General features: G+C 35.5%; 95 protein-coding genes (1 of these 95 running past the window's edge). 58 read left to right on the top strand and 37 right to left on the bottom strand.

The features are described from left to right. From ACFSTE_RS21625 to ilvA, 23 genes are all read left to right on the top strand, one after another. A protein-coding gene (locus ACFSTE_RS21625; protein WP_378254130.1) for a DUF4402 domain-containing protein crosses the window boundary here: on the top strand, positions 1-381 show its 3' end. Its footprint begins 4,392 nt before the window's first position; only the last 381 of its 4,773 coding nucleotides appear in the window; the start codon falls outside the window, past its left edge; the stop codon is at positions 379-381. Beyond that, entirely contained in the window at positions 378-2,204 is a 1,827-nt protein-coding gene (locus ACFSTE_RS21620) for a contractile injection system tape measure protein (protein ID WP_378254132.1), read from the top strand. The genes ACFSTE_RS21625 and ACFSTE_RS21620 overlap by 4 nt, the downstream gene beginning before the upstream one ends. 107 nt (positions 2,205-2,311) lie before the next feature. Continuing rightward, the gene (locus ACFSTE_RS21615) at positions 2,312-3,805 is read left to right on the top strand and encodes an eCIS core domain-containing protein (RefSeq protein ID WP_378254134.1); all 1,494 of its coding nucleotides are present in this window, start codon (positions 2,312-2,314) and stop codon (positions 3,803-3,805) included. Then, a complete protein-coding gene (locus ACFSTE_RS21610; RefSeq protein WP_176030805.1) occupies positions 3,778-4,230 on the top strand; it encodes a hypothetical protein in 453 nt (150 codons plus the stop codon). Before ACFSTE_RS21615 ends, ACFSTE_RS21610 begins: the two co-directional genes overlap by 28 nt. A gap of 144 nt (positions 4,231-4,374) precedes the next feature. Continuing rightward, positions 4,375-8,484 carry an eCIS core domain-containing protein gene (locus tag ACFSTE_RS21605; protein ID WP_378254136.1) on the top strand — a complete coding sequence of 1,370 codons (4,110 nt, stop codon included), beginning with the start codon at positions 4,375-4,377 and terminating at the stop codon, positions 8,482-8,484. A gap of 61 nt (positions 8,485-8,545) precedes the next feature. After that, on the top strand, positions 8,546-9,361 hold the full coding sequence (locus ACFSTE_RS21600; protein ID WP_176030804.1) for a hypothetical protein: 816 nt from the start codon (positions 8,546-8,548) through the stop codon (positions 9,359-9,361). A gap of 296 nt (positions 9,362-9,657) precedes the next feature. Beyond that, positions 9,658-10,266 (top strand): peptidoglycan-binding domain-containing protein, encoded by a 609-nt coding sequence (locus ACFSTE_RS21595; protein WP_378254140.1) that lies wholly within the window; start codon positions 9,658-9,660, stop codon positions 10,264-10,266. Next, positions 10,266-10,475 (top strand): hypothetical protein, encoded by a 210-nt coding sequence (locus tag ACFSTE_RS21590; protein ID WP_378254142.1) that lies wholly within the window; start codon positions 10,266-10,268, stop codon positions 10,473-10,475. Before ACFSTE_RS21595 ends, ACFSTE_RS21590 begins: the two co-directional genes overlap by 1 nt. Before the next feature lie 50 nt (positions 10,476-10,525). After that, positions 10,526-11,890, top strand: coding sequence for an ATP-binding protein (locus ACFSTE_RS21585; protein ID WP_378254144.1), 1,365 nt, complete (start codon positions 10,526-10,528; stop codon positions 11,888-11,890). 106 nt (positions 11,891-11,996) lie between these two features. Beyond that, positions 11,997-13,160 carry a DUF2891 domain-containing protein gene (locus ACFSTE_RS21580; RefSeq protein WP_378254146.1) on the top strand — a complete coding sequence of 388 codons (1,164 nt, stop codon included), beginning with the start codon at positions 11,997-11,999 and terminating at the stop codon, positions 13,158-13,160. Between the two features lie 244 nt (positions 13,161-13,404). Then, complete coding sequence (locus ACFSTE_RS21575) at positions 13,405-14,625, top strand: Nramp family divalent metal transporter (RefSeq protein WP_176030800.1); 1,221 nt, start codon at positions 13,405-13,407, stop codon at positions 14,623-14,625. 4 nt (positions 14,626-14,629) lie between these two features. Beyond that, positions 14,630-15,349 (top strand): 5-oxoprolinase subunit PxpA, encoded by a 720-nt coding sequence (pxpA, locus tag ACFSTE_RS21570; RefSeq protein ID WP_378254150.1) that lies wholly within the window; start codon positions 14,630-14,632, stop codon positions 15,347-15,349. Between the two features lie 18 nt (positions 15,350-15,367). Continuing rightward, on the top strand, positions 15,368-16,093 hold the full coding sequence (pxpB, locus tag ACFSTE_RS21565) for a 5-oxoprolinase subunit PxpB (protein ID WP_378254152.1): 726 nt from the start codon (positions 15,368-15,370) through the stop codon (positions 16,091-16,093). Beyond that, positions 16,090-16,947: a 5-oxoprolinase subunit C family protein gene (locus ACFSTE_RS21560; protein ID WP_378254154.1), complete on the top strand. Its 858-nt coding sequence runs from the start codon at positions 16,090-16,092 to the stop codon at positions 16,945-16,947. Before pxpB ends, ACFSTE_RS21560 begins: the two co-directional genes overlap by 4 nt. Positions 16,948-17,380: 433 nt before the next feature. Continuing rightward, positions 17,381-17,851, top strand: a complete 471-nt coding sequence (locus ACFSTE_RS21555; protein WP_378254158.1) for a hypothetical protein — start codon at positions 17,381-17,383, stop codon at positions 17,849-17,851. Beyond that, positions 17,848-18,555, top strand: coding sequence for a hypothetical protein (locus ACFSTE_RS21550; RefSeq protein WP_378254160.1), 708 nt, complete (start codon positions 17,848-17,850; stop codon positions 18,553-18,555). The genes ACFSTE_RS21555 and ACFSTE_RS21550 overlap by 4 nt, the downstream gene beginning before the upstream one ends. A gap of 86 nt (positions 18,556-18,641) precedes the next feature. Then, a complete protein-coding gene (locus tag ACFSTE_RS21545) occupies positions 18,642-19,325 on the top strand; it encodes a sensor histidine kinase (RefSeq protein ID WP_378254162.1) in 684 nt (227 codons plus the stop codon). Continuing rightward, entirely contained in the window at positions 19,315-19,971 is a 657-nt protein-coding gene (locus tag ACFSTE_RS21540) for a response regulator (RefSeq protein WP_176030793.1), read from the top strand. Before ACFSTE_RS21545 ends, ACFSTE_RS21540 begins: the two co-directional genes overlap by 11 nt. A gap of 646 nt (positions 19,972-20,617) precedes the next feature. Then, entirely contained in the window at positions 20,618-22,294 is a 1,677-nt protein-coding gene (ilvD, locus tag ACFSTE_RS21535) for a dihydroxy-acid dehydratase (RefSeq protein WP_176030792.1), read from the top strand. Between the two features lie 75 nt (positions 22,295-22,369). Continuing rightward, a complete protein-coding gene (gene ilvB, locus ACFSTE_RS21530) occupies positions 22,370-24,103 on the top strand; it encodes a biosynthetic-type acetolactate synthase large subunit (RefSeq protein WP_378254164.1) in 1,734 nt (577 codons plus the stop codon). A gap of 2 nt (positions 24,104-24,105) precedes the next feature. After that, positions 24,106-24,642, top strand: coding sequence for an acetolactate synthase small subunit (gene ilvN / locus ACFSTE_RS21525; protein WP_176030790.1), 537 nt, complete (start codon positions 24,106-24,108; stop codon positions 24,640-24,642). 68 nt (positions 24,643-24,710) lie between these two features. Then, on the top strand, positions 24,711-26,186 hold the full coding sequence (ilvC, locus tag ACFSTE_RS21520) for a ketol-acid reductoisomerase (protein WP_378254166.1): 1,476 nt from the start codon (positions 24,711-24,713) through the stop codon (positions 26,184-26,186). Between the two features lie 105 nt (positions 26,187-26,291). Beyond that, positions 26,292-27,557 (top strand): threonine ammonia-lyase IlvA, encoded by a 1,266-nt coding sequence (ilvA, locus tag ACFSTE_RS21515; protein WP_176030788.1) that lies wholly within the window; start codon positions 26,292-26,294, stop codon positions 27,555-27,557. A 96-nt stretch (positions 27,558-27,653) separates the two neighbouring features. Here ilvA and ACFSTE_RS21510 read toward each other — a convergent pair whose 3' ends face one another. Then, the gene (locus ACFSTE_RS21510; RefSeq protein ID WP_378254169.1) at positions 27,654-28,604 is read right to left on the bottom strand and encodes an alpha/beta hydrolase family protein; all 951 of its coding nucleotides are present in this window, start codon (positions 28,602-28,604) and stop codon (positions 27,654-27,656) included. 766 nt (positions 28,605-29,370) lie between these two features. Between ACFSTE_RS21510 and ACFSTE_RS21505 the strand changes: the two genes are divergently transcribed. From ACFSTE_RS21505 to argH, 9 genes are read left to right on the top strand one after another with little or no spacing between them, the layout of a single operon-like run. Continuing rightward, complete coding sequence (locus tag ACFSTE_RS21505; RefSeq protein ID WP_176030786.1) at positions 29,371-30,009, top strand: GNAT family N-acetyltransferase; 639 nt, start codon at positions 29,371-29,373, stop codon at positions 30,007-30,009. Then, positions 29,997-31,187 carry an argininosuccinate synthase gene (locus ACFSTE_RS21500; protein WP_176030785.1) on the top strand — a complete coding sequence of 397 codons (1,191 nt, stop codon included), beginning with the start codon at positions 29,997-29,999 and terminating at the stop codon, positions 31,185-31,187. Before ACFSTE_RS21505 ends, ACFSTE_RS21500 begins: the two co-directional genes overlap by 13 nt. Beyond that, a complete protein-coding gene (gene argC / locus ACFSTE_RS21495) occupies positions 31,184-32,161 on the top strand; it encodes an N-acetyl-gamma-glutamyl-phosphate reductase (RefSeq protein WP_378254171.1) in 978 nt (325 codons plus the stop codon). Before ACFSTE_RS21500 ends, argC begins: the two co-directional genes overlap by 4 nt. A gap of 27 nt (positions 32,162-32,188) precedes the next feature. Next, positions 32,189-32,986 (top strand): pyrroline-5-carboxylate reductase, encoded by a 798-nt coding sequence (proC, locus tag ACFSTE_RS21490; protein WP_378254173.1) that lies wholly within the window; start codon positions 32,189-32,191, stop codon positions 32,984-32,986. 43 nt (positions 32,987-33,029) lie between these two features. Next, on the top strand, positions 33,030-34,169 hold the full coding sequence (locus tag ACFSTE_RS21485) for an aspartate aminotransferase family protein (protein ID WP_378254175.1): 1,140 nt from the start codon (positions 33,030-33,032) through the stop codon (positions 34,167-34,169). 31 nt (positions 34,170-34,200) lie between these two features. After that, a complete protein-coding gene (locus tag ACFSTE_RS21480; protein WP_254884056.1) occupies positions 34,201-35,166 on the top strand; it encodes an N-acetylornithine carbamoyltransferase in 966 nt (321 codons plus the stop codon). Between the two features lie 19 nt (positions 35,167-35,185). Next, complete coding sequence (argB, locus tag ACFSTE_RS21475) at positions 35,186-35,962, top strand: acetylglutamate kinase (RefSeq protein ID WP_378254177.1); 777 nt, start codon at positions 35,186-35,188, stop codon at positions 35,960-35,962. Further along, complete coding sequence (locus ACFSTE_RS21470; RefSeq protein ID WP_378254179.1) at positions 35,953-37,068, top strand: M20 family metallo-hydrolase; 1,116 nt, start codon at positions 35,953-35,955, stop codon at positions 37,066-37,068. The genes argB and ACFSTE_RS21470 overlap by 10 nt, the downstream gene beginning before the upstream one ends. Before the next feature lie 42 nt (positions 37,069-37,110). After that, complete coding sequence (argH, locus tag ACFSTE_RS21465; protein WP_378254181.1) at positions 37,111-38,388, top strand: argininosuccinate lyase; 1,278 nt, start codon at positions 37,111-37,113, stop codon at positions 38,386-38,388. Between the two features lie 94 nt (positions 38,389-38,482). Here argH and ACFSTE_RS21460 read toward each other — a convergent pair whose 3' ends face one another. The 5 genes from ACFSTE_RS21460 to ACFSTE_RS21440 form a co-directional block, all read right to left on the bottom strand. After that, positions 38,483-38,845: a hypothetical protein gene (locus ACFSTE_RS21460; RefSeq protein WP_176030778.1), complete on the bottom strand. Its 363-nt coding sequence runs from the start codon at positions 38,843-38,845 to the stop codon at positions 38,483-38,485. Positions 38,846-39,047: 202 nt separating this feature from the next. Beyond that, positions 39,048-40,589, bottom strand: coding sequence for an acyl-CoA carboxylase subunit beta (locus ACFSTE_RS21455; protein WP_176030777.1), 1,542 nt, complete (start codon positions 40,587-40,589; stop codon positions 39,048-39,050). A 3-nt stretch (positions 40,590-40,592) separates the two neighbouring features. Then, positions 40,593-42,035 (bottom strand): acetyl-CoA carboxylase biotin carboxylase subunit, encoded by a 1,443-nt coding sequence (accC, locus tag ACFSTE_RS21450; RefSeq protein WP_378254182.1) that lies wholly within the window; start codon positions 42,033-42,035, stop codon positions 40,593-40,595. A 58-nt stretch (positions 42,036-42,093) separates the two neighbouring features. Beyond that, positions 42,094-42,579 carry an acetyl-CoA carboxylase biotin carboxyl carrier protein subunit gene (locus tag ACFSTE_RS21445; RefSeq protein WP_176030775.1) on the bottom strand — a complete coding sequence of 162 codons (486 nt, stop codon included), beginning with the start codon at positions 42,577-42,579 and terminating at the stop codon, positions 42,094-42,096. A 273-nt stretch (positions 42,580-42,852) separates the two neighbouring features. Further along, entirely contained in the window at positions 42,853-43,863 is a 1,011-nt protein-coding gene (locus ACFSTE_RS21440) for a metal-dependent hydrolase (protein ID WP_378254183.1), read from the bottom strand. Positions 43,864-44,256: 393 nt separating this feature from the next. On the opposite strand from ACFSTE_RS21440, the gene ACFSTE_RS21435 reads away from it, so the two are divergent. The 4 genes from ACFSTE_RS21435 to ACFSTE_RS21420 all read left to right on the top strand — a co-directional run bounded on the left by ACFSTE_RS21435 (position 44,257) and on the right by ACFSTE_RS21420 (position 49,795). Further along, on the top strand, positions 44,257-44,685 hold the full coding sequence (locus tag ACFSTE_RS21435; protein WP_176030773.1) for a response regulator: 429 nt from the start codon (positions 44,257-44,259) through the stop codon (positions 44,683-44,685). Positions 44,686-44,726: 41 nt separating this feature from the next. After that, complete coding sequence (locus ACFSTE_RS21430; RefSeq protein ID WP_176030772.1) at positions 44,727-45,116, top strand: response regulator; 390 nt, start codon at positions 44,727-44,729, stop codon at positions 45,114-45,116. A 130-nt stretch (positions 45,117-45,246) separates the two neighbouring features. Beyond that, positions 45,247-47,970 carry a TonB-dependent receptor gene (locus ACFSTE_RS21425; protein ID WP_378298417.1) on the top strand — a complete coding sequence of 908 codons (2,724 nt, stop codon included), beginning with the start codon at positions 45,247-45,249 and terminating at the stop codon, positions 47,968-47,970. Positions 47,971-47,980: 10 nt separating this feature from the next. After that, a complete protein-coding gene (locus ACFSTE_RS21420) occupies positions 47,981-49,795 on the top strand; it encodes a YfiR/HmsC family protein (RefSeq protein WP_176030771.1) in 1,815 nt (604 codons plus the stop codon). A gap of 79 nt (positions 49,796-49,874) precedes the next feature. Here the strand turns inward: ACFSTE_RS21420 and ACFSTE_RS21415 are convergent, their stop codons facing one another. The 5 genes from ACFSTE_RS21415 to ACFSTE_RS21395 form a co-directional block, all read right to left on the bottom strand. Beyond that, complete coding sequence (locus ACFSTE_RS21415; protein ID WP_378254185.1) at positions 49,875-50,963, bottom strand: imelysin family protein; 1,089 nt, start codon at positions 50,961-50,963, stop codon at positions 49,875-49,877. A gap of 8 nt (positions 50,964-50,971) precedes the next feature. Next, a complete protein-coding gene (locus ACFSTE_RS21410; protein WP_176030769.1) occupies positions 50,972-52,393 on the bottom strand; it encodes a di-heme oxidoreductase family protein in 1,422 nt (473 codons plus the stop codon). Between the two features lie 95 nt (positions 52,394-52,488). After that, on the bottom strand, positions 52,489-53,721 hold the full coding sequence (locus ACFSTE_RS21405; RefSeq protein ID WP_378254187.1) for an imelysin family protein: 1,233 nt from the start codon (positions 53,719-53,721) through the stop codon (positions 52,489-52,491). 147 nt (positions 53,722-53,868) lie between these two features. Beyond that, positions 53,869-55,359 (bottom strand): acyl-CoA dehydrogenase family protein, encoded by a 1,491-nt coding sequence (locus tag ACFSTE_RS21400; protein WP_378254189.1) that lies wholly within the window; start codon positions 55,357-55,359, stop codon positions 53,869-53,871. A gap of 287 nt (positions 55,360-55,646) precedes the next feature. Next, a complete protein-coding gene (locus ACFSTE_RS21395; RefSeq protein ID WP_176030766.1) occupies positions 55,647-56,039 on the bottom strand; it encodes a YchJ family protein in 393 nt (130 codons plus the stop codon). 199 nt (positions 56,040-56,238) lie between these two features. Between ACFSTE_RS21395 and ACFSTE_RS21390 the strand changes: the two genes are divergently transcribed. Then, positions 56,239-58,830 (top strand): T9SS type A sorting domain-containing protein, encoded by a 2,592-nt coding sequence (locus ACFSTE_RS21390; protein ID WP_378254191.1) that lies wholly within the window; start codon positions 56,239-56,241, stop codon positions 58,828-58,830. Positions 58,831-59,001: 171 nt separating this feature from the next. Here ACFSTE_RS21390 and ACFSTE_RS21385 read toward each other — a convergent pair whose 3' ends face one another. Together ACFSTE_RS21385 and ACFSTE_RS21380 are read right to left on the bottom strand one after the other, a co-directional pair. Beyond that, complete coding sequence (locus ACFSTE_RS21385) at positions 59,002-59,604, bottom strand: lectin OAA family protein (RefSeq protein ID WP_378254193.1); 603 nt, start codon at positions 59,602-59,604, stop codon at positions 59,002-59,004. Then, on the bottom strand, positions 59,556-59,831 hold the full coding sequence (locus ACFSTE_RS21380) for a hypothetical protein (protein ID WP_378254195.1): 276 nt from the start codon (positions 59,829-59,831) through the stop codon (positions 59,556-59,558). Before ACFSTE_RS21380 ends, ACFSTE_RS21385 begins: the two co-directional genes overlap by 49 nt. Positions 59,832-60,123: 292 nt before the next feature. On the opposite strand from ACFSTE_RS21380, the gene ACFSTE_RS21375 reads away from it, so the two are divergent. Together ACFSTE_RS21375 and ACFSTE_RS21370 are read left to right on the top strand one after the other, a co-directional pair. Beyond that, entirely contained in the window at positions 60,124-60,753 is a 630-nt protein-coding gene (locus tag ACFSTE_RS21375; protein ID WP_378254197.1) for a hypothetical protein, read from the top strand. A gap of 129 nt (positions 60,754-60,882) precedes the next feature. Then, a complete protein-coding gene (locus ACFSTE_RS21370; protein ID WP_176030762.1) occupies positions 60,883-61,332 on the top strand; it encodes a hypothetical protein in 450 nt (149 codons plus the stop codon). 203 nt (positions 61,333-61,535) lie between these two features. Here ACFSTE_RS21370 and ACFSTE_RS21365 read toward each other — a convergent pair whose 3' ends face one another. From ACFSTE_RS21365 to ACFSTE_RS21340, 6 genes are all read right to left on the bottom strand, one after another. Further along, positions 61,536-62,213, bottom strand: a complete 678-nt coding sequence (locus ACFSTE_RS21365; protein WP_176030761.1) for a DUF2293 domain-containing protein — start codon at positions 62,211-62,213, stop codon at positions 61,536-61,538. 66 nt (positions 62,214-62,279) lie between these two features. Next, positions 62,280-62,660, bottom strand: coding sequence for a DUF423 domain-containing protein (locus tag ACFSTE_RS21360; protein ID WP_378254199.1), 381 nt, complete (start codon positions 62,658-62,660; stop codon positions 62,280-62,282). 182 nt (positions 62,661-62,842) lie between these two features. After that, positions 62,843-63,958, bottom strand: coding sequence for a 3-isopropylmalate dehydrogenase (gene leuB / locus ACFSTE_RS21355; protein ID WP_176030759.1), 1,116 nt, complete (start codon positions 63,956-63,958; stop codon positions 62,843-62,845). Positions 63,959-64,008: 50 nt separating this feature from the next. Beyond that, positions 64,009-64,596, bottom strand: a complete 588-nt coding sequence (leuD, locus tag ACFSTE_RS21350) for a 3-isopropylmalate dehydratase small subunit (protein WP_176030758.1) — start codon at positions 64,594-64,596, stop codon at positions 64,009-64,011. Positions 64,597-64,599: 3 nt separating this feature from the next. Beyond that, entirely contained in the window at positions 64,600-65,982 is a 1,383-nt protein-coding gene (gene leuC / locus ACFSTE_RS21345) for a 3-isopropylmalate dehydratase large subunit (RefSeq protein WP_378258889.1), read from the bottom strand. A gap of 154 nt (positions 65,983-66,136) precedes the next feature. After that, complete coding sequence (locus ACFSTE_RS21340) at positions 66,137-67,309, bottom strand: 2-isopropylmalate synthase (RefSeq protein WP_176030757.1); 1,173 nt, start codon at positions 67,307-67,309, stop codon at positions 66,137-66,139. A gap of 210 nt (positions 67,310-67,519) precedes the next feature. Between ACFSTE_RS21340 and ACFSTE_RS21335 the strand changes: the two genes are divergently transcribed. The 3 genes from ACFSTE_RS21335 to ACFSTE_RS21325 all read left to right on the top strand — a co-directional run bounded on the left by ACFSTE_RS21335 (position 67,520) and on the right by ACFSTE_RS21325 (position 72,409). Then, complete coding sequence (locus ACFSTE_RS21335; RefSeq protein WP_176030756.1) at positions 67,520-69,064, top strand: hypothetical protein; 1,545 nt, start codon at positions 67,520-67,522, stop codon at positions 69,062-69,064. Between the two features lie 310 nt (positions 69,065-69,374). Next, positions 69,375-71,543 (top strand): T9SS type B sorting domain-containing protein, encoded by a 2,169-nt coding sequence (locus tag ACFSTE_RS21330; RefSeq protein WP_378254202.1) that lies wholly within the window; start codon positions 69,375-69,377, stop codon positions 71,541-71,543. A 2-nt stretch (positions 71,544-71,545) separates the two neighbouring features. Beyond that, entirely contained in the window at positions 71,546-72,409 is an 864-nt protein-coding gene (locus ACFSTE_RS21325; RefSeq protein WP_378254204.1) for a DMT family transporter, read from the top strand. Here ACFSTE_RS21325 and ACFSTE_RS21320 read toward each other — a convergent pair whose 3' ends face one another. From ACFSTE_RS21320 to panB, 4 genes are all read right to left on the bottom strand, one after another. Then, positions 72,410-72,910, bottom strand: coding sequence for a GTP-binding protein (locus tag ACFSTE_RS21320; protein ID WP_378254206.1), 501 nt, complete (start codon positions 72,908-72,910; stop codon positions 72,410-72,412). A 165-nt stretch (positions 72,911-73,075) separates the two neighbouring features. After that, complete coding sequence (locus ACFSTE_RS21315; RefSeq protein ID WP_176030753.1) at positions 73,076-73,459, bottom strand: hypothetical protein; 384 nt, start codon at positions 73,457-73,459, stop codon at positions 73,076-73,078. Positions 73,460-73,955: 496 nt separating this feature from the next. Beyond that, positions 73,956-74,648 carry an RluA family pseudouridine synthase gene (locus ACFSTE_RS21310; protein ID WP_176030752.1) on the bottom strand — a complete coding sequence of 231 codons (693 nt, stop codon included), beginning with the start codon at positions 74,646-74,648 and terminating at the stop codon, positions 73,956-73,958. Between the two features lie 55 nt (positions 74,649-74,703). Continuing rightward, entirely contained in the window at positions 74,704-75,522 is an 819-nt protein-coding gene (panB, locus tag ACFSTE_RS21305; RefSeq protein WP_176030751.1) for a 3-methyl-2-oxobutanoate hydroxymethyltransferase, read from the bottom strand. Between the two features lie 138 nt (positions 75,523-75,660). Between panB and ACFSTE_RS21300 the strand changes: the two genes are divergently transcribed. Then, the gene (locus tag ACFSTE_RS21300; RefSeq protein ID WP_378254208.1) at positions 75,661-76,140 is read left to right on the top strand and encodes a nuclear transport factor 2 family protein; all 480 of its coding nucleotides are present in this window, start codon (positions 75,661-75,663) and stop codon (positions 76,138-76,140) included. Between the two features lies 1 nt (position 76,141). Here ACFSTE_RS21300 and ACFSTE_RS21295 read toward each other — a convergent pair whose 3' ends face one another. Together ACFSTE_RS21295 and ACFSTE_RS21290 are read right to left on the bottom strand one after the other, a co-directional pair. Continuing rightward, positions 76,142-76,819 (bottom strand): CPBP family glutamic-type intramembrane protease, encoded by a 678-nt coding sequence (locus tag ACFSTE_RS21295; RefSeq protein WP_378254210.1) that lies wholly within the window; start codon positions 76,817-76,819, stop codon positions 76,142-76,144. A gap of 8 nt (positions 76,820-76,827) precedes the next feature. Further along, positions 76,828-78,252 carry an L-serine ammonia-lyase gene (locus ACFSTE_RS21290; protein WP_176030748.1) on the bottom strand — a complete coding sequence of 475 codons (1,425 nt, stop codon included), beginning with the start codon at positions 78,250-78,252 and terminating at the stop codon, positions 76,828-76,830. A 236-nt stretch (positions 78,253-78,488) separates the two neighbouring features. Between ACFSTE_RS21290 and dnaK the strand changes: the two genes are divergently transcribed. Next, a complete protein-coding gene (dnaK, locus tag ACFSTE_RS21285) occupies positions 78,489-80,405 on the top strand; it encodes a molecular chaperone DnaK (RefSeq protein ID WP_176030747.1) in 1,917 nt (638 codons plus the stop codon). A gap of 136 nt (positions 80,406-80,541) precedes the next feature. Here dnaK and ACFSTE_RS21280 read toward each other — a convergent pair whose 3' ends face one another. Together ACFSTE_RS21280 and ACFSTE_RS21275 are read right to left on the bottom strand one after the other, a co-directional pair. After that, positions 80,542-82,968 (bottom strand): DUF4114 domain-containing protein, encoded by a 2,427-nt coding sequence (locus ACFSTE_RS21280; protein ID WP_378254214.1) that lies wholly within the window; start codon positions 82,966-82,968, stop codon positions 80,542-80,544. 9 nt (positions 82,969-82,977) lie between these two features. Beyond that, positions 82,978-83,223 carry a hypothetical protein gene (locus ACFSTE_RS21275; protein ID WP_378254216.1) on the bottom strand — a complete coding sequence of 82 codons (246 nt, stop codon included), beginning with the start codon at positions 83,221-83,223 and terminating at the stop codon, positions 82,978-82,980. Between the two features lie 348 nt (positions 83,224-83,571). Between ACFSTE_RS21275 and ACFSTE_RS21270 the strand changes: the two genes are divergently transcribed. Beyond that, the gene (locus ACFSTE_RS21270; protein ID WP_378254218.1) at positions 83,572-84,867 is read left to right on the top strand and encodes a CoF synthetase; all 1,296 of its coding nucleotides are present in this window, start codon (positions 83,572-83,574) and stop codon (positions 84,865-84,867) included. 6 nt (positions 84,868-84,873) lie between these two features. Here ACFSTE_RS21270 and ggt read toward each other — a convergent pair whose 3' ends face one another. After that, the gene (gene ggt / locus ACFSTE_RS21265) at positions 84,874-86,589 is read right to left on the bottom strand and encodes a gamma-glutamyltransferase (protein WP_378254220.1); all 1,716 of its coding nucleotides are present in this window, start codon (positions 86,587-86,589) and stop codon (positions 84,874-84,876) included. Between the two features lie 183 nt (positions 86,590-86,772). Continuing rightward, a complete protein-coding gene (locus ACFSTE_RS21260; protein WP_176030742.1) occupies positions 86,773-87,357 on the bottom strand; it encodes an acyl carrier protein phosphodiesterase in 585 nt (194 codons plus the stop codon). A 96-nt stretch (positions 87,358-87,453) separates the two neighbouring features. On the opposite strand from ACFSTE_RS21260, the gene ACFSTE_RS21255 reads away from it, so the two are divergent. Together ACFSTE_RS21255 and glmM are read left to right on the top strand one after the other, a co-directional pair. Then, positions 87,454-88,311, top strand: a complete 858-nt coding sequence (locus ACFSTE_RS21255; RefSeq protein ID WP_378254222.1) for an SMP-30/gluconolactonase/LRE family protein — start codon at positions 87,454-87,456, stop codon at positions 88,309-88,311. Positions 88,312-88,429: 118 nt separating this feature from the next. Beyond that, entirely contained in the window at positions 88,430-89,824 is a 1,395-nt protein-coding gene (glmM, locus tag ACFSTE_RS21250; RefSeq protein WP_176030740.1) for a phosphoglucosamine mutase, read from the top strand. Between the two features lie 135 nt (positions 89,825-89,959). Here the strand turns inward: glmM and ACFSTE_RS21245 are convergent, their stop codons facing one another. Further along, on the bottom strand, positions 89,960-90,862 hold the full coding sequence (locus ACFSTE_RS21245; protein WP_176030739.1) for a lysophospholipid acyltransferase family protein: 903 nt from the start codon (positions 90,860-90,862) through the stop codon (positions 89,960-89,962). Between the two features lie 118 nt (positions 90,863-90,980). On the opposite strand from ACFSTE_RS21245, the gene ACFSTE_RS21240 reads away from it, so the two are divergent. Then, positions 90,981-91,631, top strand: coding sequence for a rhomboid family intramembrane serine protease (locus tag ACFSTE_RS21240; RefSeq protein ID WP_176030738.1), 651 nt, complete (start codon positions 90,981-90,983; stop codon positions 91,629-91,631). 74 nt (positions 91,632-91,705) lie between these two features. Here the strand turns inward: ACFSTE_RS21240 and ACFSTE_RS21235 are convergent, their stop codons facing one another. Then, positions 91,706-92,857 carry a TlpA disulfide reductase family protein gene (locus tag ACFSTE_RS21235; RefSeq protein ID WP_176030737.1) on the bottom strand — a complete coding sequence of 384 codons (1,152 nt, stop codon included), beginning with the start codon at positions 92,855-92,857 and terminating at the stop codon, positions 91,706-91,708. 173 nt (positions 92,858-93,030) lie between these two features. Between ACFSTE_RS21235 and ACFSTE_RS21230 the strand changes: the two genes are divergently transcribed. After that, on the top strand, positions 93,031-95,403 hold the full coding sequence (locus ACFSTE_RS21230; RefSeq protein ID WP_378254225.1) for a GAF domain-containing protein: 2,373 nt from the start codon (positions 93,031-93,033) through the stop codon (positions 95,401-95,403). A gap of 11 nt (positions 95,404-95,414) precedes the next feature. On the opposite strand, the gene ACFSTE_RS21225 is transcribed toward ACFSTE_RS21230, so the two are convergent. Beyond that, positions 95,415-96,605: a Pycsar system effector family protein gene (locus ACFSTE_RS21225; protein ID WP_176030735.1), complete on the bottom strand. Its 1,191-nt coding sequence runs from the start codon at positions 96,603-96,605 to the stop codon at positions 95,415-95,417. A 62-nt stretch (positions 96,606-96,667) separates the two neighbouring features. On the opposite strand from ACFSTE_RS21225, the gene ACFSTE_RS21220 reads away from it, so the two are divergent. Then, entirely contained in the window at positions 96,668-100,378 is a 3,711-nt protein-coding gene (locus tag ACFSTE_RS21220; protein WP_378254227.1) for a metallophosphoesterase, read from the top strand. A 103-nt stretch (positions 100,379-100,481) separates the two neighbouring features. Here ACFSTE_RS21220 and ACFSTE_RS21215 read toward each other — a convergent pair whose 3' ends face one another. From ACFSTE_RS21215 to ACFSTE_RS21200, 4 genes are all read right to left on the bottom strand, one after another. Then, entirely contained in the window at positions 100,482-100,949 is a 468-nt protein-coding gene (locus tag ACFSTE_RS21215) for a hypothetical protein (protein WP_176030733.1), read from the bottom strand. Between the two features lie 306 nt (positions 100,950-101,255). Continuing rightward, positions 101,256-102,119: an SdiA-regulated domain-containing protein gene (locus ACFSTE_RS21210; protein WP_378254229.1), complete on the bottom strand. Its 864-nt coding sequence runs from the start codon at positions 102,117-102,119 to the stop codon at positions 101,256-101,258. After that, positions 102,101-102,556 (bottom strand): Dps family protein, encoded by a 456-nt coding sequence (locus ACFSTE_RS21205; RefSeq protein WP_378254230.1) that lies wholly within the window; start codon positions 102,554-102,556, stop codon positions 102,101-102,103. The genes ACFSTE_RS21210 and ACFSTE_RS21205 overlap by 19 nt, the downstream gene beginning before the upstream one ends. Before the next feature lie 94 nt (positions 102,557-102,650). Further along, positions 102,651-103,205, bottom strand: coding sequence for an NUDIX hydrolase (locus tag ACFSTE_RS21200; protein WP_378254232.1), 555 nt, complete (start codon positions 103,203-103,205; stop codon positions 102,651-102,653). Positions 103,206-103,370: 165 nt separating this feature from the next. On the opposite strand from ACFSTE_RS21200, the gene ACFSTE_RS21195 reads away from it, so the two are divergent. The 7 genes from ACFSTE_RS21195 (at position 103,371) to acs (ending at position 112,712) form a co-directional block, all read left to right on the top strand. Beyond that, on the top strand, positions 103,371-103,790 hold the full coding sequence (locus tag ACFSTE_RS21195; protein ID WP_378254234.1) for an IS1/IS1595 family N-terminal zinc-binding domain-containing protein: 420 nt from the start codon (positions 103,371-103,373) through the stop codon (positions 103,788-103,790). A 121-nt stretch (positions 103,791-103,911) separates the two neighbouring features. Further along, complete coding sequence (locus ACFSTE_RS21190; RefSeq protein WP_176030728.1) at positions 103,912-105,141, top strand: hypothetical protein; 1,230 nt, start codon at positions 103,912-103,914, stop codon at positions 105,139-105,141. A 12-nt stretch (positions 105,142-105,153) separates the two neighbouring features. Beyond that, entirely contained in the window at positions 105,154-105,441 is a 288-nt protein-coding gene (locus ACFSTE_RS21185; RefSeq protein ID WP_176030727.1) for a DUF4212 domain-containing protein, read from the top strand. 21 nt (positions 105,442-105,462) lie between these two features. Beyond that, positions 105,463-107,253: a sodium:solute symporter family protein gene (locus ACFSTE_RS21180; RefSeq protein ID WP_176030726.1), complete on the top strand. Its 1,791-nt coding sequence runs from the start codon at positions 105,463-105,465 to the stop codon at positions 107,251-107,253. 304 nt (positions 107,254-107,557) lie between these two features. Further along, positions 107,558-110,242: an ATP-binding protein gene (locus tag ACFSTE_RS21175; protein ID WP_378254236.1), complete on the top strand. Its 2,685-nt coding sequence runs from the start codon at positions 107,558-107,560 to the stop codon at positions 110,240-110,242. Positions 110,243-110,272: 30 nt separating this feature from the next. Beyond that, entirely contained in the window at positions 110,273-110,638 is a 366-nt protein-coding gene (locus ACFSTE_RS21170; RefSeq protein WP_176030724.1) for a response regulator transcription factor, read from the top strand. A 121-nt stretch (positions 110,639-110,759) separates the two neighbouring features. Next, a complete protein-coding gene (acs, locus tag ACFSTE_RS21165; RefSeq protein ID WP_378254238.1) occupies positions 110,760-112,712 on the top strand; it encodes an acetate--CoA ligase in 1,953 nt (650 codons plus the stop codon). A 58-nt stretch (positions 112,713-112,770) separates the two neighbouring features. Here acs and ACFSTE_RS21160 read toward each other — a convergent pair whose 3' ends face one another. Continuing rightward, positions 112,771-113,859, bottom strand: coding sequence for a M42 family metallopeptidase (locus ACFSTE_RS21160; protein ID WP_176030722.1), 1,089 nt, complete (start codon positions 113,857-113,859; stop codon positions 112,771-112,773). Between the two features lie 97 nt (positions 113,860-113,956). On the opposite strand from ACFSTE_RS21160, the gene ACFSTE_RS21155 reads away from it, so the two are divergent. Beyond that, the gene (locus ACFSTE_RS21155; RefSeq protein ID WP_176030721.1) at positions 113,957-114,655 is read left to right on the top strand and encodes a DUF4294 domain-containing protein; all 699 of its coding nucleotides are present in this window, start codon (positions 113,957-113,959) and stop codon (positions 114,653-114,655) included. The last annotated feature ends 688 nt before the right edge of the window (positions 114,656-115,343 follow it).

Below are 115,343 nucleotides of genomic sequence, written 5' to 3'. Positions count from 1 at the left end.
CAGAACCTCTATGAACCAGTCAATAGTACTACAGCTATAGATCGATTTAATACCTTTTTGGCGGCAGATGGAGACTGGACAACCGATACGATAAAAACAACACAGGATAAAAACTTTTTTAAATCCGCTATGGAGCTGCTGTACAGATTAGCTACTATGGTTACTCAATGTGCAGATGTAGACCTTAAAGAGGTCGAAAATACGATAGCTGCATTATTGCGAAAATTAGACATTATTTCTACCAATACACCTATGACTGCGTTGAGAGCGAATCCTGTATTCAGACCATCGGGAACCATTAAAATGGACACCTTTTTCAAGGCAATTACAAGTCGTGTGACAATGAAGAAAGTACTGGATATACTAAAAGGAAAAGAATGAATCCATCGACTCATATCATACAGAAATTAGTTGTAGAGGTAACCACATCAGAGGCATCCAGAGCATATGTGCTTCAGAAGGAAGTCGATGTATTGGTCAAAGAGCAGCTAATTCCGGCAGTACAGACTTATTTGGATAGTATGGGGAGCACTGTCAAGGGAGTTATGAGATTTGATACAGTACAACTAGTACTCGAAAAGGTAGCAATTCGGGATACTATGCAGTGCCAGTTGCAGCTTGTAAAAGCATTAGGACAACGATTACAAACAATGAAAAATGAAGGCATACAAGAAAAAAGAAAGCTTGAGATTTCTATAAAAGACACAAAAAAAGATGCTTTGTTTTTCTTTTTAAAAACAGGAAGGACTCCCTGGTGGGACCATTCTGAAAAAGGGGAATTCCTGAATCAGAAATATTGGACAGCTATGCGATTTTCAGTAAAAGATGCGCACATTCTAAAGCAAATGATGAAAGACGATATTGTGAGAAAACGACTGGATTATCAACTTTCAATACAGGAAAAATGGAAGCTGCTATCCGGAGTGTTACAACTTTCTCCTCAGTTGACAACCACGTTTTATTCAGCTATAAAAAACACCTTTGTTACAACTCAATGGCAAAAAGATTTTATAGAGGCATTATTGGCAGAACATCTTTATGAGACAGCATCAGGATCTCCTTTAAAACGCTTTTGGGAACGCTATCAGGTGTTTTGGCACAAGAAGAAAGCAGGTAAAGAAGCATTACTTCAGGAAGTTGTGAATGCTTTGGGAGAGGGGAAAGTAATACATTTAACTAAGAGCGAACTCTTCACCAAAATAAAAAAACAATTAGAAGGTTCCTCTGTAACTACTTCTATAAGAAAGGATATTGCCAGTAATATCATAAAGGAGTATAAACAAAAGGTAACGGAAGTATTTATCGGAATAAGGAAATATAATACAGCTACATCAGCTGTAGCGGAAGAAGTAATATTGTCTTGTTTCCCTCTTAAGGATATCTCACAAATACATCACTTTTTGTCAAGTAGAAACGAACCATGTACCCTATCAGAAATCAAGGAAATTGTAACAACATTATTTAGAGAACACAATGTTGTTAAAAGAATAGAAGAAGAAATAACGGCTATAGAAAGCAGCTACCAAAACAAGCTGCAAAAACAATTTGAGTTAGAAACTACTTCTATCAGGAAGATAACAGTTTCTCATGTTCCAGAGGTTGCAGTAAGACAAACGAAGAAGAGGAATATGTTGCAGGAGAAAAACAGGTCGGAAATGAGGAGTGAATTTCCTTCTCAACCGGATAATACAGTTACGAATGTGGTATGGTATACAGCTACAGCAGGGTTGGTATTAGTACACCCATTTATAGAATCTCTTTTCAGAGCTACGGGCATCATTCATGAGAAAGCCCCTGTGATAGCTGATAAAGAAAAAAGTCTGGCAGTACATCTGTTACATTACCTAGCCACTGGAAAAGAACAGGTTTTGGAAAGTGAGATGCTACTGGCTAAGTTTTTATGTGGTTTCTGTGTGAACACTCCTATCAAAAGGGAATTAGTGATTCCGGAGGAAATGAAAAGAGAAGCCGATGCGCTAATCAAAAGTGTGATTTCGCATTGGGGGGTATTGAAAAGCACTTCTGTAGATGGATTAAGAGAAGGATTTATTCAACGAAATGGAAAATTGATATTAGATACCAGTGATAAATACAGACTGATAGTAGAGAGAAAAGCGCAGGATATTTTATTAGACAAGTTACCGTGGAACCGTTCAATCATCAGGCTTCCGTGGATTGATAAGTTAATTTTTGTGGAATGGTAAACAAATTAGGGACAGGTTCACTAGGCATTCTAAGGAAACTACTAAAAAATATTTCGAAACAAGTATCGGAGCATTTACATCTCACTTAGTGAGTAAAATAATAAGCGATGAGATTTCTAAAACAACATAAAAAAAACAAAAAAGGAAGCAATACTCCTTTTATAGGACCTAAAATACAACCTAAGTTGACTATAGGAACTCCTGGAGATGCTTATGAAGTAGAAGCTGATCAAATGGCAGATACCATTGTCAATAAATCTTCGGAGCCAGCCGTGGTACAGAAAAAAGAAATGCCGGTAGAGGAGGAAACAGTTCAGGCAAAATATACCGACTGTGAGGAGGAAGCAGCGATACAACGGAAAGAAGAAGAACAGGAGATCCAGGCAAAATCAGATCAGCCATCACAAGGGACTCCCGGTTTGGAAAGCCGTTTAAATAAGGGAATGGGAGGACAAAAATTAGAGAATAAGACACGATCAGAAATGGAAGCTGGTTTTGGAGCAGATTTTAGTCAGGTACAAATTCATACAGATAACAAAGCTGCTCAAATGAATCAGGAGATCGGGGCGCAAGCATTTACACATGGCAATGATATCTATTTTAATACGGGGAACTACAATCCAGAAACTAAAAAAGGAAAGCATCTGCTGGCACACGAACTAACCCATACCCTCCAACAAAAAGGAATGGTACAACAGAAGGTTCAGCGACATATGCAGGATACGTATCCCTGGTCTGGGATTATTGCTAATACATGGAGCGCTTCTTTGCGGGGACAACCAAGACATACAGACTTTATAATGAACATTCCAAGAGGAACAAAAGTAGAGGTGAAATCAAATGTGGGAAATTGGCTGTATGTAAGTTTTATGTTCAATGGGGAACGAAAGACGGGATATGTCAGTCAGGAATTAGTCGATTTTGATCAGGTTGCCAATGATGCAAATCAAAGAATCAGTGATTTCGATTCCTTTAATAGCTATCCCGAAGTAAGAGGAGCCACCGGATGGACTTTTGGAGATGAAACTCAAGGAGTCATTCCAGAGCAGGAGCTCTCTATGGCAACAGCTAACAGTTTACCTGAATTGGGAGCAATGTCACTACTAAACTACAATGTTGTAAACCTGGGGGGACAGATTTTGGAAAAAATAAGAACAGACCCTGATATGTTGGCTACGCAACAGGAAATTTTACAGGCAGTGCGACAAGATGAACGATATGGAGAAACAGCATTTTATATCACAGGTAGAGAACTTGTAGGGTTTGGAGGAAACCGTTGGACTTCCAGTAATGAGAGTTGGTCCAGTACGGGAGATGATAATCCGTTACTACATCGCGAAACCTGGCAAGTTGCAGGAAATGAACTCACCTGGGCACTTAGGAATGCGACAGTTCGTTACTGGGCAGAAGTAAGTCCGGATGGAGCTGTACGAATAACCTATCACCTCAATGATAGATTAGACCTCAGTCCTTCAGAAGGTCGCTCAGAAGCCTATAATAATATTTCAGAAGTTACAGGATTCCTCTATCATACATTAGCAGGAGGAAACCTTAACCTACAAACACGTGCAGAATGGACAGAAACATTTTCAAACGAATAATACTAACAACCCTAATACTAAGTAGTTGTATGAATAAGCAAACCAATACCAATCATTTTTATGATACCAGAAAGATAAACGATCTCTACAGGGTTCCTTTATTAGAACCTATAGAGTTAATATCTGCGGATGAAGACAGTTGGTTTCTGGCTGTCAACTCTTTTAAAAAAGGAGTGAAAAGAATGCATGTAGAAGCAGTTGGAATAACAGATTCTATACTGGTAGGATATGTATCGAGTGTATACCTGGATAGTAAAATGACAAAAGCATGGTATGTGATAGATTACCCCGAAAAAAAGATAGAGTATTTTACTGATAGTCATGCATATCAGCAGGAAATAGCTAAGAAAGGGATCGTAGTCCCCCTTGTCAAAGCAGTTGATTTTTATACCAGTTATTGGAAACAGAAAGCAGTAAATAAATGACTAAACTATGAATATATGAAGCGTTATAGAGAAAATGAACACAACAAGTCTCGAAGGATGAAAACCCCAATTATAGAGGGAATGGTTTAGTCTTCAGTATGCCATAATAATATGCTCATCCTGTGAGCCTAATACATTTAATATATGTTTAAAGCTACTTCACATACATCCACAACAGCAGGACACCAGCGTCCAACTCACGTACTGGGAGAAAAAGAAACACCGTTTATCCAACCCAAATTGAGTGTAGGTAAATCAGGAGACAAGTATGAGGTAGAAGCAGATCACATGGCAGATCAGATAGTAGCAAAAAGCAATCAGCAAAGCCCCCCTTTTTTTAGCCCTGTACCAACGATACAATCAAGAGAAGAACAGATACAGGAAAAACCCCTGGCTGCTTCTATAACCACAGGAATTCAGCTAAAAGAAACAGAAGAAGAAATCATACAAGAAAAATGTGAAGCTTGTGAACAGGAGCAAGTACAGAAAAAGGAAATCATCCCTCCTCCTGTGGTTCAAAATAAAGGAGAAGAGGAAGAAGCACTTATTCAAAAAAAATGTGAAGCCTGTGAGAAAGAAGAAACTGTTCAGAAACAAGAAGAAACGAATATTGTTGAGACAAATAAATCTTATGAGATAGAAAGTCAGAAACTAATGCCTATTCAGAAGAAATGTGACTGTGAGGAAAAAGCACCTGTCCAGCGGCAGGAGTTGGTCACCACGGACCCGAATGTTATTGTTAGCAATGCACTGGGAGCACTTCAATCCGAAAATAGTCTGGAATCCCGCCTGAATAATACAAAGGGGAAGGGAGGTAAACTGGATAAAAAAACACAAGAGGAGATGGAGTCAGGCTTTGGAGCTGATTTCAGTAATGTTAATATTCATACAGATAGTACTGCTATAGAAATGAATAAGGAATTAGGAGCACAGGCTTTTACCAATGGTAATGACATCTATTTTAATGAAGGGAAATATAATCCAGATACGACCAGTGGAAAACATTTACTAGCGCATGAATTAACGCATACAATACAGCAGGGAGCAAGTAGTGCTGATACTATTCAGCGATTCGAATTACCGGAATTTGGGGTGCCTGATTTCGTAGAGGATGGTTTGGATACAGTATCCGGTTTGTATGATGATACAGTAGATGCAGTTGCAGATGGAATATATGAAGTAGGAGAAACACTGGGGATCAATGATGATGTGTTGGAGGCGTATGAGACTGTTACAGAGTATGCTTATACCGGCATGGACTATTTATATGCCGGATTGGATTGGTTATATTCATCAGCTGGGGAAGTAGCGCGTCGATTAGTAGAATCTCTGGGAGGAGTTATTATGATTACATCTGGAGGCTTGATCATCACTTTTCCCAAGATTTGCCCGATTGAAGCAGAAGATTTTGATATAGATATTGACGCACAGGAAGGAGAAGCAAAAGTTCCGATTTTTGGAATTCCAATTGGTCCGGGAGTACTGACAGGGGAAATAGGGGTAAAAGGGGTGTTTGATCCGGCAATGAACTTACAATTAGGACCTTTCTGCCTAGAAGGAGCACAATTAGTGATTAATCCGCTTAGTGGAAATTATACTGCCAGGGGAAGTGTAAGTGCCACAGCCGCAGTATCGGTAGGGGCAGAAGCAAGAGCTGGTCTATTAGGAGAGTTGTCTTATATAGGAGTTATTGTAGTAGGAGGAGTCCCCGTTCCTATAGAGATCCCTCTTATAGGATTAGAAGGGGGAATTGCAGGATTAGGAAGAGCCATAGGTATTGGAGAAATAGAAATTGGGGGTAACATAGGTTATAGCGGAGGTTCCTTTATCGCAGGAGCCTTTGAGCAGCTTAATTTGGGATTAGCAGGAGATTTGTTTTTAGGTGCCTATGGGCAGATGAATATTTTAGGAGAGAATTTCTGTAGATTGTATTGGGAACCTCTTGCATGGCATGGAGATATCGGAGCATTCTTTAATATTGCAGCAGGAATAGTAATTGGTCCTAGTTCAAGTGCTTATGCATATGCATCAGCAAGTTTGGGGCGCTTTCCTTTTGATCAATTTGATCTTATTTTGAGTAGAAAAGGATTTTCAGATGATTGTCCGATAAAAGATAAGTTATGCAAGTTGTTAGAAGCCTTACATCTATTGCCGTCACAGAATGGAGGTGTATGGAGTGATACCGGAAGTTATGGACCGGGAAGTAGATTGACAGGACCGTTGGAAGTCTATGAAAAGACGCCGCCAGGAAGAGCTAGTGGAGCAGAATGTAGAGGGGCATGTGGTCCTGATTGTGAAACTTGTACCTCACATAGCACATATAGGTATACGGACCCGGTAAGCGGAGAAACCTGGGAATACACTAATTTTCAGGATTGTGATACCCATGAAGGTTGTAGAGAACATGATGCTGCCTTTGACTGGGCTGCTGATAAAAAAGGAGAGATTGGCAAATGGGCGATCATTATGCCTTGGCATATGGCAGCGAATATTGAGTGTACCTGTGATTATCCGGCAGGAAATTGTTTTGCCTGGGTAGCAGGCTTACCTCCATATGATGGGAAAATGTATTTTGCAGATACAGCAAGAAAGATATCAGGAGGAGGAACAGGTCCAGGACATGGCGGAACCCAACCTGGAAATACTCCGGATTGTGAAGGATATACAGGAGGGCCACCATTTGGTAGTGATGAGGTGATTGGAATTCCTGGGGGAGACTTTTATCACTATAGTGCAGCACCAGTTAGTGGAGAGTTCACCGTTGTTCCGGGATATGACCGATGGACAGATTACCTGACTAATTGTAGTGCAGAAGCACATGCAGCTACAGGAGTTCCGGAACCAGCGATTCAATACGTAACTATTGTCAGTGGGAGTGATGCAGCACTTTTTATTGATACAGGTCAGTTCAATGAGAGACATACCACCTCAGTGATTTATGGCGTGAATTATCCGTATCGTCATTATAATAACCATACTGCAATTCCTGAAAGCTGTTATACGACCTTTAGGTTGACAATTTTTACTCCAGATTGCTCGTTGAGTGGAGGAGGAGCTACCCCAAGTGGCGATGAACAACAAGACCTGGAGCGATGTGACAGGCACGAATTACCCCCAGAGTTTTGCGATGATCTTTATAATAGGGTAATAGAACGTTTTGGAAATAGAGACCGGGATTTAGAATTTGATCCCGATGGTCCTCTGGAAGGACATCGTTTTCCCGATGATGCTCCTATTATGGAACGCTTCAGGCAATCCTATAACCGATTAGATAGCTGGAATACCTATATTGCTACCTATCATCAGGATTGGTTTGGAGAGTTTACACAAACATTCCAGGTAGAAGAAAGAAGAACCGAATGGATGTCTGCGATCAAAGAAGAAACAAAAGAGTTTAAAAAGAGATTTAGAGATATTGATAACAGAGATCCTGAAGGAGAACGCAGGCGGTTCGAAGAAGGGATTTTGCAAGACTATGAAGAGAGAATTGATCAAATGGTTCAGGAGATAGCACAATGGTATAAAACCAGAAGCGGAAGTCAGGAAAGTATTGAAGAAATCATAGAAAGAGTTCATCAGGAAGGAACTGTTCTATGGAGAGCAGCCTGGAGAGCTACTATTTTGGCAGTAAACAGAGTGTTGTCCAGAATCTGGCCTCCTGCCAAAGCAGCATTAGAATCCTGGATAGGACAGGAACAAGGAAGACACCCGAATGTAGACCTGAGCGGAAGCATTAGTGATATTGATTATATCGGGAGTTTAGCCAGAGGATTTAAAAGTCCATCAAAACAATTTGTGCGGTTTAATCCTGATAATTTTGATGTAGATGCATTTTTAGTAGCTCCACCGTTATCAAAATGGGCAATTAATTTTGCTCCGGAGAAAGATGAACCTGATTTTATTGATAAAGGGAGAATCTGGGGAAGATCCTCGGGAATCGATCGTCTTATTTCATTTGCTGACCTGGCACATACGGAATTTAGTACTATTGAAGGATATGATCAGGAAGAAATATTTGATGTGGTACTGAGAACTCCACCAACCCCAGAACAAGATCGGAATAGAACAGGGTCAGATAGATTGTATGAAGTGAGAGAACAGCTTAGTCCGGAACGATACAGTGAACTATTGCAGGAATTACAGCAAGCAGGTTTGATGATGACTGATGAAGAGGGGCGGTTATTATTACGGGAAGACCTAAACGAAGAAGAATTTAACACCTTTGTACAGATTATAGAACGATACGAACAATAGAATGGAAATATATAGATATAATTATCTGCTGGATCTACGGACTGCTGATTTTTTAACAAATATGAATTTTAAGGATCGATTCGCATTGCTCCATGAATTATTACGGATTTCAGCACAACCTATAACAAGGCGTTGGCGTTATATATTCGAATTTTTTGATTCTTTAAAAGATTCAGAACAGGAAAAGATATTTTTTGAGATTACCTGCAAAGAGATCGATCATTGGGACGAAGCAGTTTTATCAATGCACTCTAATTCAAAATATGTGTTGGATCAGAAATGTGAAGGAATGTTTTCCCGGTTGATCAAACATGTTTCTATTTATAAAAGAGAAAGTAAAGGGAATGAACATTTGATTAAAATTGCCCATAATGAGAATCTGGAAAACCTCAATATGCTGACAATTCACGATAGTACGCTTAATAAAAGCGGAATACTGGCACTTAAAAACTCATCGGTTTTAAAAAATATTCATTCATTGCGTATTCAAAATGTGGTACTGAATCCAGCGTTAAGAGCATTATTGTATTCCTGTTCTTTTCCTAATTTAAAACACTTAGAACTAATAAAACTCGGAATATCAGATTCAGATTATTCCCTCTTAGAACAAGCGTCAATTTTTGAAGGGGTTCAATCCCTGAATTTATCATCAAATATCCTAGCAGATGGTTTTATAACCACCTTATTTGATACGATGACATCCCTGCCGGAAACAATAATTCTAAAACGGAACTTTATCAAAGAAGCTGGGATGAATCATATGTTAGGATATCTAAAAAACACCTCATTTCAGTTAGTAGATGTTTCTAAAAATAGCATTCCTCAGGATTTTAAGAGCAAAGATACCGAAGTACTAAGAGGAACTATTTTGTACTGAAATTAGCCTATGTATTATTGAAGATTTATATAAGAGGGGTTCGCACAAGCTAGTAGCCGTTGAAGAGGTATATCAGGTTGTTCCGAACGCGGTATAGGATGTTCAGGGCGGGGTAATTTGTTCCGAACAGGCATGAGAATGTACTTGATCATCCATAAGTATATTCGTTGAGGCGTATTCCGAGGTGGTTTACTGTTTTTTCAAAAAACAGGTATTTACCCCTTTTTTAACCGTTTTTTACCTCCGGATAATCTCGAGAATTACAATTAATTTTAGAAAAGAATAGCTTGGTCAGCATGAAAAAAGAAGCGTATAAAAAAGAATTATTACTACGATCCGTACAACGAAGGAATGGATCGGATAATTATTATAAAGAAGTGATGAAAATCCAATCCTGGCTGACGTTGTTTTCTATTTGGAACCCCAATAGTGGAACAGCCACAGCTATTGATGGGGATTTTGGTCCTGCAACAGAAAAAGCAGTTAAAAATTTTCAGCAGGTACATCAAATGGAAGAAAACGGGTATGTCGATCAGCATACGTTTAATGTATTGACATTAAATCTCAAGGAAGCTTTCGAAAAACCGTTATTTGAAGATACCGTTAGAGGACTACTTATTGAAGCAGCAAATAATCATCTGATGAATTACCCATTCGAATTAGAGATTCGCAAAGAGTCCAATAGCGGACCATGGGTACGAAGTTATATGGATGGTAATGAAGGTAATCTCTGGTATTGGTGTATGGGATTTGTGCAGACTATAATAGATCAGGTATGGAGTCATCTAGGGAAAGATTTTAGAACGATGATGCCGTTGACGTATAGTTGTGATACGGTTGGTAATACAGGTTTGCAAAAAGGGTTCTTTATCGCTATCAAACCCTCCGGAAGGATCCGGATTTAGTGAAACCAGGAGATCTCTTTCTCTTACAGCGATCAAAATATGACTGGATACATACAGGTATTATTGTGAGTTGCAAAGGAGCAGTACTGGAAACAATTGAAGGAAATACAAACTATCAAGGCTCCAGAAATGGAATTGCAGTGATGAAGAGAACAAGAAATCTGCAAAAGTCGAGATTAGATGTGTTTTCATTGGATACTTTTATTTAAAATAAACTTTTGGCTTTAGGGGTATTCCCGAAGCGTTAATACCTCATTTCATGAGCACTCATACATCAAAATCTATACAAACCAGGGTAACAACCCATAGCGGCTGGGAATATGCACTTTCCTTTCTGAAAGAAGTAATTAATTATCGATTTCAAAAAGAATTTTCAGGCTCAGCAGCAGGGTATCCTATATGGAATCCAGGGGAACATACCAGGGAACCGTTACTTTCCTGGATTGCCGACAAAGAACTCCCAACAGCAGAAATTATTGTTTTATTAATAGGATTGGTTCCTCATGTCTCTCCAGGGTTTATACACAATATTATCAGTGACTTTTTTCCCTCAGGAGGAGAATTACCGGATTTAGGAGGGGTAAAAGGGAAAAATCATCGGGGAATTCTTCCTACGGGAGAAACGATACAGTTTCTATTGGCAGGTAAAGAAATTGAGGGGCGAATTCTGGTGAGTGCATACTTCTCTCCAGATCATTTTTTTGCTCAGGAAGGGGTACTGTATCTGGAGACTGTACCGGCAGGAGAACCCGTAATGAGTGGAAAAATCATTATAGAAGAAGAGTTCCTCGCATTATTGACGACTAACAGAAGCTATCAGCCCAAAACAGGAAAAGAATTCCCGGCAGAGAAGATTGATACTACACTAGAATGGGAAGACCTGGTATTGAGCTCAAAAACATTGACACAGGTAAAAGAGATCGAAATATGGTTGCGATATCATCATACATTATTGAATGAATGGGGAATGAAGCGATCCATAAAACCAGGGTATCGAATTTTGTTTTCTGGTCCTCCGGGTACAGGGAAGACATTAACTGCTACTTTATTAGGGAAGTACACAAAAAAACCAGTATACCGAATTGACCTGTCTATGGTTGTGTCTAAATATATAGGAGAAACCGAAAAGAACTTGTCCAGACTTTTTGACAAAGCTAAAAACAAATCCTGGATTTTATTTTTTGATGAGGCAGATGCTATTTTTGGAAAAAGAACTAATGTAAGAGATGCACATGACAAGTATGCAAATCAAGAAGTTTCCTATCTGTTACAACGTATCGAAGCCCATCCGGGACTCGTTATTCTGGCTTCTAATTTCAAAAACAATATAGACACCGCTTTTACCCGCCGGTTTCAATCTATTGTAGAGTTTGAAAATCCAGGATATAAAGAACGTTATACACTATGGAAGAAAAACATTCCGGTACAGGTTACTTTTGAATCGGACTGCTCCCTCCAGGAGATTGCAAAAAAATACGAAGTTACAGGAGCCAATATTGTCAATATTATACAGTATGTATGTCTCAAAACAATTGCGATGGATAAGCGGGAAATTTCATTAAAAACTATGCTGGAAGGAATCAAAAAAGAATATTTGAAAGAAGGAAAAATGATAAGTATTTAAGAGTTTATGAACTATTCTTTTATGTTATTAACAAAATCGGAAGTTACTTCATACAAATCAATACTTTTAAAAATATTGAATACACATATTTTTAAAATACCTGATAATGAAACACTTTCTTTTTTTACTCTGTTCCCTTTTTATTATAGGGTGTAACCAGAAAAGTGAAACTACAACTACGACTGATACAACAGAAGTTTCCAAAGATCCGCTAAAAGATCAAAAAAAACCGGAACCCCCAGCAGAAGCATTAAAACTAACACAGGAACAGGCAAGTAAACTTATAGCACTACCACTGGCATGTATCCAGACAGAATATCCGAATAAATTAAATCAAGTTATAGGAGGTAAGAAGGACATTCAGGAACCTTCTGTATTACATCCTGCTTTTTACGGATGTTTTGATTGGCATTCTTCTGTTCATGGCCATTGGTCTCTGGTAAAAATCTTGAAAGAATTTCCACAGATAGCCAAAAGCGAAGAAGCCAGAAAGCTATTGGCGACAACTATTACAAGAGAACATATAGCCGCAGAGGTTGCGTATTTTCACGGAAAACACAATACTTCTTACGAAAGAACATATGGGTGGGCATGGTTGCTTAAATTAGCAGAGGAACTTCATACCTGGGAGGATCCTTTGGCCAGAACACTGGAAGAGAATCTCCAGCCACTGACAGACTTAATCGCGCAGCGCTATATTGATTTTTTGCCTAAGCTCAGATATGCAATCCGAGTAGGAGAGCACCCAAATACAGCTTTTGGGCTTTCTTTTGCCTGGGATTATGCAATAGCCGTAAATCATAAAGCACTTATAAATAGTATCCGGACAAAAGCCATTGAGTTTTATAAAAACGATCAGGGATGTCCCTTGAGTTGGGAACCAGGAGGGTACGACTTTTTATCCCCCTGTCTGGAAGAAATTGATATCATGCGCAGGGTGTTGAATAAAGAGGAATTCGAAAAATGGATTGGTTCATTTATTCCCGATCTGCAAGCAAAAAGCTTTCGATTAGAAACCGGAGAAGTATCAGATAGAAACGATGGGAAACTAGTACATCTGGATGGGCTTAATTTTAGCAGAGCCTGGGTACTATATGGGTTGGCAGACCAATATCCGGAAGATTATACGCACCTTATAAAAATCGCTAATCAACATGTCTCGTATTCCTTGCCGAATCTGGTAGGGGATAGTTATGAAGGAGGGCATTGGTTAGGCTCATTTGCTATCTATGCATTGGGGGCTTCAAATACCGCTAAAGCTACAGAATAAGGATTAATCAACAGAAGGTTTCAGCAAAAGAAGAAGTATTACTTCTGCTCAGGGAGATAAAAACACTTGATACCAATCTATGACAGTATGGATACTACTATCATGGATAGTAGTAAAATATATGTGTTATCATATAGAACTATAGCATTAACAGCTGATCCCATTCCATTGCAATGTAGAGAATACGAACTGAAAAGTGTATAAACAGGCTCTGGTTGAGGGGTAAAACAATAAAAACAAACAGATGAAAAAATGGCTTTCGAATATAGGACCGGGAACATTGGTAACAGCAGCCTTTATAGGACCAGGTACCGTAACAGTATGTACCTTAGCAGGGGTAACCTTTGGGTATTCCTTATTATGGGCATTGGTACTGTCTATTGTAGCTTGTATTGTACTACAGGAAATGGCAGCACGATTGGGAATTATTACCCAAAAAGGACTGAGTGAAGTAATCCAATCTCAATTTCCGAATAAGGTTATAAGGTGGGGGCTTATAGGAATTATCCTATCTGCGATCTTTATTGGGAATGCAGCATATGAAGCAGGGAATATTAGTGGAGGAGTACTAGGTTTATCTACAATATTGGGCAACCCTGTGATAGACGTTGCAGGTTTGCAACTAAATTACCAGAGTCTGTTAATAGGAGTATTGGCGTTTGCTTTACTTTATATAGGAAATTATAAAGTACTGGAAAGAAGTTTGATAGGTTTAGTGCTTTTTATGAGTTTGGCATTTATTCTTACTGCAATAGCCACGAAACCAGATCTTTCTCTTTTGGTAAAAGGGTTTGTTCCAAGTTTATCCGCAGATAAAATTGTAACCGTTATTGGTTTGGTAGGAACCACGGTGGTACCCTATAATTTGTTTTTACATGCTTCTTTAGTTAAAGAAAAATGGCAGAGTGCCAGTGATTTATCAAGTGCCAGAAAAGATACAATGATTGCAGTTATTTTGGGAGGACTCGTATCGATGGCAATTATTGTAGCTGGAGCTTCCATACAGCAAACAGAGATTCATAACGCGGCGGATTTAGCGAAAAGCTTAGAACCAGTTTTTGGTAAAATGGCAAAATATGTATTGTCATTGGGACTATTTGCAGCAGGGATTACCTCGGCAATAACTGCTCCTTTGGCAGCGGCATATGTGGTAAAAGGATGCCTGGGATGGGAGGGAGGATTAAAGACTAAACGCTTTAGATTCGTTTGGATGTTTATTCTTGGATTAGGTGTGTTGTTTTCTTCATTGGGAATAAAATCCATTGAGATTATTCGCTTTGCTCAGGTGACAAATGGACTATTGCTACCGATTATCGCAGCCTTCCTTTTATGGGTAGTAAACAGTAAAAAAATATTAGGAAAATATACCAATACTACCCAACAAAATATACTCGGTTTTTTAATCCTGATGATAACTGTTTTTTTAGGAGCAAAAAGTATTTGGAAAGTAATTGAAAGTTTGTAGGAAAATGAAAAAAAATATTTGGAATGCCGATGTAGGAGAAGAGGCTGGTTTTGATCATGAAATCATGCCGTATATCTCTTGGTGTAATATCTCTTGTGGAGTGCATGCAGGGAATGATGATGAAATCAAAAAAACAATTGATTTGGCAATAGCAAATGATGTAGCTATTGGAGCACATCCATCATATCCGGATCGGAAGAATTTTGGAAGATTGTCGATGGATATTTCAATGTCTGAATTGGAAGAGATACTAACAAATCAGGTATTGAAGGTGAAAAAGTATGTAGAAGAAAGAGGGAAAAAAATGCATCATGTAAAACCTCATGGGGCATTGTATAATGATGCGGTTATTCGACCTGAAATTGCAGAGGTAATTGTTAATGTTGTGAAAAATGTCGATAGAAGATTATTTGTTTTGACATCAGGTAATTCGATGATAGAAACTTTTATGGAAGAGAAAAACAGAATTAAAAAGGAGGTTTTTGCAGATCGGAATTACACTTCAGATTTACAATTGGTATCGAGAAAATATAAGGAAGCCGTGATCACCGAACCAGAAAAAGTATATGCACACGTAAAAGAAATGGTGTATCATAATAGAGTATTAACGATCGAAGGAGTGAGGAAAAATATTTTTTTTGATACGATATGTGTACATGGAGATAATCCAAAATCTGTAGCGATATTAAAATATGTTACAGAGAAAATAAATAGAAATTTATAAGAAGAGAGAAATGAGAATATGACAACGGAATTACAATTCAAACAATATGGAGAATGTGCTATTTTAATCGAATGGCCAGAAAAAATAGATGAAAATATACTCGAAGAGCTGATTTTTTGTCAAAAATTGATTCAGGAAAATTATTTTAAAGTAATTATTGAGGTAATTTTATCATATAACTCGTTATTAATTTCTTATAAGTCTGGTATAGAGGATTTCTATAGCGCTGTTTTTGAGCTGAAAAAGCTTTTTAAAACAGTAAAAACTATTGAAGGAAGAAAAAAGAAGTTGTGGGAGATCCCAGTTTGCTATGAAGCGCAAATGGCAGAAGATCTACTACAGTTTTTGGAGTTGAAAAAGATAAAAAAAGAAGAATTAATTCGTTTACACTCCTCCTCTTTATATACGGTTTTCTTCAGAGGTTTTTTGCCGGGATTTTTATATCTCGGAGGATTGGATGAAAAATTAGTACTCCCGAGAAAAGCAATTCCCAGCAGAGAAGTTCAAAGTGGTTCAGTTGCAATTGGAGGAAGTCAGACAGGAATTTATCCGGTGAATAGTCCTGGAGGTTGGTATGTGATTGGTAAAACGCCAATACGCTTTTTTGACGTAAAAAATGAAACCTTGTCATTTGTGTCACCTGGAGATAAGTTAAAGTTTGTTGCAGTGGATGTTTTAGAATATAACGCTATAAGTTCATTGGTTTTGGAAGGTGAATACCAGCTTAAATTTTCTGTTGTATGAGTGTAGGTGTAAAAATTATAAAAGAAGGATTGCGAACAACAATTCAAGATAAAGGAAGAATTGGTTATGCTGAGTTTGGAATTCCTAAAGCCGGAGCAATGGATCAAACTTCTTTTTTATTGGCGAATTTACTGTTGAATAATAAAGAAAATGATGCTGTGTTGGAATGGGTTGGAATTCCTCCGGTTTTACTTTTTGAAGTACGTACTGTTATATGTGTTACAGGGGGAGAATGTGAGGTGTTACTGGATGCGAAAAAGATGCCGATGAATGTTCCTTTTGAGGTTTTTGAGGGGAGTAAACTTTCATTTAAAAATAGCAAAAAAGGACTGTATTTTTTTGTAGGAATTAAAGGAGGCTTTAAAACGGAATCTATCTTAAATAGTCGTTCTTTTTTTATGAATATAACAGCAACTTCTGTACTAAAAAAAGGAGATGAAATTGGTTGTGAAAAACACCTTGGTTTGTCTACTAAAAACACGAAGGTAAGTGCTCCTTTTTATAAGCGGAATTTTTCTGTGATAGAAGTATTCCCCGGACCGGAGTGGGAACAACTTACTAAGGAACAAAAACAATTTTTATTGGAGACCACTTTTACTATTTCGAATGTTATAAACAGGATGGCGATACAATTAATAGAAACAGTACATAATAATTTAAAATCAATGTTAACATCTCCCGTCTTACCAGGAACAATTCAATTAACTCCGGCAGGAAAATTAATTGTATTGATGAGAGATTGTCAGACTACCGGAGGGTACCCGAGAATTTTGCAATTAACAGAAATGGGTATTGATGTATTGGCACAAAAACACCCGCAATCTACTTTTAGATTTGTTTTAAAAAACTATTAAAATCGTCTTTTATTGTGGATAGTTACTATCTACTAATTTATATATTTTGCAGGTTGCTCTCGATCAAAAGGCTTCTTTATTACAACGCTATTGCCTTGTATCTGTAGGTCTGTATTCCTGTCAGGAGTTTGATGTATACTAAAGTCTTTGATACAGTGTAATGGTTGAATGGCGTTGGTGATAAAGAGTTTGTTAGTAGGATATTAAAAAACACAATTCTCTTTTTTGGGGGAAAATCCCCTGTTTTGGTATGGGGTAAATCCCTTTTGCTAAAAAAAAGTTTATTGACAGTGTGTTATTTAATTATCTGTAAATCAGTTTTTTAGTTTGTTTTTTGAATTAAATGATTATGTTAAAAAGGGTGCTGTTACTTGTTCAAGAGTGGTTATTTTCGGTACATTAGCAAGTGTTAATCAGAAAATAAATAACCATTATGAATTCAGAAATACCTAATAACGGCGGGAAGTTTCCCAAAGATAAAAAAGCAACCAAAAAGAAAAAGAAGATAACAAAACCTAAGAGTTGTATTTCTATAGATGAAGCAAAAGAATTAGAGAAGCAATGGTGTTGTGATCGGGCAGAGCACTTACAGAAGTGTTTAGGGCATGAAGATGCCAGAGAGTTTTGGTGGCCGTTGGAAGAATTAGAACAATATATCAAATATGTAAAAAGGAAATCTAAGAAAATGGGAATAGAGAATCCTGGAATTAGAGCATATTTTGGAGCATATCCTAAAGATAAGTGTAGTCATGGAGTTGGGAAGTCTACCTTGTTTTTTGCGCCGACAGGAGTGCCTGCTGGAAGTGCGGGGAAAGATGGGGCTATAGATCAAAGAGAAAATAATTATGGAATAGATCCTTTTAATAATGGATCAGCAGGTGATCCCCCAAGAAGATATTCATGAGTACTACCCAGATTTTTTTAATTCATTTGTTTGAATTAATAGCTGCAGTTCTAGGAACAATATATTTAAAAAAGAAATACCGAGATGATAATAAATCGTCTCGGTATTTAGTATTATTTTTATGGTTAACAGTTTTAGTGGAAAAAGTAGGTCTTATTCCTAGGTTGTCTGTTAGTTTTGATGAATTAGCTTTTTTTAAGGATACGTTTTTAGGAAAAAGCAACTATTGGATATATAATCCATATAATATTATAAGTTTCTTATTTTACATATATTATATGAAGATGAATGTTGTTTCTAATAAAAATAAAAACATTTTAAAAGTTTTGTCAATATTTTACTTATTGATTACAAGTGTTAATTTAATTTTTGTAGAAGGTTTTTTTGCAAAATCACTGTCTGGATTAACTTTTATTTTAGGCTCTTTATTAATAATGTATGCAGTAGGGTTGTACTTCTATGAGGTTTTACAAAGTGATATCATTCTTAACTTTAAGAAAATGTTGCCATTTTATGTTGCAATTGGAGTGTTGGTTTTTAATTTAGTTGTTACGCCGCTATTTATTTACAGTAAGTTTTATGCACATAATAATCCTGATTTTATAAAAGTATATACTTCTGTTTTAATAATTCTTAATGTTTTTCTATATTCCTGTTATTCTTTAGGTTTTATTTTATGCTGGCAAAAGAACAAATCTTACTAATAATCTATTTCATTGCAGTAATTCTATTTTTTGTAGTATTTGGGATTGTGTTTTTTATAGCATTTCAAAAAAGGAAAAATAAACTATTGCTGGAAAATTTTAAAGCGACACAACGTTTTAAAGAAGAGCTGTCTCGCTCTAAAATAGAAATACAAGAACAGACATTAAAAAATGTTAGTTGGGAATTACATGATAATATAGGACAGTTGTTATCTACAGCTGTTATGCAGATTAATATATTAGGCACAGCTATCTCAGAAGAAAATGCAGATTCCTTACGGGATGTAAGAGGGTTAGTAGGTGATAGTCTGCAAGAAATACGACTATTATCCAGAACACTAAACAAAGAGGTAATTCAGCATGTGGGGATAGAGAAGTCTATACAGGTAGAACTCACCCGATTTAATAAATTAAACTTTTTAGAAACAGAACTAAAAGTGAGTGGTACTCCTGTGACGATTGAGCCTAATGACGAGATTATCTTATACAGGATTGTTCAGGAATTTTTTTCCAATACGATAAAACATGCAGAAGCAGCGCACCTTTTTGTACATTTGGATTATCAGCAGGAGGGCGTTGAGATTACGGTAAAAGATGATGGGGTTGGCTTTGATCAGACTTCGGTACAGGCTAATTCAGGTTTGCTAAATATGAAAAGCAGAGCAGAAGTAGTTGATGCAAAAATAAAATATACTTCCTCTCCAGGTAATGGAGTGACATTGGTACTACAATATCCGTTTAAGAAAAAGAAAATACAAAATGATTACTAAAAAGAAAAAAACAATTGTAATAGTTGACGACCATCTGCTCTTTGCACAATCATTAGAGAGCTTGATCTCTAAATTGGAAGAGTACCAGGTGTTAGCAATTCTAAAGAACGGAAAAGAATTAACGCAGTATTATTTACACAAGCGAAGAAAACCTGATTTGGTACTATTGGATGTAAAAATGCCAGTGATGGACGGGGTGCAGACCATGGAATGGTTAAAAGAGAATCAACCACAGCAAAAAGTATTGGCACTTACTATGGAGGATGATGAAGAAACCATTATAAAAATGCTGAGATCAGGAGCCAGAGGATATCTCCTAAAAGATATTCATCCCGAAAACTTTGAATTTGCGATGAAGATGGTTATTGAGCAAGGATTTTATTATTCTTCCAAAATAGAAAAAGCTCTGAAGCACTCAGATCAACTAGATCAGCATACAAACTTAGAAGACCATCTGACTAAGAGAGAATGGACTTTTCTCAAGCATGCTTGTTCAGAATTGACCTATAAACAGATTGCTGATGAGATGAGTCTTAGTCCTAAAACAGTAGAAAACTACAGAGAGATGGTTTTTAAAAAGCTGGAAGTTAAAACCAGAGTTGGGCTGGTCATCTATTGTATGAAAAACAATTTGTTTAAATTTTAATCCGACTCACTGAACCATAGTTGCTTTTTATAAAACCTCATAGAAAGGAGATGGAAATGAAAAAAATAATGCCTTTTTTTATTTATACTTTGAATTTAATAAAGAATTAGTATATTTGGCAACAGATTATGAAAACAGTAAATACAATTATTAACGTCATTATTATTGAGGTGATTATTTCACCCCAGTAAAGGGACGTTGTATAAACAATATAAACTTAAAATCCCTTTACAAATTGTAAAGGGATTTTTTTTTGAGCATAAAAAATAAAATAGAAATGCAAACTGTAAAAGCTATCATTCGTATTGTCATTATCGTCGTGGTGATTATTTCACCGTGATGAAGGGCATATTGTGTAGCGAACAAAAAAATCCCTTCAATGATGTTGAAGGGATTTTTTTTGGTGTATAAGGAACAAAAAATAATAATTATCTGTGTAGTGATTGTAAAAAAAACAAGTGTAATAGGTTGTTTTTTAGGAGTTTGTGAATAAATAGGCTTAGGTTGGATGTTGTAAGGAAATTGAGGAAATGATAATTGTTTAGCAGTAACAAAATAATTTTATACTGCGTTATAAAAGATGCTTTTTGTTATTATCAAAAAAACTGTTAAAAAAATAAAGATAATATAAATAATATTCAAAAAAATGGATATCAACAAATTTAGTAGGCAAGTTACTCAGGATGACACTCAACCGGCAGCACAGGCGATGCTGCATGCAATTGGGTTAACAAGAGAAGATTTAAAAAAACCATTTGTAGGGATTGCTAGTACAGGGTATGAAGGAAACCCATGTAATATGCATCTCAATGATTTGGCAAAACTTGTAAAAAAGGGAACCGAAAATGAAGATTTAGTCGGTTTGATCTTTAATACTATTGGCGTTAGTGATGGTATTTCTATGGGGACACCAGGAATGCGTTTCTCATTACCATCCAGAGATGTAATTGCTGATTCTATGGAGACAGTAGTACAGGCGATGTCCTATGACGGAATGGTAACAGTTGTTGGGTGTGATAAGAATATGCCTGGAGCACTTATGGCGATGCTGCGATTAAACCGTCCGGCTATTTTGGTATATGGAGGGACTATTGCCTCTGGATGTCATGAAGGAAAAAAGCTGGATGTTGTGTCTGCTTTTGAAGCCTGGGGAGAAAAAGTAGCTGGTACTATGACGCAACAGACATATGAGAGTGTTATCGAAAAAGCATGCCCGGGGGCAGGAGCTTGTGGAGGAATGTATACTGCAAATACCATGGCATCGGCTATTGAAGCATTAGGAATGTCACTTCCTTATAACTCCTCGAATCCGGCAATAAGTGAAAATAAAGAGAATGAAAGCGTCATGGCTGGGCAAGCAATGCGAGTTTTATTAGAAAAAGATATTAAACCCAAAGATATTGTTACCAAAAAATCATTGGAAAATGCAATTCGATTGGTAACGATAATGGGAGGATCTACAAATGCAGTATTGCATTTTCTAGCTATAGCAAGAGCAGCAGATGTGTCTTTTACTTTAGAAGATTTTCAGCGTATAAGTGACGAAACTCCATTTTTGGCAGACCTGAAACCTAGCGGGAAATATTTGATGGAAGATGTGCATAGGGTAGGAGGAATTCCTGCAGTGTTGAAATATTTATTAAAGAAGGGATTACTACACGGAGATTGTCTGACTGTAACAGGAAAAACATTGGCAGAAAACCTATTGGATGTTCCTGATTTATTAGAAGGGCAACATGTTATAAAGCCATTGGAGTCCCCTATAAAGGAAACTGGGCATCTGAGAATTATGTATGGAAATCTGGCAGAAGACGGGTGTGTGGCAAAGATAACAGGAAAAGAAGGGCTCCTTTTTAAAGGAAACGCCAAAGTTTTTGATAGCGAATACGATGCTAATGATGGAATACGAGATGGAAAAGTGCAAAAAGGAGATGTAGTTGTTATACGATATGAAGGTCCTAAAGGAGGACCTGGAATGCCAGAAATGCTAAAACCTACAGCAGCGATTATGGGAGCAGGCTTAGGAAAAGATGTCGCTCTGATTACAGATGGACGATTCTCAGGAGGAACGCATGGTTTTGTCGTAGGGCATATTACCCCGGAAGCACAAGAAGGAGGATTAATAGGTTTGGTTGAAGATGGTGATGTGATCACAATTGATGCAGAAAAAAACTCGATAACAGTTGATATAGACAGTGAAGAACTTGCAAAAAGAAAAGCAGCATGGGTACAACCTCCTTTAAAATTTAAAAGAGGAGTACTGTATAAATATGCGCATACGGTATCATCAGCATCCCAAGGATGTGTAACAGATGAATTCTAAAAAATACACAAATCAAATTATTACAATTGACAAATTTTGAAATCGAATACTAACGACTCAAAAAGGACAGAGCGTATGGAAACAGCAACGCAAACAGTAACGAAAGAAACTACAATGAAGACGGAACGAATGACAGGGGCAGAAGCAGTCATTAGATGCCTGTTAGCCGAAGGAGTAGATTTAATTTATGGGTATCCCGGAGGAGCAATTATGCCTGTATACGATGAATTGTTTAAATATGAAGATCAACTAACACATATTCTGACAAGACATGAACAGGGCGCAACACATGCTGCACAAGGATATGCCAGAACCAGTGGAAAAGTTGGCGTCGCAATGGCTACTTCTGGACCAGGAGCTACAAATCTGGTCACGGGAATAGCAGATGCACAGATTGATTCAACTCCGATGGTGTGTATTACAGGACAGGTCGCTTCTCACTTACTGGGATCCGATGCCTTTCAGGAGACCGATATTGTGGGGATTTCTACACCGGTGACAAAGTGGAACCATCAGGTAACAAAAGCTGCCGATATTCCCGAAGTATTTGCTAAAGCATTTTATATTGCCAGATCAGGGAGACCCGGACCGGTACTTATCGATATCACAAAAGATGCACAGTTTGAAGAGTTTGATTTTTCATACGAGCCCTGTAAAGGTATTCGTAGCTATAAAGCAACTCCTCCAACGGAGCCGAAAAGCCTGGAAGATGCTGCAGACTTAATCAATGCCGCGAAAAAACCATTAATTGTTTTTGGTCAAGGAGTGATTTTGGGAGAAGCAGAAGAAGAGTTTACAGCTCTGATAGAAAAAGCGGGAATTCCGGCGGCATGGACTATATTAGGATTATCAGCTCTGCCAACTTCTCATCCACTTAATGTAGGAATGGTAGGAATGCACGGAAACTACGCACCTAATAAATTAACCAATGAATGTGATCTTTTGATTGCTGTAGGAATGCGATTCGATGACCGGGTAACAGGAAATCTGGATACTTATGCGAAACAAGCCAAAGTAATACATTTTGAAATAGACCCTGCAGAAGTAGATAAGAATGTGATGAGTGATGTGGCAGTTATGGGAAATGTGAAGCATACATTGGCAAAAATATTACCCCTGATAAACAAAAATAATCACCAGGCTTGGTTACAACAGTTTAATGATCTGATGGAGATAGAGTACGATAAAGTCATTAAAAATGAATTGTATCCTGAGAAAGAAGGCCTGTCTATGGGAGAAGTTCTCAGAGGAATCAATGAAGAGACCAAAGGAGATGCGGTTATTGTATCTGATGTAGGTCAACATCAAATGATCGCATGTCGTTATGCAGCATTTTCCAAATCAAAAAGCAATGTTACCTCAGGAGGTTTAGGAACTATGGGATTTGCTTTGCCGGCAGCTATTGGAGCAAAAATGGGAGCCCCCGAACGAGATGTAATTGCTATTATAGGAGATGGAGGGTACCAAATGACAATTCAGGAATTAGGAACGATTTTTCAGAACAATACAGCCGTTAAGATCGTTGTACTGAACAATGAGTTTTTAGGAATGGTTAGACAGTGGCAACAATTATTTTTTGAGAAGAGATATGCCTCTACAGAAATGACCAATCCGGATTTTATTACGATTGCTAGAGGATATCATATCCCAGCAAAAAGGGTAACCAAGCGAGAAGAACTAAAAGAGGCAATCAAAGAAATGATGACCACAGAAGGTGCTTATTTCTTAGAAGTATGTGTAGAAAAAGAAAATAATGTATTCCCGATGATTCCAACAGGAGCCTCAGTATCAGATGTAAGACTAAGTTAATTATGGAAAAAGAAAATTATACAATTTCGGTATATACCGAAAACAATATAGGGTTGTTGAACCGGATTTCGGCTATCTTCCTGAAAAGGAGAATTAATTTGGATAGTTTCACAGCTTCCGTTTCTGAAATAAAAGATGTTTTTCGATTTACGATTGTAGTTTCTGTTACGGAAGAACAGGTTCGGAAAATTATAACACAGATAGAAAAACAAATTGAAGTTATCAAAGCGTTTTATCACAGAGATGATGAAACCATCTATCAAGAAACAGCTTTGTTTAAAATCTCTTCAAAATTGTTATTCGAGGAACGTCAGATTCAAAATGTGATTAAAGAGAGCAATGCGCAGATTGTAACAGTAACTCCGGAGTTCTTTGTTTTAGAAAAAACAGGGAGACGCTATGAGGTAGAAGCATTGTACGATAAGCTGGAGCCCTATGGACTAATGCAGTTTGTCAGGTCAGGAAGAATTGCAGTAACTAAAGAGAAAATGCATATCTCTAAGATTCTGGAAACATTCACTATAGAAGAAGTGAATTAAATTATATACTAAAATTAATAAACTAAAAAACTGTTCCGGGCAACGGAAAAAAATTAACCAATAAGAAAATGGCAAATTATTTTAATACACTATCATTAAGAGATCAGTTAACTCAATTAGGAAAATGCAGATTTATGGAATTATCTGAGTTTTCGGATGGAGTAGCTGCATTAAAAGGAAAAAAGATTGTTATAGTAGGATGTGGAGCACAAGGGCTGAATCAGGGATTGAATATGAGAGATTCAGGGCTGGATATATCCTATGCTTTGAGAGAAGCAGCAATTAAAGAACAAAGACAATCGTATAAAAATGCTTCTGAAAACAGCTTTACAACAGGAACTTATGAGGAGTTGATTCCAACAGCTGATATGGTGATTAATTTAACTCCGGATAAACAGCATACACAAGTGGTAAGTACAGTAATGCCGCTGATGAAAAAAGGTGCTACGTTATCCTATTCTCATGGATTTAATATCGTAGAAGAAGGAATGAAAGTACGAGAAGATCTGACGGTTATTATGGTTGCGCCAAAATGTCCTGGATCAGAAGTACGAGAAGAATATAAAAGAGGATTCGGAGTGCCTACACTTATTGCGGTACACCCGGAAAATGACCCAAAAGGAGAAGGTCTCGCGCAGGCCAAAGCGTATGCAGTAGCTACCGGAGGACATAAGGCAGGAGTTTTAGAATCTTCATTCGTAGCAGAAGTAAAGTCAGATCTAATGGGAGAGCAGACAATCTTATGCGGATTATTACAGACAGGATCTATTCTTTGTTTTGATAAAATGGTCGAAAAAGGAATTGATAAAGGGTATGCCTCAAAATTAATTCAGTATGGATGGGAAGTTATCACCGAAGGATTAAAATACGGAGGTATTACTCATATGATGGATCGTTTGTCTAACCCGTCCAAAGTGAAGGCATTCGAATTATCAGAAGAATTAAAAGGAATTATGAGACCGTTGTTCAGAAAACATATGGACGATATTATGTCAGGGCATTTTTCCAGTACTATGATGGAAGATTGGGCAAATGACGATAAGAATTTATTAGGATGGAGAGCAGAAACAGGAGAAACTGCTTTTGAGAAAACACCGGCAGGAGATGTAGTAATTTCTGAACAGGAGTTTTATGATCACGGAGTACTTATGGTTGCGTATGTAAGAGCAGGAGTAGAATTAGCCTTTGAATCGATGACTGAATCAGGAATCATTGAAGAGTCAGCGTATTATGAATCATTACATGAAACTCCTTTAATTGCGAATACAATTGCACGAAAAAAACTATTCGAAATGAATAGAGTAATCTCCGATACCGCTGAGTATGGTTGTTATTTATTCGACCATGCATGTAAGCCATTATTATCTGATTTTATGAAAGATATTGATGTAGATGTTATAGGGAAAGCATATGATGAAGGAGTTGATAACGGAGTAGATAATGCAAAACTAATTTCTATTAATGAGATTTTAAGAAATCACCCAATTGAAGTTGTAGGAAATAAGCTTAGAGCTTCTATGACAGCAATGAAACCAATTGTATAAAAAAGTAAATCCGGTTTGTGCAAAAAAAGTATAAGCCGGTTTGTACCTTCCCAAAGGGTGATATTAGTAGAAAGATACAATGACGAGTAGAATTAGCAATACATTATGAATACAACGAAGACCACATATTTTCCGGATTTAGAGGATATACAAAAAGCAGCTACAACTATAAAAGAAGTGGCTATGGTGACTCCTTTAATGAATAGTATTAGGTATTCTCGGAGGTATGAAGCGAATGTCTTATTAAAAAGAGAAGATCTTCAGCGGGTTCGATCCTACAAAATTAGAGGAGCTTTTAATAAGATAAGCTCTTTGACTCCGGAACAATTACAACGGGGAGTGGTTTGTGCCAGTGCGGGAAATCATGCCCAGGGAGTTGCCTTTGCATGCAACCATTTGCAAATTGAAGGGACAATTTATATGCCTTCTGTGACGCCAAAGCAAAAAGTAGAGCAAACTCAGATGTTTGGAGGAGCTCATGTAAAAATAGTATTAGAAGGAGATACGTTTGATGATTCATCCAGGGCAGCCAAAGAGATTTGCGAATCTCAGGGAAAAACATTTGTACATCCTTTTGATGATCCCAAAACCATAGAAGGACAGGGAACCATCGGTTTGGAGATTTTTAAGCAGGCAGATGCTCCTATAGATTATATTTTTGTTGCTGTAGGAGGAGGAGGATTGGCATCTGGTTTATGTGGAGCTATGAAAGCCTTGTCTCCCAAAACAAAAATTATTGGAGTAGAACCAGCAGGAGCTCCTTCGATGTCCACTTCTATAGAAAAAGGAATCAATACAGAGATTGCCGATATAGATAAGTTTATAGATGGTGCTGCGGTCCAGAAGGTTGGTGAACACAATTTCGAGATTTGTAACTCTAATTTGTCTGAAATGATAACTGTTCCGGAAGGACTGGTATGTCAGACTATTTTGGACTTGTATAATAGAGATGCTATTGTTGTAGAACCAGCAGGAGCACTAACTTTAGCAGCGCTGGATTTCTATAAAGAAGAAATCAAAGGAAAAAATGTAGTGTGTATTGTCAGTGGTAGTAACAATGATATTACGCGTACAGCAGAGATCAAAGAAAGGGCCTTGTTGTACTCTGGACTAAAACATTATTTTATTGTACGGTTTCCACAACGTGCAGGAGCTTTGAAGCAATTTGTGGGCGAAGTATTAGGTCCTAATGATGATATCACTCATTTTGAATATTCTAAAAAATCAAGTAGAGAGAATGGTCCTGCTGTGGTAGGAATTGAATTAAAAGATACAAAAGATTTAGCTCCTTTGATTACCAGAATGAAAGAAAAGAATTTTTTTGGCGATTATCTAAATGATAAACCTGATTTATTTCAGTTTTTGATTTAAAGATAGTTGCAACTTTTATTTTTTTTAACCTCTGCAGCAATGCCATGCAGAGGTTTTTTATTCGATAATCCAGGGAAGATACACAAGAGGTACTGCTTATTTTCCATGAAACTCCATATTGGGAACCTTTTCTCCTTGTTTTAGAAAACGATCAAACCATTGAATCACTTGCTCGGAAACCTCTTTTCTGTTGTTTCTAATTCCGTGATCACCTCCTTCAAACATGATAAGTCGATAAGGTTTTCGATGCTTGTCTAATTCTACAGCCAGTTGTAAAGACTGAGATGGTTTTACACGCCAGTCAGAGGTGCCATGCATAATGAGTAATGGTGTATCTTTTGGGAATGCATGTGCCCAAAAGGTTGCAGATCGCTTTTTTAATTCGGTTTCTTTATGCTTAGAATATTCAGGGATGAGTTCTGCTAATACTTTTTCTTCCATGATAGGTCTGTCGGTAATGGTTTCAAAATTATTCGAGACAGCTCCCCCAACAACAGCGGCTTTTATGCGATTTGTTTTGGTTAATGCAATATAGGTCATCATTCCCCCACGACTCCATCCATACATACCTACATTAGTAGTATCCGCTTGTTTTATTTCTTTTATCACATTTAGAAGATTCAATACGTCATTAACATCTTGTCCTCCAAACTCTTCTTTTCCTTCTCCTCCCATATTACCTCTGTATTGACTCGCGATCACGACATACCCTTTACTGGCTATTTTAGCAAGTCCTAAAAACGGAATAGCTTTTGGCGATATGGCACCAGTATCTCCGTTTCCACCTCTATTATAGATGATTGTAGGATATTGTCCTTCTTTTTTAGGAAGAACCAGAACACCTTTTACTTTGAGACCATCACTGAGGTAAGTAATATTGTAGCTGTTCACTGCTTCTATTTCAGGAAATCGAGACAAGAATTTTTCATAGTGTTTAATTTTAGAAAATGGGATTATTTCTTGTTTTAGCAGGAGAGAAGTTTCTTGGCTGTTTCCCGTGAAAAAAGAAATAAGAGTGAAGAGTAAAAGTAAAATAAAACGGATCATATCGATTGGTTTTGGATATATTTTTATGACGATCCAAAAAAACTTTTGTTACAATCCTATCGGGAGATAGTAAAAAAGGGAAAGAATACATAAATGATTGAGGTAGTGTGTAATTTTTAGTTGTTTACATAAAATCCAAAAAAGGGAGTGAGATATCGATGATTTTACAGGGGATTTTTTATGATATTGATAAAAACTCGAAATTTTAAGTCTATAATTAGGTAGCGTGTATGTTTTTTACGTATTATTGCACAGTTAGTTAACGAAAGGGGCTTCGGCCGACGATTTAGAGTTACTATATTATGAGACATTTACAAGACATACTACCAGCAGCAGGAAAACCAATCCTTTTATCTTTGATTACTCCACAATCAAATCGCTGTTTCCGTCGTCCCTTTGGGATATAAAAATGTAAAAGAAGTGGGTGCGTCCTGCTTCCCCGTGAGATAAAAACCTCTTTAATTTTACTAAAACTTTACTAGATGTTAATATGAATTATTGCGTTTGTATTATATATCTGTAGATCTTTATTTCTCCAAAGAGGATACCCCATACTTTAATTAAAAAATTAATACATCTTTTACAGGTTTGTTATACCTGTAAGAGAAGATAGTCAGGCTTTTTGATATAATTAATAAAAGCATGAACAGTGGCTGTATTGCTGTAAATGTTTTAGGTACGATTATATCATAATGACAGATTTGAGAATCAATTAGAATACATTTTTTGACAAGTTTTATAGAATACCTAAAACAGTAGTATAGGCATGAAACAGGTTCATATTACAGTAGCAACAAAATCACATTTTTCTTACGCAGATGAGATCTGTGATGTTATTCTTGATTCAGCCAGAGTTCGCGGAACAGGAATCGCTAAACGGACCCCAGAGTATATTCGAAGTAAAATGCTCAGTGGTCACGCCATTATCGCTATGTGTGGAGAAGCCTTTGCCGGTTTTTGTTACATAGAGGCTTGGGAACATGAGAAATATGTAGCCCATTCAGGACTTATTGTTCATCCTGATTATAGAAAAATAGGATTAGCAAAACGTATTAAGGAGTTCACCTTTGAACACTCATTACAAAAATATCCTAATTCCAAAGTGTTTGGAATAACTACAGGATTGGCTGTTATGAAGATTAATTCTGAGCTAGGGTATAAACCAGTTCCTTTCTCTGAATTAACAGAAGATCCTAAGTTTTGGTCTGGGTGCAGGACATGTACCAATTATGATATTCTAAAATCAAAAGATCATAAAATGTGTCTGTGTACTGGGATGTTATACGATCCGACACAAAAAGAAAATAAAAAGAAACAATTCAATAAAAAGATATTAAAACGATTACGAAGCATTAAACAAAAAATGCTGATAAGTAATAAACATTTTTTACAATGGAAAAAGTAGTATTAGCATATAGCGGAGGATTAGACACTTCTTACTGTGTCAAGTATTTGATTCATGAAAAACAATTGGAAGTTCATACCATATTGGTTAATACCGGAGGTTTTTCTGAAAAAGAGTTAGAAGAAACAGCACAAAAAGCGTATGAACTGGGAAGTAGTTCTCATAGTAATAAAACCATATTGGATACCTTCTATAATAAAGCTATTAAATATTTAATTTTTGGAAATGTATTAAAAAATAATACCTATCCCTTATCAGTTAGTGCAGAACGAATTTTTCAGGCAATAGAAGTAATTAAATATGCCAAAGAAATCGGAGCTAATTATATAGCTCATGGAAGTACAGGAGCAGGAAATGATCAGATCCGTTTTGATGTCATTTTTCAGACCCTGGCTCCAGAAATAAATATTATCACTCCTATACGAGATTTACAATTATCTAGGCAAGAGGAAGTTTCATATCTCGAAAAACACGGTGTTAATTACAGTTGGGAGAAAGCACAATATTCTATTAATAAAGGGATTTGGGGAACCAGTGTGGGAGGAAAAGAAACATTGACATCTCATCAGTCATTACCGGAGTCTGCCTATCCGAGTCAACTAGAAAATAAAGAAGAGACGACTATTACCCTACATTTTGATCAAGGAGAATTGATAGGTTTAGATAATGTAAAGGATACACCTATCAGTAATATCAAAAAACTGGAACAGTTGGCGAGTTCCTATGCGATAGGAAGAGATATTCATGTTGGAGATACTATTATTGGAATAAAAGGGAGAGTGGGGTTTGAAGCAGCAGCTCCTCTATTAATTATCAAAGCACATCACTTGTTAGAAAAACATGTACTGACTAAATGGCAACAGTATTGGAAAGAACAATTGGCTAATTGGTATGGAATGTTATTGCACGAAGGAAACTACTTAGATCCGGTAATGAGGAATATAGAGGTCTTTTTAGAAGATTCCCAAAAGACAGTAACAGGAGATGTGATTGTTCGATTAAAACCGTATCATTTTGTATTAGAAGGAGTCGCTTCTGATTTTGACCTTATGAAATCTGATTTTGGTCAATATGGAGAGATGAATAATGAGTGGACCTCAGAGGATGCCAAAGGGTTTATCAAAATCTATGGAAATGCGAATAAAATATATCACCAGATAAATTCTTCATTAGTATGATTACAGCAGGAATTATAGGAGGGTCAGGATATACAGCAGGGGAATTAATACGATTACTGGTACATCACCCAAGAGTAACTATTGATTTTGTATACAGTACGACCAATGCAGGAAACCCAATTCATAAACAACATAAAGATCTGCTAGGAGAGCTTACACTGGATTTTACGAATACAGTTAATCCAGAAGTTGATGTGCTTTTTCTATGCCTGGGGCATGGAAGGTCGCGCTCTTTTCTAGAGAGTCATACATTTTCCGAAACAACAAAAATTATTGATTTGGGAAATGATTTCAGATTGGAAAAAGATCAGGTTTTTGAAGGTAAAAAATTTATATATGGATTACCAGAACTATATAAAGAAGCAATTAATAAGGCATCTTATATCGCAAATCCAGGATGTTTTGCTACAGCAATTCAATTAGGACTATTGCCATTAGCTTCTGCCAAAAAACTGGAAGATGTCGTACATATTAATGCCACAACAGGAAGCACCGGGGCAGGGGTTGTACCGGGAGCGACTACTCATTTTAGCTGGAGAGACAATAATTTTTCTAGTTATAAGGTCTTTAATCACCAACATTTAGGAGAAATAAACCAAAGCCTGAAAGCTTTGCAAGAGGACTTTACAGCTCCTTTGTTCTTTATTCCGAATCGGGGAAATTTTAGCAAAGGAATTTATGCAACGATGTATACCCGTTTTGAAGGAACAGAAGCAGCTGCAAAACAATTGTATATGGATTATTATAAGGATGAAGAGTTTACAGTAGTGTCAGAAGAAGAGATCCATTTAAAACAGGTCGTAAATACCAATAAATGTGTATTACATGTATGCAAAAAGAAAGGGATGCTATTGATTACGTCAGTTATAGATAACCTTATAAAAGGAGCTTCAGGTCAAGCAATACACAATATGAACCTGATGTTCGGATACCCTGAAAAAGAAGGTTTGGAATTAAAAGCAGCAGCTTTTTAAAAAAGAAAACAGTTAAAAAAAGAAAAGATGCAGGAACAATTAACAATAATAGGAGGAGGAAATCTTGGAAAGTCAATAATTTCAGGTTTGGTATCCAGTGATATATTTAATACATCTGATATAACTGTAGTTGATAAGTCCTTTTATAACTTATCATACGTGAAAGACAATCTGGGGGTCAATATCTCTCAAGACATTATTACAGCTATAGAAAATGTAAAATGGGTTATTCTATGTGTACAACCGAGGCAATTAGAAGGAGTTCTTAATGAAATAAAAGATAAAGTTACTAAAGATCAGGTATTTATTTCTACGGTTACAGGAACCTCTATAGAAGAAATTAATCAACTATTGCCTGATAATAAGGTGATTAGGGTGATGCCGAATACGGGGGCAGCAAAAAAATTATCAATGACCTGTATCTCTGCAGGCAAAGATGTAAAGGAAGAGTTAGCGATCGTAGAGGAAATATTCAAAACAATTGGAGAAACTTTGGTGATTGAAGAGCGATTGATGCAGGCAGCTACGGTGTTGGGAGCCAGTGGTATTGCTTTTTTTCTTCGATTTTTAAGAGCGATGATACAAGGAGGAATCCAAATGGGGTTTCATCCGCATGAAGCTCAGATTATCGCAGTACAGACAGCTATTGGAGCTGCTACATTGGTGGCAGAGAACGGAACCCACCCAGAACGGGAAATCGATAAAGTAACTACCCCGCAAGGATGTACAATAGAAGGGTTGAATGAGATGGAACATCAGGGATTAAGCTCTTCCGTAATAAAAGGAGTAATGGCTTCTTATGAAAAAATTAATACTATAAAATAACAGGAATTACCATTGGGGTAACTGCTGTAAAAAAATAATAAAAATGAAACTATTTGATGTATATCCATTATATGATGTAGAGCCAGTAAATGCTTATGATTGTATTGTTATAGATAGAAAAGGAAAAGAGTATCTCGATATGTATGGAGGGCATGCTGTAATTTCTATAGGACACTCTCATCCACACTACGTAAAGCGCATAAAAGACCAATTAGATCAAATCGGTTTTTATTCAAATGCAGTTCATAATAGTTTACAACAAGAACTGGCTAATAAATTAGGAGAACTATGCGGGTATGATGAGTACCGTTTGTTTTTGTGTAATTCTGGGGCAGAAGCCAATGAGAATGCATTAAAGCTTGCTTCTTTTCATACAGGTAAATCAAAAGTGATTGCCTTTTCTAACGGATTTCATGGGAGGACATCTGCAGCAGTAGCCGTGACAGATAACCCTAAAATTGTAGCTCCTATTAATAAACAGCAACAAGTAAGTATACTGCCCTTAAATGATATTGAATCTTTCCAAAAAGAAATAGAGAAAGGAGATGTTTCTTCTGTGATTATAGAACCCATTCAGGGACTAGGGGGACTAGATGAACCTACAACTGAATTTTTTAAAGCAATACAGCATTTGTGCAAAAAGTACAAGGTAGTTTTGATTGCAGATGAAGTACAGTCTGGTTATGGAAGAAGCGGAAAGTTTTTTGCGCATCAACATCATGGAATTAAACCAGATATTATATCCATAGCAAAAGGAATGGGAAATGGATTTCCTATTGGAGGGATATTAATTAGTCCGGAATTTCAATCTAGTTATGGATTGCTGGGAACTACTTTTGGAGGAAATCACCTGGCTTGTGTAGCAGGTCTGGCAGTATTGGAGGTCATCAAACAAGAAAAGCTTGTTGAGCAGGCAATGAAGATGGGACAGTATTTAATCAATAAAGCTCAAAAGATTCAGGGAGTCAGTAAGATTAAAGGAAGAGGGTTGATGCTTGGAATCGAATTCGAAACAGAAGTAGGAGAACTTCGGAAGAGATTGATCTACGAAGAACGAATTTTTACGGGAGGAGCGAAGAATCAAAAATTACTGAGGGTATTGCCTCCAATGACTATTACGACCTCGGCAATAGATAGGTTTATAAAAGGAGTACAGGAAGTAACCTCAGTAGTAATCCCCTAAACAATTTTAAGAATCATAATAAGCAAGCAGGATGGAGACAAAAGACATGATTAAAATAGAAAAATATTTTTCCACACATGATATAGATTCAGTAGCTGACTGGGTAGAAGAAGCTATCACGATCAAAAAGAATCCATTAGGATACAAGGAATATGGTCAAAATAAAACCATAGCAATGCTCTTTTTTAATCCGAGTTTGCGAACCCGGTTAAGTACCCAAAAAGCAGCGGTACACTTAGGGATGAATGTGATTGTTATGAATTTTAATGGAGAGGGATGGTCCCTGGAGTATAATGATGGAACGATCATGGATCAGGGAACATCAGAACATGTAAAAGAGGCAGCTCAGGTAGTATCTCAGTATTGCGATGTATTGGCTATTCGGGCTTTTGCTTCTCTGGAATCTAAGGAGGATGATTACAGTGAGAAAGTAATTAAGAGTTTTGTGAAATACGCTTCTGTACCTATCATTAATATGGAAAGTGCTACTGCACACCCATTACAGGCATTAACAGATGCGATGACCATTACGGAGCACATGACTAAAAAAAGACCCAAGGTAGTTTTTTCCTGGGCACCTCATCCAAAGCCATTACCACAGGCAGTAGCAAATTCCTTTGTAGAAATGATCAAACGAATGGATGTAGATTTTGTTTGTACCTACCCAGAAGGTTATGAATTAGCCAGGCATATAACAGAAGGAGTAACAACAACACATGATCAGGAAGCAGCTTTGAAAGATGCAGATTTTGTATATGTCAAGAACTGGAGCTCTTATGCAGATTACGGAAAAGTTCTTTCTACAGATACGTCCTGGAAAATGACAGCAAAAAAGATGGAGCTGACCAACAATGCGAAATTTATGCACTGCTTACCGGTAAGAAGAAATGTAGTCGTAGATGATGAGGTATTGGATGGTGCTAATTCATTAGTGATTGAACAGGCTAATAATAGAACATATGCAGCACAACTGGTCTTAAAAAAGATGTTGGAATAATCGTGTAAAAAGAAATGATATGGAAAAAATACTAGTAGCAAAAATAGGAGGTAATGTTATAGAAGACGAGAAGGTATTGGCTTCCTTTTTACAGGATTTCTCCAAAGTAAAAGGACCTAAAATATTAGTGCATGGAGGGGGGAAGATGGCAACCAAATTAGCTGATAAATTAGGAGTCAAAACAGAAATGATCGATGGCAGAAGAATTACTTCTTCAGAAAATCTGGATATTGTCTTAATGACTTATGCGGGAGTGTTGAATAAGAAGATTGTAGCCGCTTTGCAAAAAAATAATTGTAATGCATTGGGGTTAACCGGAGCAGACGGGAATGTAATACAGGCGCAAAAGCGACCACCTCAATTTGTAGATTATGGCTATGTAGGAGATATTGTCAAAGTAGATGGAGTGATTATCAAAAATTGGCTCGAACAAAATATTGTACCGGTATTCTGTGCGGTAACCCATGATACAAGCGGGCAATTATTGAATACAAATGCAGATACCATTGCATCAGAAATAGCGGCAGCGATGAGCCCTTTTTATGAAGTGTCTTTATTTTATTGTTTCGAATTACAAGGAGTCCTGGAAGATATAGAAGATAAAAGTTCAATCATAGAGTATATAGATCAATTAAAGTACAAAGAACTTCAGGATCAAAATGTGATTTCAGCAGGAATGCTCCCCAAACTGAAGAATTGCTTTGATGCCTTGAAAAAAAATGTAAATGAAGTTCATATAGCCAATGCAGATTTTGTTAAAGATAACTCTATAAAACATACAACCTTATGTCTCTAAAAGAAGAACTAACTCAGGAAGCAATTGTTTTGTTAAAACAGTTAATAGAAACTCCTTCCTTTTCTTCAGAAGAGCAAGAAACAGCTCTTCTTATAGAACGATGGTTTTCTAAGAATGATATTCCTTTTCATAGGGAGAATAATAATATCTGGGCCTATAACAAGCAATACGATCCTGATAAACCCACAATTTTGTTAAACTCTCATCACGATACAGTAAAACCCAATGGAAATTATACCAATAATCCTTTTGAAGCTTTTGAATCGGAAGGAAAGTTATTTGGTTTAGGGAGTAATGATGCAGGAGGGTGCTTGGTTTCATTAATAGCAGCTTTTACATACTATTATCATTGCGAAAACATGGCATATAATTTGGTGATTGTTGCCTCTGCCGAAGAAGAGAGTAGTGGTGATAATGGGTTAAATAGTGTTTTGAAACATTTGAGAGGGATTGATTTTGCTATTGTAGGGGAACCGACATTGCTGGATCTGGCTATTGCAGAAAAAGGATTACTGGTACTTGATGTTACAGTGAAAGGAACTGCTAGTCATGCGGCACACCCTAATGACGACAATGCTATTTATAATACGCTGGAAGTTATCAGGTGGTTTCAGGAATACGAGTTTTCCAAGGTGTCTGATACATTGGGAAAAGTAAAAATGACAGTTACACAAATTGATGCGGGAAAGCAACATAATGTAGTGCCGGCTAATTGTCGATTAGTAGTAGACATACGGGTCAATGACCATTATACAAATAGAGAGGTACTGAATACAATAAAAGAGGCTTTGCCTCAAACGGTAAAAGTAAAGCCGAGATCTCTACATCTGGGATCCTCATCAATTCCGATGGAACATCCTATAGTACAGGCAGGGATTTCGTTGGGAAGAAGCACATATGGATCTCCGACATTATCTGATCAATCCGTATTGAGTTGCCCTTCTCTAAAACTTGGACCGGGGGATTCTGTGAGATCACATTCTGCAGATGAGTTTATTTTTATTGAGGAGGTGGTCGAAGGAATTGGTCTTTATATTGATGTTTTAAAAAAAGTAGTACTACCTGAAGAAATTCCGAATACTGCTGTTTTGGAAAACAACAAATAAAAGAAATAATACAAAATCAATAATTGGTAATAAAAGAAAAAGATGAAACTTTGGGATAAAGGACTACCGACAGATCAAAAAATAGATGCATTTACTGTAGGGAATGATAGAGTATTGGATTTGGTAATTGCAAAATATGATATAGCTGCAACACTAGCACATGCTAAAATGCTACATCGTATTGATTTGATATCGTCAGAAGAAATAAAAGCTATTGAGAAAGGATTAGCTTCTCTTCAGGAGGAAGTAGCAAAAGGCATTTTTTCTATAGGAGAAGATTTTGAAGATGTACATTCCAAAATTGAGTTTGAATTAATCCGTAGAATAGGAGAAGCAGGGAAAAAAGTGCATACAGCCAGATCGAGAAACGATCAGGTATTAGTAGCAATGCATTTATATCTGAAAGATGAGTTGATAAGCATAAAAGAACAGGTTTCTGGTTTTGTAAAAGTACTGTTGGATACAGCAGATAGGTATAAAGAAGTATTATTACCCGGATATACGCATTTGCAAATAGCAATGCCTTCTTCCTTTGGGTTATGGTTTTCAGCATATGCAGAGAGCTTTGTCGATGATTTGTATATGGTGAATGCAGCTTTAAAAATAGTTGATCAAAATCCCCTGGGAAGTGCAGCAGGCTACGGGAGCTCTTTCCCGATTGATAGAGAATATACGACAAAAGAATTGGGGTTTGAAACATTAAAATATAATGTCGTTGCTGCTCAGATGAGTAGAGGGAAATCAGAAAAATCAGTCTCTTTTGCATTGAGTAGTATCGCTGCGACTTTGTCTAAACTAGCGATGGATGTTTGCCTTTATATGGGGCAGAATTTTGGTTTCCTAAGTATTCCATCAGAGTTTACAACCGGTTCCAGTATTATGCCGCATAAAAAGAATCCGGATGTTTTTGAATTAATAAGAGGAAAATGCAATAAAATACAAGGATTACCTTATGAATTAAGCCTGTTGACCAACAATTTGCCTAGCGGTTATCATAGAGATTTTCAGTTGCTAAAAGAAGGAATAGTACCTGCTATTCAAGAGCTCAAAGCATGCCTGGAAATGGCATCCTACTCATTAAAGAATATAGAGGTAAATACCCAAATTCTCGAAGACGAAAAATACAATTATCTGTTTAGTGTAGATACACTAAATGAACTGGTAATCGGAGGAATGTCTTTTAGGGATGCGTATAAAAAAATTGGTCGTGACATTGAAGAAGGAAAATATCAACCTGTAAAAGGAATCACCCATACCCATATAGGAAGTATTAATAATTTATCATTGCCAGAAATAGAGAACAAGTTAAAGCAGGCATAAAAGTGAGAGTTGAGTTTGTGTACTTTTAAAAAGCTTTAACTATAGCCCCTCGGAAATACGATACATTCCGGGGGGTGTTTTTTATAATACTTTCTTATTTAGAGATTATTTTTTTCAGATCATTGATGACATGTATATTGTGTCGTAGTAATGCGAATAAAATGAATAAAATAATAAGAGCTGCCAAAAATCCTAATGTAATTCCACTTCTATTATTACTGGATACTTTTTTAGAGGTTTTGATATAGGCTTTAGAGATTTTTTTAGTGTATTCTGATACGAGTGCAAAAGCAGGGGCAAATATCAAAACAACAACCAGCATATCCATAAGTACCAAAAGATATCCTTGTAGATCAATGTGTTTTTTTACATACTTAATAATGTATTCATTAATTAAGGTAGCACTTAATACCGCAACGGTATAGATAGCATATTTGGTTAGTATTCGGTTATTCATTATTTGGGACAATTTTTACAAAGAAAACAAAATCTTTTATGGATGAAAAAAAGAAAATGATCGCATATAGATATGTACAATATATGCCTGGTATAAACAGGAATGTATAATTATAGTAAAGTGTTGATTTCTTGTTATAATTGTATAAAAAAGCACCTGTAGATAGGTGCTTTTTTATTTTAGAGAATAGCTTGCTCTTTTTCTATAAAGGAATATTTCCATGCTTCTTTTGAGGAGTATGAACTTCCTTGTTCTCAAGCATACTAAAAGCTTTGATAAGTTTTTTTCGAGTGTTTTCGGGAAGTATTACTTCATCAATGAACCCCCGTTGTGCGGCTCTATAAGGATTAGCAAACTTATCAGCATATTCAGCTTCTTTTTCGGCTAGCGTAGCAAGAGGGTCTGTAGCATTTTTAATTTCTTTTTTAAAGATAATTTCACTGGCTCCTTTGGCTCCCATAACAGCAATTTCGGCAGAAGGCCAGGCAAAATTAAGATCCGCCCCAATATGCTTTGAATTCATTACGTCATATGCACCTCCATATGCTTTTCTGGTAATAACGGTAACTCTGGGAACAGTAGCTTCACTCAATGCATATAATAATTTAGCTCCATGGACGATGATTCCATTCCATTCCTGATCCGTACCGGGAAGAAAACCAGGGACATCTACCAGTACTAATAAAGGGATATTAAAACTATCACAGAAACGAGTAAAGCGAGCAGCCTTTTTAGAGCTGTTTACATCTAATACTCCGGCAAGAAACATGGGTTGATTGGCAATAATCCCAACGCTTCTCCCTGCGATTCTAGCAAATCCGACGATGATGTTTTCTGCATATTCTTTATGGATTTCATAAAAAGAATCCTCATCGATAATCCCAGTGATAACCTCATGCATATCATAGGGCTTATTAGGATTATCAGGAACAATATCAGTGAGAGCATCCCTTATTTCATCCGTAAGAACTACTTCTTTTTTAGGAGGAGTTTCTTTATTGTTTTGAGGGAGATAACTTAATAAAGACTTGATATCTTCTAAACATTGGACATCATTAGATGAGGTAATATGTGCTACTCCTGATTTGGTAGAATGTGTACTGGCACCTCCTAATTCTTCTGATGAAACCTCTTCATTTGTGACCGTTTTGACAACATTGGGACCTGTCACAAACATATAACTTGTATTTTCTACCATAAGGGTGAAATCAGTCATGGCAGGAGAGTAAACAGCACCTCCGGCACAAGGTCCCATAATGGCAGAAATTTGAGGAATTACTCCGGATGCCTGTACGTTGCGATAAAAAATATCAGCATAACCACCTAAAGAGCGAACTCCTTCCTGTATACGGGCACCCCCCGAATCATTCAAACCGATAAGCGGAGCTCCTGTTTTCATTGCTAAATCCATAATTTTACAGATTTTTTCGGCATGTGTTTCAGAAAGAGCTCCCCCAAAAACGGTAAAATCCTGAGCGAATATGTATACCAAACGCCCTGAGATGGTTCCGTAGCCAGTAATTACTCCATCCCCATAATAGATTTCTTTTTCCATACCGAAATCGGTAGTTCTATGCGTAACCAGAATACCGGTTTCTTCAAAAGATCCTTCGTCTAGTAAATAAGCAACTCTTTCTCTGGCAGTGAGTTTCTTTTTTTCGTGCTGTCTTTTGATACGATGTTCCCCTCCACCAGTATGTGCTAATGCGATTTTATCTTGTAGTGTTTTTATTTTTGAATCCATGTTTTACTGTATTGGTAGCCGTACTATTTTTTGATCTTCCATATATTTTTTCAATGCAATGTAAGCAGCGATTTTTGCTTCTTCTTCCAGTTCATTTTGTATGGTTTCCGGCGAATAATATTTTTTTACAAAATGAGTATCGAAGTTTCCGGACTGAAAAGCTTCATGATCGAATACAAAATCTCCAAATGGAAGCGTTGTTTTTACCCCTTCAATTTGGTATTGACTAATAGCTTCTTTCATACGTAATAATGCTTCTTCTCGTGTCTGCCCATAAGTGATCAGTTTGGCTAGCATAGGGTCATAATATATAGGAATGTCCATTCCTTGTTCGAATCCATTGTCAACTCTGATCCCTTCTCCTTGTGGAAGGATATAGGTGCTTAGGTTTCCAACACTGGGTAAAAAATCATTTAAAGGATCTTCTGCATAAATTCTCAGCTCCAGCGCATGTCCCTTGATATGTATGTCTTCTTGCTTGATGGGGAGTTGCTCTCCTTTTGCTACACTGATTTGCAATGCGACAAGATCCAATCCGGTAATAAGTTCTGTTACAGGATGCTCTACCTGTAATCGGGTGTTCATTTCCAAAAAGTAAAAATTATGCTGGTCATCCAATAAGAATTCTACCGTTCCGGCACCGACATAATCACAAGATTTTGCTACTTTAATTGCCGCTTCTCCCATGGCAGCTCTCAATTCGGGAGAAAGGACTGTAGAAGGGGCTTCTTCGACAACTTTCTGATGTCTTCGTTGTACACTACATTCTCTTTCGAATAAATGAATTACATTGCCATGGGTATCAGCCATTACCTGTATTTCAATATGTCTCGGAGAGGCAATGTATTTTTCAATGAATACAGCTCCATCTCCAAAAGCAGAAGTAGCTTCACTAATCGCTCGTTCCATTTGTGCCGGTAGGTCTTCTTCTTTTTCTACTACCCGCATTCCTTTTCCTCCTCCTCCGGCAGAGGCTTTAATTAGAATAGGAAATCCGATTTCCTGCGCAATTTTTATCGCTTTATCGGCATCAGTAATAGCTTCATCAATTCCTGGAACCATAGGAATGTCATAAGCTTTAACCGCTTCTTTTGCAGCAAGTTTGCTTCCCATGATTTTAATGGCTTTGGACTTGGGACCAATAAATGTAATGTTGTTTTTTTCAGCTTCTTCGGCAAAAGCGGCATTCTCACTTAAAAAACCATATCCGGGATGGATCGCATCTACTTGTAGTTCTTTTGCGGTAGCAATAATTTTAGACCCTAACAGATAGGATTGATTCGAAGGAGCTTCTCCTATACAAACTGCTTCATCAGCGAGTTTGACATGAGGAGCATTTCTGTCAACTGTTGAGTAAATCGCTACGGTTTTAATTCCCAGTTTTTTTGCCGTATTCATAACTCTAACAGCGATTTCTCCTCTGTTAGCAATTAATATTTTTTTCATCTTTAGATGTTTGTGTTTAGGAACAATAAGTTAATTTGATGATAGGATACTCCCTGAATTATTCAAATTCAATGAGAAGTTTTCCTTTATCTACCGTTTCCCCGGAGGTAATCGATACGGATTTTATAATCCCATCTCGAGGGGATGTTATAATATTTTCCATTTTCATGGCTTCCAGCACCAGTAAATATTCTTCTTCTTTTACTTCTTGCCCTTCATTGACGTGTACATCTATGATAAGCCCTGGCATGGGTGCTTTTATCTGATTGATTTGCTTAGAAGAACCAATAGAGAATCCCATCTCGGCAATTAGTTGATCCAGTGCATTAGCAATATCAACGGTATAGGTGTTGTTATTTATATTTACAACATAGTTTTTTTGATCAAAGTCAGAAGAAATTATTTCAGCTTCATACGGTTTTTGGTGATGAAGTATGTGATATTTGGAGGGGGTCGTTTTGACCGCATCCAAATTAGCTAAACTTTCTTCTGTAAGCTCAATATCAAAAGCATTATTCACTTTTAATTTAAATGTATTACTCATAGGTATAGCTATTTTAATGTTTAAATATAGCTATTAAAATGCGGAGTCGCTTCGTTGATTAATTTTTATTCTTTTCTAGAAGGGACTTCTGTTATTGAGTGAAAACGAGATAAAGAATATTGGTTTTATTTTTATGAATATGTGTATTGTGTTGTTTTTTAGTTTTTTATGTGTGTTTGTTGTTGTTTTTAGAAAGATGGAATTGTGTGTTTTTCTGACAGAAATATTTTTTGAGACTTTTCCTGAAAAAACTTTTAGGAATGCCTGAAGTGCTTATGGTTTTATTCCGTTAATTCTCGACCAAAGTTGGGATAACAAGGGAGAGATATCCCTTACGTCCTTTTCTTTTTCTTTTGCTTGCAGCATTCCATTTTCATAAAATAATTCATAGCTAAATACAAAGTTGTTCGCTTTCGGAACTACTCCTAGCTGACCAAACCGAAGATCGTTAAAGTAGATATGACTCTCTTTTTTTTCTATGGTATACCAGCCTTCTGTTAAGGCAATCAATCTATGAATTAAGGGATCAGATGCCATATCACCTAATAACTGATGATTTTTAGGAAATTTTGAATACTGAATGGAATCATCATCATCTAATAAAGAATAAAACCCTATCAAAAAGGCATCTTCTGTTTCTACATTTGCGGTCCATAAAATCGTATTCAGAGGGGTAGGCTTATTCTGTATAGCTATAAAGGGAATCTTTTGATCGTGTAGGCTTTTTTCAAACTTAGTGTAGGTAAACCATTTTAATCCCAAGGTAAGGAGGATATAACTACTACTGATTATAAGACCGAGATTGTTAAGGCGTCTACGGGTAGGGGAGGTACGCTTATAAAACATTAGTATGAGAATGCATAGTAAAAAAGGCAAAGTATATAAAGGGTCTACTACAAAGATATTTTTAAAAGAGACCTTATAGTTAAATGGCCAGAATAATTGAGTCCCCCAGGTTGTAAATGCATCTAAGATGGGATGCGTAAATAATCCTAGGAACATTAAAATAGTCCAGTCTTTTCGGGTAGCTTCACTTCTTGGATATATAGTATGTAATAACCATCCGAATACGGGAGCTGCAATAAGACAAAATAAGATAGAATGAGAGAATCCACGATGGATTTCATTTGCAGTAACAATATCAACAAAGTTGCTGGTAAGTACGTCCAGGTCGGGAATTGTCCCAGCAATAGCTCCCCATAGAATGGCTTTATTACCAACTTTTTTTCCCAGGCAAGCTTCTCCGACAGCTGCTCCTAAAACGATTTGAGTTAATGAATCCATTAATAAAATTAATGTTTTTATCTTTTTAAAGAGTTTTCTTTTCTTAAGAAATCGCGAGAAATATAGTGAATTTAAAAGTGTAAATGTAGTGTTGTTATTCAGTTTTTCAGTCTCGTATGAGCAAAGTTTTTTTTGAATAAAATAGCAATTGATGCACCGTATTTTTTTCTAAATAAATCCTTCCTGAAATATAATTAAAGAAGTATTTTTTATAAAAAGACTAAATGCTTTATTTAGTACGGATTATGTTTAATACATATGGAGTATGGGGTGTTTGGCAGGAAATTTTATCGACAATTTGTGTTTTTTGACGAAAAAAATAAAGTGTTTTTATTTTTTGCAAGGAAAATTAAAATAAGTTTAGTTCTTTTGAAAAACCACGGGGAAAAATTTATGAAAGAATTAGTTAATAAAGTTTTGTTAATTGATGATGATAAGGCAACTAACTTTTATAATACAAGAGTAGTTTCTAAACATCATTGTTATGAGCAGGTAAGCTCGGTTCAGAGCGGTAAAGCTGCATTGGAATACTTAACCTCTCTAAGGGAGGATACAAGTTTGTTAAAACCAGATTTGATTTTTTTAGATATTAATATGCCAGCGATGAATGGATGGGAATTTCTAAAAGAATACGAAAAACTGGAAACCTCTTTAACAGAAAATATTATTGTTATTTTATTGTCTACATCGTCGAACCCAGAAGATGTTAGAGAATCTATCATCCACCACTCTGTAGCTGATTTTATTAATAAACCATTGTCTTTAGACTTATTAGATACAGTGTTTAATACTCATTTTTGTCAAAAGCAAAAAAAAGATTAGTACTTTTGTAGTTGAAATTGTAATTATTAAAAGGCGTTTTTATGGTTAAGGGGTTAAAACGTTTTCTTTTAGTTGATGATAGTAAAGCAACCAATTTTTTTAATAAAACAGTTATAGAGCGAAGTGGAGTTCCGGCAGAAATCCTTATTGCGGAAAATGGAGAGGAAGCACTTAATGTAGTAACATCGGAACAATCGCCAGATATTATATTTTTGGACATTAATATGCCTGTAATGAATGGGTGGAACTTTATATCGGAGTATCAACAATTAGAAAATAAATATAAAAAGGGAATTATTATTTTGATGCTGGGCACTACATTGAGCATCGAAGATGAAGAGAAAGCAAATAATACACCGGAGATAAAAGAATTCAGAGAAAAAATGCTAACCAAAGAAATTGTGGAAGATATTGTTTCCAACTATTTCTAGGAGGATTTCTTAGCGTTTCCGAAGGTTAAAATATTCTTTTTTAGAATTTTATATTAGATTTTTATTCTAAAAAATTAAAAGGTAAAGTATATTTGCCCACAAAAATAAGTGTCTTATTAAATTTATAACTATTAGTATCATAGGTTTCACACACAGATATTATAGGGTTCTTATTGCAACTGCTATAACATTATTATGTTCTGTTCATTCAGTTACATCTCAAGGGATAGTAAAGGGAAAAGTCTCAGATCAATTCGGAAGTCTTCCGGGGGCGAAGGTTGTTTTGGAAGGATTTGGGATTAGTACGACTACAGACGTTCATGGCGATTATATCCTAAAAGTGAATAATGGAAATTATACACTTGTTGCAGGTTTTATTATGTACAACCCGGTTTCTAAAGAGATTCAGGTACAATCCGGGGATACTTTGCAGGTTGATTTTGTTCTTACTACCGGTTTTTCAATGGATCAACCTACTACCTTGGGATCTCGGGCAAAACCAAGCTCTTTACTAAAAACTACGGTACCGGTAGATGTGATTTCTGCTCAGGGAGTGTCTAATTCATCTCAGATAGAACTGAGCCACATTTTGCATTATCTAATTCCTTCTTTCCATTCTACATATCAAACCATCTCAGATGGAACAGATCATATCGATCCAGCAACGTTGAGGGGCTTAGGACCTGATCAGGTATTGGTACTGGTCAATGGGAAGAGGAGACATAATAGCTCATTACTGAATGTGAATGGAACCATTGGGAAAGGAACAGTAGGGACTGATTTTAATGCGATTCCTATAGCTTCTATCGAGCGTATTGAAATTCTGAGAGATGGAGCAACTTCTCAATATGGATCTGACGCTATTGCAGGGGTAATTAATATTGTATTAAAAAAACAAACAGACGTAATAGATGTTGATAATAGAATAGGTGTGACTACTGATGGAGATGGTGTTAATACATATTCTTCTGTTAACTTCGGATTAAAGGTAGGAGAAAAAGGATATATCAATGTCACTGCGGAATATCGGGATAGAAAAGCAACCAATAGAGCAGGGAATTATACAGGAACTGTTTATACAGATGATAGAGAAGAAGATCAGGACCTAATAATTAAGAATAATTTCTTTGGGGAAACGGGCTATACAGATAAAAGAGTAATGGAAATAGGCAATGCTGCTACTCAAAATCTGGCAGTGTCTTTTAATGGAGAAATAGAAATGTCTGAAAAAGCAAATTTTTACCTGTTGGGAGGTAGAAACTATAGAGAAGGAAAATCAGCAGGATTTTACAGATTTCCCAAAGAGCAAGAGAAAGTAGTGTCAGAATTATTTCCCAATGGTTTTTCTCCACAAATTCTAACGGATATCCAGGATGATTTTGTCATTGCAGGAATTCGTGGAACTAAAAATAATTGGAATTTAGACTTTAGCCATGGTATTGGGATTAATGGATTGGATTATACAGTTAATAATTCGAATAATGCATCTTTAGGAATTGCTTCTCCGAGAACATTCTATGCCGGAGGTTTTAAGTACCGACAGAGTACAACCAATCTGGATTTGTCACGAAGTTTTGATTGGTTGAAAGGGGTGAATGTAGCCTTTGGAGCAGAGCTTCGAGTTGAGAATTATCAAATTATAGCAGGAGAAGAGGCTTCATATATCGATGGAGGAGAAACCTATATAGATACATCCGGGGTAGAACGAAAGCGAATTGCTGGCGCACAGGTGTTTCCAGGAATTCACCCGGATAATGAATTAAACAGATTCAGAACCAATAGCTCAGGGTATATTGATCTGGAAGCAAATGTATCAGAGAAGCTTCTGTTAAAAGGGGCTGTACGATACAATAGCTATAACGATTTTGGAGGACATACGATCTGGAAACTATCCGGAAGATATCGAATAAATAAGTTTACCAGTGTGCGAACAGGTTTATCTACCGGGTTTAGAGCTCCTTCGTTACACCAGGTATTCTTTCAGAATATCAGTACCCAATTCGTCAATGGACAGAGTATTCAGGTGGGGACCTTTAATAATGAAAGTGCAGTAACCCAGGAAGCATTTCAGACAGGACCGCTAAAACCAGAGGCGTCAAATCACTTTAGTGCAGGGATTAGCGGTAAGCTCAATAATAAACTGGCGTATTCGTTTGATTATTATCTGATTAATATAGAAGATAGGATTGTTCTTTCTTCTAGATTGTCCGAAGGTTATGAAGATATATTGGCTCCTTTTCAGGTAGGAGCAGCTCAGTTTTTTACCAATGCGATTGACTCTAGAACTACTGGATTAGATGCTTCTTTGGTATATAAAACATCTATAGGCGAAGGAGATGTAAATGCAGTACTAGGTGCAAATCTTACCAGAACAAAAGTAAGAGGAAGAATACAGGCACCTCCGTCTCTGATCGGAATGGAAGAAGGCTTGTTTAACAGAGAAGAAGTTGCCCGGATAGAATCTTCTCAACCCAATTATAAAATTACATCAGTGATGTCCTATGAATTAGGAAAATATCGTTTTCAATTGATGAATACCTTATTTGGAAAAGTAACCTATTTACATCCGGAAGATGGAGATCCTGATAATTGGGTTCTTAATGAATTTACAGGAAATGTAGAAAGCAGAGATCAGACTTTTGCTCCAAAATTAGTAACTGATGCGGCTATTACATATCATATCAATTCCCAAATACGATGTATGATAGGAGGAAATAATATTTTTGATGTATATCCGGATAGAAATAAACATTCTGTCAATAGTAATGATGGAAATTTTATATATAGTAGAAGAGTTCAGCAGTTTGGAGTAAATGGAGCAAATTATTATTTTCGACTATTGCTGAGATTATGAAGTAAGACATATGAGTATTCAACAGTTGGTTAGGGAACAGTGTTATTCTTTTTTCTTTTTGATTCTTTTAACAGGATGTTTTTCTTTTCAGGGAAGAAGTCAGGAAGAGAATAATGAAGCTGTGAAAAAAAGACAAAGAGCTATCTTTGTTTATAATTTTGCGCAGCAGGTACAGTGGAAAAATATCGAAGACAATCAGTTTTTTAAAATTGGTGTTTTAGGGATGGATGCTACAATCTATGATTTGCAATCACTGGCTCAAAAGAGAAAAATACAAGGTAAACCGGTTGAGGTATCCAGGTTTCTCAAAGCTGATAATCTTCGTGGAATTCAGCTGTTATATGTAAATAACAAATTCAAGTACGATATTAATTATATCCTGAAAAAAATCTCAGGAAAAGGGATTTTATTGGTGACCGAAGATTATAATTTTAATTCTTCAATGATCAATATGGTAAATGTCGGTAATTCTTTTGAATATGAAATTAACGAACGGCATATAGAAAAAGAAGGGTTTGTTTATGCTGTTACGCTAAAAAGATATGCTATTCGCTCTCCTCAGAAATGGAAAAAACTGTATAAAACACTGGAAAAAGACTTTGATGAAGCACTAGAAAAAAATAAAGAACAGGAGCGGTTAATAGAAGACCGGGAGAAGGAGATTACAAGACAAGAAAAAACTATTGGAGACCAAACCAAACGGTTACATGATATAGAAGAAGAAGTTGTAGCTCGTAATAAGACGATTAAAGAGTTGTGGAAAGCAAGTGGAATTCAGAAAAAGAAATTTGAGGAGAAACTAAAAATAGAAAAGGAACTGGAAGAGGGAATTAAAGAACAATTGCTTCGAATTCAGGATCAGGAGGAGAAAATAGCAACTCGTAATAAGAAAATAGGAAATCAGCAAAAAATCCTGTCAGATCAGAAACAAGAGATTCAAAAACAAAAGGAGATCTTAAATGAGCAGCTTTCAGAAATATCTACTCACAAAAAAATAAATCTCTATCTGATAATTCTGATGATGCTTCTTTTATTAGCAGGTGTTTTTGTATATCGTAGTTACCTGACTAAAAAACGCTTGAATAAAGAGTTAAAACAGAAAAATATTGCAATTAATAAACAGTCCTTAGAACTGGCTTCCAAAAATCAGGAATTGGAACAATTCGCTTATATAGCAAGTCACGATTTGCAAGAGCCCTTAAATACAATTTCCAGTTTTATCGGACTATTAGCGGAAGATTATAAGGATACTTTTGATGAAACGGGAAAAGAGAGTTTAGGGTTTATTCAGGATGCCAGTATTCGTATGAAAAACCTCATAGATGCCTTGTTGCAGTATTCTCGATTGGGTAGAGGTAAAGATATAGGTTTGGTAGATAGTAATGTAATTTTGAGAGATCTGAAGAAAGACTTAAAGGATGTTGTAGAAAAAAGCAAAGCCAGTTTAGTCATTGCGAATTCATTACCCATATTAGAAGGGAATGAAATAGAGCTTAGATTGTTGTTTCAGAATTTGATTAGTAACGGAATTAAGTTCAGAAACAAGGAGGTTATTCCCGAGATTGTAATCTCGAGTATCGAGATTACAAAGGAAGGGAAAAAGTACTGGAAATTCTCTGTAGAGGATAATGGTATTGGGATACCGGAAAAACATCAGGAAAGAATATTTGCCATATTTCAGCGTCTACATTCCAAGGATAAATATCCAGGAACAGGTATTGGGCTGGCGCATTGTAAGAAGATTGTTGAGTCTCATGGAGGCGAAATATGGTTAGAATCATCAGAAGGAGAGGGGAGTACGTTCTTTTTTACCATCCCAGGATAAAAAAAGCCAAATACATAATGGATGTATTTGACTTTTGTTACATTACTCTTTTCAGATGCTAGTGTTTTGCTTTAGAGAATTAATCTCCATCATTATCTGTAGGTGTAATAATGATAGAAAGAATACTTCGTACATCATTAGAAAGCATAATTACCAGAGCTGTTATTTCTTTATGAGCCTTACTGACAGCTTCTTTCTGAGTGTTAATTGCAGTATAGATATCCCCGTCGATAGCAAGTAAGGCATTTTGAGTATTGGTCAATTGTTTTTGCAATGCATCTGCCAGTACAGTATCTCCCGCAATCGCCGTGATCTTATCAGAGACTCCCAAACCATCGGAATTGTAGAAAGTGCGTTCTATACTTTTTATATTGGCAAGGATCAATTCTTTAGAAATTTTACTAAAAGGAGCCTGAAGATTTTCAGGACTGGTATTTGATGAGTTCTCCAGACCTCCGGGTTTTCCTAGTTTTGCTTTTTTTACAGTATCCGCAGTGTTATATAGCCCGTTAAATAACAAATTGAGAGAAGAAGCAAGTCCTTCTTCTTTATTTTGTATAAAAGCAGTAGCATAATTGTCTCCGTTTCTATCCCAGATGTTTACCAATTTCTCAGCATTGGTTTGTAATTCCTTTGCGATGAGAGAAAGGTATTGTTTTCTTTTTTCGGTAGCAAAGTTTTGTATAATGTCATTGTTAGGACTATTAAACAATAAATACTCAATAGAGGAAATCCCTTTAGAAGGAGTACTGATTTTGGCTATTGTTTCTTCATTCAGTTCTGTATTGCCATTAATTCTGTTTTCTATAGCATTCGTATAAGTTGGCCAATTATAAAGTTTTAAGTGCATAAAATTGTCCTTAACAGTGCCAATATTAAAAGCATAAACATATCCGTATGCAGTAGCTGTTTTTTTCCATTGTAACTGTGCTTCGTCCAGGCTTTCTATGGAAGGGGCTGCAACAAAAAGAGTTATTTTCTCATGTAGGATAGTAGCCTCTTCCCGAAATGATGTTACCGATGGTATGATGATGTCATCTACGATGTTGGCTCTCATTTTTTGATTATCAAAATTCGTAGGGGTATCGGTTGTCGTCTTGTGGTCATTTTCATTGCAGGATGCAAAAAAAATGAGGGTGATTAAAAAAATGGATGTTATTTTTTTCATAGTGTAATCTATAATGAATTGATAAAATCAAGTAGGTATTGTCGTTCTGCTTGTGTTAATTGCATAAAATCATTTTTACTTTTTTCTGCTTCTCCTCCGTGCCATAAAATAGCTTCTTCAATATTTCTGGCTCTTCCGTCATGTAGTAAAAAAGTATGGTTGTTTACTGTCTCGATAAGACCAATTCCCCATAGTGGTTGAGTTCTCCATTCTCTTCCACTTGCTAAAAAATCAGGTCTGTTATCTGCTAGTTTTTCCCCCATGTCGTGTAATAGAAAATCGGAATAAGGGCGCACTTGAATATTTTGAATCTGAGGAAGAATAGCATAGTTGTTATCAGTTACGAAATTATCTACATGACATTTGATACAGGCTAATTCTCTGAATAGATTTTTACCTTTTAATACGTTTTCTTTTTTGTAATCTCTTCTGGTAGGTACAGCTAATGCAGCTTGATAGATGAGTACATGCTTTAGTTGTCTGTCAGTAACTTCCGGGGCTCCTCCATTAGGAGCATTCGCACAGTCATTTTGTGGGCTTGGACAATTGTTTTCTGGGAATAAATAAGTAGTTAGTCCCATGTCTCCATTAAAAGCACCTGCAATTTGTTGTTCCAGGCTGGGTTGGTTGGATTTCCATCCAAATTTTCCAATTTTAAGGGTGTTTGTTTTTACGTCCCATACATAGTTTGCTTTTCCAGAGATTCCATCTTTATCGGTATCAAATTCATCTACGTTTGCTAAAATAGCAGCGTCGTCTAAAGCATCAATAAAACCAAGACCAATAGTTTGTTGTGCAATTCGCGGAGAGGTAAGAACGGTTTGTAGGGAACCGAACTCTTCATTTTGTATAGCGTACACAGGTTTTCTGAGTTCATATGGAGTTCCATCGGGATAGTTCCCTTTTACAGTTTCATATGTTATAAGAACCTTGGCTTCAGCAGGTATATTGAGATTGGCATGATCTTGAATTTGGTCTCCGTAGTGAGGAACTTCCAGAGGTCCTCCATTCATGCTTTCACCTGGAATACTGATTCTCATTAAAAAACCATTGGATTCTCCGGTATCTCCTGCAAGCGGAGGACGTCCTCTACCATCTTTAAAATGACAGCTGGCACATGCTTTGGCATTAAAAGTGGGACCTAATCCGTCTCTGGCAGTAGTAGAAGCGGGGGATGAAACCCAGGATTGATTGAATAAGGAATTTCCGGTTTCGAATGCTCCTTCATTATCTATTAATCCAGGAATTTTGTGTCCAAAAGCATTGTTACTTTGGGAACCGATACTAAATTGTCCGATAAGAAGTTCTTCTCCTTCTTCATAAGTTATTTTATCAACAGGAGTATAAGAGTCGTTATCATTAGAACAACTGCAGGATAAACTCAATAGGGTTATTGATAAAAGTATAATTTTATATAAAATTCTAGTCATTTATAGGAAACTCTTTTTACGACAAAACCCGAACAATTTAATGTTCGGGATTTAATAAGGTATGCTTTGTTATCTAGATAGTTAAAACTATGTGATTAGTTTACTACATTGATTCCTATACTCGATGCCGCAGCACTAATTTGGTTTGCCTGTTCTTTTAGCGCATCAATAGCAAGAGTAACAACTCCTTTTGGAGTATCTGTAAAGTTTTCTTCGATAATTAATAAATCAAACGGCTTATCATTAGTTGCGATCGCATTAATTTTGCTTATGGCATCGGCAGCCGCTACTTTTAATTTTTGAGCAGCATCTGCGTCTGTTTGATTAACGAGATCATAAAATGAAGCCCCTTTTATCGAACCGTATTGTCCAAAAATAACATTTTGCACCCCTAGGGCATTGTTATAAATATCCCGGTGTGTATTGTCAGAAAAACAAGAGTGCTCATCTTCTTGTCCACTGTTGTCAATTCCCTCTTCAGAGTTAAGGGGAGCAATCATTCGTTCTGATGATAGTTCTTCTCCACTAATAAAGAAGGATCCTTTAATTACTTGCTTTAAAGCAACGTCTTCATTTAGTGCCAGAAATACTTTTCTGTAAGCTCCATTAGCAGCCCAGGTGTCTACAAGGCTTTTCAGGTCTTTTACAAGAAGATCAGTCGAAACTTGTAAAAACTCTTTTCTTCTATCAGCATGTGCTGCTGTAGTATAATCTGTATAAGTTCTTAATCCCGCCTTTTTATCTGCAGGCTTTGTATTGTCTTGCCCCCATAATAGGAACTCAACAGCATGCCATCCAGTGCTGATCGATTTGTCGTTTTGCGCTTCGTTTTTATCGATCAAAAGTGCTTCGTTAATTGTGATTGCTGGATCAGCAATAATACCACCAGAGTAATCCCCTGCGTAGGATTCTGTACCTGCAAGAACATAATCAATATATCCTTCATCAAGAGGCCAAGCATTAATCTGTCCTTCAATATCAAGTCCCCATGGCTCTGAAGCTGATTCTTTCGTGTCGATCGGTCCGTTTGATTCTCTATATACCTCCGTTTGTCCGTATGGTTCACGAGCATCTAACCAAGCTTTTTTTGCAGCTTCGAATCCTGCTTCAGAAGGAGCAGCTATAAATGCATTAATTGCTGTCTGCATTACGACAGCCTTATCATATGAGTCTTTATAGGATTGGTGTACTATATTGACATAATTTTCTATTACTTGTTTTTTGGTAACCTTGGAGGTATTATTCCCTTTATCGTCATCATCATTACAATTAACACATGTAATGGCAATGGCAGCGATCATAATACCTAAGACGATTCTCAATTTCATTTCCTGATTATTTATTTAGATTAAATATAGTTAGGGGATAAAAGTACTCTGTTACCCCAACAAATCCAATTTTATTTAGATTAATTTCAAATAGATAGGGTTAATGTTTTCTTAAATTTTAACTGATGTTTTATTTAAGAGAAAATGTTATGAAAACTGTAACCAGGAACTATTGGATTTGTATTCTTCGATACTGTCAATCAGGCTGTTGAAGTTATATGAGTTTATCAATTTAGATATATCTTGTTGCAGGGATACAATGCAGTTATCGATCAGGTCTTTTCTGAAATCGGTTTCTATCAATGACAAAACGAAATCAGCAGATATAATTCTGCCTAAGGCTTTTCCCAGATCAACAAGTTTGCGCTGAGGAAGGTCAAATTTGAGAGAGAAATCAATATCTTTTTTAAAGTATTCGGAAGATTTTTCGGTTAGATTAAATTCTTTAAGAAAAGCAAAAAGATTAAATTCTTTCTTTTTCCTCATTAGCTTTAACACCATTTCTGAGATCTGAGTATATAGCATTTCATTAGAACCTTCAAAAATCTGAAAAGGTCGACTGTCTACAATACCTCGACCTCCAATATGACTTAGTCGATATCCTTTGGAACCGGATAATTGTACTAATAACTGCGCAGATTCCTGCATCAGATCAGTAATTACGGCCTTCATACTATTTGCTTCAATTCCTGCAGAAGATACATTTTTATCAATACCGCTGGTTTTACTGCTTCGGATACACATGGCTGAACAAATGGTAAAAGCACTTTGTATTTTAGAAATCTGATGTTGCACCTGATCTAATGCCAGCAGGTTTTTTCCCCCGATGATTCTGTTTTTGCATTGAAGGAGTGCTTCGTCCAACATACGTTTAATGAACCCCATACCCATTCCAGGGAACTGCATTCTACTGCGATGAAGGATGTCTAGCATCATTTTAATTCCTGTACTTTCAGGTTGTAATTTGAATTTTTCAGGAATTTCAAGGTTTAATTTATTACGACCATATGGTATCATATATAGTCCGAGATTATCAAAGTACTCTTCGACTTCTACATGTTGGTTCTTTTGCGTGACATCACAAATAAAAAAATCAATATCTCTGGCTAATTCCCCTTTTTCATTTTTCTTTCGGGAAGTTATTAACCAATAATCTGCCATACCGGTCAATCCTTGCCAGTGTTTGGTTCCTTTGATTGTATAAGAAGAGTCATTTTTAATGTTATATGTCTGCATGTTCAAGGCATCACTCCCAAAGTCAGGCTCTGTAATCATGAGTCCGCCCATTTGTTGTTTCTCTAGGAAACGCTTAAAAATAGCTCCTTTTACATCCTCATCAGCATATTTAGCAACAGGTTCTAGAAATAAAGCGATGTTTATACCAAAGGTAAGTGATAATGGAAGGGATTCATAGGATGCTGCTGCCAGTACACCTAGACATTCTTTGACATACGCTCCACGACCTCCATAATTTTGAGGAATGGCAACTGATAGGGGAGCGTGATCCATAATTTCTCTCATTACCATGGGAGGAATTCCTCGTTGACTACTGAAAGTGTCTATATCAGCTCGTTGGTGAAATACGGATTTTAGAGTGTTCTCAAAAGAAGAAATGAATTCTGAAAAGTCTGGATTCATGATTGTTTATGTTTATTCTTGTATTGGGGGAATATGAAGAAATGATAACTCCATTTTACACGAATACATAGCATGTTTGTTGGGGGGTGAAATTAACTAAAATAATTAATATTATTTAGATTAATTAAAAATAAATTTCAAAACAGTTTTTTATAAGCTAATATTCATGCAATTCTTCATTAAGAGTTATTAGTAATTAACAAGCAGCTAGTGGGGAGTCTTCTATGTTGTATGAAAATTTTTGAAGGGAATAGGATAAGGAAGGAGGTTGTTTTTAGGAAGTAAGGTTACACTGCTCCATAGTAATACCAGCGTCCTTTTTCTTTTATAAAATAAGATTTTTCATGGATTACTTGTACAGCATTATTTTCAAAAAAGAAGGCTTTGAACTCTACATACCCATCAGTGTCTTCTAAGTTTCCTTTGGATGTTTTTAGCACGTCTAGTTTTATCCAGTTTACAGACTTAGCCCATTTAACGATCTCCTTTTTCTCATGTACAGGGCGTGTTTTGGCATGATGACTTTTTAGCAAATAATCTCCATCCGCATAGACAAAACCAACATACCTGGATCTCATCAGCATCTCTGCAGTTATCGCTTTTTCATGATGTTCATGGACTATTTTACAGCAGTTGAAATAACTTTTTCCGGTACCGCAAGGACATTGTTGTGTGCTCATAAAAACAAACCTACTAATTTCTGCAAAAGAATTTGGTGATGGATTTCCAAAATATGAAAAAAATGTTGTTAAGTCATTTTGTTGATCGACAGAAAAGCGTCATTCGACCATAGTAAATCTATTTGTAACTTATTGTTTGTTAGTTAATTGCGTGTTTTGGGTATTTTTAAGAGATCTTACATTCTATAAACCTAAAAAGATGAAAAATAAATACCCAAATTTTTACCTATTGTTATTTTTATTGGTTACAGGAATTGTAATCAAAGTAACAGCTCAAACGAATACTCCTTTTAATTGTGATATAAATGCCTATTTATTTCAGTATAATGATGTTTTTGGAATAGATCTGGCCTCAGGAACATCAACTCCAACAGCAAGTGATATGGTAGAAGGAAATATTAATGGCGCAGGATATAATGCCAAAGACGGATATATCTGGGGATCATTAAAGACGCCTTCCAATACGATTATAAAAATAGGAGCTGATTATACGTATGAAACGCATTACTTTAGTGAATTACCGTCAAGTAGTTATATCGGAGATGTACATCCTAATGGAATTTATTATCTAAAAAACGGAGGAACGGTATTTCATAAAATAGATTTAGATCCTTCTTCAAGTACGTATTTAACACATTTAGGTACAGGAACTTTGTCTGAAGATATAAGTATTCACGATTGGGCATTTAATGCGCAGGATGATTTTTTGTACACTGTAGAGAAAGGAACGAATCGCTTGTATAGAATTGATATAGATACAGGGATAGTAACAAATCTAGGAGTAGTTCCTATACTGTCTGGAAACGATTATACTTACGGAGCTGTATATTTTGATTTGGCAGGGAATTTTTATGTTTCTTCTAATCAGACAGGGACCTTATATATTGTTTATGCAGTACAGGATATAACAGCAGGAGGGACTATTTCTTCTAATTTATTTGCTTTTGGACCTTCTAGTTCCAGCAATGATGGAGCACGATGTCCCACAGCCCCAGTTGCTATGGAAAATTGTACTAATGGTGTTGATGATGATGGAGATGGGTTGGTAGATTGCGATGACCCTTCATGTTCGGGAGTTGAGAGCTGTCCGGTAGTTACAACCACTTCGGGAGGAAATGAAGGCGGATTAGAAAGTAATAATAGATTATCATCGTTGGTTAATAAACGGAATTATTCCAGAGCGAAAACAGGATATTCCTTTGATAAGAAAACAGCAAAAAGACTTTATAAAACAAAGAATTACGGAAAAAAATACAGCGCTAATTTTACCCTTAGAGATTTAGTACCTCTGGAAACTATTAATGATACGGAAGCTATTGAAAGTTCTCCTCTGGATTTGATAGCTATCACGAATGCTACAGATATTATATCAATAGATTATCAGAGGAATAAAGAGACAGTTGGTGTTTTATTAGCATTGAAAACAGAAAATAAAGTTTATGAACATACAAAATATATCTGTGATCGGTTATTGGGAGCTGAGTTATTATCTGTATCTACTATTCATATAGACGAGCACCCATTTATCAAATCAATTATAAAAAATCCGAAAGGAGAATTGGAGTTTGTTGTAAGTTTTTCAGGAAGAATGACGGCTGATCAAACCGGGTTTATAATAGATTCCCATTGGAACCTAGATACGTATGCCAGTGATCATGAATATTATAATTTTCAGATTTGGGCAAGTACCGTAGATGATTTATACACATTAGCGAATGAAGTACTTGAATTAATGAAAGCTCAAAGAACGATAACATCTTATAATGTTTCTCCTCCTCCTCCGATTTTTGTTAAAAGCACTGCTTATAAAAATCATAAGTTGACAATGGAAGTGGTAAACACAAGAGAGGAAACACAGAATATTACAGTAGAAGGTCATAAACGAGCAACAGAAACTAGTGAATTTGAACCATTGCAGGAAAAGTTTTCATTAGATAATTATATCAATCAAATAACATTTGATACGGGAAGCCTTTATGATTTTGGATTTAGAGTTCGTAACGAATTTGAGTTTACTCCTGATGATTTATTTGTATCTGACGGTACCTGGGGAGTAGATGATGCAGCGGATCATACTCAGGTAAATATTTTCGAAGTTACTCCTGATACTACTTCTTTTGAAGAAGGAACCTATGCCATAGAAAGAAATGTTTCGCTAACAGCTACTATAAATGATTATGTAGCAATCTACAGGTCATTAACTCCTCGATTCCATGCAGTTGATCTGTCTGAATATGAAACGATGCGTTTTAGAGCAGCTGGTTCAGGGAAATTGAGTATTACTATAATCAAGGATAGTATCAGAGACTGGGAAGATCAGTTTAGAACAGAGGTTACTCTAAAAGAAGAAGCTCAGGATTTTATTATACCAATATCTGATTTTTCTTCTAAACTAGGAGTTCCGATTGATTTATCAGATGCTGAATTGATTGTTTTTAAAATGACAGCAATAGAAAAGAGTGCTTCAGAAGTTTTTATAAAAATAGAAGATTTACAATTCTCTACTTCACAAAAAGTAGTGCCTGATACCATAGCCAGTAAAGAAGTTTTTCTGGCTCCAAACCCTGTTGAAGATTCTGCTACTTTTTATTTCCATATGACAACAAAAGAGACCTATCAATTGTATGTATATAATGTTTTAGGTGAAAAAGTATATAATGAAGAACAAGAAGGGGTTAGAGGTCTCAATGAATTAACGTTTGAGAAAAGAAATCTGCCAGGAGGGATGTATTTTTATCAACTACATTTTGAAGGAACCTCTAGAGGAGGTAAATTTTTGATAAAAAACTGATAGTTAGGTGCTTGTTGTAAAAAGAATTATTTGAATGTTTGATTTTATATTTATTTTTTAGTGTTAGGTAACAACCATATAAGTGTTTATCTTATATGGTTTGTTTTTTTACAAAAAAACCTTTGGGTTCTTAAAATCCAAAGGTTTATTAGTTTGTTGGTCGTATTGTATTTATGAAGTAGCACCGCTAAGAACTCTGGAAGAAAGTACTGCTTTAACACCAATAGGTCCTTCTCCCAGATACGTCATTTCTCCGGAAAAGGTTTCTCCATTATCGTTCGAGTTTATTTTTAGCTGTACAACATTCTGATTCACTCTTGCCCCGATCACAAGATTACCTCCTGGATGCCAAGGTGCAGAAGCTCCTCCCCATTGATTCTCTGCAGCGTAGTTATTTCCAGCAGTTTGGATTGCTCTAAAGCCGATAGGACCTTCTCCTGCATATGTCATTGTTCCGGTAAATGTTTTCCCTCCATCAGTAGACTGAATATCATATGCTACCGGGTTTTGATTCTCTCGGGCACCTAAAACGAAGGTACCTCCCGGATGCCATGGTGCAGAAGCCCCTCCCCATTGATTTTCTATAGAATAACTGCTTCCGATAGTTTCCTGCCCTTTAAAACCGATAGGACCTTCTCCTGCATATTTCATTGTTCCTTCCAGGTTAGCACTTCCGGATTCAGCAGTAACATTTAATTCGATAACATTTTGTCCATTTCGACCACCTATAATCCAGTTTCCTCCTGGGTGCCAAGGTGCAGAAGCTCCTCCCATTGATTTTCTACACTGTAGTTATTACCTGCGATTTGTATGGCTTTAAATCCTATAGGACCTTCGCCTTCATATGTCATTGTTCCGGAAAAAGTTCTTCCTCCATCTCCGGACTTAATATCGATTGCTACAACATTTTGGTTGTCTCTTCCTCCTAAGACCCATGTTCCTCCTGCATGCCAGGGAGCGGAATTGCCTCCCCATTGATTTTGTACTTGATAAATTGCCATTTTGTTTAATTTTAAGAGTTAGATATCAAATTTCCAAAACACTATAGAAAATAAAACTAGGTATAAATGCCTGTTTTTTAATCTTTTAAGTAGGTTTTAAAATTGTATTTGCTATGGGGGGATTGTAATTTATAACCGTTTATAACCCGATAGATGTGATAAAGGATCCATATTTAGATAGACCGCTATATGTAGTTACATTGTTTTTTCGTTGCTTATGAAGTAACAATAGGTTTTGGCTTGTTCAATTAATATAAGTTTATTTGTAGCATCTCATCACAAAACATTATCAATGAAAAAACATCTTATTCTATGCATACTATTGATGATTTTAGGTTTACCGAAGTGTATTGCACAGGAAATAGAAGGCATTAACAGATCTTATGAAGAGTTTTTGAAAAAAAAAGATGCAGACACGACTATTACCAAGAGTATCCGGGAATATGTTTGTTCTGAAGATGTGAAAGGTCGTGTTACTTTTTATTATCAAAAAGATACTTTACAATTAATAATACATAGATATAAGCAGGGATTTTATAATGACCCTTCTATAGAATACTATTACATAGAAAACAATCAATTGGCACTTGTGACGACCTTTTCAGAGATCATACATATGAATACTTATAGTCATGAGAGTAAAGAGCGAAAAGTCGCCGGAGTAGAAAAGGTGCTGGAGTTGGTAGAAAACAGAACTTTTATAAACAAGCAAGGGCAGTTGAGTTGTAGGGAGAGACGTTATGGCAGAAAATTATCAGAATGGGACCAGACCTACTTTGATACCTTACCCTTTAATGAGCAATCTTGTCCGGAACATATCGAAGAGATTAGAAGTAAATACCGTTTGTTACAAAAGGTAGAAAAAAAGTTTAAATCGATATATTATAAAAACAAGAAAGGGTGTATTTTTTACTTGTGGTAGCTACATTGGGTATCATTATGCACTCCCCGTTTTCAGGGGAGTAGATTCTACCCGAACTAGTGTTTTGTCTCACAAGGATAAAACGGAGATTTGTATTGTTATTAGATAATAAACCAAATCATTACTCCTATGAAATCAAATAGTGCTTTTTTCCTCCTTATCGTATCACTGGTATGTTGTACTTCCTGTAAAGAAGAAATAGAAGAAGAAACGTATGAAAGTAAAGATTATTTACAGGAAATAGTCGAAGAAGTACATGCTATGGAGCGTATAATCGAAGATAGAGCAGAGGAAGAAGAAGTACCAATGGCAGTTTGGGATACTGAAATTCCGGATTTTGATCATCCTGAAGCAAAAAAGTATATAAAAGACTACGAGGCATATATTTCTGAATATAAAGAAACGTTTGAGAAAAAAAATGAAAAGGCTTTCTGGCAGATACAAATGAAGGGGCAGGAACTGGTATATAAGTCTCAATATATAGCAGACTTATTGTCAATTGAAGATATTAGAAAACTGAATTCATATCTGTTATGGAGAAGTTCGACTCTGGAAGAGATTTCTAATAATATGATGTGAAAAAAATACCAACCTGTATCGTATCAAGTTGGTATTTTCCCATTCAGTAAAATGAATGTTTATAAATAAATGTAGCCCCTAAAAGTAATTTATATTTTTATTTCTATACTTTGTAAAGTATCCTTATTTCAATTACTTAAGAATACAAATTTGATAAAAAAAATATAATTATATAAGCGTATAAATACGCATTTTTAATCAGTTTAATGGGGATTTTTCCAGGAAACTAGAATTTTTTGAACATCGTATTTTATCTCAGATCTAATTTCTTTTTTCCGCTTCCCTTTCCCAAATTGATTGTCATAATCTGTTTCCATGTGTCTAATATGCGCAATGACAGCCAGGTCGATCATTTTAGGCTCAAATTCTTTTGCTCCTGCTGTTCTGCCAACACGACCACTATATTTTTCACAAGCGTGAATAGCGATTTCGAACTCTCTGTTTTTCGGGCAATATGGATATCTATTTCGTATTGCATGTGCAAAATGAGCTACATAAGCTTTGTCTTTTTCAGCTCTTATTAATGCTGCTTTTTTATTTTTTTCCTGACGTATTTCCTGATCTTTTTCGCATTCGATACGTGCTTTTTCAATAGCACTATCTTCTACAAATTGTCCTTTTCTCTGAAATCGCTTTCTTTTTGGAACCCACTCCCATAATATGGCGCATCTTGTAGAGTATTTCTTAGACCTTCGAGTCATTGCTGCATTTCCTGCATGTAGTAGTGTGTAATTGACAAAAGGAGAACATCGAAAACAAGTTCCTTTATGATTTTCTGTTTCTGCAACATAAGGATGCCCTTTGGGAACAGGGCGTCCGCAAGAGCAACATTGTAATTTTTCTTTTTTGGTTAAAAAAATATGCTGTACTGTTGTAGCCAATGTATGTGGTTTGATAAAAAATAAAAGAAATAATTTACTAAACAGGTTCCAAGAGTTTAGAGCGCTTTACTGTGTAAAGTTGACCAATAACAAGAGAAACCACCCGATGACAAATAGCAATCCTCCCAAAGGTGTTATAGGTCCCAGAAAAGTCATTTTTTTCCCCATGGCAGCACTGATACACAATCCATAGATACTAAAGGAAAATAAAACAATCCCAATGATAAAACAATAGCCCATTCCTTTTTCTATTCCAGAGATAAAAGGAAATTGATACCCAGTAATAAGTAGTACTATAGCATGATACATTTGGTATTTCACACCAGTTTCAAAATTTTTTAATTGCTCTTCAGAAAATATTTTTTTTAATGCGTGAGCGCCAAAAGCACCAATGATAATGGCAAGTCCACCAAAAAAGGCAGCAGAAGAGAGAACAAATTCTTTCATGTGCAGTCAGTTAGTTAATTTTTATTTAGGGAAACAAGGTACTTTTTTTAGAAAGAAGAAACAATGGTTTTTTAGCTACTGTTTGCAAGCTGCTGATGTTGTGAAATGTATAGCTCACAAAAACAAAAAAGCAACCAAGTTTCCTTGATTGCTTTTCCACGATAGGGCATAAAAATAGGCTATCAGATAATAGTGGATTGCCCTACGTGAATATTTTCAAAATTAATATTAGAATCTTCAGGGTTTAGGATATAATCAGCGATGAAATCTCCAACTTTTTCTGTTGTCAACGGATTTTTATCGTTTAGATCAGGAGTTGTTAAATTTAATTCCAGTGCTTTTTCTACAGCATTTTTAATCGCTTGTGCTTCTTTCATTAAATCGAAGTGTTCTAATAGCATTGCAGCAGATAGAATAGCGGCTATAGGATTAGCAATTCCTTTTCCGGTTGCCTGTGGATATGATCCATGTATTGGTTCGAACATCGCGAATCGATTTCCAACAGATGCTGAGGCTAAAAGCCCAATAGATCCTCCGATAACACTAGCTTCATCAGAGATGATATCACCAAACATATTTTCAGTAAGAATTACATCAAATTGACTTGGATTGAGAATCATCTGCATTGCAGCGTTATCTACAAATAGGAAATCTAAAGTTACCTCTGGATATTCGGCAGCAATTTCGGTGACAACTTTTCTCCATAAACGAGAAGACTCCAATACATTTGCTTTATCAACTAATGTTACTTTCTTTCTTCTTTTTTGGGCTGATTTAAATGCTAAATGTGCAATGCGTTCTATTTCTGGTTTAGAATATTCGCATAGATCAGAGGCTACAGTACCATCTTCACTCAATTCTTTTTTACCAAAATAGATGCCTCCGGTTAGTTCTCTATAGATAGAAATATCAGTACCGTCTATAATCTCTTTTTTTAATGGAGATTTTTCGATTAATGTTTTATAGGCTTTAACAGGGCGTATATTGGCATAGAGCCCTAATTCTTTTCTAAGTTTTAGTAAGCCTTGCTCTGGTCGAACCGGAGCACTAGGGTCATTATCATATTTAGGATCTCCAATAGCTCCAAAGAGAACAGCATCTGTGTCTGAACATAAAGCTAAAGTAGTATCGGGTAGGGGATTTCCAGTTTTATCGATGGCAATAGCCCCGACTAATCCCTCTTTGAATATAAATGTGTGGTCGAAACTATGCGCAATAGCTTCCAACGCCTTGATGGCTTGAGCGGTTACCTCTGGTCCGATTCCATCTCCTGATAATACGGCAATATCTAGTTTCATTTTCTTTGTTTTATATGGTGTTGGTATTTTGGGGAGTGTATGACACTACCTTATTGTCTTGAAGCTTCAAAGGCTTCGATTTCACTTTTACTATTAACTAAGAAATCAATATCATCATACCCGTTCATAAGACAGGTCTTTTTGTAGTTGTTAATTTCAAAGTTTTGAGAATTTCCATTAGCAGTAATAGTAATTGTCTGATGCTCCAGATCTACTTCTAATGCTGTTTCCGGGTTTTTACGTACTTCTTCAAATATTTCGGATAAAAACTCTGGAGTTACCTGTACAGGTAATACCCCATTGTTTAATGCATTTCCTTTAAAAATATCAGCAAAAAAACTGGATACAACGACCTTAAATCCATAATCATGTATTGCCCAAGCAGCATGCTCTCTACTGGAACCACATCCAAAATTATCTCCTGCAACAAGAATTGTCCCGGTATAGGTCATGTCATTTAGAGCAAATTCGTTATTAAGACTTCCATCTTTATTGTATTTCCAGTCTCTGAATAAATTTTCTCCAAAACCATCTCTGTTTGTCGCTTTTAGAAAGCGGGCAGGGATAATTTGGTCGGTATCTATATTCTCTATTGGTAGAGGAATAGCTGGTGATACTAATTTTGTAAACTTATCCATAATCTAATTTAAGTATTTTGTAACATCAATAATTTTACCTTCTATAGCCGTTGCTGCGGCTACTAACGGACTGGCTAATATGGTTCTGGCTCCTTGTCCCTGTCGTCCTTCAAAATTTCTATTAGAAGTCGATACGCAGTACTCTCCTTCTGGAATTTTGTCATCATTCATAGCCAGACAAGCAGAACACCCTGGTTGTCTCAAATGAAATCCGGCTTCTTCAAAAATATCCTTTAAGCCTTCATTTTCAATTTGTTTAGCGACCTGTTGAGAGCCAGGAACAAACCAGGCAGTAACATTATTAGCTTTGGTTTTTCCTTTAATAAAGCTGGCTGCAATTCGGAAATCTTCAATTCTACTATTGGTACAACTACCGATAAATACATAATTGATTTTTTGATCAATCAAGGATTGCCCTTTTTCAAAATTCATATATGCTAATGATTTTTCAAAAGAGTCATTATTTTCAGAAGGGATGTGTTCTGTTATTTTGATACCCATTCCAGGATTAGTTCCATAGGTAATCATGGGTTCTATATCTTCTGCATCAAAAAAGTATTCTTTGTCGAATACAGCTCCTTCATCTGTAGGGAGTGTTTTCCAGTAAGCTACTTTTTTATCGAATTCTTCTCCCTGAGGAGCAAATTTACGTCCTTTTACATATGCAAAGGTAGTCTCATCAGGAGCAATCATACCTCCTCGAGCTCCCATTTCGATACTCATATTACAAACCGTCATTCGTCCTTCCATTGACATCTCTTCGAATACATTTCCTGCATATTCACAGAAATATCCTGTACCAGAGTTTGTCCCTAACTTAGAAATGATATATAAAATTACATCTTTAGGCAGTACTCCGGGTTTTAGTTTTCCATTGACAGTTACTCTCAGACTTTTAGGTTTTTGTAACAATAAACATTGACTAGCAAAAACCTGTGCTACCTGACTAGTTCCTATACCAAAAGCGATGGTTCCAAAAGCACCATGAGTAGAGGTATGGCTGTCTCCACATACCATTGTCATTCCAGGTTGTGTAACTCCCAGTTCCGGAGCCATGACATGTACAATACCATTATATTGATGACCAAGCCCATATAAAGTAATGTCATTTTTAGCACAATTTTGAGAGAGTTGCTCTAATTGCTTTCTGGACATTTCATCTCTTACAGGAAGATGTTGATCTACCGTTGGAGTGTTGTGATCTGCTGTAGCGACAATCTGATTAGGTCTAAAAATAGGAATTCCACGTTGTTCAAGTTCATTAAATGCTTGTGGACTTGTTACTTCGTGGATTAAATGTTTGTCGATATACAAAATTTGTGGTCCGTCTTTTATTTCTTTAACGACATGTGCATCCCAAACTTTATCAAATAAGGTCTTCTTCACTGGTTTCATTTTTTTAGCGTTCGAAAAGAGGGGTTGAGGGAATCCTCAAAAAAAACTTCACGAATCTAGTGTTGTATCTTTTACTTTTTGCTTTTGATTATCGTATATATTTCTCTCTCCTGAAAAACAGGAGAGAGAAAATTAAATATGTGTATTATGCTACAATGGCAGAAGCAATGCTTTTAATTCTCATTATTTCATGGATATCTTCATCCTTTACTTCTTTTTTTCTATCAGCAAAAGAAAGGAATTCTTTGTAAGCGTCATCCAATTGAAGCTTTGTTAAATCATACCCTACTTTTTTAGCTCTATACGCTAGAGCAGCTCTACCACTTCTGGCAGTAAGTACAATAGCAGATTCTGTTACTCCTACTTCTTCAGGATCAATAATTTCATAGGTTTCTCTATTTTTGATCACTCCATCTTGGTGGATTCCTGAGCTGTGTGCAAAGGCATTAGCTCCTACAATGGCTTTATTTGGTTGTACAACCATTCCCATACCTTCAGAAACCATTCGACTGGTATCAAATAATAGTTTCGGATTGATATTCGTATTAAGCGCTAATGTCGGATGTTGCCTCATAATCATTACGACTTCTTCCAAAGCGGTATTCCCGGCACGTTCTCCGATTCCGTTAATAGTACATTCAATTTGTCTGGCTCCATTAAGTACACCGGCAATAGAATTAGCGGTTGCTAACCCTAGGTCATTGTGACAGTGACAAGAGATCGTTACATTATCGATACCGGTTACATTTTCTTTTAAGTACTTTATTTTTGCTCCGTATTCTTCAGGAAGACAATACCCTGTAGTATCAGGAATATTCAATACAGTTGCTCCTGCTTTGATCATCGCTTCGCAAACACGTGCTAGGTATTCATTATCTGTTCTCCCGGCATCTTCTGCGAAGAACTCTACATCTTCTACAAATGACTTGGCATATTTAACAGCAGCAACGCCACGTTCAATTACTTTTTCTCGGGTTGTATTAAACTTGTATTTTATATGAGAGTCAGAAGTCCCTATTCCCGTATGTATTCTTGGTCGTTTAGCATACTGGAGTGCTTCTGCAGCTACCTTGATATCTTTTTCTACAGATCTTGTCAGTCCGCAAACTGTAGCATTTTTTACAATTTTAGCGATTTCACTTACAGAAGCGAAGTCTCCGGGACTGGAAACAGGAAAACCTGCTTCAATAACATCAACTCCCAAGGTGTCGAGACGTTCTGCTATGATTAGTTTTTGTTGCGTGTTTAATTTGCAACCAGGAACTTGTTCTCCGTCTCTAAGGGTTGTATCGAAAATTTGGACTTTGTTACTACTCATAAGAATTCAAATAAATTATCAATATTAGATGGTTATTTACAGGACACATCTCAAAAAAATATTTCTCCCAGATGTTTCTTAAATCTCTTACGAATTTATATTTTGGGGATTCAAAAAAGAGATGTTTTGTTCACCTGTTTACAATGTTTATATAAACGGTATAAGGCATAAATAGTTAATAATCAGTTTTTTATAATTTAATTTCTTACAATGACTAATGATCAAAAAGATCCTTTGTTTGTTTTAGTAAAGTCTCTTTCTAAATCAGAAAAACGTCAATTCAAAGTCTATGTCGGGCGTTTGGGAGTGAATTCAGATTCTAAATTTTTAGCCCTTTTTAACCATCTGGATAAAAGTGAAACATTGGATGAAGATTTGATCATTAAAAAAGGGATTGTAACCAAATTACAGATATCAAATCTAAAAGCGCATTTATACAAACAAATTTTGATTAGTTTGCGTTTAAGTCCTTTACATCAGAATATTAGATCGCAAATAAGAGAGCAGCAGGATTTTGCTACAATTTTATATCACAAAGGATTGTATAAGCAAAGCTTAAAAATTCTGGATAAGGCAAAGACACTGGCGATTGATAATGAAGAAAATAATAGTGCGTATGAGATTGTTGAACTGGAGAAGATTATAGAAACTCAGTATATTACCCGCAGTATTAGTACTCGAGCTGATGAATTGACAATTCAGGCAAAAGACTTAAGTGTTAAAAATGTTTTGACCAGTAAGCTATCTAATCTATCATTACAATTATATGGATTAATGCTAAAAACGGGGTATGTAAAAAACGATAAAGAACATCAGGCGATAACAGAGTATTTCGAAAGTAAGCTTCCGGAATATAAATGGACCGCTTTAGGTTTTAGAGAAAAGTTGTGGTTGTATAAAGCTCACTTATGGTATAGTTTTATAGTTCAGGATTTCTTGTCTTGTTATAAATATTCTAAAAAATGGGTGGATTTGTTTTATAAACACCCCAAAATGATGATACTTAACCCGGTTTTTTTTCTAAGGGGAAATCATTATTTATTAGAATCATTGTATTTAATAAAAGATAAAACACAATTAAATCTGACATTGGGGCGTTTTGAAGAAACAATCAACGCTGATAAGTTCCCTAAAAATGATAATATAGCAGTATTATCCTTTTTGTTTATCTATAACAATAAGTTGAATGTACATTTTTTAGAAGGAACATTTCATGAAGGAGAGTATTTGGTAAATGAAATCCTTAATGGGATTAAAGAGTATAAAAAGCGATTAGATGATCACCATATAATGGTATTGTATTATAAAATTGCTTGTTTGTATTTTGGGATGGGAGATCATAGAGAGTGTATTTTGTACCTGGCTAAAATTATAGATAATAAATCATTGAAGGTACGAGAAGATTTAATGTGTTTTTCAAGGGTACTTAGTTTAGTGGCACATTACGAAGCAGGAATGGATTATCACTTAGAAAGTCAGTTAAAGGAGACTTATAAGTTTTTGATAAAAATGGATGATTTATATGAGGTGCAAAAAGAAATGATTAAGTTTTTGAGGAATCTTGGAGATATTTTCCCTCATCAGATAAAGGATGAGTTTAGAAAACTTCATAAAACATTAAAACAATATGAAGAACACCCTTATGAAAAAAGAGCTTTCTTATATCTGGACATCCTTTCTTGGTTAGAGAGTAATATAGAAGGGAGACCTGTAGCAGATATTATCAAAGAAAAGGCAAGAGGTTTACTTCGTTAAGAAGTATGAACATTATATAATAGTCTGTTTTTTTGCTTTTAGTAAGTTGGTTTCGTGCGGACACGGAAATCTTTAAATTAGTAAAGAAACGTTGATATTTTAGCTAAGTTTAGAAAATTTTAGGTTCTTATTGCTGAGTTAAAAGAAAGAGATTGTGGTAGATATTATCTATAATAAAGTATATTTGGAGCAGTAAAGGAATTCGGGTTGAGTATGTTATAGGAAGAAGAGAGGGGAGGAACCGTGTAGTAAAAAGACAGTTCATTAGCCTATCTTTAATGCTGTGTGAGTTTTTTTAATAAAATGACACATGAAAAAAATAATTTATATCGTATCCTTTTTGTTAATACACAATCTAATACAGGGGCAGATTAATGTAGATGATACGTCGTATACCGTACAAGAATTAGTAGAGGACATTTTAGTGAATAGTCCATGTGCTAAAGTGAGTAATTTCTCTTCTTCTACGGGAACTGATTTTGGGATTAATGGAATTGGATATTTTGAAGAAAATGGTTCAGGGTTTGAAATAGACAGAGGGATCATTCTTAGTACTGGAAGAGCAAAAAGTGCCCAAGGACCTAATGGAGTGGAAGCGTTAAGCGAAGGGAGTGATACTTCTTGGGGAGGAGACTCGGATTTATCAAGTATTACCAGTACTTCTGGATTACATAATGCGACGTATATTCAATTCGATTTTGTACCTACAATTGACTTTATAAGCTTTGATTTTTTATTTGCATCTGAAGAATATACACAGGGATTCCCTTGTCAGTTTTCTGATGTTTTTGCTTTTATTCTTACAGATTCATCTGGAAATTCCGAAAATTTAGCAGTGGTTCCCAATACAGACCCTCCGGTACCGGTAAAAGTAACAACAATTAATGAAGGAGTAGATTTTAATGGAGATGGCGAGTACACACTTGATGGAGAATGTGCACCTAAGAACCCATCTTATTATAATAAAACAGTCACTCCAGGTTCGAGTTCTCCTATAGATTTTAATGGATATACCAAGGTGTTGACAGCTTCTGGTTTTGTAACTCCGGGAGAAACATATACGATTAAACTAGTCATTGCAGAAAATACAGATGGAGCATTTGACTCTGCTGTATTTCTAAAAGCGGAGAGTTTTAACTTGGGAGGGGATTTAGGAGAAGACAGAACTGTAGCAAATGGGAACCCAGGTTGTGAAGGTACCCCTATTGTCTTGGATGCAAATATTGGAGCAGGAGCAAGTTATAGCTGGTTTAAAAACGGACAACCAGTTGCACCGGGTGATGGGACAACCGTATTAGCAGGAGGTTCTCAATTATCAGTAATGCAACCAGGAACTTATAATGTTCACGCAGTATTGTCGGGAGAATGTCAGACAACGGATGATGTCGTAATAGAATTCGTAACTCCTCCGCTAATAGCACAATCACCTATGGAAATCATGGAATGTGATATTGATGGAAATGGGAAAGAGTTATTTGATTTAACGGCGAATGCTTCGCGAATTTTGGGAACTCAGAATGCGAGTGATTATGTCATAACATATCATGAATCAGAAGAGGATGCAAATGAGTTTAAGACTGCCAATGTTGAGATTGATACGCCCTCTAGTTATGAAAACCTTTCAGAAGAGCAAACCATTTGGATAAGAATTGCAGATCATACACAAACGTGTTTTGAAGTTGCCTCTTTCGAAATAAAAACAATTGTCCTAGATGTAACCTCGCAAGTAACCATGTTAGATGAGTATATCATCTGCTTGGATGAAGAAGGAACAAGGCTTAATTTACTTCCGGTTGATCGTATTGCTGTAGGTTTGGTAGCTTCGGAATATAATTTTCAGTGGTATAGGGGAGAGACAGTAGATCCTGCAAATGAAATTACAGGAGCAATACAATCAGAATATTTCCCATTGACAGCCGGAACATATACGGTACAAGCAATACATACGGGTACAGGATGTTCTTTTTCAAGGACGACCACAGTAGTACCTTCTTATCCTCCTGTAGAGGCAGTAATCGATGTAGTTTCGGGAGCATTTTCCAATCGTGCAACGATAGCGGTATCTGTGTCTGGAAATGGGACGTATGAATACCAATTGAATACAGGAGAATGGCAAAGCTCCAATACATTTACAGCTGTAGAATACGGAACTCATATTATACGAGTACGGGATGCGTATTCTTGTGGAGAAATTAGTGTTGACCTTACCTTAACAGCAGATTATCCTTCTTTTTTTACGCCTAATGGGGATGGGTGGAATGACTCCTGGGCTATTCCGGAAAAGCAAGGAATTTCTATATTAGATACTTCCATTTTTGATAGACATGGGAAACTTATCAGAAAACTCAGAACTGGTAGCAATTGGGATGGGACGTACAATGGGAAATTAATGCCATCCAGTGATTATTGGTTTAAAGTAACCTATATCGAAAATAACATTACCAAAGAATTTACTTCTAATTTTTCATTAATACGTTAGCCTTGTCAAATAACAGAAACTTCAAAAACCTCCTAGAATTAAATTTAGCGATCCTTTTTATTGCCACTTCCGGTCCGTTAGGGCGGTATATTGATATGCCTGTCCCTGTTATTATTGGGTTTAGAGCACTTCTGGCAGCAGTATTATTATTTGCTTTCTGTAAATGGAGAAACATCTCTTTTATGATCGCTAATAAAGACAGGGGAGTAGTGCTGTTAAGCGGGGTGCTAATGGGGGTACATTGGGTTACGTATTTTTATGCCCTGCAACTTTCTAATGTGGCCATAGGAATGTTATCTTTATTTACATTTCCTGTAATAACAACGATTTTAGAACCTTTACTATTAAAAACAAGCTTTCAGAAAGTGCAATTACTGTTGGCGGTATTGGTGCTGATAGGAATCTATTTTTTAGTACCGGATTTTGATGTTCAAAATACAAATACGCAGGCTGTTGGTTTTGGAGTTTTTTCTGCGATATGTTATTCTTTGCGCAATATTTTAATGAAAAATAAAGTAAGTAATTATAACGGTTCAGTTTTGATGTGGTATCAGGTTGTGATTATAGGAGTATTGTCCCTGCCGTTAATATGGATTATGGATAGTTCCGGGATAACACGACAATGGCCGGCAGTGTTAGCATTAGCATTGTTAACCACAGCAGTAGGACATACATTATTTCTGAGAAGTTTTAGGAAATTTACGGTTACAACTGCTAGTATTATGAGTTGTATCCAGCCAATATATGGAATTATTTTAGGAATCTTTTTTCTTCATGAAATACCGAGTTTTTATACCATTATTGGAGGGTTGCTAATTCTGAGTTCTGTAGTGATAGAAAGTATACGGTCAGTAAAAGAAAAATAGTTATTTTTTTAATTGAAGGGTGCGATTCATAAAATCATATAGAAAGTACATCTCTTTTTTACCAGTTGCTCTACCAATTCTTCCGGCTGCGTATAAGATAAACCACACTAGTACCATGAACAAAGTCAAGAATAACTGAATTCCATAGTCTGTACCCAATGACCAGTTACTATAAGTCCAGATACTGCATGCTATAAAGATGGCGGCAACGATAAAATGTAAAAACATAAATAAGGTCCAGACAGTTGGACTAGGACCAAATAAGCCGTAAAGTATAGCACTATTACTTGTTTTTTCATTGATTTCCAGATGAAGCTGAGGAGACCAGAAATGCTGTTGGTTTTTAGGTATTTTTAAAAAAACATGATCATCTACTCTTGTTATAATAACATCTTTTTGTTCTTTTTTTGCTGTTTCAAAACGTTGTAAAGCATCCTTATTCGTATAATTTAATGCTACTTTGAATCGGGGGCGCAATGCAATGGTCGGAGTATTAGACATAAGAGTATGATATAAATAAAATAGGTTATAAGTATCAAGTAAGTGTTTTATACCTGTTTCGAAATAAAACGATAAAAACAAAAACCTCAAAAGAAGTCGTCCTAAAAAACGACTTCCTAATATACTAAATATTAGGAAGTCATTTGCAAAGATTTTATAGGTACTCTATTTTGCGGCTAATTCCTCTACTTGTTTAGCAGCATTGGACTTCATGAATTCATCCACTTGATCATGGGGAATTTCTTTGACATCTATACTGAAATCCCCATTAGAACCAGAAACGACGATTTGTGATCGGTATTCACCGGAAAAAGACCCATTGACACTATATGGTGTTGTCCCCTCACCGATGGGACCAGTCCACCCCATTGACTCAACTTTTAAGCCTCCTACAAAGTGCGGGTCTCGTACGAGGTCAAATCCAGAGGAATAGTTTGGTGCATCGCCCTCTACATGAACTAAGAAAACTCCCGGAGTTCTTAAACCTGTCCATAGATAGGTTGCAGTTGTTTTTTTGGGGTTAACAGGTTGTTTTGAATAAAATCCCATAATAATACGTTTTAAAAGTACTTCCTACTCTTTTTTATGGCTTTTCGGATTTCGCCTGTTCAATAAATAGTCATCAGATGACTATCTTTTGAAGAGTGTAATGTAAAAGATTAATTTATAATAGGTTAGAGTGTAAATACCTGTTTATTAATGAGTTGTTTAGCTAGTTAAATCCCAAAAATCTAGTTTTGTCGAATTGTTATTTATGTGATGTAAGAATGTTTTTCCATATTCGTTGTCAAGATAACCAAGGCATACTTTTTTTGTTTGCCCATAGGTTCCCGAATCTATTCGGCTAAGGAAATGTGATTTGGTGTTAGAATTTCTTACTAAGCAATGAAAGAGGGGGCTTTGTTGTTTACAAAGAAAAGCAGTTTCTAACTGTAAAAACAATTTGTATTGGATTATCGTCAGTTATGTTTTCTTTTTTCTAAAAGAAGTAAACTCCGTTTTTCTTGCCAAAGTAGCTATTGTTTTTTATAACAATTATATTTTTTTAGAGACAATCATCCCATACAGAATCAGAAGGAGGAGGGGCAATAATTGTCATGGCTTCTTTTTTTACAGGATGTGTAAATTGTAATTTTCTGGCATGCAGGTGAATACTTCCATTTTTATTACTTCGAGATGCCCCGTATTTTAAATCCCCTTTGATATGACAACCAATAGCTGACAGCTGGGCACGAATTTGATGATGCCTTCCTGTATGCAGGTCGATTTCCAGTAACTGAAAGCGCTGTAGTTTTTTTAATACGCGATACGACAAACTTGCTTTTTTACTTTCAGAAACTTCGTTTTGATGCGCATATGATTTGTTCTGTTTGGTATTTCGCTTTAACCAATGAACAAGCGTTGCTTGTGGTTGTTTAGGGGCTGGTTGTACTACAGCCCAATAGGTTTTTTGTATTTCCTTGTTGGCAAATACTTTGTTTAATCGGGTTAACGCTTTACTGGTTCGGGCAAAAACAACAATACCACTGGTAGGTCTGTCCAAACGGTGAACAACCCCCAGGTATACTGCACCAGGTTTATTGTATTTTTCAGCAATATAGTCTTTGACCACCTCACTAAGTGGCTGATCTCCGGTTTTGTCACCCTGTACAATGTCTCCTGGACGTTTATTGACAATTATAATATGATTGTCTTCATATAAAACAATCAAATTCGATGTATTAGAAAGTGTTTTCAACTCTATTTTGTTACTGTTGAACAATTAGAAAACATAAAAAAAAAAAAAGAGAGCATTAATATTGCTCATCTTCATTTGGGAAATCAACAGACTTTACATCGTCTACATACTGCTTAAAAGCACTGGTCATTTCCGTATACAGATCCAGGTAACGTCTTAAAAACCTGGGATTGAATTCATGTGTCATTCCCAGCATATCATGAGTAACTAATACCTGCCCATCAACACCATTTCCAGCACCGATACCAATAACAGGAATAGTCAATTTTTCTGCTACTTCACGTGCTAAATTAGCAGGAACTTTTTCTAGTACGATGGCAAAACATCCTGCTTTTTGAAGCATCAAAGCGTCTTCTTTTAGTTTTTTAGCTTCTTCCTCTTCTTTTGCACGAACAGTATAAGTTCCAAACTTATAGATAGATTGAGGAGTTAGTCCCAAGTGCCCCATAACTGGAATTCCTGCATGAAGAATTCTTTTGATGGAATCTTTTACTTCTTTTCCTCCTTCTAGTTTTACAGCATGACCTCCGGATTCTTTCATAATACGAATGGAAGAACGCAATGCCTCTTTAGGGTCACTCTGATAACTACCAAAAGGAAGGTCAACAACTACTAAAGCTCTGTCTATACCTCTGACTACAGAAGAGGCATGATAGATCATTTGATCAAGTGTAATAGGAAGTGTAGTTTCATGTCCTGCCATTACATTAGAGGCTGAATCTCCTACTAATATGACATCCACTCCGGCACCATCTACGATTTTAGCCATTGTATAATCATAGGCAGTAAGCATAGAGATTTTTTCATTATTAGCTTTCATCTCTGTAAGAGATTTTACAGTAACTCGTTTGTAATCTTTTTTTGCTGTTGACATTATTTTATTAATTTATTGTTGTAAATGTAATGATTTAGGATAATGACAACAAGTTTAATCTGCAGGCTACTTTATAATTTATAATCGATAGGAATAATTGATAATAATGTGATACTTTTATATGAAAAATAAATAAATATGAAAAGGTATTGTGTGATAATTAGTATGTTTTTTACAGGGGTTATAATAGGGCAGAAAAACGGAACGATGGATAATGTAGCTACCTATAAAAAAGAAGTAAAACAAACTATTGTAGAATTTTTTGAAGGATTTCATAAAGGAGATACTAGTATCATAAGAAAAACTATTGATCAGGATATCACACTGAAAACAGTTATAAAGACAAAAGAAGGTTCCTATAGTACTCGAAGTACAAATGTATCTGACTTTATGCGTGTGATTCACGAAATGGCACAAAAAAGCAGATGGAATGAACGATTGTTATTGTTTAAGATAGAAGCAGATAAACAGTTAGCTACTGCCTGGACACCATATGAGTTTTACTTAAATGATACTTTTAGCCATTGTGGGATAAATACCTTTCAATTATATCATGATGGGACCCGGTGGAAGATTTTATCAGTAGTAGATACAAGAAAAAAAGAAGATTGTCAATAAATTAGGATCTGAGTATAAAGAGAAGATAGATAATGCCATTATTCATAGCATGAAGGGTTATTGGCCAAATAATATGTCTGTTCTTTATTTTTAAGGTACCAAAAACATGACCAGCAATAATCCTGGGTACAATAAGAAGGAATAGTGCACTATCTAATAAGAAGGAATCTACATAGTTGACAATATGGAATAAGCCAAAAACAACAGCTGTAATTTGCAATATCCAGATTTCTTTTTGAGAAAGAAATGCACATGCCTTTCGGAGAATTTTTTTGGAAATAAGAAGGGATAAAATAAAAAATACAAGTGAAATACTAATAAGTAGTAATGGGTATGAATAATACCAACTCATTTTAGGAAGTACCCCCCACAGAATACTGACGATCCAGGTACTTCCCCATAGCGTTAGCTCTTTAGACGAAGGTCGCAATAAGGTACGGAACATTGACTCTTCTATAATAGGAGCAATAAGAATGAGGGAGAAGAAAGCGTGTAATTTCTCTTTTTCTATAAGTTGCATCAAATCTTTTTGCGAATATTTAGTCAGATCAATTCCCGGAAATACCTGCTGGATAATTCCTAAAAGAATAAAAAATATAAAGTAAAAACCTATTAATTGGATGTATGCTAAAAACAGGTTTTTACTTTGATCCCAAAACGAATTCGTGGAGGTGTTCATCTATAAAATTAGCAATCACTCATATTAACTTTTATAGCAAGGCCACCTTCACTGGTTTCTTTATATTTGGTATGCATATCTTGCGCAGTTTCCCACATGGTTTCTATAACTTTATCTAAGGGAACTTTGGCGTTAGAGGCATCTGTATCAAGAGCCATTTCACAGGCATTAATTGCTTTTACAGTTCCCATAGCATTACGTTCAATACACGGAATCTGTACTAATCCTCCGATTGGGTCACATGTTAAGCCTAAATGATGTTCCATGGCAATCTCACTGGCCATTAATACTTGTTCGGGAGTTCCCCCCATTAATTCTGTCAGTGCTCCAGCTGCCATTGCAGAAGATACACCTATTTCTGCCTGACATCCTCCCATAGCAGCAGAAATTGTAGCTCCTTTTTTGAACAGACTACCGATTTCTCCAGCTACCAAAAGAAACTGTTTGATATCTTCAAAATTAGCATCGTGATTTTCTATAACCATATAGTACATTAATACTGCAGGAATAACTCCTGCACTTCCATTTGTAGGGGCGGTTACCACACGACCTAATGATGCATTTACTTCATTTACTGCCAGAGCAAAACAAGAAACCCATTTTAATATCTGACGAAATGCCACTTCTGTATCTCTAATGGCTTCGATCCATTCTTCTTTTGTACTGTACTCAGTACCTCCTATTAAATTTTTATGGCTATCAAAGGCTCTTCTACGTACGTTAAGTCCTCCAGGAAGTGTTCCTTCGGTATGACATCCGATATACATAGATTCTAACATGACATCCCATACTTTTTTCAGGTCAGCGTCAATTTCTTCATCTGTACGGAGAGAACGTTCATTCTCCAATACGATTTCAGATATTTTTTTATTGTGTTTTTTACAATATTGAAGTAGTTCAGAAGCTTTGTCTATGGGAAGAGGAAAGGTTTTTGTGTCTTCTTCACTATCTGTAACTGTTTCCTGATCTTCTTTGATAACAAAGCCTCCTCCGACAGAATAAAAAGTAGTGGCTACTTTATCGTTATTTTTTAATATAGCGGTAAATGTAATCGCATTGGGGTGAAACTCTTTGAAATCTCTATTGAATACAATATCAGTTTCTGTATCAAAAGACACTTCTAGGGTATCATCTAAAAATAATTTTTTTGTGGTTTGGATAGTACTAATGATACTATCTATTTTATATACGTCAATAGTGACAGGGTCATGTCCACAAAGACCTAAAATGGCAGCTAAATCCGTAGCGTGTCCTTTTCCGGTTAAGGATAATGACCCGAAAAGATCTACTGTAATAGAATTGACAGAGTCGAAATGCCCATTTTCTTTGAGCTCGGATATCCATTGTTGTCCTGCTCTCCAGGGACCAAGCGTATGGGAGCTGGATGGTCCCACTCCGATTTTAAGCATATCAAAAACACTGATGCGTTTCATATAAATAAGGTATTCAAAAAAATTAGCCGGTAAATATATGATTTTGCCATTTAAAATGGATTTTTTTAAAGATAAAATAAAATTACAAAAAAGTCATGTATCAGAAATATTGATAATTACCAGTATAAAAAAAATAAAAAATGACATCATGTCAGCAATTGTGTCATGGCATAATGATTGAACAGAGTAGGGGGAATTAATATTGAAAACACTTAAACAAATTATAACATAATAGTATGAGTAAGATTATAGGAATAGATTTAGGAACAACCAACTCTTGTGTTTCTGTAATGGAGGGTAATGAGCCTGTGGTTATCCCTAATGCTGAAGGGAAAAGAACCACTCCATCTGTGATAGCATTTGTTGAAGGAGGAGAGATCAAAGTTGGAGATCCTGCGAAGCGTCAAGCTGTTACTAATCCAACAAAAACCATTTCTTCTATAAAGAGATTTATGGGAAACAAGTTCTCTGAATCGGCAAAAGAAGCAGAGAGAGCTGCTTATAAAGTAGTAAAAGGAGATAACGATACCCCACGAGTTGATATCGATGGGCGTTTATATACACCACAAGAATTATCTGCAATGACACTTCAGAAAATGAAGAAAACTGCAGAGGATTATTTAGGACAAGATGTATCAAGAGCGGTAATTACTGTTCCTGCATATTTTAATGATGCACAGCGTCAGGCAACAAAAGAAGCCGGAGAAATTGCCGGGCTGACAGTAGAGCGAATTATCAATGAGCCAACAGCTGCAGCTTTGGCATATGGATTAGATAAAAAAGGAACGGATCAGAAGATTGTTGTTTTTGACTTTGGAGGAGGAACTCATGACGTTTCTATACTAGAATTAGGTGATGGAGTTTTCGAAGTGTTAGCTACTGATGGAGATACTCACCTAGGAGGAGATGATGTTGATCAAAAGATTATTGATTGGTTAGCAGCAGAGTTCAAAGGAGAAGAGAATATGGATCTAAGAGAAGATCCAATGGCTTTACAACGATTAAAAGAGGCTGCTGAAAAAGCAAAAATCGAATTATCGTCTTCTGCGCAGACAGAGATCAACTTACCGTATATTACAGCAACAGCAAGTGGACCAAAACACTTGGTTAGATCATTGACACGTTCTAAATTTGATCAATTAATTGATGATTTAGTGAAACGTACTATCGAACCTTGTCGTACAGCACTTAAAAACGCTGGGCTATCTACTAGTGATATTGATGAGATTATTTTGGTAGGAGGGTCCACTCGTATTCCAGCAGTTCAAAATGCTGTAGAGCAATTCTTCGGAAAAGCTCCGGGAAAAGGAGTAAATCCTGATGAGGTAGTAGCAATTGGTGCTGCAATCCAGGGAGGAGTATTGACAGGAGATGTAAAAGACGTATTATTATTAGATGTTACGCCACTTTCTCTGGGAATTGAGACTATGGGGAACGTAATGACAAAATTAATAGAAGCGAATACAACAATTCCTACTAAAAAATCACAGGTATTCTCTACGGCAGCAGATAACCAGCCTTCTGTAGAAATTCATGTTTTACAGGGAGAGCGCCCAATGGCAGCAGATAATAAAACGATTGGTCGTTTCCACTTAGATGGAATTCCACCAGCACAAAGAGGAGTTCCTCAGATTGAAGTAACTTTTGATATCGATGCCAATGGAATTATCAAAGTGTCTGCTACAGATAAAGCAACTAATAAGTCTCAGGATATTAGAATCGAAGCTTCTTCAGGGTTGACAGAAGAAGAAATCGAGAAAATGAAGAAAGAAGCAGAAGCAAATGCAGATGCAGATAAGCAAGCTAAAGAGAAGGCTGATAAGTTGAATGAAGCTGATGGAATGATCTTCCAGACAGAAAAACAATTATCTGAGTTTGGAGAGAAACTATCTGAAGATAAGAAAAAGCCAATTGAAGATGCTTTGGCAGAGTTAAAGAAGGCTTATGAAACAAAAGATCTAGCAGTTATTCAGCCAGCATTAGATAAGATTAATGAAGCATGGAAAGTAGCTAGTGAAGAAATGTATAAGGCACAAGCGGAGGCTCAGCAACAAGGAGGAGCTGCAGGACCAAATCCAGGAGGAGAATCCGGAGGAGGAAATGATTCAGAAGGAAATGATGTACAAGATGTAGATTTTGAAGAAGTAAAATAATACGTTTCGATCTTTACAAATAGCAATAAAAGAAATGCGCGGACCCCTCCGCGCATTTTTTATAACTAATAATGTTTAGCATGTTTTTTGCCATTTCTATACTAATTAGTTATAAGAGAATAGTAAGCACCTCTACTTACTGAATTAAAAAACTACCCGTCGCTCTTTCTCTTTCATTGTAAAGGGCAATATATGTATAGAGACCCTTTGCTAAGTTTAAGTTTGTTGGGTCAAACTTAACTGACTTTTTATCTTCCATAGTTTTTAACATGGAATTGTATATTTTTCTACCAAAAAGATCATAAACATGTAGATCTATGTTGGATGTCTTTTGGGGTACAGTTACAATTGTATAATCTGTAAATGGATTAGGATAGTTTATCGCTTTTGACTGATTAACCAGGGTACCTAATAAAGACTCAGGATTAATACCTAAACCTAATTTATGTATATCAATAGAGAAACTAACCGGAGTTTCTGTTCCGTTATGCATAGAAAATATCACGGATCGCAGGTCATTAATTTCTTCAAATACTCCTGTAGCATTGGTGAATTCATCAAACCGGATCGTGTAATCAGTGTTACTGGAATTAGCAGGGATATAATACCGAAGACGATTATTCCAGTCTTCTAAGTTACTAGGGACTAAAATTACTTCTATAGGAAGGTTGTTTTGTATCGTAAACATAATACTTTCGTAATCTTTCGTCTTTAAGGATAGATCTCCGGGTAAAAAAGTTCTGAATAGATTACACGTTCCTTTTAGGGTTCCGGAAGCATTACTGGAACGTTCTAACTGATAGATAGCTGGATCTAAATCACTTTCTTGTTCATTAATTACGAATTTATCGATTGTTGTATCTTCTGCTATATAATCAATTCCCCAAGGACCATCAGCAAGGTATAAAGCATCACTTTTATCAGAGAGATTGTCCTCAAAAGATAATCCGATGTCAAATAGAAATCCTGTTTCTACAACTATCTGATCATGCCATTCCCCAGAGAGCGGAACCTGATCAGAAAATTCTTCTAATTCTGATAGTTCCGTGCGCTTTATGTTAGAGGTAATAGTTGCATTCTGAGCACCTATCTTGTTAATGATGTCCAAGTGTAGCTCCTTGTTTCTGTAACGAGCAGCACTGACAAAAACAGTAGGAGCTCGATGATCAACATGATAAGAAGCGATATTTTTTTCATGAGACAGTTTCTCCAATGTATAATTGATAATATGAACTACCTGTGCCATTGATTTTCCCCAAATCTGAAAGTTTTTATAATTTCCTTCCGGGTAATCATCAACATTCCATAAACTAAAAAGCTCATGATTATCACCATTTTCTCGGATAGAGAAGCTTATAGCGTATTCGATATCTCCATTATGACGTTCGATAATAGCAAATATCATGTCATGATCTTTAATTGTCACCTGCCGTACATCCTTAAGAGTTGAACCATTCAACCGGTCACATATTGTTTTTGCATGATTGTATATTTGACCAGAAGTAGTGGTTACTAATCCAGCAGAAACTCTATTCTCTTCGATATAATAATCGATGGAGAAAACATCTTTGGCATTAGCATAGTTGACAAGATCAAGTGAGGTTGAAATAAATGGAGACTCTGTAGCATACAATCCTGTTTCAGGGAAATAGTTTCCCAGATCATTGTTTTTTAAAGCGTTTTTAGTAAACATTTTTTGTTTTTTCTTTTGATCTGCATAATTTTTGCTTTTCAAACGATCAAAATTTCGCTTTGCTACCTGGTTGGCTAAGTCACCATTACTTTCGAAACCTCCTAGGTTTGCAGAGTAAACATCAGTAGAAGAAGAAGAATCGATGAGATTATTTGTATCAATTGCAGAATAATCAGTTGCGGTGATATAAAATAAGGCATCATTGAAATCATTATCACTCCATGGATGGTCTCTGCGTATTTCTTCAAAACCTAAAATAACTAATTCATTGGTGTCGTCCTTGATTTGAACATTATGATAGCGGTCGCTTTCATTTGGTTCAGGATTAAAATCAGGATTAGAATAAAATTGCCAATACCCATATTCTACCTGTTCTCCATTCCATCCATCACTTAATAATACCCATCCAATTCCTGTTCCTGCGGGATGAGTGCCTAAGCTTACTTTATCGCCAGGCTGGAGACCACCTCCGCTTCCTACTTCAGAAATATTAGGGAAAATTATAGTAACTTCTTCATCCGTAGGAGCAGTTGTTGGTGGATTATTGACATCGTAGGTATAGTACCCTAATACATTTCTGAACCCTGCACATTCGTGAATATAGGTGATAAAAACTTCTGTCTCTTCCGTAATGATAATATTCGTCTCATAATCAGAAGTGATATAGTGAGGATTATACGTTGGAACTTGAAAAGTTTCAGAAAGAGAATTATCTACTAATTCCATAATTTCTGTTGTTATGTTATCTCCAGGACTTTCTAGATATAAAGGAGTTCCATTAGCAGTATAGTCGCCCAGGTATTGATAATTCTGAGCATAACTAATACTACTGAGTGCTATGGCAATATAAAAGAGGAAAATTTTTTTCATGGTTAAGGTTTAAAAGAGTTTTGAAGGGGATAAAATTTCAGAGAATAAAAAATGATCTTTTATTAAAGAGTTGTTTGATAATTTATTAAAAGTAAAAAAGTTAAAAATTGAAGTAATAACACTATTTTTTTTTCCTAAAGATTCTAAATAATCAGGAGTACCATTAGCAGAATAACTACCCAGATATTGAAAGTTTTGAGCGTAACTATAAAGAGAAATCAAAACAAAAAAGAAGAATGTGTAATTTTTTTTCATAGTAGTGATTTTAAAGCTTACCTAAAACTACTACTAAAGAGCGCTTGATTTTTTTAAATTCGATTAGTGAGCGTTTGCTATCGATAAAATATAAATTTTGATAGGCTAATGAAAAAAAGGATAAAAAAGAAAAAAGGTACTTTTTATGCTATTTATTTTAATCTATATTAAATAAATTTTATAGTTTTAAGTAATTTAGTAGGCATATTATCGTCTAAAATGATAATTAATTTCTATATTTCTCTTTTACCCCTTCTTCAAGTGAATTTTTATGGAGATGCTATACAATACGAATAGCATTATCTATTGATTAATAGTTAGTTGTTTTTAAGAATACTGGGATTTGTTATGATACAACTTTTGAGAAAAAGGCTTTTTTGGACATTAGATTACTTCAAGGGAAGAAGTGTCAAAAAGCATTATGTAGATATAGAAAATATTATGAGAAATCACACTTCTCAGGGAAGTGCTGATTTTTCAAAAAAATACTTGTCAGACATATTGACACATACTATAGATACGGTACCTTATTATACCGGGGAAGTATTAGAAGAATTAACACAGTTTCCCGTGATTAATAAAAACATGATTCGAGATCATTTTGAAGCCTTTATTTCTAAAGCGTATATACAAAGAGATTGTGTAAAAGTATCTACAAGTGGCTCTACCGGAGCTCCCTTTTCTGTTTTGCATGATAGAAATAAGCGGAAGAGAAGTCTGGCGGATAATTTATTTTTTTCTAAAGCTTCAGGATATCAGATAGGGAATAAACTAGTATATATCAAAATTTGGAAAGACAATGTCAAAGTACATTTGCTGTCCAAAAACTGGATGCAAAATGTATACCCTGTCAGTGTTTTTAATTTAGAGGATATTCATATCGCTTCTTTTATCAAGTGGCTGGAAAAAGACCCTTCTAAAAAAAGTTTTCTGGGATATGCTTCTGCATTAGAAAAGATATGTAAGTATTTAGATCGACACGGGGCTGCTGCTATAAAAGCGAATGTCCAGTCGATTATAACAATGTCAGAAAGTTTAAATGACTATACAAAACAGTCCTTAGAGAAATATTTTGGAGTGCAGCCACTATCCAGATATTCTAATAATGAAAATGGGATTTTGGCACAGGAAAGTTTTGATAAAAAAGGGTTTGTGATTAATAAAGCCAGTTATCATATCGAAATACTGGATATGAAAACAGATAAACCTGTAGGTATGGGAGAAAGAGGAAGGATTATTGTCACAGATCTTCATAACTATGCCATGCCATTAATACGATATGATACGGGAGATGTCGGAGCTATGAACCTTGATGAAGAAGGCAATCCTTATATTATGTATATACAAGGGAGAAAGTTAGATCTCATTTATGATACCAAAGGGAAGTTGGTGCCGTCACATGTGTCGTATAAACTTTGTAAATATGGAGATTATAAACAATTTCAGTTGGTACAATATGGGATCAAAGATTACCTGATCAAATTAAATACGACCAAGAAAGTAGATGAAGAAAAGATGAAGGAAGAGTATAAAGAGTATTTCGGAAAAGATGCGAAAATTACTATTGAATATGTAAATGATATTCCCTTACTCTCTTCAGGAAAACGAAGAGAGGTAAGGAATACATATTATTCTGAAGTTTAGGGTGTTTTAGAATCCAACAGCTGTATCATCCCCTCGTTTATCAGCCCCTCCTTCCAGGGTTCCATCTTTAAGGACTAGAATACCATCCACTTTTCCGATGATAGTTGTTTCTTCTTCGTTAATTTGATACCCTTTCTTTTTTAAATCAATCAAAAGTTGTTTGTCAAAAGAATTGGGTTCGAATGTTATGTGATCAGGAAGCCATTGATGGTGAAACCGGGGAGCATTGACAGCTTCCTGCATACTCATATTAAACTCTTTGACATTTAAGATTGTTTGTAGTACAGATGTTATAATAGTAGATCCTCCGGGGGTTCCTACAGACATCCATAAATTCCCGTTTTTTTCTACAATAGTAGGGGTCATTGAACTTAGCATCCTTTTTTCTGGTGCAATTGCATTTGCTTCGGCTCCAATCAAACCAAACATATTAGGCACTCCCGGTTTGGCACTAAAATCATCCATTTCATTATTAAAGAAAAAACCGAGTTCTTCTGAATATAATTTTGAACCATAAGCACCATTAATTGTAGTAGTAACAGAAATTGCATTTCCAAACTGATCTACGATAGAATAGTGGGTTGTTTCATCACTTTCATAGCCTGAGATATTTCCATGATTAAGTTCAGAAGAAAGAGTAGCCTTATCAAAATTAATTGTACCCATTCGAGTATTGAGATAGGTGTCAGATAACAAAGAATCTATTGGAATTGTCACGAAATCCGGATCTCCCAAGTAAAAACTTCTGTCGGCATAAGCTCTTCTTTCTGCTTCGGTTATTATCTGAATCGTTTTTAGTTGATTATGACCGTATTGCTGAATGTCATAAGGCTCGATCATTTTCATAATTTGTGCCAGGCATATCCCTCCACTAGAAGGAGGAGACATAGAAATAATACGAAGGTCTTTATAATCAAAAGTAACAGGATTACGCCACTTGGCTTCGTAAGAAGCCAAATCATCCAGACTGATAATTCCTCCTTTCTGCTGTAAAAAATCAACTATTGTATGAGCAGTCTCTCCCTTATAAAATTCATCTTTTCCGTTTTTCAGGATCCTTTTCAAGGTATTAGCCAGACTCGTATTTTTGATAGTATCAGTGGCTTTGAATGGCTGTGCATATAAGATGGTATCTCTATTGGTTTTGATAAAAATATCTTTAAATCGCTGTAGTCTTTTCTCTTGCTTTTTAGTAACTACATAGCCCGTATCGGCAAGCTCAATTACAGGAGTAAGGATTGTTTCAATAGGAAGTGTTCCAAATTTTTTATGAACGGCAAAAACACCAGCAACTGTTCCGGGAACTCCAACAGCCAGGGCTCCTAGCTGGCTTTTTTCAGGAATTACTGTTCCATGCTCATCCAGAAACATATCTCTGCTAGCTGCTTTAGGGGCTTTTTCGCGATAATCAAGAGCCCCGATTTCACCATTTGCTTTCCGATACACCATAAATCCACCTCCTCCGAGATTTCCCGCATAAGGATATGCTACGGCCAATGCCATTTCTGTAGCAACCATCGCATCAAAAACATTTCCTCCCTTTTGTAAGATTTGTTTTCCGATGAGAGAAGCTTCTTTTCTGGCAGAAACAACCATAGCCTGCCGAGCAATAGTTCCTTTTACAGGAATTTTCTTTTTTGAAGGAGTAGAATGATCAGCGTTGTTCTTACAGGAAAAAAGGCAGATGAAGAAAAAAAGAAGAATGTAGAAATGATACTTCATAATATGCTAAATTAAAGATTATCAAGTGTAACTTGTGTGATGAATGACATCAAATATATCATATTTAATAGAAACAATTACTTGATGCTATGTATAATTCTAATAAGAAAAAAGCAGTGAAGATGTACGAATAGATTTTTAAAAAAGTAATCGCTCTATAAAATTAAGCAAGTATGTTATCTGCTACAATTTTTGAATTTCACTATTGGAGTAGTGTATTAATTCTTTAAAAAAGGATTCGAATTCTTTTTGGAATTCATCATAATATTCTTCTAGTTCTATCACAGCAAAGTTCATCTTGGATTTATTTTTGGTTCGATGATTCATATTGTGTAATACGGTACTAATTCCGGTAACCGTAGCATAGCTTAGTAGCCAGTTATCCTTGATCATATATGGATAGAACCTTTTGATGTTTTTAGGAAGAATATCATGATATGTTTCCAGATCCTGGTAGAACAAACTTACATATTTATTCAGGGGAGTGGCATGGTATTTTTGCCAATTAGCAGCCAGATAATGATCGTATAGAATATCGACAATGACGCCACTGTAATGTCTGTATTTAGGGAATAATCTAGAGATGCTTTGACGCACAATAGGGTGAGTATCTGTATAAGTATCTATTTTTCTATGTAGAATAATCCCTTGTTGAATTCGATCCGGAAATTCCAAAAATTTTTTACCTTTGACAGCATCGGCAATAAAATTACCGATTCTTAATTCCGTATCATCTCCCGACAAGTAAATATGTGCTAAAAAATTCATATTGCTAAAATACAGGTTTTATGAATGAATTTTTTGCATAGAATGAGGATCCTTTTTTAGGATCCTAAAAAAAAGTGTAAATACAGAGAATAATACATGAGCAGACAATTTTTTTTGGGTACTTTGGTGATGTTACTAGTATTCAGTTGCACTGATTCCCAAGAACGTACAGATCTAACAGAAGAAGGTGTTTTTACAAAAGGAATTGAAGGACCAGCAACTGATAGTGAGGGGAATATTTATGCGGTAAACTATAGTAAAGAAGGGACAATAGGTAGGGTAACTACAGATGGAAAAAGTTCTCTCTTCATATCCTTACCAGGTAAAAGTATAGGGAATGGGATTCGATTTGCGAATGATAGCATTATGTATGTAGCAGATTATACCAATCACAATATTTTGGAAATCAATATCAAAACTAAAGATATACAGGTGTATGCACATCAAGCTACAGCGAATCAACCGAATGATATTGCCATTAGTCCAGAAGGAATCTTATATGCCAGTGATCCTGATTGGAAAGAAGGAACAGGAAATGTCTGGAAGATAACAAAGGAAAACGGATTTGAATTACTGGAGGCAAATATGGGAACGACGAATGGAATAGAAGTGAGCCCAGATGGAAAAAAACTATACGTCAATGAATCCGTACAGCGAAAAGTATGGGTGTATGACAGAATGCCTTCGGGAAATCTGAAAAATAAAAAGGAATTTTATAGTTTTGAGGATTACGGTTTGGATGGAATGAGATGTGATCCGTTGGGGAATTTATATATCTGTAGATATGATAAAGGGACGGTCGCTGTATTATCTCCTCAAGGACAATTAATCAAAGAATATGTATTAAAAGGTAAGAAACCAACTAATATTACTTTTAGTAATGATTATAAAGAGTGTTTTATTACCATGGCAGATAGAGGATGTATTGAAAAGGTGCTTAATACCTTATTGTAATAAAAATGTAGTAAAGAGGAAAAATAACGATCTGTTAACATGTTAATTATTAGATATATTGCGTGTAGCTATCGTATCATTTACATTTGTAAAAAAGAAGACAAATCAATAGAGTTATATGACATTAATTAAATCAATTTCAGGAATTAGGGGTACTATTGGTGGTAGTGTAGGAGAAAATCTTACTCCAATAGATGCGGTAAAATTTGCATCAGCATATGGAAGCTGGTTAAAAAAGGATGCGAATAAAGAGTATCCTACCGTAGTTATTGGTAGAGATGCCAGAATCTCCGGGGCTATGATCCAGCAATTGGTAATGAACAGTCTTGTAGGATTAGGGATTAAAGTTATCGATATAGGATTATCGACAACACCAACTGTGGAAGTAGCAGTGCCGATAGAAAAGGCAGATGGAGGAATTATTTTGACAGCAAGTCACAACCCAAAGCAATGGAATGCCTTGAAATTATTAAATAATAAAGGAGAGTTTCTCAATGCTTTAGATGGGAAAAAAATATTAGAGATAGCAGAAAGTGACAGTTATCATTTTGCCGACGTGGATCACTTAGGAACGATAACCACTAATGACACTTATATAGATGTACATATCGATGAGGTATTAAAATTACCTTTGGTAGATGCAGAAGTCGTAAAACAAGCAAAGTTTAAGGTTGTTGTTGATGCTGTGAATTCTACAGGAGGGATTGCGATTCCTGCTTTACTAAAGAAAATGGGGGTTGAGGTTGTAGAATTATACTGTGAACCTAATGGTCATTTTCCACATAATCCAGAACCCTTAAAAGAACACTTGACAGATTTATCTGAGCTAGTTATAAAGGAAAAAGCTGATTTAGGAATTGTAGTAGATCCAGATGTAGATCGTTTGGCTTTTATGAGTGAAAATGGAGAGATGTTTGGAGAAGAGTATACGTTGGTAGCTTGCGCAGATTATGTATTAGGAAAAACTTCTGGAAATACAGTCTCGAATTTATCATCAAGTAGAGCCTTGAGAGATGTAACTCAAAAACATAACGGATCATATGAAGCCAGTGCAGTAGGAGAAGTGAATGTTGTAGAGAAAATGAAACAAACCAATGCGGTGATCGGAGGAGAAGGAAATGGAGGAATTATTTATCCAGAATTACACTATGGGAGAGATTCTCTGGTAGGGGTAGCCTTATTCCTAACACACTTAGCTGAGAAGAAATGTACGGTAAGTGCTTTAAGAGATTCTTATCCTTCTTATTACATGAGTAAAAATAAAATTCAATTAACTCCTGAGCTCAATGTAGATACTGTTCTTCAGGCATTTCATGATAAGCATGCTTCAGAAGAAGTGTCTACAGTAGATGGAGTAAAAGTAGATTTTGCAGATTGTTGGGTTCATTTGAGAAAAAGTAATACCGAACCAATAATACGAATTTATACAGAAGCACTCAGTCAAGAAAAGGCAGATAAACTAGCAGAAGATACTATCGTATCAATACAACAAATTATAGAAGTTGGTGTCTAAGTAAATTATTTCTTAGTGAGCCCGCGAGGCACTCGTTAGAAACAATTTTTCAATTTTAAAGGTAAGTTTTGGGGGATTATACCCTTTGGCAGCACCTATATAAAAAAAGCCGGTCATTTATTTGACTGGCTTTTTTTAATCTACAATTGCTTTGTTAGGTTTTTCAGCATTTCGATGCTTCCACCTTTTATGTGTCCAGAGGTAATACTCTGGTTTTTCCTTTATTTGATTTTCTAACAGTCTTAAATACGCTTTGATGTAATAAAATCGATCATTACTGGTATTGTCTTCCTTTTTAATAGGGACAAAAGTAGCCTCATAATATCCCCTTTTCTTTTTGTTGATTTGTAAGTATAGTACAGTAAGGTCAAACTTTCTGGCAATTAATGATGCTCCAAGGAAGACAGGAACAGTCACTCCCATAAAATCAGTCCAGTACTTAGCATTCCATATTTTAGGGGATTGGTCAGCAATCATTCCGTAGGAACAAATATCCCCTTTTTTGATATCTTGTGAAATAGTACGAACAACGTCATGACTTTCAATTAAACGGGCACTGAATCGTCCCCTTATACGATGTACCATTTTATCAAAATAGGGATTTCTAACTTTTTTATAAATCCCTACACATGGATTTATAGATAATAAATCAATAGCAGATGACCACTCATAACTGGCATAATGCCCCATAAGGACAACAATACTTTTGTTTTCTTTTTCTAATGCATGAAAATCTTCAATATTAGTTACTCTAAATCGTTCCAGCATTTCTTCTTTGGTAATCGAAATCGATTTGATCATTTCTAAAAACATATCGCACATATGCTTATAAAAAGCTTTTCGAATGCGATTTATTTCAGATGTGTTTTTCTCAGGAAAAACCAGCGTTAGATTCGCTGTAACAGTTTTTCGCCTGTATCTAATAATGTAATACACCAGATAGTAAATGCATGAAGATAACCCGTAAAATAAGCGCCATGGGAGCTTGGAAATACTCCATAGAACAGGGTATATAGTATAATAAATTAGTCGCTGCATTAAGCTGTGTTTAAACCAGCAAATATATGCTTATTTTGTTACCTGTAAAAGTGTTAAAAGGTCTTAAGCAATACTTTTATAGCTTGAAATAAGTGCTATATTTGAATAAAAATTTTGTATGCAAAATATTAATGTGGTCATGCTATTAATTATAGGAGCTAATGTACTGGTTTCTATAAAAGGTTTCAATGATTATTCTTTTTTTGAGAAGTATAAATTCAATATCGGAGGTATTCGACGCGGAGAACAATTGAGAATGCTGACATCAGGGTTTCTTCATGTAGATATGACTCATCTGTTTTTTAATATGTTTTCCTTGTATTTTTTTGCCCCTGTTGTGATTAGCTATCTGGGAGATATAAAGTTTTTGATCATATATCTGGGGAGTCTTCTTGTAGGGAATATCTTGTCATTATTATTTCATAAAGATGAATACCACTATAGTGCTGTAGGGGCTAGTGGGGCAGTTTCTGGAATTATATATTCTGCTATCTTGTTTAAACCAGGTATGAGTTTGTTCATAATGTTTATCCCAATTCCTATACCTGCTTATATTTTTGGAATTGGATACCTTTTATATTCTATTTATGGTATGAAAAGCAAGACTGATAATATTGGGCATGATGCGCATTTTGGAGGAGCAGTGGGAGGATATATACTTACATTATTAATGGCGCCCAGGCTATTGACTACGAATTTATTGATGGTGTTCTTATTGGCAATTCCGATACTAATTCTATTGTTGCTTAAGAAATTAGGAAAACTCTAATCTGGATATATTTACAATAAAAAAGCGCCATAAATAGGCGCTTTTTTTATGTTTTGATGGAGTGTGGTGAAGTCTTACAATGCGGGTTCTTCTTCTCCTAATAATTCCTTTATCTTGTTTTCTAATGCCATTCCTCTCAGGTTTTTGGCTATGACTAACCCTTTGTCATCAATTAAGAATGTAGAAGGAACTGATTTTACGCCAAATTCCCTGGCAATAGGTTCTTGCCAGTACTGTAAATTAGAAATATGGCTCCATTGCAGATTGTCATCTTTTATCGCTTTAATCCAATGATCCTTATTTCTATCCAGAGATACTCCTATAATATTTAATCCTTTGTCATGGTATTTATTATAAACACGAACTACATTTGGATTTTCTGCTCTACAAGGCTTACACCAAGAAGCCCAAAAGTCTATGATGGTATATTTTCCCATTACTTCTTTTAAAGAAAGATTCTTCCCTTCGGGAGTAGGTGCAGAGAAATCTTCAATAACACTTCCGACATCAATGATTCCTATTGCACTTTCTACAAAAGAACTTAGACGTTTTCCTAATCTGCTGGAAACAACAGACGGATCCATCTGAGATAAGGTATTTTTAACATCTTTTGCAGACATAATTTTTAAATTCATTAAGTCTGTTAATGCCATTATTGCTACAAGAGAGTTCGGGTTGTTTTTAGCAATTTCTTTTCGGAATTGCTTAGCTTTCTCCGGAAGTTCTTGTTGTTCTTTTTTAATCTGAGCGATTTTCTCTTCTTGTTTTAATCGGGTAGCAACCACGAGATCATTTCCCAGTTTTACTTTTTGCTTACCAAATGATTTTGTCCCGGATATATACTTGAAGAACAATTCATTTTCAGGCCCTCCAGTAACAACAGAAGAACGCAGACTATCTTTATAGATGGTCATCTGTAGTGGATAGTTCTCACCTATAAATAGTACATTGCTGTTCAACGGATTCTTAGCAGCTGGGGTTTTGAAAGTCAGGTAATTAAAATCCCTGGTTTCTATATCTGGTAATGCTATAGAAAATTGTTGATTTTTAATAATTACAGAATCAATAACACTAGGTCTGTTAGATTGGCTTAATGCATTGATATATACGATATCTCCATCTTCAAAACCAATAGTTTTGGCAGTAATGTTATATCCTTTTTTTTCTTTTTCACAAGCAGTAGCTATTACTAAAATACCTACAAGCAATAGAATGATTCGATTCATGACAGTCCGTTTATTACGTTGTAAAAATAACTATAATCTTTTCTCATAGCCAAAAAAATATGGAATGTTTTTGGGCTAAAAATGGTAATTTTTTGTTATTTTAAAGGGGTTTTGGTGGGGGAAACACCAATTTTACTGTATTTTTGTATAAACTGGGGAAATACTAAAGAATTATGAAAGTGCTAGATCAGGATTTTCCATTAGATATATGGATTAGCTTCACTAAGTTCTTTGAAGCATACAGAGAAAATGTAACGAGTGAGAATGAATTGCTAAGAGATAGAGCCAAGCGAATAGTAGCAATTGCAGATCAATATCCGGAGCTGGAATCCGGAATTCAGTCAGAAGAACGCATACAAGAATTAATGCCAGAAATCAATATGATTTTGGAAGATTCTTTTTCTGAAATACTGCAGAAGAATGAAATCAAACTAGCGACGATTCCTTTTAAAAATATTGTATTAAAATGCACTCGTCGTTATGAGAATATTATAAAAGCGGCAGGAAAGGATTTTGAACCAACAATAGAGAACTTAGATGAAGATTATTACTATATCATGGGGTGTAGTATTATTTTGACAAGCTATTATGGATACAATATAGATTTTAAGCGTCCTTTTATTAGCAGTATTCCGGATATGTCTGGAATATTGAGGCATTATAAGATTTTATATAATGCAGATTTTATAAAAATAACCAAAAAAGAAGGAACCAGAGATATCACTAATGAAGATGTGGCAGAGTTACTGGATAACTTTGGTGATATTGATTTATGGAAAGAAAAGTTTGCTCCTAATAGTTGGATTTTTCAAGGAGTAATTATCGCTAATATGTTTGATGTGACCATGGATGTTTCCTTATCTAATTTCAAAGCAAAATTGCTGAAATATGATAAAGAAGAAGAGCAAAATGAAACATTCTTAGAAGATTTTCAAAAAATATTTAAGGCAATATTTAACCTCCCGGATATAAAAATCGGTTTTTCAGATTATAATGAAGAAGAACAAGTTTTTGAAACTGTGCCTTTCAAAAATGTACAAAGTTATCTCTTACACGATAAAAAAATGGATTGCTGTGAGGCAATGGTATGCAGAGAATCATATGATCACCTCTTTAAGGAATCTACATACTTTGCCATTTCGGATGTGGAGAAAAGTAGTCAGTTGGCCCCGGAAGAAGGGATGTATAAACGTTTACTGAAGCAAAATATTAAAAGCATTATTATTGCGCCAATAGTAAGTGGAGAGAAGTTGCTGGGGATTATGGAAATTGTATCTCCAAATGTTAGAGAACTCAATAGCATCAATGCACATAAGCTACAAGACGTAATGCCATATCTGGTAGATTCTGTTTTGAGATCCAAAGCAGAAATGGAAGATGAAATGGAGTTGGTAATTCAGAAAGAATGTACATCAATTCATACTAGTGTATATTGGAAATTCAGAGAAGAAGCAAAGCGATTTCTGAGATCAAAAATAGATGGAGAAGCTACCTCTTTTAGAGAAGTGGTTTTCGAAGATGTATATCCATTATATGGTCAGATCGATATTAAAGGTTCTTCTGAAGCCAGAAATACTTCTATCCAAAAGGATTTGATTTTGCAACTAAACCTTATCAACGATGTAATGAGTAAGGTTATAGAAGAAGAACCCTTACCTATTTATAATCAGCTAAAATACAGAATAGACGTCTATATACAAAGTATTAATGAGCAGTTTCAGGTAGATAGTGAGCAAAATATTCTTGATTTTATACGTAATGAAATTACTCCTTTATTTGAGCATCTGGAGAAAAAGAACGACAAAATAGACGCATTAATTTATGATTATAAAACTGAGTTGGATGAGAATTTAAGTATAGTTTATAAGCATAGAAAAGCCTATGATGAATCTGTAATGATCATCAATAAAAGATTAGCGGATCTTCTGGATAAAAAACAGGTAGAAGCGCAAAAAATGTATCCTCATTACTTCGAACGATTTAAGTCTGATGGAGTAGAACACAATATGTATGTAGGAGAATCCATTACCAAGAAGAACTCATTTAATCAAATTTACTTACATAATCTTAGATTGTGGCAGTTGCAGGTGATGTGCGAGATGGAAAACGAATATTATTTGTTAAAAAAAGATCTTCCTGTAGCTATGGATGTAGCCTCAATGGCATTAGTTTTTAATTCATCGTTGTCGGTACGGTTCAGAATGGATGAAAAACGATTTGATGTAGACAGTACCTATAATGCGAGATATGAAGTTGTAAAAAAGAGAGTCGATAAGGCAAATATCAAAGGAACCAATAAGAGAGTTACCGAACAAGGAAAACTGGTTATTGTATACTCTCAGCGTTCTGATGAGAAAGAATACATGAAGTATATTCACTTTTTACAAGCTAAAAACTACCTGAAAGAAGGAGTAGAGATTGTAGAACTGGAAGACCTTCAGGGGGTTACTGGTTTAAAAGCAATCCGAGTGGATATCTTATATCATAAAAATAAAGAAGCCAAAGAGTTTTATACATATGAAGAATTGATGGAAGCGCTTAATTAAGCGCTTTCTTTTTAGATTGAATAGAAAGCAATTAAAAATGCAATAACAGAAATAATAATACCAGCCATAAATACATTGTAGGTAACTCGCAATAATTTATACTTTCTGTTTAGAACAATTCCCAGGTAGTACAAGTCCTTAGTAAGCAATTCATAGACATGTTCCTTGTCTTTAGAAATTTCTTTAATGGCCCATTGATATTCATCATATGGCATTTTATGAAAATTACCAAAAAATAGAATATTGACTTGTCTGTTTTTTATTTGTTCTTTCGTAAACTCTCCACTGGTAACATTAGGACGAGTAGACATAATAGAAAGAATTATGGAAACGACACTAGAAAGTACCAATACCATGGTTGGGATGATAAGATGATGATTTCCCGGAGAGTCTAATTTAGGGATTAAACTGGATAATGCCAGAGAAATTATAATGGCATTAACCGAAAGTAGAATATTGGCTTTAGTATCAGCTATATCACTTAATTTTATATGGTTTCGGAGCGTTACCCTAAATAAGGTCTGTACTCCTCTTTCAGGGCTGTCATTTTTTATTTGTGCCTTTATTTTCGCTTTTAAAGCATCATCCTGGGAGTCTTTCTTTTTCTTCTTTTTATTTAATTTTTCAATTAGTTTTAAAAGATTTTCCTGTTTCTTTCCTTCCCAATGCTGAAGTGCATATGGGGTATAATAAGAATGTTTTTTAATAAAAAAGTTAATGCTTTCCAACAACCATTCATCGCTGGAGTATGCTTTTATATTTTGCAATTTGAGCTCTTTTCTCAAGAGATCACTTGTTTCCATAAAGTAATCTTTGGCAAAATGTGAGCAATCAGCATCCTTAATGATTTTTTCCAAATCATTAGAAGGGATGACATCCATTTTAGTGGCTAGAATGCAGCTTTCTACATTGTTGATTATCTCTTTATCAACCTCGTTTTTCTCTAAGAAATTCCGAGCAATTTTAGCACTTTCTTCTTCGTGATTATGTGGGTCTACAGTGTATCCTGTATCGTGTAGCCAAGCAGCTAATTGTAAGGTGAGTTCCTCTTTTTCGGATAAGTTAGCATGTGTAATGATTTCATTTGTACTTTTAACTACCCTGTGGGTATGAACATAATTATGATAAACAAAAGTATCTAGTAAATCGTTTTCAAAGAGATTAAAAACATAATCATTTGTTATTTTTACAATCTTGTTCATAAGGAATACCTTTTATTTATAAGTGCCAAATTACAATATTAAAAAAATATCAACCATAAGAGATGAAAAAAAATAATATTATTCTAGCTGTTTTTCTCAGTTTGTTTTTATTCAGTTGTGAATTTTACAAGCCGAAGTATAGAGATGCATATAAGAAGGTTGATTACGATGGAGTTATAGATAAGACATTCTTTTTTATAGGAGATGCAGGGTATGCAAGTCCTGATCAAAACACAAAGGGGATTTTACTCTTAGAGTCATATTTACAGGAAAATAATCCAGCCGATGGGTATATGCTGTTTCTGGGAGATAATATATATCCTGCAGGAATGCCATCAAAAAAAGAGACCTCTCGGAAACAATCAGAACACCGTATAAACAATCAAATCAATTTAGCTAAAACATTCAAAGGAGAAAGCTTCTTTATTCCTGGAAATCACGATTGGTATATCGACGGTGTAAAAGGAGTACAACGTCAGGAAAAATATATAGAGAAAGCATTGGCAGGAAGAGATGCGTTCAGACCTAGTGGAGGATGTGCTATAGAGAGTGTAAAAGTAAATGAAGAGATACAACTGTTGCTAGTAGACACGCAATGGTATTTAGAAGATTGGGATGAGCATCCTACGATCAATGACAATTGTCCGGAAATCAAATCCAGAGATTCATTTTTTGCGGAATTCGAGAGTCAGCTAAAAAAATACCAGGAAAAAACGATTGTAGTAGCATTACATCATCCTTTGTATTCCAATGGAATTCACGGAGGAAAATATGCATTAAAGAGGCACCTGTATCCAGGAAAAAGTAAAATTCCAATGCCGATTTTAGGTTCGTTAGCGATGCAGTTAAGAACTACAGGAGGGGTTTCTAGTCAGGATATACAAAATAAGAAGTATAAATATCTGGCAAGAAGGCTGGGAGCATTAGCCTCTGATATTGATAGAGTTATTTTTGTGTCTGGACATGAGCATTCACTGCAATATATAGAACACGATAAAGTAAAGCAAATAATCGCTGGTTCCGGGTCTAAAGTTACCTATGCAGGATTGAGAAATGATGGGCTTTTTGCTTATGCAGGAGATGGGTTTGCTAGATTGGATATTTATAAAGATGGAGCTTCGTGGGTTTCATTTTATGGAGATAATGGAACAGGATCAGCCACCTTACTATATAAAAAAGAAGTATATAGAAAGAAAGAAAAGCATACTCATGAATTAGCAACGAATTTTCCCAAAACAAAGAAAGCGTCCATTTATAACTTTGAAGGAACAGAGAGAACAGGATTTTATAAGAGTATTTGGGGAGAGCATTATAGAGCATTGTATGGAAAAGAAATAGAAGCTCCGGTTGCAGTATTGGACACATTGTATGGAGGACTAAAAGTAATAAGAAAAGGAGGGGGGCATCAAACACGCTCTTTGAGACTGGAAGATAAAGACGGGAAACAATATAGCCTTCGCGCATTAAAAAAGAGCGGGGTTCAGTTTTTACAGGCTAATGCCTTTAAGGATAAATATGTGGAACATGAATTAGAAAATACCATTTCAGAAGATGTTCTTCAGGATTTTTATACCTCAGCACACCCATATGTATTTACAATGATACCGGAATTATCAGATGCTGTAGGAGTATATCACTCTAATCCCAAAGTATTTTACCTGCCTAAACAGAAAGCTTTAGGAAAGTACAATCTTCATTATGGAGATGAATTATGTACTATTGAAGAACGACCAGAAAAAAAACAGAAAAACGTAGCGTCTTTTGGGTATCCGGATAACATTCGAAGTACGGCAGATGTATATGAAAGACTTAGAAAAGATGAAAAATATAAAATTGATGAGCCTGCTTTTATAAAAGCCAGAATGTTTGATATGTTAATTGGGGATTGGGATCGCCATCAGGATCAGTGGAGATGGTCAGAGTTTAAGCAAGAGAACGGAGATAGAATCTATCGACCGATTCCCAGAGACAGAGACCAGGCATTTTCTAATTTTGATGGTGCATTTATAAGTGCCGTAAAAGGAATGGTAGGAATGTTCAATAAATTCCAGGTATATGATGAGAAACCCAGAAGTGTAAAATGGCTTAATATTTCCGGATTAAAATTAGATAGAACCTTTATCCAAAGCAGTGGAAGAGAAGAATGGATAAAACAAGCAAAATATATTCAGGAACATCTCACAGATTCTATTATAGAAGTGGCATTTGATAAATTGCCTCCTGTTGCTAAAGGGGCTTCTGCTGAGGATATAAAAAGAAAATTAAAAGGAAGAAAGAAGATCTTACATACCATTGCAGATCAGTATTATGATTATTTATCCACGTTAGAAATTATTACCGGAACAGATAAAGATGATTTTATAGATATTGAACGAAGAAAAAACGGAGAGACGAAGATTGGAGTTTATAGAATTAAGAATGGAGAAAAAAGCGATTTAGTAAGTCAGCGAATCTATAGGAAGAAAGATACGAAAGAGATCTGGATTTATGGGTTAGATGATGAAGATGTATTTCATGTTCATGGGAAAGGGAACAACCTGATTTATATACGAATTATAGGAGGACAAAATAATGATAAATACAGGATCGAAAACGGAAAAAGACTTACAGTATATGATCATAAAACGAAAAAAAATACACTGGAAAAGAAGGGAGGAGCGACCATCCGTTTTACAGATGATTATGAAGTGAATTCATTCGATAAGAACAAGGAGATAGCAAAAATAAATACATTGACCCCAGGGGTAGGATATAACCCAGATGATGGGATTAATATTGGTTTTGCGAATAGTTTTCAGGTAAAAGGGTTTAACAGGAATCCTTTTACAACCAAACATACAGTAAAAGCAGGTTATTACTTTGCTACGAATGGATTTGATATTTCCTATGAGGGACAATTTGCCGGAGTGTTAGGGAAATACAATTTACTAATAGGAGGTTTTTTTACCAGTCCTAATTTTAGCAAAAACTTTTTCGGGATGGGGAATGAAACCATCAACAATGATGAAGTACTCGAAATGGATTTTAATAGGGTTAAAATAAGTAAGCTGGGGGTAGAAGCTGGGGCAGTAAAGACAGGAGAATATGGAGGGTATTTCTCTTATAAAGCTATTTTTGAAGGTATTGAAGTTGATAAAATAGAAAACAGATTTATAGGGAATCCTGTTTTTGAAGCAATAGATCCTGAGTTCTATGATAGGAAATACTTTTTAAGTGCCGATGGGATTTATAAATATGAAAGCTACGATGTTGTAGTAAATCCAACTAATGGAATGAAGTTTGAAATCAATGTAGGAGGGACTGCTCATGTAGATGATTGGAATAAAGGTTTTGTGTATATAAAACCCTATCTGGGATTTTATAATGCAATAAGTAGAAATAGAAAATTGGTTTTAAAAACAATAGCGCAGGGACAAGTAAATCTGGGAAAAGATTATGAGTTCTATCAATCTGCTCAACTGGGACAAACTACCGGAATGAGAGGGTATAGAAATCAACGATTTTCAGGACAACGTTCTTTAGCAACTACAATGGACCTCAGGTATAGCTTTAATCAATTCAAAACAAGAGTTGCTCCCTTACAATTTGGAATTTTTGCAGGAGTTGATCTGGGGAGAGTTTGGGTGGATGATAGCGACTATTCCGATAAATGGCACAATGATTATGGAGGAGGTTTCTGGATCAGTAGTTTAGATATGTTAAGTGGTACTGTGAATTTGTTTAATGGAGCTGAAGGATTGCGATTTTCTTTTGGATTCGGTCTTAAAATATAAACATAAAAAAGTTCCTAATACAGGTATGAGGATTTAGTATCGTATTAGGAACTTCGTAACATTACAGATTTAGGGGCTAATTCTAAAAACAACACGTTACATTTCAAAAATCGCCAGAAACGCTAGATGCAATTCTTTCCGGCGCTGTATTTGTATTGATCAAAATCGTAGGATTTTCTATCTTATTGTATGAATAGGATGAAAAAGGGGCTGATCCATTCATATCTTTTCCTGATATAGAAGTAACTGTAATCGTCGACCGGTCCGTATTTTTATCTGTTATTACAGAAATAGGATTTTGATAAGAACCAGAAGCAACAACTTTAGAGCCTCCTTCTACAAAAAAAGTAATAGACGCTTTTTTAGGGTTTTTAAAAGTGACACCCTCTTCTATTGTCAGGATTGCATTATTAATTATAGTAATATTATTTTCAAAAGTATACATTGTATTTTTGGTCAATATCATGTTTTCTGATATGATGACAGGCAATACAGAAGCTTTCTGTTGAGAAAAAATAACAGCAGAAAAACAGCATAAAAAAACGAATAGGGGTATGTAGTTTATTTTCATAGGTTTATGGTTTTGGGGTTAGTATGTTGTTGTTTGGAGCTTAAGCGGGTAAGCTTCTCTAATTTACTAAAAAAAAACGAGTTTTTGTAATTTTTATCCTACATATGTAGTTTTTTGTCGTTGAAATAATGTTTATAAGTAGGTTTTTTACTACAATTAAATGAAGCGTTAACGCTTTGATATAAGGAATAGAGAAGAAATGAACAGTTTTTACTTATTGTTAATAACTTATATTGTTGATTTGTAGCTTTTTAATGTGTGTTTGAGAAAGGGAAGGTGGTGACAAGTCTTTATACTTGTAGATATTTATAGTTCTACTTTATAAAGAAAGCCGGTGTTTTTTCCATTTTTTTCATCTGTAACAAGTAAGGTAGTATCGTTTAAAAAAGTAACTCCTTCCTTTTGAGAAAAATGATTAAGCTCTTTTGTTTGTATTGAACCATTAAATACGTTGGGGAGTTTAAAATCCGTTAACACAAAAATCATATCATACGTTAACAATACGATTTTGTTCTGAGCATGATTGACGGCAGCAGCCGTAATAAAACAACGATTGCTATACTCACAGGTTTTAAATGTAGCAACTAATTGAGCAGTATGAGTTCCGGGGATTGCTGGAACAGTATAGAGTTTCGTAGTTCCATCAAAGTGAGAAGATCTGTTTTTCGTAAATAGGTAGAGGTTTCCGTTAAGGTAAATACATGCTTCTATATCAAAATTTCTGTTTTTCTTTTTAGGAGGGAACTTTAATTGATCTTCCAGAGAGAATTTTATTTCAGAAACAGTACTTTTTCCTTTCAGAGGGTCTGATACTTTGTAAATAACCAGGTCTTTTCTGTCATTATCGTTATTACCAAAATCCCCTATATATAAATTGTTATAATGATCATAACTAATATCTTCCCAATCGATATTTGTCGTACCAGGAATTACGAATTCATCAATAAAATCCCCTTCAGAAGTAAATATGATTACAGTGTTGTCATTACCTGAGTCATTAATTGTATAGAGATATTCCTGCGAAGGGAATAAAGTGATACCAGATATTTCCTTAGAAATACCTGGTAGTTTTTTTATTTTCTGAATAACTCGGTTTTTAGTACATCCCACTAAGGTGATAAGACTAATAAAAAGAGCAAGTATTGAAATGTTTAATTTTGTTGATTCCATGCATTAAGCATCCAGCTGGTTTTTTCTAATTCACCAATATAAGTTCCTACAAAATCCAAGGTTCCGTCATCCTCAGCTTCTTCAGCACTTTTGGCAACTATTCTCAATTGTTTAATAAGAATATCCTGATCTCTCAGAATCGTAGATACCATCTCTACATCTTTTAAATCAGAATTCGATTCTTTGATATTAGAAGCGGCTAAGTAGTCACTGAAATTACTAATAGGCTTTATAACCCTTAATGTTAAAATTCGTTCTGCAATTTCGTCAATTTTTAGTTTAGCATCTTCATAAAGTTCTTCAAATTTTAGATGTAGTTCAAAAAAATTAGAACCGGTAACGTTCCAGTGAAAGTTTCTTAACTTCTGATAGTATAAATGATAGTCAGCTAATAGGACATTCAATTTTTCTGATGTCTGTAAATGAGTATTGTTCATAGTTTTTATTTATTGTTTTAAATTTTGTAATACAAAAATACTATAGTTTTGTTGTTAAAAAAGCTAAAAGTAATAGTTAAATATGATCGAAGTATTACTTTAACTTATTTGTAATTTCTTTTAAGATAAAATTATAATAAGTAGGTCCATGTGGCACATATTCTTTTGAGATACGTTCACTCATTACATGTGCATATAAAGTTTTTATAGGAATTAATTTTACTTGGGATACTTCCTCTTTTTGAAGTTGTAACTCAGAAATTTTTCCTAAAAATTCGGAAATATAAATACGATGAAATTCATTGTCTATTATATTATCACTAGGTGACATCATGGATTTAAAAGTCCCTATAAAAGATAAATTACTTTCTTGAAGCATAATCCCTAACTCTTCTCTAGATTCTCTCAGAGCTGCCTTCATTGGAGCTTCCTGATAAGAAATATGTCCTGCAACAGAAACGTCCCATAGACCAGGGTATGTATCTTTTGCTGGAGCTCTTTTTTGCAGTAAAAGATTTCCTGTAGAAGTATACAACCATAGATGGACGCTTTGATGAAATACCCCCAACTTGTGTGCTTCGGATTTAAGAATCTTTTTGTGAGTCAGATTCCCTTTTTGATCTAGTACATCTATCCATTCATCTGCCATGGTAACTTAAGTATAATGTAGAGTTTTGATTTTGTATAAAAATACATTTAATACTGTGAATTATACTGTTTTTTGTGGTTGTTATTGTGTATTCGTTAGTTATTGAGGTTAAATTATGAATATTTATTATTGCTAAATTAGTATATTTATGCAAAATTAATATATATGTCCATTAATTCATGCCCAAATTGTAATGCCAAAGAGTATATAAAAAGTGGTGTTATAGCCAATAGACAGCGATATAAGTGTAAAAAATGCAACTACTATTTTACCGTAAATAAGTTGGGGAAAAAGATTGATGATTACTATGTTAATAAAGCTTTACAATTACATTTGGAAGGGCTAACCTATAGAGAAATAGAACGTATTTTAGGGATTTCTCATGTTAGTATTATGAATTGGGTAAAAAAGTATAATGTGAAGCGTCCACAAAGTACAAACTATCACCCAACCTATAAAATTTTGAATAGTGATGAGCTTTCCAGGTATTTTATGAATACGGATAATGTAAAAGGAGCTGGGGTTATCGTTACGGAATTAGGAGATAAATTTATGCTTATTAAATGGGAAAGGTTTAAAGAATAACTATAGTAATTAACAAAAAACTATATCAATTTTTATTTCAGTATATAATTTTTAGAATTTTATGAAGTACACAAGAGTATTCTAGCTAGAATCTAAAACATACAAATCAAATTCTAAAGACATGCGAAAACATTTATATATACTGCTACTCTTAGGATTCGTTTTTCATTTTGGTTTTTCACAAGGTTCTCCGGATTACAATGGAGGCTATAAAGTAAAATTTAATGAAGATGGATCTAAGTTTTTCAGAATAATCTCTTGGGCTCAATTTTGGGCTACACATACAGATAAGGTTCCTGATGATGTAAGTAAAACAAATTTTAGTATCAGAAGAGCGAGGATTCTTATGTATTCTCAGATTAATAAAGACTTTTTGATTCTTACCCATTTTGGATTAAATAGTTTAAATGCAGAAAATCAATCCCCTACGGGATTAGAAGGGAACTCTCAACTTTTTCTTCATGGAATGTGGGGACAATATAGTCTGGGAGCAAAACATGCGATAGGAGGGGGATTACATTATTGGAATGGAATTTCCAGATTGAATAATCAAAGTACTCTGAATATGATGACCTTGGATAATAATAGGCAATCTTGGGCTACTATTGGGCTTTCGGATCAGTTTGCTCGTCATATAGGTATTTATGCAAAGGGAGCAATAGGAAGATTGCAATATCGTATTGCAATTAATGAGTCGGTAAGTAACAACCTTCAGGAAACTGTAGAGCCGGTTGCAGGGGGTGCTGCAGTATATGCAGGAAGAAGACTTCTGGGATCCAGAGATGCCGGAAAAAATTATGCAGGATATTTTGATTATCACTTTTTAGATCAGGAATCGAACTCATTGCCTTATAAGGTCGGGTCATATCTGGGGAGCAAAAAAGTATTCACCGTAGGAGCTGGTTTTTTCTTTCACCCTGATGGGAGTGTATTGGCAGAAACAGATGGAACATTATCAGGGGAAGATGTATCCATATTTGCAGTAGATGCATTCTATGATGCTCCGATAGGAGAAAAGGGAAATGCGCTAACAGTGTATGCAACCTATCAAAATAATGATTACGGAAAAGATTACACTTTAGGGCAAACCTATGAAACAGGGGCGATGCTGTATGGTCATGTGGGATATGTAATACCACTAAAGGACAAAAAACTAAAGTTTCAGCCTTATGTATCCTATAGTAATAGAAGTATCGATGCAATCGATGATAATGCCAGTACTTTAGGGCTGGGAACCAATGCGTATATCAGTGGACACAATTCAAAAATAACCTTGGAGTATAAGAATACAAAATACGGAAACAACACAGATACAGGAGTAGTGACCCTACAAGCAATGATTTATTTATAAAAATTACACACAATGTCAGAAGAAAAGAAAAAAGCAAAAGCTTATTGGAAAGAGAATGTTAAATATCTTTTTCTATTGCTAGCGATATGGTTTCTGGTCTCATACGGAGCAGGAATTTTATTTAAGGATGCGTTAAACGAAATACGTCTGGGAGGTTTTAGGTTGGGATTTTGGTTTGCTCAGCAAGGATCTATCTATGTATTCGTAATCTTGATTTTTGTTTATGTACGATTGATGAACAAATTAGACAAAAAGTACGGGTACGATAAAGATTTAATGGCTGATAAAACGAAAAAATAACAAAACAAAAAAAGAAAAGATATGAGTGTTCAAATATGGACGTATGTCCTCGTAGGGTTGACCTTTGCTTTATATATAGGAATTGCAATTTGGTCCAGAGCAGGATCTACAAAAGAGTTTTATGTAGCAGGAGGAGGGGTCTCTCCTTTGGCTAATGGAATGGCGACGGCAGCTGATTGGATGAGTGCAGCTTCCTTTATCTCAATGGCAGGAATCATTGCATTTGCAGGGTATGATGGAGCAGTATATCTCATGGGATGGACCGGAGGATATGTATTACTGGCATTATTATTAGCCCCTTATCTCAGAAAATTTGGAAAATTTACAGTGCCTGATTTTATTGGGGATAGATATTACTCAAAAACGGCTAGATCCGTTGCTGTATTTTGTGCCTTGTTAGTATCTTTTACCTATGTAGCAGGGCAAATGAGAGGAGTGGGAATTGTGTTTTCTAGATTCTTAGAAGTTGATATAAATACAGGAGTGATTATCGGGATGATTATCGTATTGTTTTATGCTGTATTAGGAGGGATGAAAGGAATAACATATACACAAGTAGCTCAATACTGTGTCTTGATTTTTGCTTTTATGGTCCCGGCAATATTTATTTCTATTCAAATGACCGGAAACCCGATTCCACAATTGGGGTTTGGAGATACCGTTTCTGATGGTTCTGGTACTTACTTATTGGATAAGTTAGATGGGTTGAGTACAGAACTTGGATTCTCTGCATATACAGAAGGTTCTAAATCAACTTTAGATGTATTTGCAATTACCTTGGCCTTGATGGTTGGAACAGCAGGATTACCGCATGTAATTGTTCGTTTTTTTACGGTAAAAAGAGTTAGAGATGCCAGGAAATCTGCTGGGTATGCGTTGTTGCTAATTGCTATTTTGTATACGACTGCACCAGCTGTAGCAGTATTTTCTAAAACTAATTTGATAGAATCAGTTCATAACAAAAAATACGAAGCACTTCCTACCTGGTTTAAAAACTGGGAAGATACAGGATTGTTGGGCTGGACAGATAAAAATGGAGATGGGCAAGTACAATACTTTAGCGGACATGCAGTAAAAGGAAACAAAAACAAACCTGTTTTTGACGGGAAAAACAGGGGGACTTCAGGAGAACGAGTAATTACTAACATAAATCCGGCTACTAAAAATGAGCTATTTGTCGATCGAGATATTATGGTATTAGCTAATCCGGAAATAGCAAATCTTCCTAATTGGGTAATTGCTTTGGTAGCCGCAGGAGGATTAGCTGCTGCATTGTCTACAGCAGCGGGATTGTTACTAGTGATTTCTTCTTCGGTCTCTCATGATTTAATAAAGAAAATGATTAAACCAGATATATCAGAAAAAGGAGAGCTGGTAGCAGCGCGTCTTTCTGCAGTTGCTGCAGTTTGTGTAGCAGGATATTTTGGAATTAATCCGCCGGGATTTGTAGCTGCTGTGGTTGCTCTAGCCTTTGGTCTGGCAGCAGCTTCTTTTTTCCCGGCGATTGTATTAGGAATATTTTATAAGCGAATGAATAAAGAAGGAGCGATCGCAGGAATGGTGATTGGGATATTATGTATGCTTCTGTATATGATCAAATATAAACTAGGGTGGTTCGATGACACCTTGCCTCCGTCCAGTGAATGGTGGTTTGGAATTTCACCAGAAGGCTTTGGAGCCGTGGCTATGGTTGTCAATTTTGTTGTGTCATTAGTAGTGTGCCATCTGACGACAGCTCCCCCTGAAGAAGTACAGGAAATAGTCGAAAATATAAGAATTCCAAGTGGGGCAGGAGAAGCTTCTCATCATTAAAAAATAAAAACACTTCGAGGTGTCCTCAAAGCTTCGAAGTGTTATGTTATTATAAAAGATAAAAAATGATTATTTTAAGCTAGCATAAATCAAACTGGCACTTTCAAATAAAACTGAGTGAAGAAAAGGCATCAACAAAAATTAGTCGTATTATCCCTGACATTGTTCTTTTTGATCAATATACCTTTAGTATTTGTTTTTAATGAATCTGGGCAAGTATTAGGGTTCCCAAAACTTTATTTTTTTCTGTTTGCATGTTGGGCAATTGCTATATTGATTTCCGCAATAGTACTAAATAAGTATTATGAATAGTTATTTTCTAATATGTATAATTGTAGCATACCTGTTATTTCTTTTCGGGATTGCTTTCTGGGCAGAGAAAAAGGCAAAAAGTAATTGGATTAATAACCCTTATGTGTATACCTTATCATTAGCAGTATATTGTTCTGCCTGGACTTATTATGGTAGTGTCGGGATTGCATCTACATCAGGAGTTAGCTTTTTAACCACTTATTTAGGACCGGTAATAGCTTTTCCGCTCTGGATTGTTTTACTAAAAAAAGTGATATTTATAGCGAAACAACATAAAGTCTCTAGTATTGCAGATTTTATTTCACTGCGATATGGGAATAATCGATTTTTGGGAGCTTTAGTAACAGTTATCTGCTTATTAGGTGTATTACCTTATATTTCGTTACAATTAAAAGCTATTTCAGAAACGTTCGCGATTCTTTCAGATAATCTCATTCACTCGTCATCCTCTATTCTAAAAGATTCTACCTTTTACATTGCGGTTCTATTAGCAGTATTCGCTGCTTTTTTTGGAACACAAGCTACGGATGCTACTTCTAGAAGAAGGGGAATTGTTTTTTCAGTAGCCTTTGAATCTGTAATTAAATTATTATTTTTTTTAATTATAGGAGGATATGTAACCTTTTTCTTATTCGATGGAACAACTGATATTTATGAGAAAATAGCCAAAACAGCGAACTTCGAAAAATTAATAACATTTGATACGTTAGAGTCAGGGATTAACTGGGGCTTAATGATTGGGCTATCCTTTTTTGCTATTTTTTTATTACCTAGACAATTTCAGGTATCTATTATAGAAAATACGACAGAAAAACATCTCAAAAAGGCAATATGGATGTTTCCTCTTTATCTGTTATTATTTAATGTATTTGTCATTTTTATTGCGTGGGGAGGAAAGTTAAAGTTATCAGAAGCTGTAAACCCAGATTATTATACGTTACTGTTACCCTTGCAAAATGGGAATGTGTTTTTAGCTACTCTGGTTTTTTTAGGAGGATTCTCAGCTGTTATCTCAATGGTTGTAGTTTCTACATTGGCTTTGTCTACAATGCTTAGTAATAATCTGATTATTCCATATGGTTTTTTGGATAAATTCAGTCAGAATAAACCCGAACGTAACGCTAACTATATAAAGAATATTAGACGGATTGCTATTTTTTCATTAATAGTAGGGGCTTATTTGTTTTATATAAACTTTAATATCCAGTTATCGTTATTTTCTATCGGACAAATTTCATTTGTGGTGATAGCACAATTAGCACCTTCTTTTTTTATAGGATTGTATTGGAACAGAGGATCTGCTATTGCAGCAAAGTCCTCAATAATAGGAGGGACATTAGTAACATTATACACATTGATTTTGCCATTTGTTTGGGATGCAATTTTAGGAGAAACAGATTTTATCAATTATGGTTTTTTAGGAATAGGATCACTACGGCCGTATCAATTATTTGGGATTGATTTTCTGACACCTGTGACCCATGCTTTCTTTTGGAGTATGTTTTTTAATCTTCTGATTTACCTAACGGTTTCTCTGTTGACTACCGTAAATTACAGAGAACGAAATTATGCAGAGATGTTCGTGAATTGCCGTTTTAATTCATTGCAGGAGAACGCATTTATATGGAAAGGGGAAGCTTATGTAGCGGATATAAAAAAAGTGTTAAACAGGTTTTTGGGAGAAGAACGAACAAAAAGAGCAATGGATATTTTTTGTCTAAAATACAACCTGCCCAAAACAATCGAAAAAGCAGATTCCAGGTTAATTAATTTTTCAGAAAAATTATTAACTGGTAGCATAGGGAGTGCTTCGTCTAGAATCTTAATAGCAAGTGTGGTAAAAGAAGAACCTGTTACCCATATGGAAGTAATCAAAATAGTAGAAGAAAATAAAAAAACCATCTCTACCAATAAATTTTTAAAGCAAAAATCAAAAGAACTTACTGATCTGACAGAGGAGCTGAAAATAGCCAATGAAGAACTCATGATTCATGATAAGCTTAAAGATGAGTTTTTGGATACTGTGGCTCATGAATTAAAAACACCGATCACCTCAATACGAGCTGCAACTGAAGTTTTATTAGATGATGATGATATGTCAGAGCAGTATAAAAAACGTTTTTTAGAAAATATTTTGCAAGACTCGGAACGCCTGTCCAAACTGATTCATCATATTTTGGATTTGGAAAAATTAGCCTCGGGAAGAGAAGTGTTGGATAAACGGAGGAATAATGTTAAAAAGACAGTAAAGAAAGCAATAAACGGTGTTCGGGCAATTGCAGAAAAAAAAGAAATTGTCATTACTAATGCGATATCCAAAGGAGGGGTATTAGCTACCTATGATGAAGACAGAATATTACAGGTATTGGTGAATGTATTGTCAAATGCTATAAAATTTGTAGAAGAATCTATCGGAACAATAAATATTACAGCTCAGGAAAAAGAAGAAACTGTTGCGATTATGATAAAAGATAACGGAAAAGGAGTATTAAAGGAGGATAGACGATATATTTTTGATAAATTTTACCAATCAAAAAATCAAAATATAAAAAAGCCTGCAGGAAGTGGGTTTGGTTTAGCGATTAGTAAACAGATTGTAGAAAGACATAATGGAACGATTTGGTTAGATGAAACTCATAAAAAAGGAGCGTGTTTTGTCATAGAATTACCCAAATAGAGTTTCTATAAGAAAAGATAATGTGTATAAATGAAAAAGAAGATATTGATTGTAGATGATGAACCAAATATAGTGATGTCACTGGAATACGCTTTCAAAAAGAAGAATTTCGAAGTGTTTATAGCTCGAGATGGAAGCGAAGCTATTCAACTATTAGAAAAAGAAATTCCAGATGTCGTATTGTTGGATATTATGATGCCTAATATAGATGGATATCAGACCGTATCCTACATAAAAAAACACGAGAAACTAAAAAAAGTAAAAACAGTTTTTTTATCGGCTAAAAATAAAACCTCAGATATAGAAAAAGGGTTAGAAATGGGGGTAGACCAGTATCTGACAAAGCCTTTTTCGGTCAAAAAAGTAATTGCAGAAATAGAAAAATTACTTATCTGATGAAGTTAGGATAGATTCAGGAACTACTTCTGGAGTTATTTATAAAAAAGTAACCATTCGTGAATTTGATTCATGAAAAATTGAAGACATAAATAAAAAATTAACCATAAAAACATAAATCATGGAAGTACGAGAAACCCTCCAGCTACGGTCTTTTGCAGAGTATAAAGAAGCGTATCAAAAAAGTGTAGAAAACCCAGAAGAATTTTGGGATGCGATCGCAGAAAAATTTTACTGGCATAAGAAATGGGATAAAACATTAGAGTGGGATTTTACGAAACCCGAAGTGAAATGGTTTCAGGGAGGGAAGCTGAATATCACGGAGAATTGTCTGGATCGCCACTTAGATAAATTAGGGAATAAAACAGCGATCATTTGGGAACCCAATAATCCAGATGAAGAATCTCGCCATATTACGTATAGACAGCTTTTTGTAAAAGTTTCTCGTTTTGCAAATGTTTTAAAGAACAATGGAATCAAAAAAGGAGATAGGGTGTGTATTTATATGCCGATGATTCCGGAGTTAGCTATCGCAATGTTAGCATGTGCCAGAATTGGAGCTATTCACTCTATTGTTTTTGCAGGTTTTTCCAGTTCTGCAATTGCTAGCCGAATCAATGATTCATCATGTAAGATGCTTATTACTGCAAATGAAGTATATAGAGGAAGTAAGCCTGTGAAGTTGAAAGAAATGTGCGATGAAGCCTTGAAAAATACTCCTACAGTCCAGACTGTTATTGTCTATAGAAGGACGGTCGAGCCTACACCAATGACTCCAGGACGTGATAAGTTTTGGTTTGAAGAGTTGCAAAAAGCAGAAAAAGAATGCCCAGCAGAAGTAATGGATGCAGAAGATGTACTTTTTATATTGTATACTTCTGGATCAACAGGAAAACCTAAAGGAATGGTGCACACAATAGGAGGGTATATGGTGTATACGACCTATACATTTGCCAATGTTTTTCAATGTGATCATTTTGCACCGACAGGAGTAAAAAACCAATCAAAACCTAAGAGTGATGTGTATTGGTGTACAGCGGATATCGGTTGGATTACAGGACATTCCTATATAGTATATGGTCCTTTGGCAGCTGGAGTGACTACTGTTATGTTTGAAGGGGTGCCAAGCTATCCTGATTATGGTCGTTTTTGGGAAATTTGTGACAAGTTGGATGTAACTCATTTTTATACAGCGCCAACTGCTATTCGAGCATTGGCTAAGCAGTCACTGGATCTGGTTAATAAACACGACCTGAATTCATTAAAAGTATTAGGATCGGTAGGAGAGCCTATTAATGATGAGGCATGGCACTGGTATAATGATAATATAGGAAAAGGGAATTCTCCTATTGTCGATACCTGGTGGCAGACAGAAACCGGAGGGATTATGATTTCTCCTCTGGCAGGAATAACTCCAACCCGACCTACTTTTGCAACATTACCTCTACCAGGAATTCAACCAGTATTAATGGATGAAGAAGGAAAGGAAATTCCATTTAAATCACAAAAATCAGAAGGACGATTAGCTATAAAATATCCATGGCCTTCTATGGCAAGAACTATTTATGGAGATCATCAGCGTTATAAAGATGTATATTTCTCTGCATATGATAAAATGTACTTTACAGGAGATGGGGCTTATAGAGATGCTACCGGGAATTATAGGATTACAGGAAGAGTTGATGATGTGGTAATAGTTTCTGGGCATAATTTGGGGACCGCTCCTATAGAAAACGCAATCAATGAACATTTATCAGTGGCAGAATCAGCAATCGTAGGATTCCCTCATGATATAAAAGGAACTGCCTTATATGCGTATGTGACTCTGCATGAGAATCAAATAGGGGATGATGAGTTACGTGCCAAGATCAGAGAACAGGTTTCTAATACCATTGGTCCGATCGCAAAACCAGATAAAGTACAGTTTGTAGAAGGACTGCCTAAAACCAGAAGTGGTAAAATCATGAGAAGGATTCTTCGTAAGATAGCTTCTAAGGATACAAGTAACCTAGGAGATACCTCTACACTATTAAATCCAGATGTTGTAAAAGATATTATGGAGAATGCCTTGTAAAAATAAAAACGGCTGTAAAATTATTACAGCCGTTTTTATTTTCTTTTCGATGAAAAGCCTAGTCAAAATAACTAAAGGTTTCTCCTTCTTTTATTTGTAATAAACTTTCATAAATTAATGAAATAACATTTTCTACATCTTCACGGTGTACCATTTCTACAGTGGTATGCATGTATCGAAGTGGAAGTGAAATTAAAGCAGAAGCAACTCCCCCATTACTATATGCAAAAGCATCAGTATCGGTACCTGTCATTCTGCTGGAAGCCATTCGCTGAAATGGAATTTTTTTGCTTTCTGCAGTATCGATAAGAAGTTCTCTTAGTTTATTCTGAACCGCAGGAGCGTAAGAAATTACAGGACCATCTCCAATTTTTGTTTCTCCTTGTGTTTTCTTTTCAATCATAGGCGTTGTGGTGTCATGACATACATCAGTTACGATAGCTACATCTGGTTTGATAGTATGAGTTATCATTTCTGCTCCCCTGAGACCAATTTCTTCCTGTACAGAATTAGTGATGTATAAACCAAAAGGAAGCTCCTTTTTATTTTCTTTTAAAAGTCGTGCAACTTCTGCAATCATAAAACCACCCATTCGGTTGTCCAAAGCTCTGCAAACAAATTTGTTTTCATTTAGAATAAAAAACTCGTCAGGGTAGGTAATTACACAACCTACGTGAACCCCTAATTCCAATACTTCTTCTTTGGTATTACACCCGACGTCAATACAAATGTTTTCCAATGTAGGAGCCTGTTCTTTAGAACCTTTTCTGGTATGAATAGCTGGCCATCCAAAAACTCCTTTTACAATACCTTTTTTTGTGTGAATATTAACTCTTTTAGAAGTTGCAATCTGGTGGTCACTTCCTCCATTTCTTATAACATAAATGAGACCATTATCTGTAATGTAATTAACATACCAGGAAATTTCATCAGCATGCCCTTCTATAACAACCTTATATGGAGCTTTAGGATTAATAACTCCAACAGCAGTACCGTATGTGTCCGTTATAAACTCATCTACATATGGTTTTAAATAATCCATCCATATTTTTTGCCCTTCCCATTCATACCCGGTAGGAGCAGCATTATTTAGATATTTTTCTAAAAAATCTAAAGATTTTTTATTAAGTATACTTTTTTTTGCCATGCGTACTATATGTTTTTATGCGAAATTAATAATATTCACATAGTTTTAATAGTTTACGATTACTTAATTAGTAATTTTGAAATTAAAAAATACTGTTATGATAAAGTATGTACTTAGTATAGTATTATGTACACTGTTAACCAAACTTTATGGACAGGAAGAAAACATCATCCCCAAAGATACCACCCAGTATGTTCAGTATTATATAATAGAAGGTGATACAATACCACATGATGCAATTGACCTTGATGAAGTTATTATTCTGGGAAAACTAAAATTCAAGGATAATCTAGAGAAAAGGAAATACTTAATCTTAAGAAGGAAAACAAGAAAAGTATATCCTTATGCTAAATTGGCAGCAGATAGGTTAGGTGTGCTTCATGATCGGTTAGCCGAAATAACTACGAGAAAAAAGAAAAAGAAGTACGTAAAAATGCTGCAGAAATACATGGAAGAAGAATTTACTGCAGAATTAAAGAAACTGACACGTACAGAGGGGCAGATTTTAGTAAAATTAATTCATAGACAGACAGGAGTTACTATGTTTGATTTGGTAAAGGAGCATCGTAGTGGATGGAAAGCATTTTGGTATAATAATACGGCCAGGTTATTTAATATTTCCCTAAAAAAAGGATATGATCCAATAAATGTAGAAGAAGATTATTGGATAGAGGATATTTTGCAGCGAAGTTTTCAGGCAAATATCCTGGATGAACAAAAAACAGCTCTTGATTTTAGTTTTTATGACTTAAGAAATAAGTGGGCAATACCGAAAGTGAGTGATAAAAAAGAATAAAATAAAGTTTTCGTACAAGTAAAACTGTTTTTTGTAACAAAAAAGCATTGTTTAAATAATAAAAGAGGCGAAAAATACTTCTTCGTAAATGTTTTTTTATTAATTTAGTATTCTATCTTTTTTTAAATCAGCGTTTTCTGTCTTTGGGTTAAAAAAAACGCAAAAAAAGTATTGCTGAATATGAAAAAGGTTGTATGTTTGCACCCGCTTAGCCGAGGGGCTGATGTTCATTGAAAACGGGGATTTTAAAGGAGTAAGTATTTAGAGATACTTGCTTTAAAAAAATCATAAAAAAAGCACACTTTTTTGTTTCGGTAAAATACATGTTTTCTTGTAAGAGTAGGTGTGAGTTATCGAGTAGTTATAGCAAGTTTTTTGTTAGGTAAACTATGGTTTATTTAAGATTCAAAAACTGTTATAAAAAAGTAAAAAAAACTTTAAAAAAAGTTTTGTCAGAAACAAAAAAGGTTTGTATGTTTGCACCCGCTTATCGAAAGGATAAGAGTTCATAAAAATAGTTATACTGGAGTAAAGTATTGATGATACTTAATAAGGTTCGATTCCTATTTAACATACGAAAAGACGGTTTAATTTTCGGATTAGACTTACGTTCATAAACATATTGATTGACAGCGCGTATATAGAAATATATAAGCATTAGAATTAAGACTAGAAACATCATTGAGAA

Origin of the sequence: Aquimarina hainanensis (assembly GCF_042684685.1) — a bacterium.
In the GTDB taxonomy this organism is placed as follows: Bacteria; Bacteroidota; Bacteroidia; order Flavobacteriales; family Flavobacteriaceae; genus Aquimarina; species Aquimarina hainanensis.
The sequence above is the reverse complement of the archived record's forward strand: the minus strand, read 5'-3'. Positions and strand labels throughout refer to the sequence as shown.

What these genes read in the sequence shown, in the direction of transcription:
- ACFSTE_RS21395 (WP_176030766.1), bottom strand. Translation starts at nt 56,039, where the DNA reads ATGAGCACACAACAATGTCCTTGCGGTACCGGAAAAAGTTATTTCAAC.
- proC (WP_378254173.1), top strand. Translation starts at nt 32,189, where the DNA reads ATGCAGGAACAATTAACAATAATAGGAGGAGGAAATCTTGGAAAGTCA.
- accC (WP_378254182.1), bottom strand. Translation starts at nt 42,035, where the DNA reads ATGAAAAAAATATTAATTGCTAACAGAGGAGAAATCGCTGTTAGAGTT.
- ACFSTE_RS21440 (WP_378254183.1), bottom strand. Translation starts at nt 43,863, where the DNA reads ATGGATTCATTAACTCAAATCGTTTTAGGAGCAGCTGTCGGAGAAGCT.
- ilvC (WP_378254166.1), top strand. Translation starts at nt 24,711, where the DNA reads ATGGCAAATTATTTTAATACACTATCATTAAGAGATCAGTTAACTCAA.
- ACFSTE_RS21275 (WP_378254216.1), bottom strand. Translation starts at nt 83,223, where the DNA reads ATGAAAAAAAATTACACATTCTTCTTTTTTGTTTTGATTTCTCTTTAT.
- ACFSTE_RS21560 (WP_378254154.1), top strand. Translation starts at nt 16,090, where the DNA reads ATGAGTGTAGGTGTAAAAATTATAAAAGAAGGATTGCGAACAACAATT.
- ACFSTE_RS21615 (WP_378254134.1), top strand. Translation starts at nt 2,312, where the DNA reads ATGAGATTTCTAAAACAACATAAAAAAAACAAAAAAGGAAGCAATACT.
- ACFSTE_RS21370 (WP_176030762.1), top strand. Translation starts at nt 60,883, where the DNA reads ATGAAATCAAATAGTGCTTTTTTCCTCCTTATCGTATCACTGGTATGT.
- ACFSTE_RS21235 (WP_176030737.1), bottom strand. Translation starts at nt 92,857, where the DNA reads ATGAATCGAATCATTCTATTGCTTGTAGGTATTTTAGTAATAGCTACT.
- ACFSTE_RS21550 (WP_378254160.1), top strand. Translation starts at nt 17,848, where the DNA reads ATGAGTACTACCCAGATTTTTTTAATTCATTTGTTTGAATTAATAGCT.
- ACFSTE_RS21600 (WP_176030804.1), top strand. Translation starts at nt 8,546, where the DNA reads ATGAATTTTAAGGATCGATTCGCATTGCTCCATGAATTATTACGGATT.
- ACFSTE_RS21435 (WP_176030773.1), top strand. Translation starts at nt 44,257, where the DNA reads ATGAAAGAATTAGTTAATAAAGTTTTGTTAATTGATGATGATAAGGCA.
- ACFSTE_RS21480 (WP_254884056.1), top strand. Translation starts at nt 34,201, where the DNA reads ATGGAGACAAAAGACATGATTAAAATAGAAAAATATTTTTCCACACAT.
- ACFSTE_RS21295 (WP_378254210.1), bottom strand. Translation starts at nt 76,819, where the DNA reads ATGAACACCTCCACGAATTCGTTTTGGGATCAAAGTAAAAACCTGTTT.
- ACFSTE_RS21470 (WP_378254179.1), top strand. Translation starts at nt 35,953, where the DNA reads ATGTCTCTAAAAGAAGAACTAACTCAGGAAGCAATTGTTTTGTTAAAA.
- ACFSTE_RS21505 (WP_176030786.1), top strand. Translation starts at nt 29,371, where the DNA reads ATGAAACAGGTTCATATTACAGTAGCAACAAAATCACATTTTTCTTAC.
- ACFSTE_RS21180 (WP_176030726.1), top strand. Translation starts at nt 105,463, where the DNA reads ATGAGTGTTCAAATATGGACGTATGTCCTCGTAGGGTTGACCTTTGCT.
- leuB (WP_176030759.1), bottom strand. Translation starts at nt 63,958, where the DNA reads ATGAAACTAGATATTGCCGTATTATCAGGAGATGGAATCGGACCAGAG.
- ACFSTE_RS21415 (WP_378254185.1), bottom strand. Translation starts at nt 50,963, where the DNA reads ATGAAAAAAATAACATCCATTTTTTTAATCACCCTCATTTTTTTTGCA.
- glmM (WP_176030740.1), top strand. Translation starts at nt 88,430, where the DNA reads ATGACATTAATTAAATCAATTTCAGGAATTAGGGGTACTATTGGTGGT.
- ACFSTE_RS21205 (WP_378254230.1), bottom strand. Translation starts at nt 102,556, where the DNA reads ATGAACAATACTCATTTACAGACATCAGAAAAATTGAATGTCCTATTA.
- ACFSTE_RS21245 (WP_176030739.1), bottom strand. Translation starts at nt 90,862, where the DNA reads ATGCAGCGACTAATTTATTATACTATATACCCTGTTCTATGGAGTATT.
- ACFSTE_RS21595 (WP_378254140.1), top strand. Translation starts at nt 9,658, where the DNA reads ATGAAAAAAGAAGCGTATAAAAAAGAATTATTACTACGATCCGTACAA.
- ACFSTE_RS21195 (WP_378254234.1), top strand. Translation starts at nt 103,371, where the DNA reads ATGTCCATTAATTCATGCCCAAATTGTAATGCCAAAGAGTATATAAAA.
- dnaK (WP_176030747.1), top strand. Translation starts at nt 78,489, where the DNA reads ATGAGTAAGATTATAGGAATAGATTTAGGAACAACCAACTCTTGTGTT.
- ACFSTE_RS21225 (WP_176030735.1), bottom strand. Translation starts at nt 96,605, where the DNA reads ATGAACAAGATTGTAAAAATAACAAATGATTATGTTTTTAATCTCTTT.
- ACFSTE_RS21375 (WP_378254197.1), top strand. Translation starts at nt 60,124, where the DNA reads ATGAAAAAACATCTTATTCTATGCATACTATTGATGATTTTAGGTTTA.
- ACFSTE_RS21575 (WP_176030800.1), top strand. Translation starts at nt 13,405, where the DNA reads ATGAAAAAATGGCTTTCGAATATAGGACCGGGAACATTGGTAACAGCA.
- pxpA (WP_378254150.1), top strand. Translation starts at nt 14,630, where the DNA reads ATGAAAAAAAATATTTGGAATGCCGATGTAGGAGAAGAGGCTGGTTTT.
- ACFSTE_RS21385 (WP_378254193.1), bottom strand. Translation starts at nt 59,604, where the DNA reads ATGGGAGGAGCTTCTGCACCTTGGCACCCAGGAGGAAACTGGATTATA.
- leuD (WP_176030758.1), bottom strand. Translation starts at nt 64,596, where the DNA reads ATGGATAAGTTTACAAAATTAGTATCACCAGCTATTCCTCTACCAATA.
- ACFSTE_RS21510 (WP_378254169.1), bottom strand. Translation starts at nt 28,604, where the DNA reads ATGATCCGTTTTATTTTACTTTTACTCTTCACTCTTATTTCTTTTTTC.
- ACFSTE_RS21160 (WP_176030722.1), bottom strand. Translation starts at nt 113,859, where the DNA reads ATGGCAAAAAAAAGTATACTTAATAAAAAATCTTTAGATTTTTTAGAA.
- ACFSTE_RS21620 (WP_378254132.1), top strand. Translation starts at nt 378, where the DNA reads ATGAATCCATCGACTCATATCATACAGAAATTAGTTGTAGAGGTAACC.
- ACFSTE_RS21455 (WP_176030777.1), bottom strand. Translation starts at nt 40,589, where the DNA reads ATGGATTCAAAAATAAAAACACTACAAGATAAAATCGCATTAGCACAT.
- pxpB (WP_378254152.1), top strand. Translation starts at nt 15,368, where the DNA reads ATGACAACGGAATTACAATTCAAACAATATGGAGAATGTGCTATTTTA.
- ACFSTE_RS21540 (WP_176030793.1), top strand. Translation starts at nt 19,315, where the DNA reads ATGATTACTAAAAAGAAAAAAACAATTGTAATAGTTGACGACCATCTG.
- ACFSTE_RS21485 (WP_378254175.1), top strand. Translation starts at nt 33,030, where the DNA reads ATGAAACTATTTGATGTATATCCATTATATGATGTAGAGCCAGTAAAT.
- ACFSTE_RS21185 (WP_176030727.1), top strand. Translation starts at nt 105,154, where the DNA reads ATGTCAGAAGAAAAGAAAAAAGCAAAAGCTTATTGGAAAGAGAATGTT.
- ilvD (WP_176030792.1), top strand. Translation starts at nt 20,618, where the DNA reads ATGGATATCAACAAATTTAGTAGGCAAGTTACTCAGGATGACACTCAA.
- ACFSTE_RS21410 (WP_176030769.1), bottom strand. Translation starts at nt 52,393, where the DNA reads ATGACTAGAATTTTATATAAAATTATACTTTTATCAATAACCCTATTG.
- ACFSTE_RS21170 (WP_176030724.1), top strand. Translation starts at nt 110,273, where the DNA reads ATGAAAAAGAAGATATTGATTGTAGATGATGAACCAAATATAGTGATG.
- ACFSTE_RS21380 (WP_378254195.1), bottom strand. Translation starts at nt 59,831, where the DNA reads ATGGCAATTTATCAAGTACAAAATCAATGGGGAGGCAATTCCGCTCCC.
- ACFSTE_RS21280 (WP_378254214.1), bottom strand. Translation starts at nt 82,968, where the DNA reads ATGAAAAAAATTTTCCTCTTTTATATTGCCATAGCACTCAGTAGTATT.
- ACFSTE_RS21340 (WP_176030757.1), bottom strand. Translation starts at nt 67,309, where the DNA reads ATGAGTAGTAACAAAGTCCAAATTTTCGATACAACCCTTAGAGACGGA.
- ACFSTE_RS21155 (WP_176030721.1), top strand. Translation starts at nt 113,957, where the DNA reads ATGATAAAGTATGTACTTAGTATAGTATTATGTACACTGTTAACCAAA.
- ilvA (WP_176030788.1), top strand. Translation starts at nt 26,292, where the DNA reads ATGAATACAACGAAGACCACATATTTTCCGGATTTAGAGGATATACAA.
- ACFSTE_RS21555 (WP_378254158.1), top strand. Translation starts at nt 17,381, where the DNA reads ATGAATTCAGAAATACCTAATAACGGCGGGAAGTTTCCCAAAGATAAA.
- ACFSTE_RS21210 (WP_378254229.1), bottom strand. Translation starts at nt 102,119, where the DNA reads ATGGAATCAACAAAATTAAACATTTCAATACTTGCTCTTTTTATTAGT.
- ilvB (WP_378254164.1), top strand. Translation starts at nt 22,370, where the DNA reads ATGGAAACAGCAACGCAAACAGTAACGAAAGAAACTACAATGAAGACG.
- ACFSTE_RS21255 (WP_378254222.1), top strand. Translation starts at nt 87,454, where the DNA reads ATGAGCAGACAATTTTTTTTGGGTACTTTGGTGATGTTACTAGTATTC.
- ACFSTE_RS21390 (WP_378254191.1), top strand. Translation starts at nt 56,239, where the DNA reads ATGAAAAATAAATACCCAAATTTTTACCTATTGTTATTTTTATTGGTT.
- ACFSTE_RS21580 (WP_378254146.1), top strand. Translation starts at nt 11,997, where the DNA reads ATGAAACACTTTCTTTTTTTACTCTGTTCCCTTTTTATTATAGGGTGT.
- ACFSTE_RS21200 (WP_378254232.1), bottom strand. Translation starts at nt 103,205, where the DNA reads ATGGCAGATGAATGGATAGATGTACTAGATCAAAAAGGGAATCTGACT.
- ACFSTE_RS21335 (WP_176030756.1), top strand. Translation starts at nt 67,520, where the DNA reads ATGACTAATGATCAAAAAGATCCTTTGTTTGTTTTAGTAAAGTCTCTT.
- ACFSTE_RS21175 (WP_378254236.1), top strand. Translation starts at nt 107,558, where the DNA reads ATGAATAGTTATTTTCTAATATGTATAATTGTAGCATACCTGTTATTT.
- ggt (WP_378254220.1), bottom strand. Translation starts at nt 86,589, where the DNA reads ATGAAGTATCATTTCTACATTCTTCTTTTTTTCTTCATCTGCCTTTTT.
- ACFSTE_RS21400 (WP_378254189.1), bottom strand. Translation starts at nt 55,359, where the DNA reads ATGAATCCAGACTTTTCAGAATTCATTTCTTCTTTTGAGAACACTCTA.
- ACFSTE_RS21220 (WP_378254227.1), top strand. Translation starts at nt 96,668, where the DNA reads ATGAAAAAAAATAATATTATTCTAGCTGTTTTTCTCAGTTTGTTTTTA.
- ACFSTE_RS21405 (WP_378254187.1), bottom strand. Translation starts at nt 53,721, where the DNA reads ATGAAATTGAGAATCGTCTTAGGTATTATGATCGCTGCCATTGCCATT.
- argH (WP_378254181.1), top strand. Translation starts at nt 37,111, where the DNA reads ATGAAACTTTGGGATAAAGGACTACCGACAGATCAAAAAATAGATGCA.
- ilvN (WP_176030790.1), top strand. Translation starts at nt 24,106, where the DNA reads ATGGAAAAAGAAAATTATACAATTTCGGTATATACCGAAAACAATATA.
- ACFSTE_RS21190 (WP_176030728.1), top strand. Translation starts at nt 103,912, where the DNA reads ATGCGAAAACATTTATATATACTGCTACTCTTAGGATTCGTTTTTCAT.
- ACFSTE_RS21330 (WP_378254202.1), top strand. Translation starts at nt 69,375, where the DNA reads ATGAAAAAAATAATTTATATCGTATCCTTTTTGTTAATACACAATCTA.
- ACFSTE_RS21290 (WP_176030748.1), bottom strand. Translation starts at nt 78,252, where the DNA reads ATGAAACGCATCAGTGTTTTTGATATGCTTAAAATCGGAGTGGGACCA.
- ACFSTE_RS21300 (WP_378254208.1), top strand. Translation starts at nt 75,661, where the DNA reads ATGAAAAGGTATTGTGTGATAATTAGTATGTTTTTTACAGGGGTTATA.
- ACFSTE_RS21500 (WP_176030785.1), top strand. Translation starts at nt 29,997, where the DNA reads ATGGAAAAAGTAGTATTAGCATATAGCGGAGGATTAGACACTTCTTAC.
- ACFSTE_RS21230 (WP_378254225.1), top strand. Translation starts at nt 93,031, where the DNA reads ATGAAAGTGCTAGATCAGGATTTTCCATTAGATATATGGATTAGCTTC.
- ACFSTE_RS21215 (WP_176030733.1), bottom strand. Translation starts at nt 100,949, where the DNA reads ATGAAAATAAACTACATACCCCTATTCGTTTTTTTATGCTGTTTTTCT.
- argC (WP_378254171.1), top strand. Translation starts at nt 31,184, where the DNA reads ATGATTACAGCAGGAATTATAGGAGGGTCAGGATATACAGCAGGGGAA.
- ACFSTE_RS21460 (WP_176030778.1), bottom strand. Translation starts at nt 38,845, where the DNA reads ATGAATAACCGAATACTAACCAAATATGCTATCTATACCGTTGCGGTA.
- ACFSTE_RS21420 (WP_176030771.1), top strand. Translation starts at nt 47,981, where the DNA reads ATGAGTATTCAACAGTTGGTTAGGGAACAGTGTTATTCTTTTTTCTTT.
- argB (WP_378254177.1), top strand. Translation starts at nt 35,186, where the DNA reads ATGGAAAAAATACTAGTAGCAAAAATAGGAGGTAATGTTATAGAAGAC.
- acs (WP_378254238.1), top strand. Translation starts at nt 110,760, where the DNA reads ATGGAAGTACGAGAAACCCTCCAGCTACGGTCTTTTGCAGAGTATAAA.
- ACFSTE_RS21315 (WP_176030753.1), bottom strand. Translation starts at nt 73,459, where the DNA reads ATGGGATTTTATTCAAAACAACCTGTTAACCCCAAAAAAACAACTGCA.
- ACFSTE_RS21320 (WP_378254206.1), bottom strand. Translation starts at nt 72,910, where the DNA reads ATGTCTAATACTCCGACCATTGCATTGCGCCCCCGATTCAAAGTAGCA.
- ACFSTE_RS21610 (WP_176030805.1), top strand. Translation starts at nt 3,778, where the DNA reads ATGGACAGAAACATTTTCAAACGAATAATACTAACAACCCTAATACTA.
- ACFSTE_RS21430 (WP_176030772.1), top strand. Translation starts at nt 44,727, where the DNA reads ATGGTTAAGGGGTTAAAACGTTTTCTTTTAGTTGATGATAGTAAAGCA.
- ACFSTE_RS21445 (WP_176030775.1), bottom strand. Translation starts at nt 42,579, where the DNA reads ATGAGTAATACATTTAAATTAAAAGTGAATAATGCTTTTGATATTGAG.
- ACFSTE_RS21270 (WP_378254218.1), top strand. Translation starts at nt 83,572, where the DNA reads ATGATACAACTTTTGAGAAAAAGGCTTTTTTGGACATTAGATTACTTC.
- ACFSTE_RS21585 (WP_378254144.1), top strand. Translation starts at nt 10,526, where the DNA reads ATGAGCACTCATACATCAAAATCTATACAAACCAGGGTAACAACCCAT.
- panB (WP_176030751.1), bottom strand. Translation starts at nt 75,522, where the DNA reads ATGTCAACAGCAAAAAAAGATTACAAACGAGTTACTGTAAAATCTCTT.
- ACFSTE_RS21260 (WP_176030742.1), bottom strand. Translation starts at nt 87,357, where the DNA reads ATGAATTTTTTAGCACATATTTACTTGTCGGGAGATGATACGGAATTA.
- ACFSTE_RS21240 (WP_176030738.1), top strand. Translation starts at nt 90,981, where the DNA reads ATGCAAAATATTAATGTGGTCATGCTATTAATTATAGGAGCTAATGTA.
- ACFSTE_RS21605 (WP_378254136.1), top strand. Translation starts at nt 4,375, where the DNA reads ATGTTTAAAGCTACTTCACATACATCCACAACAGCAGGACACCAGCGT.
- ACFSTE_RS21360 (WP_378254199.1), bottom strand. Translation starts at nt 62,660, where the DNA reads ATGAAAGAATTTGTTCTCTCTTCTGCTGCCTTTTTTGGTGGACTTGCC.